This is a genomic window from Chitinimonas sp. JJ19 (assembly GCF_036961565.1).
Classification (GTDB): Bacteria; Pseudomonadota; Gammaproteobacteria; order Burkholderiales; family Chitinimonadaceae; genus Chitinimonas.
Window position 1 is genome coordinate 225539 of the sequence record NZ_JBAMDD010000001.1, and the last position, 114154, is coordinate 339692.

Genomic DNA, 114154 nt, shown 5'->3' on the forward strand with positions numbered 1-114154 from the left:
ATTGCACCACGCCTTGGCCTTCTGCGGCTTGCAACTGGCCTGGCTGCAGGGCAGCGCGCAGCGAACGGGCGCCGTACCAGAACAGAAATGCCGCGCCCAGGCCGGCTGCCCAATTGGCCAGCGCCGGGTGCGCGTTGACCAAGGCGCCAGCGCCCAGCAGGCCGGCGGCGATCAGGATGGCGTCACAGGTGGCGCAGGTGAGTGCTGTCAGCAAGGGTGCGGCACGCTTGAGCCCCTGCCGCAGTACGAAAGCATTCTGGGCGCCGATGGCCATGATAAGGCCGGCACCGAGGACAAAGCCCTGCAGGGCGATAGGGGCTTGAAAGCTGGACATGGGGTAGTGACCGCAGAGTGAACAGCAGACAGCCTAACTGCTGTCGTATCGTGCTCCAAGCACAGCCACGCTGAGCGCAGGCTTGGCTGGGTAGGTGCAATGACCAGTACAGTTGCCTGCCTCGTTGGCCTGGGGGCGGCACCGGCAATGGCCACCTTGCTGCTGCGAGGGTAGGTGCGACGATAAATTTCCTTTTTTATCATCGGCATATTGCATGATCTGATGGTGGGTTGGACTGGGTAGCAGCAAACTCGCCTGGGTGCCGGCGGTCTGACAGGGGTGGGCTCTGCTAAAATAATGCTTTGGAGGAAACACCATGCTGCCCGTTGACCTGCACGCACACTCGAATGTCTCGGACGGCATGCTGCCCCCTCGCGAGGTGGTGGCGCGCGCCCATGGCCGGGGCTGCAAGCTTTTTGCACTGACCGACCATGACGATGTGCGCGGCCTGGCCGATGCGGCTGCCGAAGCGGCCAGCCTGGGCATGCGATTTGTGCCTGGGGTGGAGGTGTCGGTCAGCTGGCGCAAGCACACCTTGCATATCGTCGGGCTGGGGTTCGACCCTGCCCACCCGGCCTTGCTGGCCGGACTGGCCAGTGTGCGCCAGGGCCGTGATGAACGTGCCGTGCGTATGGACGAGGCGCTGGCCGCGGTTGGGGTAACCGGCGTGCTGGCGGGGGCCCGCAAGTTTGCCGACAACCCTGAGATGATAGGGCGTGCCCATTTTGCAAGGCACCTGATAGAGCGCGGCCTGGCCAAGGACATGAAAGGCGTATTCAAGAAATACCTGGCCCGTGGCAAACCTGGCTATGTCTCGCACCAATGGGCCAGCATGGAAGATGCCGTAGGCTGGATCAGGGCGGCCGGCGGGGTGGCGGTGATCGCTCACCCAGGCCGCTATGAGTTCGGCAAGCAGACCATGGGCGAGCTGATAGAGGAATTCAAGGCTGCTGGCGGGGAGGGCATAGAGGTGGTGTCGGGCAGCCATAACCCGGCAGATTTCGACCGTTTTGCCCGCCTGGCTGAGATGCATGGCCTGCTGGCATCGGCCGGTACCGATTACCACGCCACCGGTGAGGGTGCGCGTGAGCCTGGTGTGCTGCCGGATATGCCGCCTGGCCCGGTCCCCGTCTGGTCACGCTGGGTGGATGCCGCCACGCTGGCAAACTGAAGGCAGATCAAGCACCCATGTCTCAATTCTTCGCCATCCATCCCGACAACCCCCAGCCCCGCCTGATCAAGCAGGCGGTGGAGATCATCCGCTGTGGTGGCCTGGTCGTCTATCCCACGGATTCCTGCTATGCCCTGGGCTGCCATCTGGGTGACAAGGATGCGCTGGAGCGCATACGCCGGATACGCCAGGTTGATGAGAAGCACCACTTTACCTTGATGTGCCGAGACCTGTCGGAACTGGGCGCCTATGCCAAGGTGGACAACCGCCAGTTTCGTTACCTCAAGAGCGCCATGCCTGGCCCCTATACGGTGATATTGCAAGCCACCCGCGAGGTGCCGAAGCGCGTGATGCAGGCCAAGCGTGCCACCATCGGTTTGCGGGTGCCGCAGCATCCGGTAGCGTTGGCCTTGCTGGAAGAACTGGGCGAGCCCTTGCTGACATCCACCTTGCTGCTGCCCGGTGATGAGTGGCCGCCCACTGAGGGCTGGGAAATACGCGAGCGGCTGGAGCATGAAGTCGAACTGGTGATCGATGGTGGCCATTGCGGCACCAACCCCACGACGGTGATAGACCTGCTGGAAGACCCGGTCCTGATACGGCGGGGGGCGGGCGACGCCAGCGTATTCGGCCTGTAATGATGGCAGCCAGCTTGGCCGGTATGGCACAGATGCTGGATGCCGGCTTGCAGCGCCTGGCGGGCAAGGGCTTTGTTTACTTCGTCCTGGCGGTTTATAGCCTCAGCTTGCTGGCCAAGATCGCGATAGGCGTACTGCTGCTGCAGGCGGCGCAGGCAGTAGGGCAACCTGTCCCGCTCTATCTGGGCGACACGCAGCGCAGCCTGCTGCACCTGTTTGTATTCAGCGTCTGCCTGGCGCCCTGGCTGGAAACCCTGCTGCACCAGTCGCTACCGCTATGGCTGGCAAGTCGTTTTACCAGCCGCCCCCTATGGCCTGTATTGTTCAGTGCCAGTGTATTCGGCCTACTGCATTACCACCGTTTCCTGGCTGCTGTGGTCAATGCAGCGGTGGTGGGTGTATTCCTGGCGGCTGCCTACTGGTATCGTGCGCGCCATTCCAGAATCGGGGCCTTGCTGGCTGTGACGGCGGTGCATGCCCTGCATAATGGGCTGGCCTGGCTGGTGACGGCGGCTCAGCGATATGGCTGGGGAATAGGTCAACTTTAGTTTAACCAACTGGTATCACATGCAACAACTACTTGAAATACTGACGCTTTATGCCCTGCCGGTCATTTTTGCGCTGACCATTCCAGAAGCGGCACAGGCCATGGTGGCAGACTACCTGGGTGATCGTAGTGCCCGTGCCAATGGCAGGCTGACACTCAACCCTACGCCGCACATCGATCCAATTGGAACAATAGCGTTGCCGCTGGGCATGATCGCACTGACAACAATGTCGGGCGGTGCAGTGCCGCCCCTGTTGCTAGGCTGGGCCAAGCCCTTGCCCATAGACTACGGGCAACTGCGCAATCCAAAATGGGCCATGCGCTGGTTGGCTGCTGCGATTCCAGCTGCCAACCTGGCCATGGCGCTGTTCTGGGCTATCCTGCTCAAGCTGGCCTTGCTTAATCCCGAGAGCTATTTCGCCGAGCCTTTGCGGAAAATGGCCGAGATCGGGGTGGTGATGAACGTGGCCTTTGGCATTCTGATGCTGATTCCCATACTGCCGTTTCCCGGTGGCCGCATTGTATTCAGCTTGCTACCTGACAAGCAGGCATTCACCTACGCCAAGCACGAGCCCTATGGCAACTGGATCGTACTAGCCCTGTTTTTCAGCGGTATCCTGAAAACCATACTTGGGCCTTTGATCGGTATCGTGGTGGGTTTGATTGCGGTGGTGCTCAATCTAGCGTGATGATCTTTCGGTGTACCCAATAAAAACGCCCTGCAAGCCAAGCTTGCAGGGCGTTGTCACATCAGGATTGCGTCCTATTCGGCCGACAGCAAGGACAGCGCATCGGCGACGTCGTCCTGGCTGATGCCATCACCCAATTGCACCGGTGCATCGGCCAGAGCCGCTGCACCGTGCTGCTTGAGCTTGCCTACCCACTGGCCGGCATCACGACCCTGCTCAAAGCCCTCGCTTTGCAGCAGCACCCGGCCATCGTGGGTAGTGAGCTTGAAGTAGAAGCGGCCGTCAGCTTCGCGATACTGCTTGAAGATGGGCAATTGCGGCTTGTTGCTATCGCTGGCGGCTACCGGCGCGGCGATGGCCTGGAAGCGACGCAGGCCCACTGCTTCACGCAGTTGTACCAGCAGTGGTGTGGCCAGGGCGCGGGCCTTGCGGGCACCTTCCTGCAACGCGGCCTCGATGCGCTCGGGGTTGGCCATCAGTTCGGCATAGTGGGCGCGCTTGGGGCCGATTTCGCGCTCTATCAGCTCAAACAGCTGTTGCTTGGCGTCGCCCCAGCCCAGGCCTTCGAGCAGCGCGGTGCGGAAGGCAGCGGTTTCTTCGCTGCTGGCAAAAGCCTGGTAGAGGGTAAACAGGTGGCTGTTGTCCGGGTCCTTGGCTTCACCGGGCAGGCGCGAATCGGTGACGATGCGGGCTATGGCCTCCTTGAGGCCCTTGCTGCCACCCTCGAACAGCGGGATGGTGTTGTCGTAGCTCTTGGACATCTTGCGGCCATCCAGGCCGGGCAAGGTGGCAACCTGCTCCTCGACCACGGCCTGGGGCAGCACGAACAGCTCCTTGCCCTGGCCGAACAGGTGGTTGAAGCGCTGTCCGACATCCCGTGCCATCTCGATATGCTGGACCTGATCGCGGCCTACCGGCACATGGGTGGCGTTGAACATCAGGATGTCGGCCGCCATCAGGATGGGGTAGCTGAACAGGCCCATGGTCACGCCAGCGTCGGGCTCTTCACCAGCTGCTTCGTTGGCATCGGTCGAGGCTTTGTAAGCGTGGGCGCGATTCATCAGGCCCTTGGCCGTGACGCAGGTCAGCAGCCAGGTGAGCTCGGGTATCTCGGGTATATCGCTCTGGCGATAGAACACCACGCGCTCGGTATCGAGCCCGGCGGCCAGCCAGGTGGCGGCCAGCTCCAGGCGCGAGCGTTCGATGCGGCGTGGGTCGTCGCACTTGATCAGGGCGTGGTAGTCGGCCAGGAAAAAGAAGCTTTCGTTGCCAGCCACCAGGCTGGCGGCAATGGCCGGGCGTATGGCGCCGACATAGTTGCCCAGGTGGGGCGTGCCGGTGGTGGTGATACCGGTCAGTACGCGTTGTTTCATGGTGGGGATCCTCGGGCTGCTGTGCAGGCAGGAGTCTAGCGGGGATAAACGGCCAGGGATACCCGCAGGCAGGCAAAAGCGTTACGCAGCGCCCTTGCCTGGCCGTCACGGGTAGAGATCAGCGCTTGTAGCGATCCAGTTTGATGCTGACCTTCTGGATGGCGGTGCCCTCGGCCTGCAGCTTCTCTACTGAGAGGGTGTGGCCTTCAAAGGTGTAGGGTTTGAAGCGTGCGGCGACCCGGGTGGCGGGCGTGGCGTAGTAGAGCGTGGCGGGCTGGTCCGCCAGGGCCTGGCTGGCCAGGTAGTTGACCAGTGCGTGCTCCATGGCGTGAAAGCCGTTCTTCCAGTGATGTTGCCGCAGCTGTGGCCGGGCATTGCCGTCGGCCGATACACTGCCCCACACTTCGCCACCTGGCGCTGCCACAAAATGCTTCAGCCACCACTGGCCTGCCGCCTGCCAGCGGCTGGGGTCGTCTCCCTCCTGTACGGCCAGTGTGGCGGCAGCCTGATCCAGCTCGGCGTAGATCCACCAGCTCTTGTGCGGCACCACGCTGCCGTCCTGCCGCCATTTTTCGCCCCAGCTGCCGCTATCCTGCAGCCAGGCGGCATCCAGCGTCTTGCGCATGCCGTCGCGGGCCTGGCTGGCCAGTTCTGTGTCCTGATTCTGGCGGGCCGCCAGGTAGAGCATCCAGTAAGCTTTCACGGTGTGGCCAAAGTCGTTATGGCGGCCATCGGCGCTGTCGCTGTCCGGCAGGCCACGGGTGCCCCAGAAGCGGCCACGGTCGGCATCATGGAAGCGCTTGACCATGGCGCCAGACAACTTGCCGATATCCTCCTGCCAGCGGCGCTTCAGCGGCCCTTCAGGCAGGATGGGTGTGACCAGGATCAGATAGGCATTGAGCTGATCCAGCGTCGCAACCAGTTCCTCGCGCTGGGCGTCGCCATTGCCGCCATCCTTGGCCTGCCAGCGTATCAACCCGGTCTTGGGGTCCTGATAGGTAAAGATGTGCTGTTTGAGCTTGATCAGGTCGGACAGCACCAAGGGGTCGCGGGTGAGGTAGTACACCGCAGCCATGCCCAGGCCCGCGTACGACAGATCCTGCGCGTTGCGCATGCCTATGGCCGGCTGCGGCTTGCCATTCTCGAACCAGCTGGCTGCGCTGCCGGTGCGTTTGTCGAGTGCGCGCGCACGTAGGTCGGCCACCCCGGCCTGGGCCAGCTTGAGCAGCTTGATGTCGCCGGTCAGGTGGAAGCCCATGGCATAGGTGTAGATCTGGCGTGACTGCATGCGGACATAGTCGCGCTTGAGCTCGCTCTTGATCCAGTCTGGTGCTTGTGCAAGCTCGGGGCAGGGGGCTGCCGCCAGATAGGCGCTGCCGTCGTTGCAGCGAAAGGTGGGAAACCTGCCCACTGGTTCGCCTTGTGCAGCGGCCTGGGTCCACCAGGGCAGCAGGTCTTCCTGGGCATGCTGGCGCCAGCGCTGACCGGCGTCTTCTTCGGCCTGGGCGCCTGCCACGGTGGCAAGGGCGAATAAGGCGGCGATAAAGGTGTTGCGTAGTGTCATGGGCGATCCGACCCGAAGGGGTGTTAGGGGTTCCGCACAGTTGCGGCAAATCGGTTGGGCTGGTTGCAGGTGTATCAGTGCGTCTGGCGCTTGGCCAGCCAGACACCGAGTACGATGACCACGGCGCCACTGACCTGCAGAGGCGAGATGGCCTCTGCAAACAGTAGCCAGGCGGCCAGTGTGGCAACCAGTGGCTGGAACATCAAGCCCAGGGCCGAGACGTGGGTGGGCAGATGGCCCAGGCCATAGGCGATCAGGCTTTGTCCACCTACCTGGGTGATCAGTGCCAGCGCCACCAGTACCGACCAGGCATGCCAGCCGCTGGGCCAGATAGCCTCGCCCCGGACCAGGGCGATGGCGAGCATGACCATGGCGCTGATGGCGCTGCTGATGGCCATCAAGCGCATGACGGGCATGTCCTGCCTGACCAGCTTGAGTACCAGCAGGTAGCCACAGTAAAACACCGCCGCCAAGGTGGCCAGCAGATCGCCCCGGAAACGGGCCGGGGCCAGGGCGAAGTTTTCACCAGTCAATAGCAGCACGCCGGCGAGGGTGACGATAAAACTCAGGCTGAAGCCGGGGGCGATAGGTTCTTTCCAGATCAACCAGCCTACCAGGGGCACGCAAAACACTGGAACGCAGTTGGTCAGCAAGGTGGCGTTGGCGACGGTGGTGATATGCAGCGACAGATGCCAGACCGTGAGATCAAGCGCAAAGAAGGCCCCAATGGCGAGCAGGGCCAAGCCACGGCGACGGTTGATGGGTGGTGCAGGCGTAGACAGGCTGAGCAGCCATAGTACGGGCGCGGCCAGCAGCAGCCGCCAGAAACCGGTGGCAACCGGGCCGATATCGGACAGCCGCACGAATATGCCGGCAAAGCCTATGCAGGCGGCACCAGCCAGCAGGGCGGGGAATGCAAAACGCGTGGATGACATCAGCGAGCGGCGGGGCAGAGTGAACCTGGGGACGATTCTAGCTGCAGCCGAGCCGGCATTTGTTCTATATTGCTGGCCGGCCCCTGACGGCCGCGTCTAGTTCAACACGGAGTGCTGCTGATGCGACTCGCTGAAATCCATATCCATCCCCTCAAGTCATGCCGATCCAACCTGGTGTCGTCGGCCTTGGTAGAGGCCATGGGCCTGCAACATGACAGGCGCTGGATGCTGGTCAGCGACCGAGAGGGCTTTCTCACCGGTCGGCAGTATCCACGGATGGTACTGATTACGGCGAGCATGGATGCCAGCGGTGTAACCTTCGATGCGCCGGGCATGGATAGCCTGCGGGTGGAGATTGCTGACCTGCAGGAGCGGCAGGGCGTGACGGTGTGGCAAAGCGGAGAATTTGCCGCGCAGGTAGGTAGCGATGAGGCGGATTTCTGGTTCTCCGATTTTCTCGGCACCAACTGCAGGCTGGTCTATACCGGCGCGGACAGCACTCGCCGTACCCGCAAGGATCCAGAGGTGCCGGTCAGTTTTGCGGATGGTTATCCCGTACTGCTGATAGGCACGGCGTCTTTGGACGAGCTGAATGGCAGGCTGGTTCAGCCAGTCAGCATGCGGCATTTCCGCCCCAATCTGGTTGTGGAAACCAGTGTGCCGTTTATTGAAGATAGCTGGCAGCACATACGGATAGGCGACGTGGTGTTCGAGAACCTCAAACCCTGTTCACGCTGCCTGTTTACTACGGTAGACCCGGATACTGCCACGCCAGCGGCGGATCGCCAGCCGCTGGAAACCCTCAACAGCTATCGCCGCACCGAGGATGGCACGATGTTCGGCATCAATCTGGTGGCACGCAGCCTGGGTAGATTGCAGTTGGGCGATGTGGTGGAGTTGGTCTAGGCACCGCTGCCTAAGAGCCTGTTCAAAGTCTTTTCGCCGCGCGCCGGCCCGCTGGGCTGAGCTGGAAAAAGGCCAGGCACAAGGCGTGGTGCGCAGGCAATAACAAGTTATTGCCAAGCGCCACAACGCAGTGAATGGCCGTTTTCCAGATCAGCCCTATGGGTTCGCAGCCTTGCCGGCGAATGGCGGCGTTGCAAGCCGCTTACGGTACCGATACCGGAACCGGTACCGCTGCGCGGCTTGCGCCTTGCCCTTCATCCGGCAAGGTTGCGAACGACGCGGCGAAAAGACTTTGAACAGGCTCTAAGCCCTTCGGGCTTTGTTGTGCGAGTTCGGCCTCCTCGCCTACTGCCTGCCGTACCACCTGCTCTCACACGTGGAGCCAGAGCCGCTAGGCCGGGTTTTGTTAGCGGCGCTCAATAGCGGCACGGCCGCTAGGCGATGATCTGCTGGCGCGGTCGGGCTCAGGCGTGGATTACCACGCGATCCCGCCCCGCGCGCTTGGCTTCATAGAGTGCCTCATCGGCATCTTTCACCAGGGCTTCGCCGCTGGGTATGGTGGGGAACTGCGACACGCCGCTGGAGAAGGTAGTGTTGAACCAGGTCTCGTTAAAGGGATGCTTGATCTGGCCGAAGTCGCGACGTATGCGATCCAGTATCTGGAAGGCCTGAGTGGCATTGGCGCCCGGCAGGGCGACCAGGAACTCCTCACCACCGTAACGGCCGACGATATCGGTCTTGCGCAGGCGCTGTTTCAGCAACCACGCCAGGCTACGTATGATCTGGTCACCAACCGGGTGGCCGTAGCTATCGTTGACCTTCTTGAAGTGGTCGATATCTATCATCGCGACCGCTAGGGCCTCGTGCTCGTTGGCGGCGGCATTCACTGCCGCATCCAGTCGTTGTTTGGAGCTGGTATGGTTGAGCAGGCCGGTCAGGCTGTCGTGGAACATGGAGCGGCGCAGCAGTCGGTAGCGCTCTATCTTGCTCTTGACGATGGCGTTGAGTATGACCGGGTTGAACGGCTTGGTCAGGAAGTGGTCGCCGCCCAGGCGCAGGGCGTCGACCTGTAGGCCCACATCGGTCTCGCCCGACAGGTAGACGATGGGTACCGACAGGAACTCCGGGTGCTGGCGTATGACGCGCGCGGCTTCCACGCCTGTGCAGCCGGGCATATACATGTCCATCAGGATCAAATCTGGCTGGTAGCGCTTGAGCGCATTCAGTACCTCGCGCGGCTGGGCAATGGCCTGGCTTTCTATGCCGTTTTCAGCCAGGGTGCGCTGTATCAGCTTGCTGGCAGTCAGCGAGTCCTCCACTACCAGCACACGGTAGGCTTCTTCCTCTTCGCTGGCGTGCAGCTCTATGATCTTGGCCATGATGGCCGGCAACGGTGTGCCACGGGCAAAGCAGAAGTCGCAACCGGCGCCCAGTGCCGCCTGCATGCTGCTGAAGTCGGCATCGATATTGAGCCCCAGCAGATTACTGGCGGCAAAGCGGGTGCGTAGTTTCTGCATGTGCTGGCTGGCGATGCCGATGGCGATGCCCGTCATGTCCAGCAGCAGGGTGGTCGGTTCATCCTCATTGGCCGGCAGCTTGGTCCAGTTGTATCCCTCGGCCTTGATGCCGAAATAGCCCAGTTGCGAGATCAGGTCACGCCAGGCGTCAAGGTCGTCGCCAATAAACCAGACCCGGCGGCCCGGCGAGAGATCGGCAGCGGGTTCGCTATCGTGACCGGCACGTCGGTCTTCTATGGGGCGGGTACTGTGCTCGATAAAACTGGCAGCCCGGGCGCACAGGCCCTCCACGCGGCTCTCCAACTCCTGCAACGCGCCATCGGCAATCGGATGGGTGTGCTCGTCACCAAACAAGGCCAGCGATTGCTGCTCGATATCGCGGGCAAACTGATGCAGGCCGGACAAGCCCTTGGCATGCAGGAATTCGGCGAAGCTGGACAGAATGACAGCGAACTCGACGAACTGCTCGAAACGCGGGGTAGCCCGATAGGCACCCCAAGTGGCGCGCATGGCTTCGTACTTCTTTTGCAGTTCGGCAGGGGGGCAGGACATGCTGAGGGTCGTTTGTGGGCTGTTGGATAAAGTCTATTACATGCGGGGCGGCAAAAGCGAGGAAACCTTTGTGGAAATAAGGAGGCTGGCCGTTTGCGGGGTGTTTGGGTTGCTGTGTTTTTGTGTCGCTGGTTGACAACAGTCTGCCGTGTTTGAGGCTTTTTTCCATCATATCCGGCGCTGTCCAGTATGACGCTCGTTATGATCGGTTCCGCGAGCGGCAGTAAACAGGTGTTGGCAGTTGTAAATAAATGTTGCCGCTCGGAGATTTCGGTAGCCAAGCGCTGGCGTTGTGGGAGATCCCTGCAGCTCTAGTCTTTAGCGGCGTGTCCTTCTGTGCACAAGCAGGGGAGTTGCGGCCTGACGATAAGCTACGTTGCCTGCGTAGTGTTGCAATGTGTCTATTACGTCTGAAGCGCAATCCCCTTGTCTGGAGTGCTGTCGCCCATTGGTTTGCCGGAGCGCCTAACATGATCGTAAGGGGAGTTCGATGTTCGCCAAGAGAAAGATTAGTGCAGCCGTAACACTGCTGATGAGTGGCATGGTACCGGCGCTGGTGCCGGCATTTGCTGCAGAAGACGCTGCTAAGCAGGAAGTCGTGGTTGTTACCGGCTCCCGCATCGTACGTGCCAATCTGAGCGGTACCACACCTGTGCTTACCGTGACCAAGGAATCCCTTGGCAATATGGGTATGGAAAACTTTGCCGACATGGCAACGCAACTACCCCAGTTCGCTCCATCCTTTGGTTCTTCCCGTACTCAGTCCACTTTCTCTGGTGTGGCCTCGTCGGGTCTGAACAACGCCAACCTGCGTAACCTTGGTGCCCAGCGTACTTTGGTGCTGATCAACGGCCGCCGCGTGCCGGGTGGTTCCTCCACCAGCATGTCGGTGGACTTCAATACCATCCCGACCGCCAATATCGAGCGCATTGAAGTCATTACTGGTGGCGCATCGGCCATTTACGGCGCCGACGCCGTTGCCGGTGTGATCAACATTATTACCCGCAAGAACTTCCAGGGTGTGGAAGTCAATGCCTCCTATGGCGAGGCCAGCGAGGGCGATAACAAGAACCCTAGCGGCTACATCATGATGGGTGGCAAGCTCGGTGATGCTGGTCGTGGCCTGCTGACCTTGCAGTTTGACAAGCAGGGCCAGGTCAGCTGTAAGGATCGCTACATCTGTGCTGAGGACTTCGCCTGGCTGTCGCCTGCCACGCAGGTGCGCGGCCCTGCAGCGCGTTCTGGTGTAGGTGAGAATGGTCGCTTCTTTGTTGGTACCAATAGCTATACCCGTCGTGGTAACAGCTTTACTGAGAATGGTGCGCTGATCCCCTTCGATGTCTCGAAGGATGGCTACAACCGCAACGCCAACCGCGATCTGGCTATCCCGACCACCCGTATCATGGTGGCTGGCGATATGGAGTATCCGCTGAGCGAGAAGGTCAAGGCCTTTGCCGAGTTCAACTTTGGACAGACCAAGGTTGATTCGAGCTTTGAAGGCCATCCCTTCCAGTCTTCCGCTGCGGGCGACCGTATTGGCGGCGTGACTGCTGTGACGATTCCTATCAACAACCCATTTATTCCTGCCGAGCTGCGCACTGCTGCGGTGGCCGGTAACGTGACCGAGATGACCTGGTGGCAGCGTTTCTCGGATCAAACTGCCGGCGGCAATCGCGGTGCCAAGAATGACCGTGATACTGCCCGTACCGTTGTCGGTACCAAGGGCGAGTTCGATAGCATCTTCGGCTTGGGTAGTGACTGGCGTTGGGAACTGTCCAATGTCTATGGTCGTACCAAGGTCAATCTGTCTACCGAAGGTCTGGTCGGCAAGGTGCAGTTGTACAACGGCCTGCGTGTCGAGGCTGATCCGGCCAACCCAGGTAGCTATCGCTGCGTTGATGCCACTGCACGCGCACAAGGTTGCGTCCCTATCAATCCATTCGCGCCGTACACGGCTGCCATGCAGAACTACATCCGCATGGGTTCGACCGCGGTGGGCGAAAGCTCGCTCAACAGCACCAATGCCAGTTTGACTGGTGCATTGGTTGAACTGCCAGCAGGTGCCATGCGTACTGCTATCGGTGCGGAGTACCGTACCTTCTCTGGTGGCCTGGATTACGATGCTGCCATCAACCAGGGCTTGGTCACGGGTAACCAGATTGGCGACACTGATTTCGTCAAGATCAAGACGCGCGAAATGTTCGCCGAATTGCTGGTACCTATCCTGGCTGATAAGCCGTTTGCCAAGTCGCTGAACTTTGAAGGGGCTTATCGTCATTCAGAGGCTTCGGGTGACACAAGCTACAACACCTGGAAATTTGGTGGTGATTGGGAGCCGGTGGAAGGCCTGCGTTTCCGTGCAATGAAGGCCCGTGCAGTGCGTGCGCCCAACCCGGGCGAATTGTCTGGCGTGGGCACAACTGCCGGCGTAGTGAACGACCCTTGTACCGCGTCGCGCCGCAATGCCAACCCGACTCGCGCGGCCAACTGTCAGGCAGATGGTGTGCCAGCTGATTACGCGCCGCCGCTGGTGGTCGAGCAAAGCGTGACCGGCCTGTCAGGCGGTAACAATGCGCTGAAGCCGGAAGTGGCTACCACCATGACCTATGGTTTTGTTTGGCAGCCCAAGTTTGTGCCTAACTTGGCTTTGACCATTGACCGCTTCGAGATTGATATAAAGGACATCATCACCACGGTATCGCGTCAGGTTGCCGTTAACCTGTGCTATGACAGCCGCCTGCTTTGCAGCGCAGTTACACGTGGTACACATCCACTGGTAAACGGCAACTATGTGCTGACGGCTGTGAATGAGCAGTTGCAGAACGTAGCTAGTCAGGAAATTGCAGGTGTGGATCTGGATGTCCGTTATGGCATGAAGAACTCGTGGGGCGATATGGACTTCTCGTTCATTTCGACCATTTATGACGAAGCTACCTTGCAGCCGTTGGCTGGCCAAAAGCCGGTTGATCTGCTGGGCCAAGCTGGTGGCTCGACCTCCGACCAAGGCTTCATCAAGTTCACTGCCAACGCCAATGTTGGCTACCGCAAGGGTCCGTTCAAAATGAACTGGAATATCCGCCACATTGGTGGTGCGGACATGGCCGTTGGTACAACTGAAGCTGGCTATCCACGCATTCCGGCCCACACCTACCACAATGTTCGTCTGGGCTATGTTGTGGCTAAGTCGACCGAAGTGTACGGTGGCGTAACCAATCTGTTTAACAAGAAGCCACCGTTCTTTGCCTCGGGTACTGCAGGTACTCAGGCCTTGGACACCATTCCTGGTTATTACGACATCTTTGGCCGCTCCTACTATGTCGGTGCGACGCACAAGTTCTAAGTCGTTTAAGGAAGTTGCGTAATGAGAGCGGCGCCCTAGGGCGCCGCTTTTTTACTGTTGTGACACTATCGTTGTGGCTGTCGTTACTGGAGTGCTTGCACTAACGCTTAGATACCGCGCAACAACTCATTGATACCCACCTTGCTACGGGTCTTGGCATCCACCTTCTTGACGATGACGGCGCAGTAGAGGCTGTACTTGCCGTCTGCCGAGGGCAGGTTGCCGCTTACCACCACCGAGCCGGCCGGTACGCGGCCATAGCTGACTTCGCCGGTTTCGCGGTCATAGATTCTGGTGCTCTGGCCTATGTAGACACCCATGGAGATAACAGCGCCTTCTTCCACAATCACGCCTTCCACAATCTCGGAACGGGCGCCGATAAAGCAGTTGTCTTCGATGATGGTGGGCGAGGCCTGCAGGGGTTCCAGCACGCCGCCTATGCCGACGCCGCCACTGAGGTGCACATTCTTGCCTATCTGCGCACAGGAGCCGACCGTCGCCCAGGTGTCCACCATGGTGCCTTCATCGACATAGGCGCCGATATTGACGTAGGACGGCATCAGCACCGCGTTCTTGGCGATATAGCTGCCGCGGCGGGCCATGGCAGGCGGGACGACCCGAAAGCCGGCCTGGCGGAAATCGGCATCACTCCAACCGGCGAACTTGCTGTCCACCTTGTCGAAGAATTGCGTCTCGCCGCCGTCCATCACACGGTTGTCATTGGCACGGAAGCTCAGTAGGACGGCTTTCTTGGCCCATTCGTTGACCACCCACTGGCCGTCTTTCTTCTCAGCCACGCGCAACTGGCCGCGGTCCAGCTCCAGGATGACCTGGTCTATGGCGGCGCGCAGGTCTGGCCTGATACTGGCTGGCGTGATGTCGGCGCGGTTCTCGAAAGCGGCTTCAATGGTGGCTTGTAGTGGATGGGTCATGGTGCGGGTCTCGATGGGCTGGGGTTTGGATATGGTGGCGGTTCAGTTGGCGTAGGCCGCGATGCGCTGGGCACCTTCGATGCAATCAGTCAGGGGTGCGACCAGGGCGAGGCGTATGCGCCCGGCACCAGGGTTCTGGCCATGCGCGTCGCGTGCCAGGTAGCTGCCGGGCAGTACGGTAACGTGGCAGTGCTGGTAGAGGTCGCGGCAGAACGCCGCGTCGTCGCCAGCATAGCGTTGCGGTACCTGGGTCCACAGATAGAAGGCGGCATCGGGCCATTCGGCGCCCAGTGGCTTTGCCAGCAAGGGAACGACGGCCTCGAATTTTGCCCGGTACTCGGCCCGGTTGACGGCCACATGCTGCTCGTCACGCCAGGCGGCGGCACTGGCTGCTTGCACCGTGGCCGACATGGCAGAGCCGTGGTAGGTGCGGTAGAGCAGAAAACCCGCCAGTATGTCGGCATCACCTGCCACAAAGCCGGAGCGCAGGCCGGGGGCATTGGAGCGCTTGGAGAGGCTGGAGAACACGACCAGGCGCTGATAGCCGCGCCCCAGCTGGCTGGCAGCCTGCAAGGCGCCCAAGGGGGGCGTGTCGAACCAGATTTCCGAATAGCATTCGTCGCTGGCAATGACAAAACCGTACTGGTCCGACAGGGTAAACAGTCTGCGCCAGTCATCCAGCGACATCACGGCACCAGTCGGGTTGCCGGGCGAGCAGACAAACAGCAGCTGGGTGCGTTGCCAGATGTCAGCCGGGACGCTGTCCCAGTCGGGCTGGAAGCGCTGCGCAGGCAGGCAGTTCAGGTAATAGGGTTCAGCACCGGCCAGCAGCGCCGCTCCTTCGTAAATCTGATAAAAGGGGTTGGGCGAGAGCACGATCGGCTTCTCGCAAGCGCTGGGGTTGATGACCGCCTGGACAAAGCTGAATAACGCTTCGCGGCTACCGTTGACGGGTAGTATGTCGCTGGCCGGGTCGGGCCGGGCAATGTCGTAGCGCTGTGCCAGCCAATCGGCAATGGCGCCGCGCAGATCAGCCGAACCCAGTGTGGCAGGGTATTGCGCCAGCCCACCAAAGTGCGCCTGCAGGGCAGTTTTAATCAGTTCGGGGGTAGGATGCTTGGGCTCACCGATTGATAGATCGATATGGCGCAGGCCATTACCATGCTCGGCGCCAGCAAGCAGGGCCTTGAGGCGCTGGAACGGATAGGGCTGTAAGCGGTCTAGCAGGGGATTCACGTGGTGGCCGCCATGGGGCTGAAAGCCTTCGATTATAGGGAGCTTTGGCTTGCTGCAAAACAAAGCCTGCGGCAGGTCGCCGCAGTCGTTACACTACGCATCCCCGTTGCATGCTTACGTCATGCCGATCTGGCCTGATTGAGCTGGATCTGAGGTAGATGTGCTTGCGCGGCAGATTGTGCTTTTTGAATAGTTGCAAAGAGGTTGGAGTCGTCCATGCTGTTAACTCTCTCCCGCTGGCTTTTGTGTGCTGGCGTTTCAGTGGCATTGGCATTGCCGGTGCAGGCGGAATCGGTGTTGGTGCCGGTGCAGCCGGCCCCCCCTGCGGTGACGGCCGAGGCCCCCTTGCCGGGTGATGTGCCTGCCGCAGCCGAGCCTGTGGGCAAGCCCAAGCGTGCAGTCGAGGTCAAGCGCGATCGGCGCGGCAAGGTAATCAAGAGCAAGGGTGCGAGCCGCAAGGCCAGCAAGGCAACGGGCAAGAAGAAATCGGCGGTGACGAAATCCAAGGGCAAGACAAAGAAAGTCTTAAAGAAGCGGAAGAAATAGCCGATAAAGCCGGGGTAGAGGCCAGGAAACTGGTCTAAGCTGAAGAGCAATTCTGCCCAGGCTCTGTTGCCGAAAGGATGTTATGGATATCTCCAGTGCTGCTAGTGCGATCTCTGACCAGGCCATGTCCAAGACCCAGGCGCAGGCATCCATCCTGACCTTGCGCAAGGCGCTGGATATCCAGAAGAGCAACGCCATGGCCTTGCTTGAGGCACTGCCTACACCGCCCAGTAACCCGGCGAATCTGGGTAACGCGATTGATGTGCGAGCCTGAGCGCCGGTTATAGGCTCAAGCCATGGGTGGGTTGATGGACCGGTCAGGCGCCTGGGAGAACCCAGGTGCTGGGTTTAGGCGCAGCCTGAACCAGCCGGTGCTCCCTTGATGCTTGATTGGCACCCCCTTGTACCTCGCTGCCGCTCGTCATTAATGTGAATGGGCAGTAATTAAGCCCGGACTGCCCGGATTGCTTGGTAAATGTTTCAGACACCGCCGCCCTTGCCAGGCGGCGTTTTGCATGGTGCGGGCGGGTCTGGTGGAAGGGGCATGCTAGAATCGCGGCGCGATCGACTTCCCTCCTGCTTACCGTGACCACCCTAGATGATGTCTTTGCCGAAGGCGGCTTGTTCAGCCAGGCCATGCCTGGCTATCGGCCACGCACCCAGCAGGTCGAGATGGCCCAGGCGGTGGAGTGCGCCATCAAGGACAAAAAACCACTGATCGCCGAAGCGGGAACCGGGACCGGGAAAACCTATGCCTACCTGGTGCCGGCCTTGCTGTCTGGTGGCAAGGTGATTGTCTCCACTGGTACCAAGACCCTGCAGGATCAGCTATTTCATCGCGACTTGCCCAAGGTGCGCGCGGCGCTCAAGGTGCCGGTTACGACGGCGCTGCTCAAGGGGCGTGCCAACTATGTTTGCGTCTACCACCTGGAGCGCGCGCTGGCAGATGGGCGCTTTGCCCGCAAGGAAGACGTCATCCACCTGCAGGCCATAGCGCGCTTTGCTGCCACCTCCAGCGATGGCGACAAGTCGGCCTGCTCCAACGTACCTGAGTCCTCTCCGGCCTGGCAGCACGCGGTGTCCACACGGGACAACTGCCTGGGTTCGGAATGCCCCAGCTACCAGGACTGCTTTGTCATGCAGGCACGCCGACAGGCGCTGGAGGCCGATGTGGTGGTCGTGAACCACCACCTGTTCTTTGCCGATGTCTGGCTCAAGGACGAAGGTGCGGGCGAATTGCTACCGCGTTGCAATACCGTGATCTTCGATGAGGCCCACCAGTTGCCCGAAGTGGCCAGCCTGTTCTTTGGCGAAACGGTGGCCTCGGGGTCGCTGCTGGAGCTGGCAAGAGACAGCCGCGCCGAAGCACTGGCTGCAGCCAAGGATTTTGTGCACCTGCCGGCGGCAGCGCTGGCCCTGGACAAGGCCACGCGCGATCTCAGGCTGGTGTTTGGCCAGGATGCCTTGCGTGCGCCGCAGCACCAGTTGGCCGAAAACCTGGCCTTTCATGCGGCCCTGGGTGTGCTGGAGGAAAAACTGACAGAGTTGGTCGACCGCTTGGTGGATCAGGCTGAACGCTCTGAAGGGCTGGAGAACTGCCGTCGCCGAGCTGCCGAGCAACTGGGCGTGCTGCGGCGCTGGCGTGATGGTATGGAGCCGGCGCCAGCCGTACCCGTCGCAGTGGAGAAGGCTGAGTCGGACAAGGCCAAGCCAGCAGCCAGCCATCTGGATGCGGTGTTCTGGCTGGAGGTGAGCCCGCAGGGTTTTCAGCTCAATATCACCCCACTGGATATCGCCCGCCTGTTTGCCAAGCAGATGCACGAGGAGCGCGCCTGGGTGTTTACCAGCGCTACCCTGGCCATGAACGGCAATTTCAAGCATTACGCCCACGAGATGGGTTTGTGGGAGGCAGAGCAGGCGGCCTGGGAATCGCCTTTCGCTTACAAGCAGCAGGCGGTGCTCTACGTGCCCCAGGGCTTGCCTGACCCGAATAACCGGGATTACACAGCTGCCGTGATCGAGGCGGCTTTGCCACTGATCAAGTTGTCCGAAGGCCATGCCTTTCTGTTGTTTACCAGCTTGCGCGCCATGCGGGAGGCCTACGATCTGCTCAATGCCAGATTGCCAGCCATGGGTCTGCAATACCCCATGCTGCTGCAAGGTGAAGGTACCCGTACCGAGCTGCTGGAGCGTTTCCGTACCCAGCCCAATGCAATACTGGTAGCCAGCCAGACTTTTTGGGAGGGGATAGACGTCAAGGGTGAGCAACTGCGCCTGGTGGTCATAGACAAGCTGCCCTTTGCCGCGCCGGATGACCCGGTGCTGGCAGCGCGCATAGACAAGATCAACCGCGCTGGACGCAATGCCTTTATTGAGTATCAGTTGCCGCGCGCAGCCATTACGCTCAAGCAGGGGGCCGGGCGTCTGATACGGGACGAGACCGACCAGGGGGTGCTGATGATCTGCGACCCCCGTTTGGTGGACAAACCTTATGGCAAGCAGATATGGAAAGCCTTGCCGCCCATGCTGCGGACGCGGGAGTTGAGTGTGGTGGAGCGTTTCTTTGCCCGCATGAAGGTTGGCGTTACGGAATGACGCCTAGCAGCGAGACGTTATCCACCGGTATCAGCGTATTCTGGCTGTCCTTGGTAAAGCCGCTCATCTCGACGTTGTCGAAACTGATGGCGCCGGTGCTGCTGACCGTGACTTTGCTGCAATTACGGCAAGCGCCCTGAGTGATCACAACCGCACCGGTATGGGTGTCCACAACCGCGTCCCACTCCAGCTTGCCGTCCTGGGTCTGGTAGTTGAGGGCGGTGACCTGATTTTGAGCGTTGACGGTCACAAACATCAGTGTGTTGTTGTGGAAAGTCAGGCTGTAAATCTTGTTGCTGCCCACAGTGTTGACACTCTTGGTTTTGACCGACTGCATGCCTTTGACCGTGGAGGGGCCCTTGGTGGTGTATAGCGAGGCCATTTTGCCCAAGTCCTGCACTACCCCTAGCGCCAGCGTGCCATCGCTTTGCAGCAGCAGCTCCACACAATAGGTCTGCAGGCCTATGGTTACCTCTGGCAGCAGGATGCTGTTGGTGGCCAGATTGAATACCAGCGGATTGGCCGTGTCGCTGGCGGGGGCAATGGCGGTGATATGCAGGCGGTCGCCTATCAATTGCAGGGTGACGCTGTATACCGTCTCGCCAACCTGCACGGAGGGCAGGTCGATATACCCTGTCTCTGGGTTGAAGGGTGTAGGGTCGGCCGCTACCTTCAGGGCTAAGGCTGCGGCGCAGAGCAGGCGTAGTAGGCGATACATGGCAGGACTCCAGCAGGATGCAAGTGACGGTTTACTGCGTATAGTGTTTGCCCGCCGGCAAGGCAAGCCGGGTGGGAAATTTCACGATAGCCGGCTAGGAGTCGTAGTAGCCATGGCCGGCCAAGATGCCGGCCCTGCCGATTGATGGCAAACTGACAAGCTTGGCCTTGTGCCGGCGCGGTGGCCGGTGGCAGGCACACTGGAATACAGGATGACTGGCCTTGATAGGCTTGGGAACCGCGCACCGGATAAGCGGTGTTTTACCGAGAGATACTGGAAGCTGAATTGGCACGTGCTAACAAGAATTCGCCCAAGCGGGCATCGCTACTCGGCCGTTTGCTGGCATGGCTGAGTGTATTGTTGCTGCTGACGGCGGTGGCCGTCGGTGGGTATGGTTGGCGCTATGCCCATACGCCTTTTCCACTCGATGGCGGCCCGCGTGCCTTTGTGCTGGAGCGGGGCACCACCATGCGCATGGCTGCCAACCAGTTGGCAGCCGAGGGCTTGGTGGAAGAGCCCTGGCTGTTGACGGTGCTGGCTCGCCTTACCGGTGACGCTGGCCGCATCAAGGCGGGTAGCTACGAGCTCAGCGAGCCCGTTACGCCGTTGCAGCTGCTGGCCAAGCTGACTGACGGCGATGTTTCCAGTGCTACGCTGACCATAGTCGAGGGCTGGAACTGGCGGCAGGTGAAAGCAGCCTTGGCCAAGGACCCGGATCTGCGACATGATACGGCGGGCATGGATGATGCTGCCATCCTGGCAGCCATCGGCGCCAAGGCGCCGTCACCTGAAGGCCTGTTCTTCCCGGATACCTATCATTTCGGCAAGCAGAGTTCCGATATACAGGTACTCAAGCGCGCCCATGAGGCCATGCAGAAACAGTTGGCCGCCGCCTGGGAGGCGCGCGCTGCCAACCTGCCGCTGCAGTCGCCTTACGAGGCACTGACCTTGGCCTCCATTGTGGAGAAGGAGACTGGCGCCGCCAATGACAGGCCCATGATCTCGTCGGTGTTCCATAACCGCATGCGCATAGGCATGCGGCTGCAGACCGACCCGACCGTGATCTATGGCTTGGGCGAGGCATTTGACGGCAACCTCAAGCGCGTCCATCTGGAAACCGATACGCCCTATAACAGCTATACCCGTGGCGGACTGCCGCCTACCCCGATTGCCATGCCAGGCATGGCTGCCTTGCTGGCCGCCACCAATCCGGCATCGTCCAAGGCACTCTACTTTGTGGCGAAGGGCGATGGCTCTTCGTATTTCTCTTCGACCCTGGCCGAACACAATCAGGCGGTGCGCCGCTACCAGTTGGGAGCCAAGTGATGGTGCGTGGCCGATTTATTTCGCTGGAGGGGCTGGATGGGGCGGGCAAGAGTACGCACTTGGCCTGGCTGACCGCTGCCCTGACCGCTCGTGGCGTTGATCACCTGGTTACCCGTGAGCCCGGTGGTACGCCGCTGGGAGAGAAGCTGCGGGAGTTGTTGCTGCATGAACCCATGCATCTGGAGACTGAAGCCTTGCTGATGTTCGCCGTACGGCGCGAGCATCTGGCCCAGGTCATTGAACCGGCACTGGCACAGGGGCGCTGGGTGGTGTGCGACCGGTTTACCGATGCCACCTACGCCTACCAGGTGGGGGGCAGGGGGCTGGATTTGGCAAAGTTCGAGGCGCTGGAGCAATGGGTGCAGGGCAGGGAGGCGGGGTTGCTGCAGCCAGATACCACACTGCTGTTCGACGTGCCGTTGGCCGTCAGCCGTGCCCGGCTGGCGGGGGCGCGCGAACTGGACCGATTTGAGCGCGAGCAGGATGCGTTCTTTGAGCGGGTACGTGCCGCCTACCATGCCCGGGCATCTGCTTCGCGCGGGCGGCTGATGGTGCTGGATGCCAGCAAGCCGGTAGCACAGGTGCAGGCTGATCTGGCCCAGGTATTGGCCGGCATGGGAGTGGCGTGATGCTGTATCAGTGGCAGCTTGCCGAGTGGCAGGCCTTGATCAGCCAGGGGGAGAGACTGCCCCACGCCTTGTTGCTGACTGGCGAGCCGGGTATAGGCAAGCTGGCGTTTGGCCGCCACCTCGCCCAATCCCTGCTGTGCGAATCGACCGCCGCCGACAAGCCCTGCGGCGTGTGTGATGCCTGCCGCTGGTATCTGGCCGGCAACCACCCGGATTTCCGCGAGCTGACCCCGGCGGTGGAAGAAGAGGGCGATGAGGACGCCAAACCCAAGAAGAAGGCATCGGCCTGGATTACCGTAGACCAGGTGCGCGAGCTCAATGATTTCGTGCATCTGAGTGCCCACCGTGCCGGACGCAGGGTGACGCTGATACAGCCTGCCGAGGCACTGAACCTGGCGGCGGCCAATGCCTTGCTGAAGACGCTGGAAGAGCCACCTCCCGGTGCCATGTTCATTCTGGTCAGCCATCAGTGGCGCCGCCTCTTGCCTACCATACGCAGCCGCTGCCGTCGGCTGGCGCTGAGCATCCCGCCACGCGAGCAGGCGCTGGCGTGGTTGGCGCAGCAGGGAATCAGCGACGCCGAGGCCAATCTGGCCGAAGCTGGCGGTGCGCCATTGGCCGCGCAAGAGCGGGCAGATGCGGGTGTAACGGCGGCCCGGCGCAGTTTTCTGGGTGAGTTGGCCGACCCGCGCAAGCTGGACCCACTGGGGCTGGCAGAGCGACTGGACAAGCAAAAAGTGGAGGTTGCACGCGTCACAGACTGGCTGTCTCGTTGGCTGCATGATCTGGCGCGCTTGGGACTTGCCCAGTCTGTCCGCTATTATCCCGATGAGGCGGGCCGGCTTGCCTCCCTGGCGACGACATTGGACCCAGTACGGCTGATGCGTTACCACGATACAGTGCTGGAAGCGAAGAAACTGTCCAGCCACCCACTGAATGCTCGTCTCGTCTACGAGCAACTGCTGTTTGGCTACCAGCAGGCTGTCCGGCCGGCCAACAAAGGATAAAAAAGGATAAGCATGTCTGAAGCACCCAAACCCGCTGCTCCGGCCGCACCACGCGCCGGTGGCGTTCTCTCCCTGAGTATCAAGGAAAAGGCTGGCCTGTTTGCCGCCTATATGCCGTTTCTCAAGGGCGGCGGTATCTTCATACCCACGGCCAAGGCCTACACCATTGGTGACGAAGTCTTCATGCTGCTGCAGTTGATGGATGATCCAGCCAAGATTGCAGTATCGGGCAAGGTAGCCTGGATTACGCCGGCTGGTGCCCACGGCAACCGTACGCAAGGCGTGGGGGTGCAGTTTTCCGATAACGAGGCAGGGCAGCAGGCACGCAACAAGATTGAAGGTATGTTGGGTGGCGCACTGCAGTCGAACCGCACTACCCACACCATGTAAGAATTTGCTACGTTTGTGCAATAAAAGCCCGGCTTGGTTCGGGCTTTTTTGTGGCCGGCTGCGGCGTGTAGCCACGCTGGCCTGCGAATGAAGGCGCTATCTGCAAGTGCTTGACTATGGGAAGCAATATGGCTTTGGGAAAATGGATACGCTGGTCCTGGCGCCTGCTGCTGGCCTGCCTGGCCATGCTGTTGCTGCTGGCCTTGGCGCTGTGGCTGTTTCTGCGGGGTAGCCTGGCTCAGCTTGACGGCGGATGTGACAGCGGTGCGGGATGCCTTGGGTGTGCCAACGATCGGTGGCAATAACCGGCTTGATGTGGCTTATGCCACCGGCTATCTGCATGCCCAGGAGCGGTACTTCCAGATGGATCTGATGCGCCGTGTTGCCGCTGGCGAGCTGGCGGGGCTGATAGGCGAGGCGGCGCTGGAGAGTGACCGCGAGCATCGCTTTCATCGATTCAGGGCGCGCGCAGTCAGCACCTTGGCGGCCTTGCCCGAGGCGGACAGGCAGTTGCTGCAGCGCTATGCGGCAGGTGTGAACGCGGGCTTATCTGCCCTGCATGCCAGGCCTTTTGAATATGGTTTGCTGCGTACCCAGCCAGCGCCATGGCAGCCTGCAGATAGCCTGCTGGTGGTATGGGCCATGTATTTTGATCTGCAAGGCAATCAGGAGCGGCGCGAATTGGCGCGTGGCTGGTTGAAGGACCACAGCACGGCCGAGCAACTGGCCTATCTGCTGCCTGAATCCAGCAGCCAGGATGCCCCGCTGGACATGCCGGATATCGTGCCGCCCCCGACAACCACACCGGCGCAGGCGCCAGCGTGGCTGGGCCTGCCTGTCCCCGGCAAACAGGCAGGGCTGGCACTGCGCAGCGCAGTGGGCAGCAATAGCTGGGCACTGGCGGGTAGCCGTAGCACGCATGGCAGTGCCATTGTGGCCAATGATATGCACCTGGGCTTGCGCTTGCCGCATATCTGGTACCGCGCGGTGCTGCAGTACCCTGATGAGCAAGGGCAGACCCGGCGTATTGCTGGTGTGACCCTGCCGGGTGCGCCCTTGGTGGTGGCCGGCAGCAACGGTAAGGTGGCCTGGGGATTCACCAATAGCTATGGCGATTACCTGGATCTGATCGAAGTGGAGCGGTACCCATCGCAGCGCTTGCGTATCAAGACGGCGGCTGGCTGGGAGACGGCCAGCGTGCATACGGAAACCTTGCAGGTCAAGGGTGGTGCTGCCGTGACCATGCAGATTGCGGAGGGCTCGCAGGGGCCTTTGCGCGAGGTGGAAGGGCGCTGGTATGCCGTGCGCTGGATTGCCCACCAGCCTGGCGCAGTCAACCTGAACCTGCGCCAGATGGAAAGCGTGGCCGATCTAGCAGCCGCCCAGGCCGTAGCCCATAGTGCCGGCATGCCGGCGCAGAACATGGTGGCAGGCGATGCCGCAGGCCATATAGGCTGGACGATTGCGGGCACGCTGCCGGGCCGCGAGGCCTTGCCGCAAGCGAGTTTTCCTTATCCGATTGCAGCAGGTCTGAGCTGGCAGGGGCGCTTGTCCCCCCGCGACTATCCTCGCCTGAATGATCCGGCGGGCGGACAGTTGTGGACCGCCAACAGCCGTCCCCTGGGCGGCGAGCTCTACCGCCGCATGGGCGATGGTGGGGCCGACCTGGGCGCTCGCGCTCGGCAGATACGGGATGGACTGACCGCCTTGGGCAAGGGCAATGAGCTGGCGGCCTATGGCTTGGCCCTGGACGATAGAGCACGCTACCTGGCGGCTTGGCGTGAGCGGGCGCTGGATGCGCTGGATCAGAGCGCGACGGCAACATGGCCGCAGCGGGCGGAGTTCCGGCGCCTGCTCAAGGACGGTTGGACTGGCAGGGCCAGTGTGGATTCGGTGGGCTACAGGCTCACGCGGGCCTATCTGTATGGCTTGTATGCCGAGCTGTTTGGTGGGCTGGATGCCCAGTTGGCGGCGCTGGAGCCAGGGGCTGATTTCGACCTTGCCAATCCGCGCTGGCCGGTGGTGGTGGCGCGGCTGCTGGATGAACGGCCGGCAGGCTGGTTGAAGGAGCGGGATTGGCGAGGGCTGGAATTGGCTGCCATAGACCGGGCCATTGCCGAGTTGACGGCAGGGGGCCAGCCGCTCTCCGAAGCCAGTTGGGGGCAGCGCAATACCAGCCGGATCGCCCATCCCTTCGCCCAGCTGCTGCCAGTGCTCAGGCCCTGGCTGGCGGCGCCGGCCGATGCCTTTGCCGGTGATGAGCACATGCCCAGGGTGGCGGGGCCGGCGTTTGGTGCGTCGCAACGCATGGTGGTCGCGCCCGGGCAGGAAGCGCAGGGCATATTCAATATGCCTGGTGGCCAGAGTGGCCATCCGCTCAGTCCATTCTGGCTGGCTGGGCACGCCGCCTGGGTAAAGGGCGAGGCGACACCCTTTCTGCCAGGGCCGGCACAACATACCCTACGCTTCGTGCCCAAGTAAGGGGTGAGGCAGTAGAATTGGCGGGTGTGCCAGCCGGTGCACCCTCCTGCCTTGATTGAATAGAAGCTGCATGTTTATTGATTCCCACTGCCATATTGATTTTCCCGAGCTTGCCGAGCGCGCTGATGAGCTGATGGCCGCCATGGTGACCAATCGCGTCAGCCACGCGCTGTGTGTGTCGGTCAACCTGCCGCACTGGCCCAATGTGATTGCCATGGCGGAACGCTACCCGCATATCTATGCCTCGGTGGGCGTGCATCCCGATTACGAGGATGAAGTCGAGCCTACGGTGGCGCAATTGGTGGCCCTGGCCCAGCATCCCAAGGTGATTGCGATAGGTGAGACAGGCCTGGACTACTATCGCCTGCAAGGCGACCTGGCGTGGCAGCGTGAACGCTTCAGGGTACATATCCGGGCAGCCAGGGCGACCGGCAAGCCGTTGATCGTCCACACCCGCAGTGCCTCCGACGATACCTTGCGCATCATGGCTGAGGAAAATGCGGCGGAGGCCAGCGGGGTGATGCACTGTTTTACCGAATCGCAAGCCGTGGCGGATGCCGCCATTGCGCAGAATTTCTATATTTCCTTCTCCGGCATAGTCACCTTCAAGAAGGCGGAAGAGCTGAAGGAGGTGGCACGCACCATTCCGTTGGAACGCATGCTGATAGAGACCGACTCGCCCTATCTGGCGCCCATGCCCTTCCGTGGCAAGCAGAACCATCCGGCGCTGGTGCGCCATGTGGCAGAGCATATTGCCGACCTGCGTGGTATAGCGGTTGAGGAGGTGGCGGCGGCCACTACGGCGAATTTTGCCCGCCTGTTCAAGCTGGAGGGCAAGCTGGCGTGACTACCGAGGTCCTGATCCTGGGGTGTGGTTCCAGCGCGGGCACGCCGGCCATAGGCTGCCGCTGTGCTACTTGCAGCTCGGATGATGCGCGTAATCGGCGCAGCCGGGCCTCCAGCGTGGTGACTACGGCAGGGCTGAGTTTTCTGATCGATACCGGGCCTGATCTGCGTACCCAGGCCTTGCGGGAAGGCCTGACCAAGGTGGATGCGGTGCTCTACACCCACCAGCACGCCGACCATATGAATGGCATCGATGACCTGCGTGCCTTCTGTTACGTCAACAAGGCTGCCATGCCGGTGTTCGGCAGCGATTACACCATGGCGGACATCCAGACACGTTTCCACTACACCACACTGCCACCTGGGCCGTGGTGGGAGCTGCCTTCGCTGCAGACCACGGCCGTGCATGGCGCCTTCTGCCATCGTGGGGTGGAGATCACGCCGATTCCTGTATTGCATGGCCGCTGGCCGGTCTATGGCTATCGCATCGGCAATGTGGCCTACCTGACCGATGTCTCGGAAATACCCGAGGCCAGCTTCGCGCTGCTGCAAGGGCTGGATCTACTCCTGCTCGACTGCCTGCGGGAGCAGCCGCATCACACCCACTTTGGTGTGGCGCAATCGCTGGCGGCAGCAGCGCGCATAGGCGCACGCCGTACGGTGCTGATACATATGACCCACGAACTGGAGTACCACGCCTTGTCGCAGCGCATGCCGGCCGGGGTGGAAGTGGGGTATGACGGTATGCGGCTGGTGGCCTGATGCCTGCGTGCCGGCGACCCGCTGTATCGCTGGCTGCTTACTAAGCAAGTCGCCTTTGGGTGCTGCCTGGGCACGGCCAGACAACCCCTGCAGTTGGCGCCTTCACTGCCTGTTCACGCGTTTGCGCGCCTGGCCAGAACCACCACGACGTGTTTTGTTCGCAACGCTAGTCTCTGCTAGCGGTTAGAATGGCACTGTCCAATATATTCAACGGGGTGGTGTATGGCGGATGACAGTCGATGTCCACGTATCGTGATCGTGGGTGGTGGCGCGGGGGGTCTGGAGCTGGCCAGCCGTTTGGGCGACCGCCTGGGTAAACGGGGGCGCGCCGAGGTACTGCTGGTCGATGCCAGTCGTACCCATATCTGGAAACCCATACTGCACCAACTGGCTGCGGGCAGCTATGACAGCCACGCTGAGGAAATTGAATACCTGGCCCAGGCACGCTGGCACCATTTCCGGTTTCGCCAAGGGCGCCTGGCAGGCTTGGACCGTGAAGCGCGGGAAATTCTGATAGCGCCGCTGCTGGACGCTGATGGCCGGGAGATCATCGCCGCCCAGCGTGTGGGGTATGACTACCTGGTGCTGGCCGTGGGTAGTCAGACCAACGATTTCGGCACGCCCGGCGTGGCCGAGCACGCCATACGCCTGGATAACCCTGACGCTGCCCGGCGCTTTCACGAACGCCTGATCGACGCCTGCTTGCGCGCGCACAACCAGCCGGTCGAAGCAGGCCGGGGGCGCATGACGGTGGCTATTATCGGCGCCGGCGCCACTGGGGTGGAGCTGGCGGCGGAGCTGCATGCGGCTGCGCAGGTTCTGGTGAGCTTCGGGCTTGAGCATATCGACCCAGAGCAGGATCTCAAGATCGTGTTGGTGGAAGCCAGCCAGCGCATTCTGGCCGCCTTGCCCGAGCGCCTGTCGACCGCTGCAGCCGTTGAATTGCGCAAGCTGGCGATAGAGATACATACCAATGAGCGGGTAGTGGAGGTGACCGAGGCCGGTGTATGCATGGCGGGTGGCAGCTTTATTCCCAGCACCCTGACGGTTTGGGCGGCCGGCATCAAGGCGGCGGATTTTCTCAAGGAAATCGGCGGGCTGGAGACCAATCGCATCAACCAACTGCTGGTGGCGCCCACGCTGCAGACCACCCGCGATGAGCGTATCTTTGCGTTCGGCGACTGTGCAGCCTGCCCCAATGGCCAAGGGGGCTGGGTGCCGGCGCGGGCCCAGGCCGCCCACCAGCAGGCTACCCTGCTGGCACGCAATATAGAGCGCACCCTGGTGGGCAAGCCGCTGAAGTCCTTTACCTTTCAGGACTACGGCTCCCTGGTCTCACTCTCCACCTATTCCTCGGTCGGCTCGCTGATGGGCAGCCTGGCCCGGGGCAGCCTGTTTGTAGAGGGGCAGTTGGCCAAGCTGATGTATTGGGGTCTGCACAAGCAGCACCAGCTAGCGCTGTCCGGCTTTACCCGTACCTTGCTGATTACCTTGTCGGAGTGGCTGGACCGGGTGCACCGACCCAAGATCAAGTTGCACTGACAGGGCGGCTGCACAGGCAAACCGTTGATTAGCTTGCAGGGTTGACACTTTAGCGGCTAGAATGCTCGGCTTTCCACCTTGCCTTACCGTTACCGCATGACGGAAGGCTGATTAATCCGCAAGGAGATCACATGCGACACTACGAAATCGTGTTCATCGTGCATCCCGATCAAAGCGAGCAAGTGCCCGCCATGATCGAGCGCTACAAGACGATGATTACCAACGACGGCGGCAAGATCCATCGCCTCGAAGACTGGGGCCGTCGCCAGATGGCTTACCCGATTCAAAAGATGCACAAGGCACACTACGTGCTGATGAACATCGAAATCGGTCAAGGCACCCTGGACGAACTGGAACACGCGTTCAAGTTCAACGACGCTGTGCTGCGCCACCTCACCCTGAAGACCGAGCGTGCTGTTACTGAAGCATCGCCGATGATGAAGGAAGAGAAGTCCAAGTCGCTGACCACGGCTCCTGAAGCCAAGGAAGCGGCAGCAGCCTGATCAGGCCTACTGGCTTGAGCGCGCGCAACCAGGTCGTGGCCCACGGCCAAGTGCTCGATCTCCAGCCCTTGCGTTACACCCCGGCCGGCATTCCGGCGGTCGAATTCAAGCTCATGCATGAATCGACCCAGACGGAAGCCGGAGCCGAGCGGCAAATACAGTGCGAAATGCCCTGTGTATGCCTGGGTGATAAGGCCAAGGGATTGGCGAGCCTGGCAGAGGGCTCGGAAATCCTGATCAAGGGTTTCTTGGCCGGACGTAGTCAGCGCTACAAGCACAGCCTGGTTCTGCACATAACCGACTGGAAGCGTGTCACCGAATAAATCGTGCGCGGTTCCACAGTTTTCTGAATTCAAGAGGTCATCATGTCCCGTCATCTGTTCAAGCGTCGCAAGTTTTGCCGCTTCACCGCCGAAGGCATCAAGGAAGTTGATTACAAAGACGTCAACTTGCTGAAGGATTTCATCAACGAGAACGGCAAGATCATCCCGGCTCGTATCACTGGCACCAAGGCTCGCTATCAGCGTCAGTTGTCCGACGCCATCAAGCGCGCGCGCTTCCTGGCGCTGATGCCTTACACCGACAAGCACTAAGCCGGAGCCGCCAACATGCAAATCATTCTGCTCGAAAAAGTCGCAAACCTGGGTACCCTGGGCGACATCGTCAAGGTCAAGGATGGCTACGCCCGTAACTTCCTGATCCCCCAAGGCAAGGCCAAGCGTGCAACCGACGCCAACCTGAAGGCTTTCGAAGCCCGCCGTGCCGATCTGGAAAAGCAGCAAGCCGAGATCCTGGCTGGTGCCCAAGCCCGTGCCGAGAAGCTGGTCGACTTCGCTGTCACCATCTCGCAAAAGGCTGGTGTGGATGGCCGTCTGTTCGGTTCCGTCACCAACCACGACATCGCTGAAGCCATTTCCGCTGCTGGCGTGCCGGTGGTGAAGATGGAAGTGCGTCTGCCAGAAGGCCCGTTCAAGGCCATCGGCGAATACGACGTGGTCATTGCTCTGCACCACGACGTAACAGCCAACGTGAAGGTTACGGTGGTTGGCGCCTAATCAGCGCAACTGGCAGTAAAAGAAAAGGGATTCGGCTAGCCGGGTCCCTTTTTTGTTGCCCGCATGTTTTACCTGTCGCAGCCGCGCCCGAGATTCTATACTTCGCGAGCGCGAAAACCGGTATGGCCGATGGGGGCGCGACCGTGTCGTACCCCGGCAAACAAGGGCAACCGCCCCGGCCCAGCACCGACTCTCCGTCGCGCCAAACACTGAAGTGTATTGATGAGCAATAAGCTGACCAATCCGACCGATATTGCGCGCGAGACGCTCAAGCAGCTCGCCGTCCGCCGCGTTGCGCCCACACCTGAGCGCTACGAGGAACTCTATTACGAAATCTCGGATGGCAAGGCACGGCCTTCCGGTGGTGCCAACTTGCTGGCGGTCGAGATTGCGGCGGCGCTGCGCAAGCTTCCTCGGCAGACACCGGAGTTGTTGCGTGACCTGGCCCTGATAGAAAAGGCGGCCAGCCAGGGGGATTGGAGCAGCATACCGCCCATGCTGATGCAGGCCATAGAGTCGCAAGGTGGGCAGGCCAGCCTGGTGCGTGCCTGGGCCGAATTGATACGCGAGCTGGTGACGCAATGGGATTTGCGCAGCCCGCATTTCACCCATTCGCGCAAGCAGGAGTCGCTGGCCAAGGTCTTGCTGAATTTCGGCAACTATCCCAGCCTGTTGAACGAAAAGCTGGATGCCTTGGTGCGCAGCTGGGCTGACGGTTCGGGCGGGGTGGGCGATATCGAGCCGGTTCCTACCACGCCGGCCGAGGCTGCGGCGCAGGCGGATGCGGCACCCGCCAAGGCGGTGGCAGCTGCGACCGATTGGCACCACTGGCGAGAAATGCTGGTGACCTCGCTGCGCTTGGGTATTGCAGAGCGATTGCAGACCTATCCGGATCTGGCTGAAGAGGCCATGAGCCTGGCCCAGGCGGCCGAGGCGGTATCCAGCGAGCAAGGCCTGGAGTTCCTGGCGCAGCGGCTCAAGAAGTTCTGGGTGCAGCTCGAGCTCAAGAGCGAGCGTGACAGCCGCATCTCGACAGGCTTGATCAATCTGCTGCTGTTGCTGACCGACAATCTCGCCGCTCTGTCGGGCGATGATAACTGGGTGCAGGGCCAGATTGCCGTGGTCCGCGATATCCTGGCCCAGCCCTTGAGCATGAATCGCCTGTACGAAGCCGAGGTAGGCTTCAAGGAGGTGGTCATCAAGCAGGGGCAGTTGCGGCACAGCCTGGACGAAACCCAGGAGGCCCTCAAGAGCATGATCTCCCTGTTTATCGACCGCCTGGGCAGCATGGCCGATACTACCGGGGGCTACCATGACAAGATTGAGGTCTACGCAGACCGGATTGAAGCCACCCAGGGCATAGGTGACCTGAAGCTGCTGCTGGACGAACTGATGCAGGATACCCGTGTGATGCAGCTGGATATGGCGCGCTCACGCGAAGACCTACTGGCCGCCCGTGCCAAGGCCGAGGCGGCAGATGGACGGGTGAAGGAGCTAGAGGCGGAGCTGCGGGCCATCAGCGAGAAGGTGCGGGAGGATCAGCTGACCGGCGCCTTGAACCGGCGCGGTTTTGATGAGGCTTTTGCCACCGAGATTGCCCGTATGGAGCGGAGCGGCAAGCCGCTGTGCTTGGCTCTGCTTGATATCGACAATTTCAAGAAGCTGAATGATCAACGCGGACACCAGGCAGGGGACGATGCCTTGATTCATCTGGTGCAGGTCATCAAGGATGTATTACGGCCTACCGATACCATCGCCCGCTATGGTGGCGAGGAATTCGTCGTACTGATGCCGGAATCGGTGCTGAGTGAGTCGGCCAATGTCATGCGGCGGGTACAGCGTGAGCTGACCAAGCGCTTCTTTCTGCACAACAACGAGCGGGTACTGATTACCTTCTCGGCTGGCGTTACCCGCTTTATCAAGGGCGAGGATCAGGAAGCGGCGGTGGAGCGGGCTGACCAGGCCATGTATGAGGCCAAGAAATCCGGCAAGAACCAGGTCAATGTGGCCGAGCCTCCCAGGGGCTGACAGGCGGCTTGCCGGGCTTGGCATATGGGCGGAGAGTCAGTTGGTTCAGGCTGTACTGGCGCCAGACCAGGCTGGCCGTCCATCAATACCGTGAGTTCTTGACAGGCGCCAGGCATGGATGCAGTCAACCCCTATGACAGCCCCGCAAGCGATCTTGCGGCTACTGCCGGCACGCCCTACACACCACGTTTCTGGGCCCTGGACGGACGCCTGGGACGGTTGCGCTATCTGGCATACAGTCTGGCGATGGGGGCGCTGGGCTTTGTGCTGTTTATAGCCAGCGTGGTGGCCTTGAGCATGATCATCAGCGGTGGCGATATGGTCATGGTGGTCATGGGGCTGGTTAGTCTGGCCGGCATAGCTGGCCAACTGGTGATTGCCGGTCGCCGGCTACATGATCTGGGGCGCAGCCGCTGGTGGTTGCTGCTGTGCCTGTTGCCACTCATCAATCTGCTATTGCTGGCCTACCTGATCTTTGCCCCAGGGGCGCCCCATGCCAATCGCTTTGGCCCGGCGCCGGTGGCGAATGGTGTTGGGGTGATCGTGGCCGCCTGCCTGGTACCCATGGTGGCCTTGCTGATAGGGTTGCTCGGGGTGCTGGCCGTTCAGCAGTACCAGTCCCTGGAGCGGCATTCCCGCACTGCGCCGACGGCGCCTCGCAGCTAGTTTGTGGGACTTTGGGTACACCGTGCTTCGGTTTCTGTGGCGTGCCGCACGCCTATGATAGATTCCCGCCTGGCCTGCGGACTGGCAGTCTGCTGGTGATATCCCTCATATTTCTCATCTGGTGTGCTTATGACGACTAACAATCCCTATCACAGCCCTAATGCCCAACTTGATCAATTTGATGATCAGGAAACCTATAGCCCGCGTTTTTTCTCGGTGGAAGGCAGGCTCGGCCGTGTACGCTACATCGCCTATACCATGGGTGCGACGCTGCTGGGCTATCTACTGATTGCTGTGGCTGGCGCCGCTTCGATAGGCAGTGAGTCCTTGGGCATCCTGCTGATGGGCGTGGCTGTCTTGCTAATGCTTGCCGGAACTATCGTGGTTGTCGGCCGGCGCCTGCATGATTTGGACATGAGCCGCTGGTTTTCACTGCTCATGCTGGTACCCCTGATCAACACGCTGTTTGGGCTGTATCTGATGTTTGCACCCGGTACCAAAGGGCGTAACCGCTTCGGCCCCATGCCCGAGCCGAACGGCAGGAGCGTGATCGTGGTGGCGTGTATTGTTCCTGCGGTGGCTATCATCGGTATCCTGGCGGCCATTGCCATACCTCAGTACGCCGAGTACACCAAGCGGGCCAAGGCAGCACAGCAGCAAGGCCAGCCTGCTGCGCCAGTGCAGATACCCGAGGCCTCGGAGTAAGCTTGAGCAGGCGCCAATGCGCCTGGCGGGGCAGGCTGAGGCCGGGCCCCGCCTAGATCACCCCTCCGGCAAACCCTTGCTGCCGCCATGCCTCAAACACGGTGACTGCTACTGCATTCGACAGATTCAGGCTGCGGTTGTCGGGCCGCATGGGCAGTTTGATGCGGCGATCAGCGGCAAAGCCGTCCCGCAGTTCTGCGGGCAGGCCGGCGGACTCCTGGCCGAACAGGAAAGCATCGCCGGGCTGGTAGGCTATCTGGTCAAAGCGGGTGGAGCCTTTGGTGGTCATGGCAAAAATACGCCGTCCGGCAAAGGCGGCCTGGCAGGCCTCCCAGTTCTCATGTACCTGCATCTGCGCATATTCGTGGTAATCCAAGCCTGCGCGACGCAGCTTGGCATCATCGAGTGGAAAACCCAGTGGCTTGACCAGATGCAGTTCGCAGCCGGTATTGGCGCATAGCCGTATGACGTTGCCGGTGTTGGGCGGGATTTCGGGCTGGAACAGGATGACGGCGAACATGGTGTACGGATTTTGGATAGCAGGGTGGGGCATGATAGCAGTGTGCAGACTGTAGGCACCGACGTCGATGGGCTGCCAGGCGTGCGAGCACTGGCGCGCGCAGCAGACGGTACGTGGGTAGGGCAAGCTCGCACAACAGCGCCAGAAGGGTTTTGTTCGTGGCGCTTAGCCGGCCGGCTTGCCGCGCAAGGCATCGGGCAGGCCATCGTGGTCACCTAGCGGCCGTTCCGGGTGATCTGGCCACCACAAACTGCCTATCTCGGCATTACGCTCAGGATGCAAGGGGTAATGCACCTGGTTGTCGCTGCGCCGGGTATCGCCGACGACCAGCAGGCGCACAGCGGTATCGGTGTTGTTGATGAAGGTGTGTGCCAGGCCATCGCCAGGTTTGAAACCGACACCGTCGCCGGGTGCCAGCCGGTGCAACTCACCGTCCAGCCACACATCTGGCGTGCCTTCAATCACATAGGCAAATTCTTCTTCAGTGCTCTCGGCGTGAGGCCATGATGTGCGGCTGCCGGGTGGCAGGGTTTCATGGTGTATGCCCAGACGGTTGAGCCCAAATACCTTGCCGAAGGGTGAGCCTATGCTCAGTGATTCGGTGCTACCGGGATAGTGGCCGGCCTCGGTTTCCTGTATCTCGGTGTAGTGCTTGATGCAGTCGGGTCTGCGCATGTATGAGTTCTCCAGGCTGATTTGGACGGCGGGCTTGGCGGGTACTGGCCCTTACAGGGTACGGGCCAGTACCCAGCAGTCTACCCGCCGGGCGCCGGCTTTTTTCAAGGCATGGGCCAGCTCGTTCAGGCTGGCGCCCGTCGTCATGACATCGTCCACCAGGGCGATATGTTGGCCTGCCACCTTGCCCTGTACTGCAAATGCACCCCTTATGGCACGTTGGCGTTCGTCGCGCGGCAGGCTGGCCTGCGGCGGGGTGAGCTTGATGCGGGCAACGACTTGGTCGGCCAAGGGCAGTTGGCGCCATCTGCCCAACTGCCTGGCCAGCTCCTGCGATTGGTTGAAGCCCCGCTCGCGCAGGCGGGTAGGGTGCAGGGGCATGGGCAATAGCATATCGGGTTGGTCTGCGCCCTCGGTAGCCTGCAGCAGGCCCTGGGCCAGGGCATGTGTCAGTTCTAGCTGGCTGCGGTATTTGTAGGCAGGAATCAGCCTGTCCATGGGCCAGCCGTAGTGCCATGCCGCAGTGGTCCGATCAAACGCAGGCGGGTTCTTGATGCAAGCGCCGCAGTGGCTACCGTTCAGCGTTGGTAGGGCGCACACCGGGCATTGCTCGCCGCCATGCCAAGGTAGCTCGGCATGGCAGGGCGGGCACAGGCTGCGCGCACCGCTGTGGTCGCCGCACAGCAGGCAGGATTGTGGCAATAGCCGGTTGATGAGGCTGGACCAGACCATACGGGCGTTTCTCTTGCTTGGCTTGCGGGCATTCTGCCGGCTTTGTGCCCGGAACAGAAGCCGCCGCAGTCGCCAGGGCTTTGTAGCCACCTATCAGCCGGCTTTGCGCAAGGTCAGGTTGATGCGTTGCCCGCCCAGCAGGGGGTGCAGGCCAGCCTTGAGTGGTGCCACCCCATGGTAGTGATGGCGGGCCGGGCCACCCCACACCACGATATCGCCATGGCTGAGCGGGATACGTCGTACCGGGTCGGTGCGGCGTGCGCCGCCAAACAGAAAGGTCGCCGGCAAGCCCAGCGAGATCGATACGATGGGTTGGGTGTAGTCACGCTCGTCCTTATCCTGATGCAGCGACAGTCGGGTGCCCGCCTGATAGCGGTTGATCAGGCAGGCGTCGGGCTCGAATCCGGCAAAACCAGCCAGCGCCGCAGCCTGTGCCGCCAGTTGCTGCAAGGATAGCGGCATGGCAGGCCAGGGCTGGCCGGTGGTGGGGTCTTGCGCGCTGTATCGATAGCCATGGCGGTCGCTGATCCAGCCCAACTGGCCGCAATTGCTCATGGCGACCGACATGGCCTGGCCGCCCGGCGTGAGCATATGGCGCAAAGGTGCAGCCACCAGCAACTGTGACACGGTTGCCAGCAGGCTGTCGGCTTGCATCAGGGCCTGGCCGCGCAATACCACGGCACCGGGTATCAGTGGTTCCTGCCAGATGGTGGGTTGGTCGGCAAACAGGTCGGGTGTCATGGATCGGTATTCGGGGAGTACGAAGGGTGCGCCGAGAGCCGCTAGCCAAAACCAGCGTAGCGGTTCTGGCTAAACATGCAGGCCCAGGCGAGCTCAGCAGACTGTATGCGGGTACGGCAAGTTTGCACAATAAGGCCAGTAGGATTTTGTCAGCGGCGCTGAGTAAGGCGATGCACCCAGTGTACGCCTTGGCGTAGTCCAGGTTTGGCGGATGCGCCTGTCGAGCATTTGATTCGATATTTCTGGAAATGTATTGACTTGATGTTTTAATGTCTATTATTCTGGAAATGTAGAAATGTAGAAATGAAGAGCAAACGATTAGATCCCTATAGATTGGGTCGCCGCCCCCTCATAACTGACCAAGGAGTTTGTGATGACTTCCCCTTTGATCCAGCAATATGGTGTGGCCATACTGGGTGCCGGCCCAGTTGGCCTGGCCGCTGCGGCGCATTTGCTGGCCCGCGGTATCAGGCCTACGGTATTTGAAGCGTCGGAATCTGTGGGCAGCAGCCTGCGTGCGGTGGCACATGTCCCGCTGTTTTCGCCCTGGCGCTACAACATGGATCAGGCTGCGCGCAGCCTGCTGGAACAGGGCGGTTGGCAAGCCCCCGACCTGGATGCCTTGCCCACGGCAGGCGAACTGGATCAGTTCTATCTACAGCCCTTGGGTTTGGTCTTGCGCGAGCAGATCCAGCTCAGTAGCCGAGTGCTGGGGGTATCGCGCCTGGGTATGGACAAGATCAAGACGGCTGGCCGCGACCAAACGCCTTTCCTGCTGCAGATCCAGCGTGATGGCGGCATAAGCGAGCACCTGGCCGGTGCCGTGCTGGATGCGACCGGGACCTGGGCCATGCCTAACCCGCTTGGTGCCCATGGGCTACCGGCCACAGGTGAGGCCGCGCACGCCGAGCATATCCGCTATGGCATACCCGATGTGCTGGGCAAGGACCGTATACGCTATGCCGGCAAATGTGTGCTGGTGGTCGGCGCTGGCCATTCTGCCGCCCAGGCTCTGCTGGCATTGGCCGATCTCGGCCAGCAGGACGAGCACACCCGCGTGCATTGGGCAGTACGGGGCAGTAATCTGCGCCGTGTATTTGGCGGGGGCGATGCTGACCAGTTGCAGGCACGGGGCGAGTTGGGCCAGCGCCTGCAGCGCTTGATTGCGCAGGAGCGGCTGACAGTGCATACCGAATTCCGTATTGCATCCGTCCAGTCTGGTTTGTCCGGGCTTACCGTCCGCGCACATACTCCGCAGGGCTTGACCGAACTAACGGGAGTGGATGAGGTGATCTGCGCCACCGGTTCGCGCCCTGACCTGGCACTGACGCGCGAATTGCGTGTGCGGCTGGATGCCTGGCTGGAGAGCACCGAGGCCTTGGCGCCGCTGATAGACCCGAATGAGCATAGCTGCGGTACCGTGCGCCCCCATGGTCACCGTGAGTTGGCGCACCCCGAACCGGGTTTCTATGTGGTGGGCGCCAAGAGCTATGGCCGTGCACCGACTTTCCTGCTGGCGACCGGCTACGAGCAGGTACGCTCGGTGGCAGCCGCCCTGGCGGGTGATCTGGCGGCTGCCGACGATGTACGGCTGGACTTGCCCGAAACCGGTGTGTGCGGCGCTGGCTTGCCTGGCACGGCGGGGCGGGGGGCGTGCTGTGGTGCCACGCCGGCTGCGGTGGTTGCAGCCAGCACCTGCTGTGGTGGCGCTGCGCCAGCAGGCATCGATGCCTGCTGCGCACAGGATGCTGCCGCCAAGCAGGCTGGCAAGTCGGGCTGCGGTTGCGGTGTAGCTGCCGACCAGGCCGGGCGTGTTGTGGCGGGCTGTTGCTGAGTGCCGCCCGTGCAAAACACCGGCTCCAGCTCGCCCGGCATGCGTGCGCTATGGTTGCTGGCGCCAGGGCAGGTGATTTCGTGGGGTACGATGTACTACGGTATTACCTTTCTGGCGCAGCCCATACAGACCAGTACGGGCTGGAGCCTGCCGGGTATCTTCGGCGCGTATTCGGCAGGCCTGCTGCTGGCGGCCTTGTGCGCTCCGCTGGTGGGGCAACTGCTGGTCCGCCATGGTGGCCGCTGGGGGCTCAGCCTGGGTTCTGTCCTTGCCTGCCTGAGCCTGGCAGGCCTCGCGGCGGCATCTGGCCCTTACACTTTCTTGCTAGCTTGGCTACTGGCCGGCGTGGCCATGGCGCTCACCCTCTACGAGGCGGCCTTTACCGCGCTACACGAGTTTGCGCATACCGAGTTCAGGCGGGCAATGACCCTCCTCACCCTGGTGGGCGGTTTTGCCAGCACGGTGTTCTGGCCGCTCTCCTACTGGCTGGAAGGGTTGTGGGGTTGGCGCCTTACCCTGCTTTGCTATGCCGCACTGCATGCCTTGGTCTGCTTACCCTTGCATCGTGCGTTGCCCAAGTGGGCACCCACCGCGACCACAACCGTGGTTGAGCATCCTGACATGCCATTGGCGCAGATGCTGCGCTCGCCGGCTTATTGGGGGCTTGCCATCGCCATCGGCATGACGGCCTTGCTAGGGGGTTCCTTGTCGGCGCACGCCGGCCTGCTGCTGGCTGATCGTGCGGTGAGTCCCACGCTGATCATGCTCAGTGTCACGCTATTTGGCCCCATGCAGGTGGCAGGCCGCTTGCTGGACATGCTGCTGGCACAGCGTCTGTCGGTACGCTGGAGTGGCTATGTGGCCCACCTGATGCTGCCGACGGCGATGGTGCTTCTGCTGCTGGCCAAGCAGGCGCCTTGGCTGGCGGTACTGTTCGCCTGCCTCTATGGCGCCAGCAATGGCGTGCTCACCATCGTGCGCGGTATGGCGCCAGCTGAGTTGCTGGGCAGTGCCAACTATGGCGTGGCGCTGGGCTGGGTATCGGCACCCGGGTTGTTTGCCCGTGCCCTGGCACCTGCCATGGCCGCCTATGGCCTGGCGCAATGGGGCGGCTCGGCTACCTTGCTCGGGCTGACATGCCTGGGCGTGCTGGGTTGGGCGGCCTTCGTCTTTGCCTATCGGGCCAAGCCCACGAGGGTGCCGCTGCACCCCGTTCAAGCCAAGCAAACTTAAGCGAGACCCTATGGAACACGTTGACGTCATCATTATTGGTGCGGGCCAGGCTGGCCTGGCTGCGGGCTATCATCTGCAGCGGACAGGTTACCGCTTTCTGCTACTGGAGGCAGGCACCCGGGCCAGCGGCGCATGGCGGGGTTATTACGACAGCCTGACCCTGTTCTCGCCCGCCCGTTACTCCGCCTTGCCTGGTTTGGCTTTTCCGGCCGTGCCGGGCCACTACCCAAGCCGGGACGAGGTGGCGGGATACCTGGAGGACTATGCCCGGCACTTCGACCTGCCCATACGCTATGGTCAGCGAGTCAGCACGGTTAGGCGGGAAGGTGGCGGTTTCTTGCTACAGACGGCAGAGGGTAAAGGCTATGTCGCCCGCGCCGTGATTGCCGCTTCTGGTGCCTTCGGTACGCCCTTCCTGCCGTCGATTCCCGGTCTGGCCGATTTCGGCGGGCGTGTGCTGCACAGCGGCAGCTACCGTGATCCTGCCGATTTTAAAGGCCAGCGGGTCGTGGTGGTGGGTGGTGCCAACTCGGGCGTGCAGATTGCCTGCGAGCTGGCGGAGGCGGCCGATGCCAGCCTGGCTACGCGCCGGCCCATACGGTTTTTTCCACAGCGGGTGCTGGGGCTGGATTTTCACTTCTGGCTGGCTGCTACCGGCCTGGAGCGCACACGCTGGCTGGATGACCAGAGTACGCCCGTGCTGGATGACGGCCGTTATCGGCGCGCCATCAAGGCCGGTAAGCCGGCCCGCCGGCCGATGTTCCGCGAGGTAGTGGCTGATGGGGTGGTCTGGGCCGATGGTCAGCGGGAGCCGGTCGATACCCTGCTGTTTGCTACCGGCTTCCGACCCCATATGCCCTACCTGGCCGACCTGGGCGTGTTGACGCCAGCGGGCTTGGTACGTCAGCAACAGGGCATCGCGCTGGATGTGCCAGGTTTGTATTTTGTCGGACTGTCGCGCCAGCGTAACTTCGCCTCTGCCACCTTGCGCGGGGTAGGGCCGGATGCCGCCTGGCTGATGCCGCACCTGGCAGCCCACATGCAATCGACCCAGCCCCAGCCTGCTAGGGCGTGGCCCGCCTGAACACTCCGTATAGGAATTGCTGGGTCGTGCCGAAAGGTGTTTGATGCGGTTCGGTAAAGCTGTCGAGCAAGGTGAACTGCGGGCCCAGTGCTTGCTGCAGTTGTGCTGCATCGTAGCGGACGATATCGAGGCCGCTGCATTTCAGCGGGCCGTCGGGGCCAAAGGTTGCAATGATGGCATGGCCGCCAGGCTTGAGTGCGTGGGTCAACTGGCGGACATAGGCCTGCCGGGCCACCGCTGTGGTCAGGAAGTGGAACACTGCCCGGTCGTGCCATAGGTCGTAGTGCGCTGCTTCCAGCCTGGCGGATGCGATATCGGCCACTAGCCAGTGTACCTGTGCGGCATGCGGCCCCAGCCTTTGCCGGGCTACATCAATTGCTGCTTGCGAGATATCCAGCACACTCGGCTGCGTGTAGCCCTTGGCCAGCAGGTCGTCCACCAGCGTGGCTTCGCCGCCGCCGACATCAATGATGGCCGCGTCCTTGCTCGGCACCTGTTCACTGATCAGCCGCAAAGAGGTGACCAGGTGCGGGCTATACCAGCTGACTGCATCCGGCGCCTTGGCCTGGTATACCGATTCCCAGTGAAGTTTGCTGTCTGTCATGGCTAGGGCGCAGGGCGCTGGTTAAGTTGAGTGTGTCTTGTATCACAGCCGGACTGAATGCAAGCCACTGGCGGTCTTGCACCCACTTTTTTCATCTTGCCCTTTCAATTCTGTAATTCCCTCCTACGATACCTGTTGGACGGGTAAGCCACCGTACCGTTGCAATGCTTCAGTTCAGTCCTAAGACCAGCCGCGCCAGTAGTCCATAAAAGCGGCGGTTCTGCCCATATACAAGGAGGAACGGCAAAGATGGCATCCATCGACACCGTCAGATATGACACCTGCAGTATTCCTGCGCCTGTGTACAGGCCAACTCTCTTCGCTAGCCCCACTACGGTAACGCGCCGTCCTGGGGCAGTCACGACTCCGTAAGCTTTCGCTACTGTCCAAGCGCCGCCAACAAAGCCCAGCGTAGTGGTTTTGGCTAGGCGTGCGCGCGCAGCAGACAGTACGTGGGTGCGGCAAGCTCGCACAACAATGCCAGAAGGGTTTTGTTCTTGGCGCTCAACCCATCACCTGCCGCCATGCGCCCAATCCAGGCCGCTTGGGGTGCAAGGATGGGTACTGCACGGCGCAGGCTGGCGAGCGCGCTTTATCCGCCGCAGATCGCACCCAAGAGGCGAGCAGCAAACGCACGGCACGCAAGTGCCGGGCACCAGCAGAGCACCGGTGAATGCCGGATTCATGTTCATAGAGGAGGGCAGCATGACCAGTAGTTTTTCCATACACCCCAAGGTGGGGGTCGCGCGTATAGGCAACAGCCAGACTGATTTCTACCTTGGCCCGGAGACCTTGGGCGGCTTGCCCATAGCCTGTCAGGCCAACGGTGATCCGGTTGTCGTTGATGGCCAGGTCCAGTATGTCAGGCAGTTCAAGGACGCGATTGGCGGCATCAAGCGGCAGGCCGCGCGATTCAAGATTTTCGAGCACAGCGATGGCAAGGTCGCAGAAATCACCCTGGCCGATCCACGTATCGAGAAGATCGTCTGGACATCGCATATCGCCAACAAGAAACCCATCTGGTTTACTTTTTCCGAGCTGACGGGTGACCTCGAGTTTGGCGATTGGAACAACTACGTTGATCAGCATGTACCGCTCAATAACGGCAGCGTGACCAATCCGGCTGACCGCAAGGCGCTGATGATAGACCCAGGCCCGCGCAGCATAGCCAAGCCTGGCGAGCGGGTGGCATTTTCACGCTATAACCCGCCGGCCGACTACCCGCATTTCTCCTTCCCGCCCGATAGCCTTAACCCGGCCATCAATTCGCTGGGCGAATTGCGCATGGATACGGCGGGTCGGCTTATCCTGCTGGGCGGTTTCGGCAATTCAGCCGGCACCACCACGCTATCGAGCTTCCGTGGCGCCAGCGACTGGTGGGATGACGTTTCCGATGGTTACGTCCAGGCAACCCTGTACTTCAAGGACGGCAGCAAGGTCGAGCTTGAGCCCGCCTGGGTGATAGTAGGCAGCCCCAAGTTTGCGCCGGAGCTGGTCAATATCGTGACGCTGGACGACACCGTCTACGATATTTCAGTGCGTTTCCTGAACTACGCCCCTGATATCTATGACGCCAAGAAGTGGCCTATCCCGGCTGATCGTTACGACCCGTTTGCCGGCTTTAATCCGGACTATCGGCCTAATTTCGAGCGCGATATCCTGCCCATCATCAAGCGGCCAGAAGGCTACCGCTGGGTGGCGCAAACCCCATCCATGATTGACTTCGTCAACCCGCCGTTCGATATCCGCGATGCATCCGAGGGCAGCCGCGCCCATCGTGAGAACTACTTTGCCCACTATCGGGTGCCGGTGCCGCCGCAGTCCTATCGCTTCATGGATCAGGTCAAGAACGGCCCCAATACGCTGTTTGCAGAGGATGGCGTACCGCTGATGCCGCTTAATTCTGGCGACAACTCGGTGACCAATCAGCTGATCTACAAGTTCATGACGCTGAGCCCCACCCAGTATTTCTTCCTGCACCAATGGGCCAAGGGCAAGTTCGACCTTGGTTGTGCGCCGCCCGATCTACGCCATGGCGTGACCGAGCTGGACCGCGCAGTGATAGGCAACCTGGTTGGTGCGCCGTTCTCGCCCGGTATCGAGACCACCTGGATAGTCCGTACGCCGCAGCTCTACCGTACGCCGTATGCCTATGATATTGCGCACTGGACAGGTAGCGAGGCGGCATTCAGCGAGTACTACCGTACCAACGGTCTGTCGCTGACCAGCGATCCGCAAAACGGGGATGGGGCAGAGCCGGGCGACCTGACCAAGCGCATGGCCATACCCTGGCAGGCTGATTTCTTTGACTGCACGGTGCAGACCCCCAACGTCAACAACCCGGCCATCAATCAAAGCCCAGCCGACGACGGTGTCGAAGTGCCGCCCGCGTTCTACGTTTACTGGTGGCCGCCACAAAGCCCCATGCACGTCATCGCAGGGGATCTGGACCCAGGTAACCAGGTACTGGATGGCTATGTCAGCAGCCAGCCGGCGCAGTTCTCAGGCGTCAATGGCCTCACGCTCAATGTGCAGTCGCAAGGGGGCTTCAGCATCACGGCCGCCGGCCAGCCTGTGCTGTATGCGCGGGGGATCAATTCCTTCAACCAGATGACCGCTGCCTGGAAGGACCTGGGCTTCATCGTCAATGTCGGCCCGCAGGACTACCGCTATTTTGTCGAGAAGGAGCGCAATACCACCTATCTCGCCCAGGGTGCGGCATTGGGCAACAAATAAGGCATCGCATGAACAAGACGTTCGACATCGCCGTGGTAGGCGGCGGACCTGCCGGTGCGGCTACCGCGCTGAGTATCCGCCGACAATCCGGCCTGACGGTCGCCTTGGTAGAGAAGACGGATTACGGGCAGCCGCGCGTAGGGGAGACCCTCTCGCCCGGCGCCCGTTCCCTGTTGGAGTATCTGGAGGCGTGGCCGGCATTTGAACAGGCCGGCCATGCCCCTGCCTATGGCAATGCAGCTGCCTGGGGTAACGATGCCATCTATCAGCGTGATTTCATGTTCACCCCATTTGGCCATGGCTGGCATCTGGATAGGCGCCGCTTTGATGCCGACCTGGTGGCCACGGCCGAGCACAAGGGGGTGGTGGTCTACCGCAACACCCTGTTGGAGCATGTAGAGCGGCAAGGCGGTGGCTGCCGCCTGCGCTTGCGCCAAGGCGAGGACACGACGGGGCTGACCGCCCGATTTGTGGTGGACGCCAGTGGCAAGGGCCAGGTGGTAGCGCGCAAGCTGGGGGCGGAACGCCAGCTTATCGACAATATGGTGGCATTGGTGGCCGAATACCCGGCCATGCCCGATGCCGACACCTTTACCTTGGTAGAGCCCTGCGCCCAGGGCTGGTTCTATTCAGCCTGCCTGCCGGCAGAGGCGGGTGGGCGAACCTGGTGGGTCGCCCTGATGACGGATGCCGACCTGATACAGCAACATGAACTGCGCGCGCCAGCGGTGTGGTGGCGCTTGCTCAATGGCGCCCGGCATACCATGGCCAGGTTGGCCGGTGCGCGGGCACCAGAACGACTGCAGGTGGTGAGTGCCCACTCTGCGTTGCTTGATCCGTTGCATGGGCAGGATTGGGTGGCAGTGGGGGACGCGGCAGGCAGCTATGACCCACTGTCGTCCAGCGGCATAGTCCGGGCGCTTGATGCGGGCATCCATACCGGCCTGGCGGTTGTCCAGGCACTGGCAGGCAATAGGACCGCGCTGGCGCAACTGGCCGAGCGCCATGTGGGCGCCTATCAGCAATACCTGGGCACGCGGGCAAGTTACTACCAGATGGAACAGCGCTGGCCCGACAGCAGTTTCTGGCGGCGGCGCCAGGCAGTGGTGACGCTGGCGCCGGACTGCCAGCTGGTGTCGGTGCCCAAGGCGGTCGAGGCAGTGGCCTGGCCCTCTGATCTGCAGCCCCTTGAACCTGCCAGCCTGCTCAGTGCCTGCAGCTCGACTACCCCAGCAGCGGCCGTGGTAGCCGCCCATCCACAGCGCACCGAGGTGGGCGACGAACGCATCATCCTGGGCCTGCAATGGTTGCTACAGGCCGGCTTGCTGGCTATTGCCAAGCCCGGTGCGGCTTGAGGAGGATGGGGCTGGGGGTGCAGCAGGCAAGTACTAGCTGACTCGCCGCCCCTGTTCGTCAATCACGACTTCGCCATCTTCCTTGGTAAACGGCCCCAATTGCGGCAAGGGCAGGATATCCAGCACGGCTTCGGAAGGTCGGCACAAGCGTGTACCTATGGGGGTGACCACCACAGGCCGATTGATCAGGATGGGGTGCTGCAACATGAAGTCGATCAACTGCGTATCGGTCCAGGCTGTGTCATCCAGATTCAGCTCGGCATAGGGCGTGCCCTTTTTGCGCAGTAGTTCGCGTACCGGTATGCCCATGGCTGCAATCAGGGCGACCAGGGTTGCCCGGTCGGGTGGGTTGTCCAGGTAGTGAACCACCTGGGGTTCTATGCCGGTATTGCGTATCAGCGCCAGGGTGTTGCGGGAGGTGCCGCAGGCGGGGTTGTGATAGATCGTGATCTGGGTCATGGGTGTACTGTCAGTCGAGGGGGCGCTGGTGGATGATCAGGCATGGCAGGCAAGGTTTGGCGGTGTGCAAAGCCCGTGCCGTGGGATGCCATGCGTGACCGCTTGTGGTGTAGGCGTCTGCCAGAAGGCTTACTTCAGGGGGTGCACCGGGCGATCCTCGCCGGCATTGGCCATCAAGTCCAGCGACAGGGCGGCCTTGTCGCGGAGCAGCCAGCCGAATACCAGCGTGGCGGTCACCGCACCTACCAGTTGCGCCGCGATAAAGGCTGGTGCATCCACGGGCCGTATGCCGGCAAAGGTATCGCTGGCTGCGCGTGCCAAGGTCACTGCCGGGTTGGCAAACGAGGTGGACGCGGTAAACCAGTAGGCACCGACGATATAGGATGCCACCGCATAGGGGACTGCCTCGGGCCGGCTGCGCGAGCAGCCAAAGATCACCGCCAGCAAGCCAAAGGTGGCGATGAATTCGCTCCACCATTGTGCCGGGCCGGTGCGCACATGCTGTGACGCGAAAAACAAGGCTTCGCCAAACATGCCATGGGCTGCGGCCACACCGCAGAATGCGCCGGCAAGCTGTGCCAGCACATACAGCGAGGCATCCCGGCTGCTTAGTTCACGGCGCAGTGCCGCTGCCAGGGTAACGGCGGGATTGAAGTGCGCCCCGGATATGCCACCAAAGGTCAGTATCAGGGCAATCAGCCCGCCACCGGTTGCCAGGGCATTGGCCATCAGCGCCACGCCCGTGTTCCCGCCGGACAGTCGCTCTGCCATGATGCCGGAGCCCACAACGACCGCAAGCAGAAAGGCCGTACCCAGCCACTCGGCAAATAATCGACGATGCAAATCCATGACTTACTGTTCTCCCAGCTTGCGCAGCTCATGCTGCAAAGACATCCGGTCTATCTTCTCCAGCGGAAGGCTCAGGAAGATACGGATACGGTTGGTGATTTCCATCAGGGTTTTGTTGAAGGCCTGCCGCTTTACCGCGTCATCGCCTTCTACTTGAGATGGGTCTGTAAACCCCCAGTGTGCGGTAATCGGTTGCCCCGGCCAGGCAGGGCAGGCTTCTCCCGCTGCCTTGTCGCAAACGGTAAAGATAAAGTCCATGGCTGGAGCGGTTGGCGTGGCGAATTCATCCCAACTCTTGCTGCGCAGGTTGGTGCTGGCGTAGCCATGCAGGCGCAAGGCCTCAAGCGTGAAAGGGTTGACTGTATCCTTGGGGAAGCTCCCGGCACTGAATGCCTGGAATTGCCCCTTGCCTAGGTGGTTCATGATGGATTCGGCCAGTATGCTGCGGGCTGAATTGCCGGTGCAGATGAAGAGGACGTTGTAGGCCTTGTCCGACATGGCGGCATCTCCGTATTGATGGCTTAGGGTTGGGTAAGCTGGCGCAGGCGCTCGAGCCCAACCGGTTCCTGGGCCTGCAGCGGAACCACCGCGTAGCGGCGGGCATGCTGGTTGGCGACGGCAGCCAACTGTGCGTGCTCATTGGCTGCCCGTTGCTGCAGTAGCGGCGATGTAGGCTTGGCGGCGGCAAGGCTCTGGTTTACTACCCAGGCCCAGGGTTCTATGCCTGCACGGCGCAGATCGGCCTGCAGATTGGCGGCTTCCAGTACTGGCGTAGTTTCGGCCAGGGTGGCGATCAGTACCTTGGTCTGCCTTGCATCCTGTAACTGCATCATGGGTGTGGTGAAGTGCAGGCCGCCGCCTGACATCTTTTTGCGTATTTCCCTGTCGTAGGCGCCGGTGGCATCCAGCAGCATCAGGGTGTGCCCGGTTGGCGCGGTATCCATTACCACAAAGCGCCGCCCGGCCTCACGGATCACCCGCGAGAACGCCTGAAAGACGGCGATCTCTTCGGTACAGGGTGAGCGTAGGTCTTCCGCGAGCATCGCCCGGCCGGCCTCGTCGAGATGCCTGCCTTTGCTGGCCAGCACCTCCTGCCGATAGCGTTCGGTCTCGGCCTTGGGGTCGATGCGCGATACCGCCATATTGTCCAAGGTGCCAGCGACCATATCGGTTAGATGAGCGGCAGGGTCTGATGTAGTCAGATGGACTGGCAGACCCCGCTCGGCCAGCGCCACGGCTATCGCGGCTGCCAGCGTGGTCTTACCCACACCACCCTTGCCCATGACCATGATCAAGCCATGGCCGTCAGCCGCCAGGCCATCCAGCAGCCCCACCAGCTTGGGTAGTGGCGGTATCGTGGTGTCGATCTCCTGGGCTGTTGCCATGCTTTCGTCCATGGCAAACAACTGGCGTAGCGCAGACAATCCCACCAGATTGCCGGCTTTTAGCGATAGGCGATCTGTCGGCAAATGTGCCAAGGCCGGGGGTAGCTGCGCCAGGGCTGCGGCTTCGCGATTCGCCAATGCATGGGCGAGCGGGTCGATCTGCCCCTCGGTCTCTGGCATCAGTCCGTTAATCACCAGATGCTGGCGCTGAAAGCCAATGGCAGCCAGTTCTGCCTGTGTGCGGGCCGCCTCTGCCAGGCTGGAGCGCTGTGCCCGTGTCACGAGCACCAGGCGGGTACGAGCGGGATCGGCCAGCGCCGCCACGGCATCGTGATACTGGTCTCGCTGTTTCTCGAGGCCGGCAAGCGGCCCAAGGCAGGATGCCCCCTCGGGGTTGTGTTCAATAAAGCCACTCCAGGCGCCCGGTAGCTGCAGCAGGCGGATGGTGTGGCCGGTTGGGGCGGTATCGAACACGATGTGGTCGAAATCTCGCACCAGGGCTGGGTTGGTCAGCAACTGGGTAAATTCATCGAAAGCGGCAATCTCGGTGGTACAGGCACCCGACAATTGCTCCTCGATATCGCGAACCACCTTGTCAGGCAGCACCCCGCGCACAGGGCCGACTATGCGGTCGCGATACTGCTGCGCGGCACCTTGTGGATCGATCTCCAGCGCAGCCAGCCCCGGTACCGAATGGATGGCGACAATCTGGTTGCCTATGGTCTGGTTGAGCACCTGGCCCACATTGGATGCCGGGTCGGTACTCACCAGCAGCACCCGCTTGCCCTGGTCTGCCAGCTGCACCGCCGTTGCACAGGCGATCGACGTCTTGCCCACGCCGCCCTTGCCGGTAAAGAACAGATGCCGTGGTGCATTGAGCAGGAATTGCATGGCTTACCCCTTTGTTAACAACAACCCGGCCCTGAGCAACTGCTGGCGGCAGGCTGGACTTGCACCGCCAGACTGCTGACGCCGGCCCAGCGTGCCAGCTCGGCACGGCGTGGGTAACGACCGGCCAGGGCTATCTCGCCATCGACCAGGATCAGTGGCAGGCCTTCCTGTCCCGAGCGTTCCAGAAACTGCTTCACGGCGGCCTGCTGCGCAAAGGCCAGCGGTTGCTGAGCCAGGTTGAAGCGTTCCACCTGGCCGCCCTGGCGCTTGAGCCAGTCCAGGTCTGCCGCAAAGGTGAGCAGTGCCTGATCGACATCTGTACCGCAAACGCCGCTGCTGCAGCACAGCGCCGGATCAAAGATTTGAATACTTGGCATGTAGTCTCCTCAGGCCCCGATCAGGCCGATGCGATCCAGCTCGGGTTTGAGCCTGGCCTGGTCGGCAAGCAGCTCCGGGGGCAGGGCGAGGAAGGCTTCGATCCGGCCACGCAGAATGCGGTAGGCCTTTTCAAAGGCGGCATCGATTTCGGCATCAGTACCGGTTGCATGGGCGGGATCTTCCACACCCCAATGCGCGCGCAGCACCGGGCCCAGGTAGGCGGGGCAGGTTTCGCCAGCGGCGCTGCCGCAGACGGTAATCACCACGTCTGGCGTCATCGGCAGATTGTCCCAGGACTTGCTGTGCAGGCCTTGGGTTGAGATGCCTTCACGTTCCAGCAGTGCCAGGGAGCGCGGGTGCACATAGCCGGCCGGCTTGCTGCCGGCGCTGATGGCGCGGATGCTTGCTGGCGCCAGGGCGTTGATGGTGGCCTCGGCCAGGATGGAGCGGCAGGAGTTACCGGTACACAGTATCAGGACATTCATCTAAGGCTCACAGCATGATGGGGAAGCGTTGGCGCTATTGGCCGATGCGGCCAGCTCAGCACATTGTTCGGGATGCCCGCCGCAGCAGTGGTCGGTCAGAAAACCGGTCACTTGCCGCATCAAGGCCAGGTTGGCGCGATAGCGCTGAAACCGCCCTTCCTGTTCCACCGTCACCAGGCCGGCGTGTGCCAGATTCTTCAGGTGAAAGGAGAGATTGGAGGGCGCCATATCCAGCCGGCTGGCCAGCTCACCAGCCACGATGCCGGTGCCGCCCGCGCCCACCAGCAGCAGATAGGTATCCAGGCGGGCGCTGGATGAGAGCGCCTCAAAAACCTGCAGTGCGGAGATTTTGTCCATGGCGGATTATTGTTTCAATTATTGTTGAAATATTGAGTTGCAAAAAATTAGCCACAGCAGCTGTTCTCCTGCTCGGCAGCACAGGAGGCAGCCGTGCAGCAGTTTTCAGTCATGTAGCGCAGCAGGTCGTTCATGGTGTCGAAATTGGCGGCATAGTGGATAAACCGCCCTTCCTGCCGTGCCTGGATCAGGCCGGCCCGATTCAGCTCTTTCAGGTGGAAGGAGAGGGTGGCTGGCGCCACGGCCAGCATCTCGCCTATCTTGCCCACTGTCATGCCGGCAGGGCCTTGAACCACCAGCAGACGGAAGATCGCCAGGCGGGTGTCCTGGGCGAGGGCGGCAAGCAGGTTGACGACGGTTTTACTTTCCATGTTTCTATGTTAGTGGAAGTATTGTAGGGTGGTCAAGCCCATGCGGCAACGTGATCTTCCAGCAAGCTCGATTTCAATCAGAACAAGGGGTGAGCGAAAGTTTCAAGGCACCGTGTGCTTGATACATCAGGAGGCCTTTTTCGAGTAACGCCGCATCGCAACTTGGTGATGATGTACCTAGGGATTCCGCTTAGGGTAATGTTTCATGCCCTCAGTAAGCTGAGTACTACAGTAGGTAGGGGGTCGTAATGAATACGGAGGTCTACATCTGATCTACCGGCTTCAAAACGCAGGCGCATGATCGGCTGGTTGTCCCACGACTGAAATGCGTAGCTGATGACGCCTTCAATCGTTATATCGCTAATGACCTCGGCGTGATCGGTGATTTTGACCGAGATGGTCGAGTCACTGCCCAACTCAAATGCAATGGCGAGCTGCTTCCCATCTGGGTAATAGCGCAAGAATGCGACGGTGGAGTCATCAGCAATGGGAGATACAGGCAGCGTGAAGCCACGCTCCAGCATATCGAATGCTTCAGGTGGCTGGAATGGTGTCAGATATTGCATGGGATGGGTCCCGACAGAGGCATGGTCACTGCTTAATTCTCCAGCAAGCTGCTTAAGTGGCTGGCGGCCATGCCGGGTACAAACTCAATGATGTCGTAATCGGCGATCTCTTCCCGCCAGAACGGATCCAGGCGAATGATGGCCTCCACTTCGTGCTTGTTGCTTGCCTGGGCAAGGATGAGGCCGCCGGTGCGCGGTTGCTTGCGGCCAGACAGCAGGAAGTGGCCCGATGCGTAGTGGGCTGCCAGGAAGCGTTTATGTTCTTCGACAAAGGCATCTACGGTATCGAGCGGTTTCTTGTAGCTGAGGATGATGGCGAACATGGCTAGTCTGCTTGCGGGATGGTGGTGTTGGTAACGGCAATACTGGCCGTGTGTTTCGGCATCATAGCGCTGTGGGGTGCAGGCAGGGGCCATCCATTGCGCCGTGGCCGGCTCCAAGGTTGCGTGTGGAGGAACCGGCCATCGTGCATTAGCTTGGTAGGCTGACGGCAGCCGGCTCCAATACCACGGTCAGGGTGTCTATGTTTGCGGTATTGAGGCTGGCGAACACTTTGGCGAAGCGGTCGGAGTAGGCGAAGTTATACGCTTGCGACAACGGTGCCAGCGTAGCTGCCCATTGGTTGTAGTTAGGGGTGGATTGCATGTTGGCAAAGAAGAAATTGCTGGGGATGTTGAACCAGAGTTGGCTGTTGATGGCGCCGACCATGGTAGGCACGGGCACGCCAGTGACACCACCCACCGTGGCGGTACTTCCTACTGCACCTATGTTGAGGCCTGAAAGCAGATCGCCGCCGACCCAGCCATAGACGTCATTGCCTGGGTTGGTGGCAGTGGTAGCGCCGTTAAGGTAATACGGCACGTTACCGCCATAGATGCCTGAGGGATTGGTGAGATCGGTCTGCCGGTACTGCAGGCTGGTGGTGCCGGCCACGCCGCTCAGCGCACCGCTCAGGGTGATGTTCAGATGGCTGTCTATGGTGGCTTCCAGCGTATAGCTTTGCCGGCTGAGCGGGCCGCTGCTGGGTACATTGGGCCCCACGCCAGCGAACTGGCCGGCGATATGGGCAAATACGCCGTTGCCCAGGCCAGGTACGATCGCACCCACGGCTGTGCCGGGGCCGAAGTTATCAAGCAGGTAGGCCAGGTAATTGCGCAGTGTGTCGTAGGGCATGACGGGCAGGCCGATGGTGGGCGCGATCGAGGGATAGGAGGTCGGCCCTATCACCCTGGCGAAGCTGCTGCCGGGCGCGGGCCCCGTACCGTATTGCTGGAACTCTCCAGGTACCGTGGCTGGCAGCGGTTGCCCATCTATGCCGCCTGGCCCGACCACACCCGAAACGGGCGGTGTAGTGAGGGCGTTGAGCGCCTCGAACACGCTTTGCGAGTTGGCACTACCCAGTAAGCCGGCCACGGTCTGAACCACGCTGCCATTCAGCGAGGTGGTTAGTGTGATCGGGATGCTCCAGTAATCGATGCTGGTGAGGTTGGCCACATCGGCTGGCTGGCCGTTGAAAGTCATTTCCAGCTTGTCGTAGCGTAGAAAGAAGTTCGGGTCGGTCACGGCTTGGGCGGGCTCGTAGGCTGGCGACTGCACCGTCCATGCGCCGTTGTAGGCCACATAGACGCGGCCGCTGAATGCGTTGACGGTGACGCCGTCGCTCAGCTGATCGAGCGTATACCAGTTGCCGGCAAAGGGATAAGTGCCGGTGCTGGAGATGTTCAAGGGTTGCAATGCAGCGTGGTTGCAGGCGTTGATGATGCTGAAGGCGGCGTTTGATGCGCCGGGTACGAAGCCGATGGACACCGCTGTCGGATCGATACCGCTGTGGTTGAAGAACTGCAGATTGAGGCTGGTGTGGGGCGGGGTGGTCATGGCTTTCCTCTTGGCTGACTTGTGGGGGGGGAGCCGTTGAACTTGCACGGCTACATGCACAAGACGTTTGCGAGGGGCTGGTTGTGATGGCCATGTGCGCTTGGAGCAGGCCTGGAGTGGATACCTACGCAGGTATGAGCCCCGAGTGTGAGGTATACCGTGGCGAGAGCGGCAAGCCTCTGTATGTAACCTGCATAGGCATGGCGATTGAAGAGGCCAAGCAGAGCGTGACCAACATGCATGGCCCCTACCGGATACCTACCTTGCTGAAAAAGGTGGATCAAGTCTGCCGGGGGCGGGACTGATGCTATTATGGGTACAAGCGTTCATTGTGCACCTTGCCTTGCTGGGAAGCTGAGGGTGCGGGGTGCTCCCTTGGTGTGCGCTGACAGGGTGACACGAATCCCTCTCGTCGGCGACCCGAGCACCAGGCACGCGAAACCGGCTTTGTTAGCGAGGCTTCGCGTGCCTGGGCGGCAGGCTGATGGGGTTCACCATGCCAAGGCGGAACAATGACGAGCCCTACAGGCTGGACAATTTCCGGTTGTCATCCTCATGAGCCTTCTTGAATACCAAGCTACGAACCGTATCCACTGCGACCTTGAATCCAGTTACCTCGTTGTTGCTGCCACGAATGAATCTGATGCCCCTCATGAAGCTTTTATCCCCGGAAAACATATCGGGGCTGAGGGGTTTGAACTTGATCGTGCCTGAACGGATATTACTGGCGGTTAGCACCCCCTTGTTTACATCGAAGACGAAGGATGCATTGAGTTCATTGGAATGGAATGTTCCAGTGAATTGGGCCATCTCGTTGTTGGCGTATGAGGTTGGCTTGTATGATTCGAAAACAACGGGATCACTATCGCCAACGGTATAGTTCATATCCTTTCCTCCTGCTTTGTCGACGAATTTTAGCAAGATTTTGTCGTCACCTTCGATGGTTACCTGGAAGGTCGAGTTATCTATTGGAATCAGTGCATTGCCGTCTGAGCCGTCAACTCTGCTGTAATACAGTACATCATCCTTCAAGTGGACTCTTGCGGAGAGCGCGCGTACCGGGTTCCAGTAGTTCCCGACAAATTGCTGCAACTGCTGCCGACTAAGTTTTACGCCTTCAATCTTGGTGTAATCGATGGTCTCCGGTTCGGGGAAGTGATTGTTCATGAAGAGGTTGGCGATCTGCATACCGTAGCTACCATTGTAAGCAAGACCGGAACTCAATACGATCACCGAGAAGTCCTGTTCGGGGAAGCGGAACAAGGTACTGGAGTATCCACCGGAGATCCCACGTAGGTAAATTTTGGGAATTCCTCTCTCCTTACCCACATGCTGTTGCCCATAGTTCGAGATGCTGGCGACATCTTTTATAGGTGCGCCACCGTCCAGTTTTATAGGCGAATTCAGCTTGTTCACCAGCGGTCTTACGCCGGGCGTGCGTGACGACATGTGAGAGCGCCAGATGGATATGTCCCGGATAGAGGTGTAAAGATTCACCGGGCCTGGTGCAGTGCTGTCGCCATAGTCCCGTTTGTAGGTTCCGTTACTATCACTGCGATACGGTATGGCGGTGTTGTCTGGTGCCTGATTGCTGTCATAGAGAAACACGGTGTTGGACATTCCCAGGGGAGCGAATATCTGGCTATTGCAGTATGCGTCAAACGATAGGCCGGTAACCGACTCCACTATTCTTGCAAGCAGGATCAGCCGAGTGTCACCATTGGGTGAAAATGCCTTCCCTGGTTTGAAGTTCAATACTTTTTGACTTTTTATGACTTGCAGGATGGATTTGTGTTGTTCGGGATCTTTCGTTTCCCAGCCTGATAATGACTTCAGGGTTTTGTACCCATAGTAGCCGTCCGTCGAGCTTAGTAGATGATCGACGGTGACTTTTTCTCCTAGGTCGGGTAACTCGGGTAGATATTTCCTGATGTCATCATCTAGCTTTATCTTGCCTTGCGCTTCCAGTGTTAACGTGGCATAGGCGATAAATTCCCAGGCAAATGCATCGACCTGAAATTTTGTGTCGACCGTGGCCGGGGTTTTGTACTCCAGGTTGGCGCTGCCAAAGGCTTTTTCGTATATGGGTTTCCCTTTGTTGATTACGGTGACGGCAAAAGCTGGTTTGCCAGGTGAGTTGAATTCACTGAGTATTTTTTCAATGGCTTGATTGGTTGCGGGGTCTACGCCGATATTGGCGCTAGCTGTAAAGGAAAGCGAGACAAGACATCCCAGTATTGCGCGCTTGACAGTAATATTCATTGGGTGCTCCGTTCAGTTTTTCTGGATGGTCTTGATGACTTGCTGCGCCACGGAGGCGGTGGCCGAGGGGTCTTGGCCCGTTACGATGTTGCCGTCGGTGATGAAAAAGTTATTACCAAACTTCTTCGAATAAACGAAATCACCACCATTGCGTATGATTTCCTTATCTATGGAGAAAGGGAAAGTCTTGTAATACTCGGCGTTGGTATTCTCGAAAATATCGGGGAAGCCCGTAATTTTCTTGTTTGAAAAGATGGATTTGCCGTTGCTATCCTTCAGATTGACTATGCCGGCCGTGCCGTGACAGATGGCTGAAACAACGCCGCCATTTTCATATACCCGGCCCACAATGTTCTGAATTTCCTTATTGTCGGCCACGCCAAACATCGCTGAACCACCGCCGCTGTAGTAAACTGCTTTGTAGTCGTTTGCGTTGATTTGCTCGGGCTTGAAGGTGTTCTTGAGCATGCGCATGAAATCGGCATCATACAGATGCGCTTTCTGTATGCTGTTTGATGTTTCGATATAACCCAGTGGAATTGCACCACCTTTGGGACTGACGAAGTCTACTGTGTAGCCATTTTTCTTGAAAATGTCATAGGCAATGACGATTTCCGCAAAATGATTGGCCGCGTTAAGATTTGTGTTGCCGTAGGTATGCTGATTGGAGGTGACAAATAATATCTTGTTACCCTGCTTGGGGATCTCTTTCCAGGTGTAGCTCTTCTGCACGATCTTCCAGGCGCCTTGATACTTCATCAGCATGAAGTAATCGGTGTATTGTCTCTGATTCGGGGTCAGCACTTCCACCTTCGCCATGGCGGCATTGTTATCGATATCGATGGATAATATCCGTCCGACCCGATTGGTTTTCTTGCCGTTGTTGAAGTTCATGATGTACTGCTCTCCGGAGCGAATGACTAATTCATTGGCTTCGTTGACGACATAGAGCTTAAAGTCGGGGTGGAATGCTCTCCTCAGTTTTTCTGGCTCGCTATTCGCCGTACCTTCTAGGTAATCTGTCAGCGTTCTGGTGACTTGCTCCGTATCTGTGTTGCTGCTCACCACTTGGGTTTTTACTTCGACAGCAGGGGTGATTGATGCAGAGGAGGCGATGGCTTGTTCAGGCACACCGAGAACAAGGCAGATGTTGAGGAGGATGGCGCTGAGAGAACGATGTGGGCTCATAAATTGACCTGGACTTTGGCATGTACCTGTTAACCGAAGGTAAGGACGGTTGTGCGGCAGCGATCAAGTCTCGCTTTGCCGGTTGCCAATGTAGTCTGGGTGCGGATACCTGAAGTCTCGAACCATGATTTCGGACTCCGGATACATAATTTCGTAGCGGATTGATAAGGAAACAGCTTGGTGTAGGCCGAGAAAGCGGGCGGCAGCCGCCGCAGGCAGTGCTGGCGCAAGCGGCAGGCCATGGGAGGGGTAGGGCAGGTCTTGGAAGGTCGGTGCAGAACCGAAGCGAGGCCTCGGTCGGGCAGTTACCGACTGCTTGCAAAATCTGCTTGGGCGCGACGGTAACGGAGATGAAATAACGGTGAAGCGGCGCTTAGGGGAGGCTGGAAACCTGGTGGTTTTGTGGCGATGCTGACAGGGTGTCGGAATCAGGAGGAGCGCTTGCGGATGGTGGTGATACCAATGCAGCACGATAGCTGGCAGGCGTTTGCCCGGTGATTTTCTTGAATGCAGCGAAAAAAGTGGAGCTGGAATTAAAACCGCTGCGCTCGGCAACGAGTTCCATGTTCAAGTGAGATTCATTGATCAACAGATTCTTGGCATGTTGAATACGAAACTCATTGATATAGAGATTGAAGCTTTTTTTCAGATGCTCATTGAGCACCTGGGAAACGGTGGTTTGCAGATTGCCGACCTTCTTGGCTAGCAGCATCAGGCTCAGGTTAGGATTCAAGTACAGTTGCTGCTCATGCATTGTTTGATTGAGCAATGCCAGCAATGCCTGCGCGTCTTCTTCGGTCAGCTTTCGATTTTGATACCTTTCCTTTTTGCTCGCATCGACTTTGGTTTCGTTCGGCAGTATAAAGGTCAGCACCGTAAGGTGTATGGTGAAGGTAAACGATAGCGCACCGACAATATACGAGGTAAACGGGGTGCTGACATAGGCAATGAGAATCACGCAGCTGCTAAAATAGACGCTGAGCAATAATAGGGATGGGCGAGACACCCGACCTGTTGTGTCGACCAGTAAAACGCGTGACTTCCATAGCTGCCTTCCGGCCAGCAGCAAATAGGTGAGCCAGTAAGCATGTATCCCGCGCATGACATGGTGCCAGATATACGGATGCTGGGAGTAGGGGAAAACAATCCCAATGCCGATGATAAATAGCGATAGGGGTAGATGCCAGCGCCAGTGCTTGCCTGGGGCGCTTTGCCTTAAATCCGCAAGATGGAAGCCGACATATAGGTAAGTCAATGGCCCGATCAAGAGGCAGGCTGACATGCCGATCTGGAGGAATTCGACCGCGATGTCAGGGTAGAAATAATAAAAAGTTGATTTGCCAGTACGAAAACCTATGGCGAGTAGTAATGCGCCCAGCATGCCATTCGTTAAGCGATGCGATCGCAGGGTAAAGAGGTAGAACGCCAGGAAGATGCCGTTAACTGAGCCCAGGGCGCTGAAGAGAAATAGTAGTTGGCTCGAGATCACGGGTAATGTGGAGTGAGAGGATTTTAAAATAAGTCTGGAAGACTTCCAGGTGCCAAGCCCTTATAGATGGCGGCATCCTATCTTGGTGTCCAGCAATACATGGGCCAAGGGGGGGAGAAGCCACGTTCTCGTTCGTGCCTAGTCTTCTCGGCGCCGCCAACAAATTTTTTGCGCGCACCTCGCCAGCAACGTTGCGCTGGTTCTTTTGGCGGTTTTGGAGATCGAGGTTTCTGGGATTTCCCCTGAGGCCAAGGTGGCAACACCATGCCATTTTCGGCGGGGATTTTCAAGGCTCGAACTTGGTCGAGTTTGCCGGATACCACCGGTAGCGCCTGTACCGCTACCTTGCCTGTTCAGGGTGCTGCCTGAACCCTGACGGTTGCTGCAATTTGGCGAGTTTCTTCTTGCTTATCAAGCGGATGCTAGATTGAAATTTGCCTATCGTGCCTGGCTTCGCCAAGGGTGCTCAGCTTACTCGTTATTTATTTGTGTAAGTTGTCGCAGATGCCGGAACTCCGGTGTCTTTCGTTTCAAGGGCTTACAAATTTGTACTGAGCCAATACATTGAACGAAGTAGGGCCAAGAGGCTGTATTTGCTAAAGCTAGGGCCTATAGCCTGAATTTGTTACAGCTAGGACCGGCCCGAAGATCGGCTCAACGGCGCCAGCCGTGTTTGGTTTTGCCGAGCTCTGTCGGAATGAGCACTGGTTCACTTCCTTGGCTCACGCGCGTGTCGTCATAGAGTCCTGGCGCCGCGAGTACAACGACGAACGTCCAAAGAGAGGTTTGGGTGGGCTGACACCGTCAGCTTATGCCAAGCAGCTCGCCGAGAAATCGGCTAACTTAACCCCCGGACTCTAAAGCCGAGTGCTACTGAATCCGGGGGGACGTCGAACCGTATTGAACGGCGCGACGACGTCGACAAGCTGCTGCCTGACCCAAACATGGGCAGGGTCGCCGTGGAAGCGCTCGTGCCAGATCATGGCTGGCGACAAGGGTGCAACCTTTAGCGGCAGATCCAGGAGCGCAAGCGGGAGCCTTTGCGCAAGTAGGCGCGCCAAACGGCTTGGCAACGTGAGAATCATGTCGCTGTCCGCCACCAGCATCGCCCCCGCAAGGAAGTGGGGAACCCTCAATGCGACATGGCGAGTAAGCCCCAGCGTCGAAAGCACGGCGTCGACCGTGCTCTCTCCTACGCCGGAAATAGTCACGGTGATGTGGCGCAAGGCCACATAACGCTCAAGGCTAAGTCCGTCTGTAACCGCGGGGTGATTGGATCTCATCACGCACACCAAGCTGTCGGTGTAGAGGCCGCGCTGATGGAGGCTACCGGGCAACGACTCGAAAATGCCCAGTGCCAGATCTGCGCCTCCTTGCTCGACAAGCCGTACGTTGTCTCCGGCAGGTTGCGCGATATGGAGACTTAGCGCTGGCGCATCGCGCTCGAAGCGGGCCGTCAAACCAGCAAGGACCATCAGGCTCAGATGGTCGTGCGCGGCGATTGTGATCCGACCCATTGCAGAGGCGGGGTCGAAGACGGCAGGCGAGACGATACCTCGGACATCGTCCAGCAGCTTAGTCACTGGACCTACCAGCGCTTCGCCGCGGGGTGTCAGTTCCAGGCCGAGCTTGCCGCGGACAACCAGGCGATCACCCAGCATCGTGCGCAGCCGCCCCAGCGCGCGGCTGGCGGCCGGTTGGCTCAAGCCGAGGCGGAGGCCCGCCAGGGTGACACTTCGCTCCCGAACGAGTGCTTCAAACAGCTTTAACAGATTGAGGTCGACTGTAGATAAATCCACTTGGTGCATGTTGGTTATTACCTTCATGTCATTTATGTATGTTGATAAAACATGCACTCTTCTCGTTCATTTGAACAGGAGATTTTTGTATGACTGCTTCCTCCCCGCTTCCTTACGTTGTATTTGGTGTGACCGGCCGTACCGGCGCCGCTGCCGCCGATGCGCTCTTGTGCTCCGGCTGCCCCGTGCGCGTCGTGGTGCGTGACTTGGCCAAGGGCCGACCGTGGGCCGAACGTGGCGCAGAGGTGGCCGTGGCCGACCTGACAGACCTGGCCTCAATGACCAAGGTGCTCAGTCAGGCTCAGGGCGCCTATGTCGTCAGCCCGCAGCACTACAACCGTGAAGACCTGTTTGAGAGGGCGGACTTGATTGCCGATACCACCGCGCGTGCTGCGGTCGCTGCGGACGTGCCTAGGCTGGTGGCGCTTTCCTCGGTGGGCGCCGACCGCGAAAGTGGAACGGGATGGATAGGGATGAACCGCATGTTCGAACAGCGTTTGGGCGCAATCGGTGTACCCACCATCTTTCTGCGCACGGCCTATTTCATGGAGAACTGGATGCCGATGGTCGGACAGGCCATGCGTAGCGGTACTCTGCCGACGTTTCTGGCACCACCACAGCGCTCCCTTCCGATGGTAGCGACGGTGGATGTCGGCAGCGCTGCAGCTGCTTTGCTGCAGGAAGAAAGGACGGGGACTTGCGTGGTCACGCTCTCGGGGCCCAAAGACTATGCCCCTAATGATGTCGCCGCCATCGTTTCGGCCACGCTCGGGAAGCCTGTCGACGTAGCAGTCCTACCGGAAGCAGAGTGGCCGAAAGCGCTGGCGGATGCCCATTTCTCAAGGGCCGCCCTTGCTGGTTTCATCGAAATGACCCGTGGCCTCAATTGCTCGCATATCGACATCAAGAGTGATCCCAGCGCAGTTCAATGGACAGGGACGACTGCGCTCAAGCAAGTCATCGTTGAACTGGTGCAGCGTCAGCGATAAAGCTCTACCGCTGAAACACCCGCTTCGGCCTCCTTTAGGATGGCGATGATCTGGGTTTCAGTGAATCGTGACTTCCTCATGAGGGGCGCCTTCGCCCTTCATGCTAACTAATTCCTGGTAGATCTGGGCGGGGGAAGGTCAATGTGCGTTGGGCTTCGCTTTGCTCCAGGTGCTCAGTTAGGGATGCGGTTCAGGCTTATTGCCTCACAAAGTTCGGTCATTCAGCCCCAAAGTTCAGACTTCTGCGCAAACTTACAACAGGTCGGCAGGGAGTGTCGCCATTACACACTGGTCAAATTTTACAGTGCTGATTATTTGACAAGTATGGCGGTAGGCCCAAAAATCAGCATAACGATAACGAGACATGCTTCCCCGCCATGAACCAAGCCGCTGCACCCAACGCTGTTGTCTTCCACAAGAAACCCGTAACACATGCCGAGGCCAAGAACTGGTCGGTAGAGGCTGTGGCAAAGCTGTTTTCATTGCCTTTCAATGACTTGCTGTTCATGGCGCAGACGGTGCATCGTGAGCATTTCGATGCCAGCAAGGTGCAGCTGTCCACCTTGCTGTCGATTAAAACCGGCGGTTGCCCGGAGGATTGTGGCTACTGCCCGCAGTCGGTCCGCTATGACACGGGTGTCACCAGCCAGGATCTGATGCCGCTAGATGAGGTGCTGCAGGCGGCGCAGGCAGCCAAGGCTGCTGGTGCCTCGCGCTTTTGCATGGGTGCGGCTTGGCGTGGCCCCAAGCAGCGCGATCTGGACGAGGTGAAGCAGATGATAGCCGGGGTCAAGGCCTTGGGCCTGCAGACCTGTGCGACCCTGGGCATGCTCAAGCAAGGCATGGCGGGGGAGCTGAAGGACGCTGGCCTGGATTACTACAACCACAATCTGGATACCGCGCCGGAGAAGTACGGCGACATCATTGGTACCCGTGGCTACGACGATAGGCTGGATACCCTGCGGCAGGTACGGGAATCGGGCATGAATGTCTGCTGTGGCGGTATTGTGGGTATGGGCGAAACGCGCAAGGAGCGCGCCGGTCTGCTGGCCCAGCTGGCTAATCTGGATCCGCAACCTGAGTCGGTTCCCATTAACAATCTGGTCAAGGTGGAGGGAACGCCGCTGGCAGACCAGGAGGGGATAGACTGGAGCGAGTTCGTGCGCACCATTGCCGTGGCCCGCATCACCTTGCCGCGCAGCTTTGTGCGCCTGTCTGCAGGTCGCCAGCAGATGCCGGAGTCGGTGCAGGCCTTGTGCTTCCTGGCTGGTGCGAATTCCATTTTCTATGGGGACAAGCTGCTGACCACCGGCAACCCGGAAGCGGATCGCGATCGCCAACTGTTTGAAAAGCTGGATCTGCAGCCCCTCTGATACCGCCTGTTTTGCTGCAGGGCTGTGCCAAACAAGTAGCTGCTAATACGTAGACTACAAAAAACGCCAACCACTTTGTGCTTGGCGTTTTTTGTTTTTGGTCTGACGCATGCCGGCTTGTATGACGGCGAAGCCCGTTATAGCGAGGTTGTAAAACTACTTGTCATACCTGTCTTGTCTTGGGCGTTGACCTCGCGCCAGTCCTGGGGCACAAATAAGCGAGTGCAGCAAAAAGTTGCGTAGTTTCAGGACTTTGCTTACCCGTAGTTACGCTGCACCGCACAATAAACCAGCCAGCCGGGATACCCGGCGGCGAATAAACCGGAGTGATGACCCATGCAATACCTTAGCGACTCGGGCCGCTGGGCCCGGCTGCGCCTGTTTGGCGCGGCGCTCGCCGGCAGCTTGCTGATCACCGCCTGTGGCGGTGGAGGCGGCGGCAGTGACGGCGGTGGCACAACCACCCCACCCACGGCAGAAATCAAGGCAGGCCATCTGCGCGTCAACCTCTGGCGCAAGGACGGTGTTTACAAGGACTGGGGTGTGTATTCCTGGTCCGGCCCCAAGACGCCTTCCACCGGCTGGCCCGGCAACCGTTACCTGTTTGACAAGACCAACGCCTACGGCGCTTACACCGATATCGAGGTGGATGTGGCCAAGGGCAAGATGGACTTCCTGATCACTGTCCCCACGGCCGATGGCAAGGATGCCACCAAGCTGTGCGGCAGCGATCAGTTGGCGACCTTTGCAGCAGATATCGCCAGCAAGGGTCAGCAGGTTTGGGTGAAGGATGGCGATTGCACGGTCTATAGCAGCGAGCCTGCCAAGAGCAGCGCCAATCTCTCGTCGGCCAAGGCGGTGTGGCTGACTGCCGATACCCTGGTCTGGCCCGGCGCCAGCCTGAGCGCCAGCTACAAGCTGCATCATGCGGCCAATGGCGGCATGGTGCTGGGGGGCAGCGGCATTAGTGGTGCCGATGGGGTGATAGACCTGGCGGTGACCACCTTGCCGGATGCAATCAAGGCCCGCTACCCACACTTGGCCGGTGCACCTGCGTTCAAGCTGGCAGCAGGTGCCAATGCCAAGAGCCTGGTCAAAGGGCAACTGGTGGTGTCGCAGACGGTGAATGGTGTCGTAGTCGATGGCAGCCAGGTACAGACGGGCCCGGTGCTGGACGATCTGTATGCCAGTGCTGCAGCTAATGCGGCGTTGGGCGCGGTGATTGAAGGCGGCAAGCCTGTGTTCCGGCTGTGGGCGCCGACAGCGAGGTCGGTGGATGTGCAGCTGTTTGATGGCCCGACCAGTGCCAGCGCCGGCTCCTTGACCATGCAGCTGGATGCCAGCACCGGTATCTGGAGTGCCAGTGGCGAAGCGGCCTGGATCAACGCCCGGTATTACGCTTACCGGGTGGAGGTCTATGCCCGCAGTACCGGCAAGGTTGAGATCAATACGGTTACCGATCCCTACTCGCTGGGCCTATCGGCCAATAGCACCCGCAGCCTGATTACCGACCTGACGGCAGCAGCAGCCAAACCGGCTGGTTGGGATGGCCACGCCATACCGGCACTGGCTGCACCGGAGGATATTGCGCTGTATGAGCTGCATGTGCGTGATTTCTCGGCCAACGATGCGACTGTGCCGGCCAACCATCAGGGCAAGTTCCTGGCTTTCAGCCATGGCACCAGCAACGGCATGAAGCACCTGAAGGCCTTGCAGCAGGCGGGCTTGACCCATGTGCACTGGCTGCCGGTGAACGATATCTCCAGCGCACCTGAGTTGGCTGCCGACCAGAAAGTGCCGGCGATAGACAGCGCAGCGGCGGGCGATGCAGAGAGCCAGCAAGCTGCCGTGGCAGCCGTGCGCGACAGCGATGCCTTCAACTGGGGCTATGACCCGCTGCACTACACCGCACCAGAGGGTAGCTATGCCACGGACCCCAATGGCCTGGCCCGCACGGTGGAAATGCGTACTGCGGTGAAGGCGCTGCACGATAGCGGTCTGCGGGTGGTGATGGATGTGGTCTACAACCACACGCCAGCATCGGGCCAGGACGGCAAGTCGGTGCTGGATCGCATCGTCCCTGGTTATTACCATCGCCTTGATGGCAATGGCGCGGTCACCAATTCCACTTGTTGCTCCAATACGGCGACCGAGCACGCCATGATGGCCAAGCTGATGATCGACTCGGTCAAGGTCTGGGCCAGCCAGTACCAGATCGATGCCTTCCGCTTCGACCTGATGGGCCACCAGCCACTGGATGTGATGCAGCGGCTGCAGACCGAAGTGAATGCCGCCGCCGGCAGGGAGATTTACCTGTACGGCGAGGGCTGGAACTTTGGTGAGGTGGAAAACAATGCCCGCTTCAAACAGGCCAGCCAGCTCAATCTGGCCGGCACAGGCATAGGCTCGTTCAGCGATCGCCTGCGTGATGCGGCACGGGGTGGCAGCCCGTTCGACGGTGGCGAGTGGTTGATACGCAACCAGGGTTTTATCAATGGCCAATGCGTGGACAAGAACGACGGTAGTGCTTGTACTGCGGATGAGCGCAATAGCGCCCTCAAAGCGCAGGATCTGATACGCCTCGGTCTGGCAGGCAACCTGAAGGACTACACGTTGGTCGATTACACCGGCGCCAGCAAGAAGGGTAGCCAGATCGACTATAACGGCCAGCCGGCTGGCTATACGGCCGATCCGCAGGAGCTGATCAGCTATGTCAGCAAACACGACAACCAGACGCTGTTCGATATCAGCCAGTACCGTTTGCCTCGTGCCAGCAGTGCGTCTGACCGCGCCAGGGCGCAGGTGGTCGGTTTGTCGCTGGTCGCGCTGGGACAGGGTGTGCCGTTCTTCCACGCGGGCGATGATCTGTTGCGTTCCAAGTCGCTGGATCGTGATTCCTACAACTCGGGCGATTGGTTTAACCGCATCGACTGGAGCGGCACCAGCAACAACTGGGCGGTGGGCTTACCCATACAGGACAAGAACGGCGACAACTGGAGCATCATGAAGCCCTTGCTGGCCGATGCGGGCCTCAAGGTTGGCAGCAGCCATATTGCCGCCAGCCGTAGTGCTTTCCAAGATCTGCTGCGCATCCGCAAGAGTACCCCGCTGTTCCGCCTGCGTACGGCTGCCGAGGTACAGGCGCGGGTCAGCTTCCCGGATGCAGGTGCGGCGCAACTGCCGGGCTTGATCGTAATGAAGCTGGATGGTGCTGGCTATGCCGGTGGGGTCTACAAGACGGTGTTCGTGCTGTTCAATGCCGACAAGGTGGCGCATACCACCACGGTGGCAGGCAGCAGCGGCAAGACGCTGCAGTTGCACCCCGTGCTGCAGGCCGGGGCGGATGCTGTGGTGAAGGGGGCTGTCTTCAGCAGCGCCGCTGGCAGCTTTAGCGTGCCGGCCAGGACTACCGCCGTGTTTGTGGAAATGTAAACTGTCAGGCCGCCCATCAGGGCGGCCTTTTTTCTACCCCAAGCCGGCTGCAGCCTGGCCAAGGAGTTGCCGCACCAGACCACAGAGCCAGTACGACCTCAACCCAACAAGCACATAAAAAACAAACCGGAGTGACGACATGAAACTGCAACACCTTCTGCGTGCCAGCCTGCTGGCAAGCGCAGTGGCCGCCGCCTTGCCTGCGTTGGCCGCAACCGAACAGGCCAAGTCCAGCACTGCCGTGCTGTTCCAGGGCTTTCACTGGAACTCGGCCAATGGCCAGTTGTACGGCGATCTGCAAGCCAAGGCCAGCGATCTGAAAAACCTGGGTATCACCCACGTCTGGTTCCCGCCACCGTCGGATGCCGGTTCGCGCGAGGGCTACCTGCCGCGCCAGCTCAACAAGCTCGACTCCAACTACGGCAACGAAGCAGCGCTGACCGCTGCCATCTCGGCCCTGAACGGGCAGGGTATACACAGCGTGGCCGATGTGGTGATCAACCACCGTATCGGCACCACCAACTGGGGAGATTTCACCAACCCCACCTGGGGCTGCAATGCCGTGGTCAATAGCGATGAGTGGACCGGCAAGTGCGGCAACGCCGATTCGGGCGATGGCTATGCGGCCGCGCGCGATCTGGACCATAGCCAGATCGTGGTGCAGAACGATATCAAGACCTGGCTATCGTCCCGTCTCAAGGGCGTGGGCTTCAAGGGTATACGTTACGATTATTCTAAAGGCTATGCGCCGGGCTATGCCGCGCTCTACCACGATGCCATGAACCCCAGCTTTTGCGTGGGCGAGGTCTGGACCGACCTGAACTTCAACAACGTGGACGGGCATCGCCAGCTACTGGTCAATTTTGTGGACGGCACGGCCGGCAAGTGCGGGGTGTTTGATTTCACTACCAAGGGTTTGCTCAACCAGGCGCTCAGCTACAACGAGTATGGCCGCCTGCGTGATGGCAGTGGCAAGCCGGCAGGTGGCATAGGCTGGTGGGCGCAGAAGATGGTGACCTTTGTCGACAACCATGACACCGGCCCCAGCGAGAGCTGCGGCGTGGGCCAGAACCACTGGCCCGTACCCTGCGACAAGGTCATGCAGGGTTACGCCTATGTGCTGACCCATCCGGGCATCCCCAGCGTGTACTACGCCCATGCCTATAACTGGGGATTGAAGGGGGCCATCAAGGCCATACTGGATGTCCGCAAGGAGCAAGGCCTGAGCTCGACCTCTGCGGTGGCCATACAGCGTGCCGAGCAGGGCCTCTATGCGGCCATCGTCGATGGCAAGGTGGCCATGAAGATAGGCCCCAACGACTGGAACCCCGGCGCAGGCTGGACCTTGCGCACCTCGGGCAACCAGTACGCCGTCTGGAGCAAGAGCGCAGGCGGTGGCGGTTGCACGTCAGTACCGGTGGCATTCAGCATCGCCAATGCCAGCACGGTCAGCGGCCAGCGTCTTTATGTGGTCGGCAACCAGACCTCCTTAGGCAACTGGACCCCTGCCAACGGCTATGCCCTGACTGCACAAGGCAGCGGCAGCAACGCTACCTGGAGCGGCACGGCCAACCTGCCGCCAGCAACCGCCACGCAGTATAAGTATGTGAAGTGGAATGGCAGCAGTGCTACCTGGGAGAGCAACCAGGCCACGGCCAGCGGCAATCGCGAGTTCACCACGCCGGCCTGCGGTGGCTCGGCGACGCGGAGCGATGGGAGCTTCCGGTTCTAAGCTGGGTAGTGCAAACCAAAACAGGCCGCGTGAGCGGCCTGTTTTGTTGCTGCTGATTGCTGAAACTATCGTGGCTCTTTCAGACGCGATCTCACCACCTCATCCGGGTCTTGTGCCAAGCGTTGCCTGGCCGTATCCACTAGCCCGAGCTGTACTGCCATGGCGCGGCGTACCCCATACTCCTGATCGCTGGCCAGGGCCAGTTGCAAGGCTTCTGGCAAGGCGGTCTTGCTGGCGTAGCGGCCATAGGCCAGGGCGGCGCGTACGTCGGGGGTGTCGTCGCCAGCCAAGCCGCGCCACAGTGCTATTGGGCAGTGTGCATTGAAGGCCGCTTCAGCGCGTACGGCGGCCACAGGGTCTGACGCCAAATGGGCGAAGAGCGTATCTGACCCTTGGATCAGGCGTGCGGCCGTCCGTACCCGGATACGTGGCTCGGCGTGGTGGCAGGCTTGTTCAAGCAGGGCAGGCGTCCAGCAACGGGCGGGCAGTAGGCTGGCAATCTGCCAGGCCCAAGCGGGGGCGGCCAGCTTTGCCTGGGCTTCTTCCGCAGTCAGGCCACCTTCCGCGATACGCCGCTGCCAGGCTCGCGCTTCGCCGTGCTGCTGCACACGCGCCTCATGGGCTGGTGGAGCGGGGTAGGGCGAACGCCCATTGGCATAGGCGCGTCGCAGCAAATTCATATTGGCCCCGCCACGTTGTTCCGGGTTCAGGCCCGCCCAGTACATCGCATGGTCAGACAACTGATTGTCAAAACTATAGCTGTTGTAGTGGTAGTCCAGCACTGTCTGGTGCGCGCCAGCCGACTTATCCTGAACAATGAAGCCACGGGCCGATAGCGTACCCACCACTTCAAATGCCCAGTCGTTGTAATACTGGTAGACCGTGTCGCCAACAATGGCATCGCCCCAGACAAACAGGCCATAGACTGAAAAAACCTGCTGGCAACGCAGATCGCCCAGGACCAGGACCGTGCATTCGCCCTCATCGCTGTACACGTCGCAGATCAAGTCGCCGGTAACGATCAGATTGAGGTCAACAATGGTCTCGCCATCGGGCAAATACAGATCGCCCTCGTGGATGCGCCAGCCGGAATCCATGGCCAGATAGGTACGGGCCATTTCCGTCCACTGCCTGTTGCCATCTGGCATGGCAAGGCCACGGTCGATCAGCTCCTGGCGCTCCTCTGCCTCGGCATAGCGGAAGCGAAAAAAGCTATCGGATAGCTGGCGGCGGGGTAGTGCGATGTCTTGATCATCCTGCTGCAATTGCCGCTGTGCCAGGATATGGGGAATTAGCACCGTATAGTCTGCCGGTAGCGTAGACAGATCGCCGCCGCGCCAACCGCCTTCCACCAGCCTGTGGATGGATGCGATCAGGATTTGCTCGTCCCTACCCACCTCATCCAGCAGTTGTGCCAGCACCTGCAGGGCTGCGCCGTGATTGCTGCAACTGGCTGACGGCACAAGCTCCACCGCCTTTTGTGCCATCTCCAGCGCTTCATCGTCGTCGCCATCCAGTACCAAAGCACGTGCCTTCGTCATGCAGCTCCAGCGCAAGGCATCACGTAAGGGCTCATCGGCGCCTGACATATCCTCGGGCAGGGCGGCGCTTTCCAACACCTCTTTCAGCTTGATGGCAACTTGGTTGGCTGCTGGTAGGTGCTCGGTATCAGCGTCGTTAGCTACATCAATCTCGCCCGGCAGCAAGGCCATACCGATCTGGTGCAGCCATAGGGCATCGTCTATGTTGCCGCGTAGGTGTTCATCAAGCAGAGATTCCAGTTCATCGGTGTTATCGGTGAAGCTGTGGTGGTTGGTGAAGGTGGTGGGGGCTGGGTAGGGGTGAGGCATGGTGGTGTCGGGGAAGGTGCGGCAAGCGCTGGGGGCAATGGTGTTTGTGGATATTGCACGAGCATATCGTCGCCGCTGTGTGTGAGTAAGGGGAGTTTTCACGGCGTGCAGATGGATAGCACTGCTGAGTGTGACAAGGTGACAGTGGATTGGATTTTTTGCTCTAAAAAACAGTAACCTAGGCTGTTGCGCTGTCTTTCTCAGTGCTGTAAGATTCGGCGCTTTTTATACTGATGGCATTTTATATTATCTGTGTTGGTATGAGCTTATCTAGAAACTTTCTATATGGCGACAAAATAGTAGATTAAAAAGTTCTCTCGGAATTTTCGTGTGAAATGGTAGGTGTTTGAGATTTGTTGGGCCGGAACTCCTCGAGAAAATTTATTTGGTACTTGGAAGTTATTATGGTGCTTTTAATGTTATTAATTATAAATATTTAATATGGTAAGCGAGAGTTAGTGTGAGGCATCCTAATTATTCAGGGTTTGTGTGGACGGAATTGGTTGTGGGGGTAATTTTATTGTTGCTGCCAGATGCTGCCATGATCCAAATGTCAGAATGGTTTTATGCGCCGTTTCCCTTGGTGGAAAGGTGTGCTTTTCACCGGGTGTCATGGATGGTCTTTCTTCTGGTTTTCCTGGTGTGGGCTATTATTGCCTGTACGCCATATGGATTTAGATGTCTGCGACCGTTTATTGATAATCGGCGTAGGATGTGGTTGGCCGCATTTTATGTGGGGATCTTGAGCGCATTAAGCATGCTTGGATTGTCTATTACTGAGGGCGAATGCAGAGCGGTGTCTTTGTCACAGCGTTTGTTCTTTCTGTTCTTGTTGTTTGGGTTGTCTGGAGGGTTGTTAATATCGGCGGTGATATTTAGGAATTTGCTGTTATCAGGATTCTTCCGTAAATAAGATCCTTCCAGGATTTCCCTTTGTTTTTTCTAAAGGTTTAAGTTTTATGTCTAAATTGCACTATCGTCCAAAGAATACTACTGTTACTAGTGGTGTCCACACCATAATTACGGATGCTGGTAATTGGAGTGTGTTTTTACCTGCTGTTGCAAATGGAGTTACTAAGCCTGAAGTTTGGGATACAGATGCAATGGCACTGGCAACATCGGAGGCCTTGGCAGGTATGGGGCAAATGATCAATGCTTCTTCGGTTGAGAAAATTAAATATGCGGACTCATATTTGAAACGCGCCGCAGAGGTCCAGGCGCATGCGAATGAATATGTCAAGAAATATAATCTAAACGGACCTGCGGCGCAGAATGCGTATCGAGCAGCTGCACAGCAGAGTAATCACTATAAAAAGATTTCGGACAATTTGCGCGTGTTGGCCAGTATTCCGGCTAGCGATGGCTCGAGCGAGCTTGCATCCGCGACGCGATTGAAACTGCTCGGGGAAGGGTTGAAGGCGCTTGGGGCTGGCCTTACAGTGCTTCAAACTGCTTCCAAAGTACACGATGCGGCTACCGGGGAAATTACGACGCACGAGTTGATGGCGACTACTGTTGGAGGATTGGTTGGAGGCTTGGCAGGTGTAGGGCTTGCTGCGATTCTCGGTGTGGCTGCTGCGCCAGCTGCAACGGCGTTGGTAATGGGAGGTGTGGTACTGGCTATTGGTTATGCTGTGGGTAAAGTGACCGAAGCTGCGTATAAAGCGTTTGGCGACCCAGTGACGCAGCTACTTACCGATACTGGTGTATGGTGGGGAGACTTCCTCTTTGATACCGTTGAAAGTGGTAGTGAAGCTTGGGATTCACTGCTTGACGCGACACAGAAGCTTTTTGACGGTGGTGATATTGACGATTGGTTTTCGGACGGCCTATTTGACCGGCTCTTGGATGCGTTGCATCGTCGGCAAAGAGTGATCGACGAGTCTGTCGGACTCGATTTTGCTGCTGCGATAGCAATGCAGCTCCGGCGAGACCCATTTGCGCTTGATCTGGATGGTGATGGCATTGAAACCATATCTGTAGATGTGGGCACGTTGTTTGATCATGATGCTGATGGTGTGAAAACAGGCACTGGCTGGTTGAAGGGTGATGATGGCTGGCTGGTACGTGATTTAAATGGCAATGGTACGATTGATACCGGGCGTGAGTTATTCGGTGTGGATACATTCCTTAGGAATGGGTTTACGGCCAGTGATGGTTTCGCGCTTTTGAGAGATTTAGATGCAAATTGGGATGGGCAGATAAATAGTAACGATGCTGTGTGGGGCGAGCTGAAGATCTGGCGTGACCTGAATCAAGATGGCATCAGTCAAGCCGGTGAATTGTCAACCTTGGCTGCGGCTGGGGTGACGTCTCTCGGGACTGCCTCTACGCTGCGAAACCATCACCTGGGTGATAATAATTATATCTATTATTCTGGTGAATATACCAAGTCTGATGGTACGAAGGGTATTTCTACTGCATTGGACTTAGGTGAAAATAAATTCCTGACAAAGTACGTTTGGGCGCCGGTGAGTGGAGCGGCCGCCGATTTGCCGGATATGGAGGGTTCGGGCGCTGTCCGTCGACTGCGTGAGGCCATGAGCGAGGACGACAAGCTGCGCGAACTGGTGGCACACTTTGCTGCGGCGGATAGCCGGGAAAAGCAAATGGGCATGCTGGAGGATCTGGTGGATACTTGGGGGGGGACTGCCAATATATTGGCAGGCCTTGAGCAATTCCGGGAAGAGCCCCATGTAGAGGGGAGGATGACACAACGTGAGTCGGCCGAGGCGTTATCACACTCAGAAGCCGACATTTATCGCATGCTGAAAACCTTGGAACAGTTCAATAACAGGAGTTACTTGGAGCCTAAGGCAGAGCCAGTCATAGTTCCTATTCAGAACGAGGCCACTTTAGAGTGGGAAAATGTTTTGACTCGGTATCAGTGGCGCTTTACTCCTGAGTTGAAGGCATTGATTTACTCCGCTTACGAGGCCCTTAAGGGGTCCGTGTATCAGTCATTGGTTGTCCAAACTCGATTGTCGGGTTGGTATGAGATGATTGATAAGAGCGTGAATGAAAAAGGACTGGTGCTGGATTTTAGTCGATTAGACGCGCATATCGCTACGTTGGCAAAAGCCGACGCCACGAATACTTTGCTGGATGTGCTGGCATTCGTTAGTGCAAACGGTAGTGCTAATCTATTGGAAATGGGTTGGAATTATCGCGAGATATTGAAGCAGGTAGCGCTTAAGGCGGATCCGGCCGAATTGCCAGCAAATTATCATCAATGGCTCACAGAGTTCATTGTTGATGCTCAATATAATGGTAAATTGGAGAAGAAGGAGGGGAATGTTGTCCTATTGGGATCGGACAGAAATAATGAAATCGTCTCGGGCTACGGTGCGGATCTACTGCTGGGTGGCGCAGGTGACGATACACTGAGAGGTGACCAGGGCAACGATACCTTTAGGGGGGGGGGTGGCAACGATACCATTGAGGATAGTTCGGGAGCGGACACTTATCTGTTGGCCAAGGGAGATGGTAGGGACTATATTGCGGATAACCAAGGTAGTGATATCGGAGTCCGTGATGTACTTCAATTTGGTGAGGGTATAACACCTGATCAAATACTGTTTTATCGTGTAGGTAGCGATCTGGTTGTCAGCTATGGTGAGGCAGACTCTGCAACGCTGTTTGGGTGGTATGATTTTTATCAGGGTTTCTTGATAGAAGATGCTCAGTTTGCCGATGGCCGCACGATTCCTATGTTCGAGTTGATGGCCCGCAACGGTGTGCGAGGGACAAGTGGGAACGATAATCTGCCCGGCACTAGTGGTAAGGATCGGTTATTGGGGCTGGATGGTGATGATAGCTTCGATAGTGGCTACGGTGATGATTTAATAGAAGGTGGTGCGGGTAATGATAATGTACGGGGTGGGTACGGTAGCGACACGCTATGGGGTGGTGTGGGGAACGACAGTTTAGACGGCGATGAAGGCGCCGACACCTATATATTTAATCTGGGTGATGGGCAGGATCGCATCGGCGATAATCAAAGAGATAATTTCGCTGCGCGTGATGTACTGCAATTTGGTGCTGGAATTTCGCCAGATCATTTGAACTTTAGCCGTAATGGCTCTGATTTGGTTATCGCATACAGTGCCGTTGATTCGATAACTGTATTTGGTTGGTACGATTTCTACCAGAACTATCTGATTGAGGATGCGAAGTTTGCCGATGGTAGTGTTTTCGCTGTGTCGGATCTTATCGCTCGCCAAGGCATGAGGGGGACTTCAGGTAACGATAATCTAGTTGGCGGAAATGGAAACGACTCATTGCTGGGATATGCAGGCAATGATGTGTTAGTTGGCGGTAAGGGGAATGATGTACTTGATGGCGGCGAGGGAGTTGACGACATTAAGGGTGGCGAGGGTAATGATACGCTTGTGGGCGCTATCGGTAATGACCTTATGGATGGCCAAGCAGGCGATGATGTTTATGTCTTTAACCTGGGCGATGGGCTGGACCGAATCACTGAAAATACTTACAACTCGGCGAATGCTAGTGACGGGGGATCGGATACGTTGCAGTTCGGTGTGGGTATTGATACCAACGCACTGAAGTTCAGTCGTAGCGGCAACGATCTGATTGTGCGCTACAGCGAGACTGATGCAGTCACAGTAGTAGGCTGGTTTGGTGCAGCAAGCTATGGTATCGAGCAGATCCGGTTTGCAGATGGCACTGTGGTTGCGGTGGAGACGTTGCTGGATAGCCGTGGTATCCAGGGCACTGCAAACGGTGAATCGTTCAATGCCTACTATACGGATGGCAAAGATTACTACCTGATGGGTGCCGGCGATGACCGCGCCAATGGCGCTGGCGGCGATGATTCGCTGTTTGGCGAGGCAGGCAGCGATAGCCTGAATGGTGGTCTGGGTAACGACATCCTGAATGGCGGCACAGGTAACGATACGTTGGATGGCCATGTGGGAGACGACATCTATGTCTTCAACATGGGCGATGGGCAGGACCGTATAACCGAGAACTTCTACACCACCGCTAATCCGGCAGATCAGGGCTTCGATACGCTGCAGTTTGGTGCGGGGATTGATACCAGCACATTGAAGTTCAGCCGTAACGGCAATGACTTGATCGTCAGCTACAGCCAAGCTGATGCGGTCACATTGGTGGGCTGGTTCGCTGCAGCAAGCTATGGAATAGAGCAGATCCGGTTTGTTGATGGCAGTGTAGTTGCAGTAGAAACACTGTTGGACAGTCACGGTATCCATGGCACGGCAAATGGGGAGTCGTTCAGCGCCTACTACAACGACGGTAAAGACTATTTCCTGATGGGTGCTGGCGATGATAGGGCCAATGGCGTTGGCGGCGATGATTTGCTGTTTGGCGAGGCCGGTAACGATAGCCTGAATGGTGGTCTGGGTAACGACATGCTGAACGGCGGTATCGGTAACGATACGCTGGATGGCAATCTGGGCAATGACAGCTATGTATTTAACCTGGGTGACGGACAAGACCGTATTGCTGAAACCTGGGGTGCTGTGGACGTAACAGGTACCGATACGCTGGTATTCGGTGCGGGGATTACGGCAGACAGTTTGGTTGTGTCCCGTAAGGACCAGGACCTGGTGATCAAGTACAGCGAAACCGATGTAGTGACTGTCGTAGCGTACTTCAATCACGCCGCATACAAGGTCGAACAGATCCAGTTTGCCGACGGCAGCACGATGACAACCGATGCCTTGCTGTTACGCAATGGTATACGCGGGACGGCGGGGAATGATGCCATGGTGGGCAGCCAGGCTGCCGATCTGATATTCGGTGATGCCGGCAACGACACATTGAATGCTGACGCCGGTAATGATTTGCTGCACGGTGAAGCGGGCAACGACAGCCTGAATGGCGCGCTGGGCGCGGATATGCTCAACGGCGGTATCGGTAACGATACGCTGGATGGTGGTGAGGGCAATGACGTGTACCTGTTCAATCTGGGCGATGGCGCGGATCGCATCGCAGAGTCCTATGGTTGGGGTGCGGCGGCACAATCGGGCCTGGATACCCTGCAGTTTGGTGCCGGTATCAAGGCGGAGGATTTGCGCTTCGCCCGCGTGGGCCAAGACCTGGTGGTGAAGTACAGCGCGACGGATGAAGTCGCTGTTACAGCCCATTTCAATAGTGCCGGGTATCGTGTCGAGCAGGTTCAGTTTGCCGATGGCAGCGTTGTTGCGATGGATGCTTTGCTCTTGCGAAATGGTATTCGTGGGTCGGCAGGCAACGATGCGATGACGGGCACGGCGATAGATGACCAACTCTACGGTGATGCTGGCAACGACACCCTGAATGCTGACGCCGGTAATGATTTGCTGCATGGTGAAGCGGGCAACGACAGCCTGAATGGCGCGCTGGGCGCGGATATGCTCAACGGCGGTATCGGTAACGATACGCTGGATGGTGGTGAGGGCAATGACGTGTACCTGTTCAATCTGGGCGATGGCGTGGACCGTGTCGCAGAGTCCTATGGTTTCAATGCGGCTGCACAATCGGGCCTGGATACCCTGCAGTTTGGTGCTGGTATCAAGGCGGAGGATTTGCGCTTTACCCGCGTGGGCCAGGACCTGGTGGTGAAGTACAGTGCGACGGATGAAATCACTGTAGCGGCGCACTTCAATAGTGCGGGATATCGCGTTGAGCAGATCAAGCTTGCGGACGGCACCGTGCTGAACACCCAGGAGGTGCTCTTGCAGCAGGGCCTGGTCAAGACCAGCCCGGTTGTGCGTATGCCGCAGATGGAACAGGCCGCGATTTCGGCCAACCGCCAGCTCAACGCCTTGGTCGATGCCATGGCCAGCTTTGCGCCTACCGAGATGGGTAGCTTGAATCTGAGTACTCAGCTGGAAGAGCAATACCGGCCGATGGCAGTTAATACGCTGTAATAGGCGGCTTGTTTGTTGTAGGCATCAAACCGGGCTGTGTTTACAGCCCGGTTTTTTTGCGCTTGTTGCCAGTATGGCTGTTGGTTGGCTGCGTTGGCTATTGGGCTGCCTTTGCCGTCGGTGACATTACCGCCACCGCTGCGCACACCAGGGCCAGCGCGATACCGCAACTGGCCGCCAGCAGGCCCAGTGATGCGCCGGCTGATAGCAGCACCGAGCTGATGCCATAGGCCAGCGGGGTCAGGCCCAGCGATGCCATGCTGTTGAGGCTCATGACACGGCCTATGCGTTCGGGTGGAGTGTGCTGCTGCAGCAGCGACAGCATGGGCACGTTGTTGCAGGCGATGCAGAAGCCGATAGCGAACTGGGTGGCGGTGGCGGCGGTGGCGCCTAGTTGCGGTAGGGTGGCCAGCAGCAGGCCTTCCAGGGCGATGATCCAGCAGATGAATTGCAGCCGCTTGTAACGCGGCGGGTAGAGTGCCAGCAGCACGCCACCGCCCAGCATGCCTGCGGCGAAGGCGCTTTGCAGCTGTGCCAGCAGGCCTGCGCTGGCGCCCGGCAAACTGGCGGCCATCAGCGGCGGTGCAAAGCCCATGGGCCCCATGAACAGCAAATTGGCAATGGCGTAGATGATCAGCAGCAGCCGCAGCACTGGGGTGTCGCGTACGCAGGCCAGGCCTTCCTGCAGCTCTGCCCAGAGGGCACGTGAGGGTCGGGGGGATCTCGAGGGTTCGGCAATGCAGGCAGCGGCCACGGCGCCTGCCAGCATCAGGCCGGCAGTCAGGCCAAAGGCGCCGGCAAAGGGCAGGGCTGCCAGCAGAATGCCGCCGATGACGGGGCCTGCCACCATGCCCAACTGGTTGGTTGCCAGCATCCAGGCGTTGGCTTGGCCCAGCTGGGATGGGGGAATGATGGCGGGCAGGATGGCATCGCGTGCGGGCCAGTACAGGGCATCGAGCATGCCAAAACCTGCTGCCAGCAGGATCAGCAAGGGCAGAGTCAGCACCTGCTGGTGGGCCGCCAGGCCCATGGCCAGCAATAGCAGGCTGCGGGCCATGAAGCTGGCCGCCATGATGCGGCTACGCGGCAGGCGATCGGCTAGTACGCCCCCCAGCGCCATCAGGGCGATGCGGGGTACGGTGCCGGCCAGCATGATATAGCCCAGTTCGGCCTTTAGCTGCAGCACATTGACGGCATACCAGGTCTCGGCCAGCAGGGCGATGGCGAGGCCAAAGCTGGAGGCGACGCTGCCTAGCCAGAGCAGCAGGAAGGCGGGTTGACGGTAGAGGGGGAGATCGGCCATGGGCCGCTATGTTATGCGCGTCCGGGCTGGAAAAGACGATTTGATACCGGTATGCACCAGGGCTAAGTGTGCCCCGAGGGCGTGCAGGCACCTCCGTTTGGGGAGGCGCCTGGGTGCTATGGCATGGATACTTTCCATCAGGGGAAGGCGGGTATCACCGGGTCCAGGCCGCGGTCTTCTGCTTCCGGGTGCATGCGTTGCAGCATGGATTCTATTTCGGCGACACGACCTATGGGTACGTCCACCATCAACAGGATCTTGCCATTGGCGATATCAGCCTCGAACGGCTTGATATGGCTGTTGGGGAGGGAACTGCCCACCATGCTGGCGACCCAGCAGCCGAACACCGCGCCGAACAGAAAGGTCACCAGGGCCGCCGCGCCATGGGGTATGCCTTCTATGGGGGCGAAGATCATGCCCAGGCCGATCAACAGGCCGGTCATGCCGCCCCAGCGCAAGCCTGCGCCTGCGCCGTGCAGGATATCGGAACTCTGCAGCAGATTGGCCTCGTGCAGGCCTGTCAGGTTGGTGCCGTCGCGGGCCATGAAATGGATGTGCTTGACCTCGATACGGGCGAGCAGCAGTTCGTCCATGGCACGCTTGGCGCTATCGTGGTCGGGATGCAGGAAATACAGGCGTTTGCGCATGATCCTATCCTCCGGCTTGGGGTGTGCGGTCAAGTAGCCGCAAGGGTTGGACATCACCCTGCCGGGGGCGGTTCGGCTGCGTGCCTGCGTGCGTGGCGCTAGCAAGCTGATTTCAGACCAACGGCGCGCGCAGCCCCTGCCGGGCTGGCTGCGCTCAGGCTGCCAGTGCCAGGCTGAAGTGGGCGCTGCCTGCCTGTTCTTTCACCAGGGTAAAGCCATGGCTTTGGTAGAAGCGCACGGCATCTTGCCAGTGCGCGGGGGTTTCCTGCTGTACAGTCTGGTAGCCCAATGCGCGCGCTGCATCGAGCAGGCTCTGCAGCAGGCGGCCGCCCAGGCCATGGTGGCGCCACTCTGGCGCCACCACCATACGCACGATACGGCCGCCGCCGTCGGCTTCTGCCACCAGGGCGCCGCAGCCTATGATGCGATCACCGGCCTCGGCCACCAGGAAGATGCTCTGGGCGTAGTGATCGAACAATTGTGCCAGGTCGGGGTGGGCTGCAGCCTCGACCTTGCCCCAGTGTTCCATCAGCGCGGCCTCGATCAGCTGCCGCACGGCAGGCTCATCGGCACGCCTCAGCCGGTGCAGCTTGATCGCATCCAGCATCTGGTGGGCCGCGCCACTCACGGCTTGATGCCCAACTGGTTCATGATGAAGGCCTGATCGAAAGCGACTTCCTTGATGCGGTCAAAGCGACCACTGGCGCCACCATGGCCGGCGCCCATATTGGTCACTAGCAGCAGGGGGTTCTGGTCGGTCTTCAGTGTGCGCAGCTTGGCCACATATTTGGCGGGCTCCCAATACATCACCTGGCTATCGTTCAGCGAGGTCTTCACCAGGATGGTGGGGTAGGCCTTGGCCGCCAGGTTGTCATAGGGTGAGTAGGCGCGCATCCAATGGTATTCGGCCTTCTTGTTGGGGTTGCCCCATTCCTCGTATTCGCCCACGGTCAGGGGCAGGCTGGCGTCCAGCATGGTGCTCAATACATCTACGAAGGGAACTTCGGACAGTACCACCTTGAATAGGTCTGGACGCATATTGGTCACTGCGCCCATCAGCAGGCCGCCAGCGCTGCCGCCTTCGATGGCCAGTTTGTCGGCACGGGTATAGCCTTGGGCGATCAGGTGTTCTGCGCTGTCGATGAAGTCATTGAAGCTGTTCATCTTGTACTGCATCTTGCCGGCATCGTGCCATTTCTCGCCCAGGTCGCCACCACCACGTATATGGGCTACGGCAAAGATCACGCCGCGATCCAGCATGGAGAGGCGGTTGGACGAGAAGTACACGTCGTTGGGCGAGCCATAGGCGCCATAGGCCTCCAGCCACATGGGGGCGCCGCCGGCCACCTTGGCGCCTTTGTGGTAGACCAGCGAGATGGGCACCTGCACGCCGTCGCGGGCCTTGGCCCAGATGCGCTCGGTGACATAGTTGGCAGGGTCAAAACTGCCCAGCACCGGCCGGCGCTTTTTCAGCACTTGCTGGCGGCTGGCCATGTCGTAGTCGAATACGGTATCCGGCGTGGTCATCGACTCGTAGCCGTAGCGATAGACCTGACTGTCCCACTCGGCATTGGCCTCGGTACTGACGCTGTAGGCGGGCTCGTTAAAGGCCACATTGTGGCTTTGCTGGCTGGCCAGGTCGGTAATCACCATCTGGTTGAGGCCGTTGACCCGCTCGTGCCGCACCATGAAGCGCTTGAACAGGTCTATGCCCTCCAGCATGACGTCAGGGCGCTCTGCCAGCAGTTCTGTCCAGTTGGCCTTGGCGGGATCGCTGACGGGGGCTTTTACCAGACGGTAGTTGCGGCCGGTATCGTTGATGCGGATATAGAAATCATCGCCATGGTGATCCACGTTGTACTGCACGTCGGCGCGGCGGCGAGCCAACACCTTCCAACGGCCATTCGGTGCATCGGCCTTGAGATAACGTATCTCGGTACTGGTATGGCTGCCCACCTGCTCAATCAGGTAGCCCTCGCTGCGGGTCAGGTAGACATCCAGGCCGAAGCGCTCGTCCTTCTCTTCGTGCACCAGTTGGTCGGTCTTCTCGCCCAGGCGATGGCGCCAGAGCTGGTTGGAGCGCTTGGTCTGCTTGTCTTCGGTGCTGTAGAACAGCGTGCCGTTGTCCAGCGCCCAGGCGGTGGAGGTAACGCGTTCGCGCTTGAAGGGCAGCAGTTTGCCGGTTTCGAGATTCTTGATCTGCAGCTTGTACTGGCGGAAGCCGGTGGCATCGGTGGTAAAGGCCAGCAGCTTGCCATTGGGGCTGACTTCAAACTCGCCCACATCCATAAAGCGCTTGCCGCGAGCCAATTCGTTCACATCCAGCAATATCTGTTCGGCCGAGGCCTCCCAACTGCCGTCGGCTGCAATCGGCTTGCGGCAGAGTATGGGGTACTGGTGGCCGGTTTCGAAGCGCGAATAGTAGTAAAAACCGTCGAGCCGGTAGGGCACCGAGCTGTCGTCTTCCTTGATACGGGCTTTCATCTCTTCGAACAGGGTGTTCTCAAACGCCTTGATCGGTGCAGTCACGGCTTCGGCATAGGCGTTCTCGGCCTGCAGATAGGCAATGGTGGCTGGGTTCTGCTTGTTGCGCAGCCAGAAGTAGTTATCGACACGGGTATCGCCGTGGATACTGAGCTTCTTGGGTTGCACGGGCGCCTTGGGTGGTTCGGCAGCCAGGGTGGCGATGGACAATAGCGTGGCAGTGGCCATGGCAAACAATTTCATAACGGGATTCGGAATTGAGAAAGATAGCAAAGCCGCGCAGCATACGCTGCTGTAAACGCCTAAGCACCTAGCTTGCGACGATCTGTCATTATCGGCGATGGCTGAATGGCAAGGCGGGCAACCCTTACTGATCTGGTCTAGCCTGTCTGCAATGGCGGACAGGCAATCAAGCTGGGAGCGCACTGCGTGCCTTGCCAGGATGGGGAGAGCCTATTCACTGTTTGTTATTGGCGCCCCGACCAAGAACCTTTAGGTACGGTTGTGCGAGCTTGCTGTGCCCGTGTGCTGTCTGCTGTGCGCCAGTGCCCACACGCCTGGCCAGCACCGCTACGCTGGGTTTTGTAGGCGGCGCTGAATGTGATGCAATGGGCTGGCACAGGCTTGGCATATTGACTGCAGAACCTGCCTGTATGGTGCAGGCACCCAAGCCTGATAACAACGCGGTAGCGGGTACGCCCGTGCCGACAAAAAACTTCTGGAGGTATGAACCTGATGCACACACTCAAGGGCAAGACGGCGTTGGTCACAGGGTCGACCAGCGGCATAGGCCTGGCGATAGCCAGCGAACTGGCCAGCCAGGGCGCCAACATCGTACTGAATGGCTTTGGCGATGCCGATGCGGCGGTCAGGCAGATAGCGTCCTACGGCGTGGCGGCGCGTTATCACGGTGCCGATATGAGCCAGCCTGCCGATATCGAAGCCATGATGCGCTATACGGCTGCCGAGCTGGGGGCGGTGGATATCCTGGTCAACAACGCGGGCATACAGCATGTGGCCGCCTTGGAGCACTTTCCGCCGGAGCGCTGGGACGCCATTATCGCCATCAACCTGACGGCGGCTTTCCATACCAGCCGCTTGGCGATTCCGGCCATGCGCGAGCGCAACTGGGGGCGTATCGTCAATGTCGCTTCGGTGCATGGTTTGGTGGCTTCGCGGCAGAAAGCCGCTTATGTGGCGGCAAAGCATGGGCTGATCGGCCTGACCAAGGTGGCGGCGCTTGAGCTGGCCGAAACCGGTGTGACCTGCAATGCCATCTGCCCCGGTTGGGTGCGCACCCCGCTGGTGATGGAGCAGATAGAGGCGCGTGCCAGGGAAGAGGGGGTGAGTGTGCAGGAGGCCCAGCGTGAGCTGTTGTCCGAGAAACAGCCCTCGCACGACTTTGTCACCGCCGAGCAGCTGGGCCAGTTGGTGGTGTTTCTCTGCAGCCCGGCGGCCAGCCAGATACGTGGCGCCGCCTGGAATGTGGATGGCGGCTGGGTAGCGCAATAGTGACGTACGGCCAGGCTTCCTGACGATGATCTGCATCGGGTGGTGCCATAACGGCACTAGGCGCACGCAGTGGCGCTGGATGCTTGCCCTGACGGGGTTGACGCCAGGAGGTGGATCTAGCGCGGGTTCTGCTGGTGGCGTTCTACCTGCTCGAAGCTGACACGGCCGCTGCCCTGGCGATCTATCTCGGCGAAGTGCTGAACCACATAGCCCAGCCCGGCGGCCTTGGCCTGGGCCAAGCTGATGCTGCCGGTCTTGAGTGTATCGGCAGCGGCAAAGCGCTGTTGCAGCTTGGCGCGTGCCTGTGCCTGCAGCGCGGCCCCAGCCAGCGGCGTGCGCTGGGCAGGCTTGCGGGCGGCCGGGGGCAGATAGGGGTCGCCCAGTTGGGGCAGGTGGCTGCGGTCCTCGGGCTGTGTGCCTGGATCGCCGTTGCCGGGCGCCGCTTGTACGGCCAGTGCCAGCAGGGCGGCGAGCAGGGGGGCGAGGTGGCGGTGGGGCATGGTGGCGTCCTCAGTTGAGCGCGCTGGCATAGAAGGCGGCCAGGTCGGCCTTGGTTTTGACGCGCGAGGCGTCATCCAGATACATCATATGACCCCCTTCGTAGTTATGAATTCGCAGGCCAGGCACATTGCCCAGGCGTGCCAGATCCAGCTCAGTCTGGTGGAAGGGCGTGGCGAGGTCGTTATAGCCGTGCAGCACCATGATCTTGAGATTGGGGTTCTGCTGTAGCGCGGCGGCCAGGTCGGGCAAGGTATCGGGCAGATCCTGGCCATCGTGCTGCCAGTTCCAGCTTTGTATGGCATTGCTGCTGATGGCATAGCTGCTCTGTGCGGTGTATTTCAGCTGGCTGGCCAGGTAGCTGCGTATGGTGCTGGCAAACGAGCTGGTGATGAAGGTGGACGAGGGGTCGCCCTCGCTGGCCAGGGCGCTGCCTTGTGGGGCCGTCACGCGGGCATCGTAGCGGCCCAGCACCGTGCCGGTAATCAGCTGAAACTGATAGGTATTGGGGTGGAGGCTGAGATTGGCCTGCCACAGGTTGGCACGTGCGCCGGTCAGGCCGACCAGTTGATCGACCAGGCTCGTGCTGGGCGGCAGGCGACTGCCCAGCCAGCTGGCTACGGCGGGGCCATAGGTGCTGGCGGCATAGCTGCGCATCTGTTGGGCGTAGGCAACGTAGTCGGTCTGGGCCGGATTGGTTAGCCTGAAATGGGCGCCGGTATTGGCGTAGGTGGGCAGAAAACCGGTGCAGTTGGCTTCGCCTGGGCTATAGACGGCGCAATTGCTGTAGTAGTTGAGTATGGGGGAGAGCAGGATCACACCGTTCATGCGGGTGCCGGCCGCTTCCAGCAGATCGGCCAGTACACTGCTGCGTACCCCGCCATAGGATTCGCCCAGAATGAACTTGGGCGAAGCCGTACGCTGGTTGACCGCCAGGTAGCGGTTGACAAAGTCGCGGAAGGCTTCGGCGTCGGCATCCACCCCCCAGAATGTCTGGTTGGTATGGGGCGCGATGGCCTGTGATAGCCCGGCGCCGATGGCGTCGACGAATACCAGATCGCTGGTATCGAGCAGGCTTTCCTGGTTATCGACCAGCGGAAAGGGTTGTGGCTGGCTGGTGGCTGGGTAGCCTACCTGCAGGCGCTTGGGGCCATAGGAGCCCAGGTGCAGCCAGACGCTGGCAGAGCCTGGTCCGCCATTGTAGAAAAAGGTGACCGGCCGGGTACGCGCATCCTGGTTCTTGGCGGTGTAGGCCACATAGAAAAATGCTGCCTTGGGCTGGCTGGTCTGTGGGTGGCTGGCGATCAGGTGGCCGGCCGTTGCGGTGTAGTCGATTACCCGTCCGCCCAGGTTGAGGCTGTGGTGGGTCAGGGCGGCGCCCTCATTGGCCACACTGAGGGAGGCATTGCCACTGCTTGAGTAAGCCAGTGGGTCGCTAAAGCCCCGGTCTGCCGGGTTGCCAGGCTGAGTGGGTTGGGTAGGGGTACTACCACCCCCGCCGCCGCCACCGCAGGCGGCCAATGCGAGGGTGATGGCCAACAGGTAGCTGTGGGTACGCTTGAGGGATACCGGCATGGTGGGCAAGGTAGGGAGCTGCGATAGCTGAGTGATAGCCCGGCACGCCGGTAATATCAATCAGCTCGCGGTCAGCTCGCGGGCTTGGGCTCGGCTGGCTTGAGCTCGCTGATGATGACGGCCACCACCACCATGGCGCCACCTATGCCTGCCTGTACGGTCAGCGATTCACTCAGCAGCAGCCAGCCGAACAAGGCAGCAAAGACGGGCTCCAGCGCGTAGATGACGGCGGCCTTGTCGGCCGATACATTGCGCTGCGCATAGGCCTGCAGCATCAGCATGCCGGCCGTGGCGACAAGCCCCAGGTAAATCAGGGTACCAATATGCGGCATCAATCTATCGGGCAGGCTGGCCAACGCCGCTCCCCCACCGCTGATGCCACTGCCCAGCACCCACAGGCTGGCAAACAGCGCCATCAGGATGATCTGCGTGGCGGCCAGTTGGCGGGCATCATGCCGGCCTGCACGCTGTGACAGCATGATGGTGTAGAGCGCATAGGCCAGGGCGCACAGCAGGGTAGCGCTGTCGCCCAGCAAGTTGCCGCCGCCTTCCCATGACATCAGCCCTATGCCGCTGCAGGCCACTGTGGCGGCCCCCACCATCAGGAGGGAGAGCCGGCCACCGAACAGCAGGCCGATAAAGGGCACCATCAGCACATTCAGGCTGGTGAGGAAGGCGCTGCGGTTGGACGAAATGTGCTCCAGCCCGTAAGCCTGCGCCACATAGGAGGTCAGCGCCAGCGCGCCCAGCAAAGCGCCATCCCGCCAGGTTTCGCGGCGTGCCTTGAACACGAACGGCAACATGCAGACGGCGGCAATGACAAAGCGTATGGCCGATATCTCGACGCCGCTAAGGCTGCTGGAAGCCGACTTGAGCAAGGGGAAGGTGGTACCCCAGACCAGGGTGACGAGGAGCAGTAGGAGGACGCTGAAGTTCATGGGGGCGGCAATGACGGGGCGAGGAAGGCAGCATTCTAGGGCCTGGAGGCCACTTGCAGAAACCGCGTGATGCTGGGCTGGGTAAATGGTGATTGATAGCTTGCTGGCGGCAAGCTCGCTGCAGGCTCTAGAATGTGTTTTTGTTGCATTGCCGCGAAAACTGCCATGTCATTGACGCCTGCCATCCATATACAACACTCCGCCCCCCTGGTTTGGCGGGCGGGTCATCGTGCGCTGCAGCATATCCGGCAGCGTGGCTTGGCGCCGGCCGACATCGGTCTGCTGCCCGGCGCGGCGGGCGGGCCGAAGGCCTTGGCGTTGACCGGGTTGGATCAGGCCTTGTTCGGTGACTGGCTGGTGCGTAGTCCTCGGCAGCGTCAGCTGATAGGCAGCTCCATTGGCGCCTGGCGTTTTGTCTGCGCCATGCAGGATGACCCGGCACGTGCCCTGGGGCGGCTGGCGGAGCGCTATACCGAGGAGACCTATGCCAAGGGTGTGACGGCCAGCCAGGTGGGTACCGCCCTGCGGTGCATGCTGGCGGATTTGTTTCAGGGCGATCCGGCCAGCCTGCTGCATCACCCCAGTTACAGTTTGACGCTGACCACGGTGAAAGCGCGGGGGCTGCTGGCCTCTGAGCATGGGCCTACCCAACTGGCCGGGGTGCTGGCAGTGGCGACCGCCAACCTGTTGTCGCGCAAGCTGTATGCCAAGGGCTGGGATCGCGTCTGGTTTGCCGACCCCCGCCATCCGGCACCTCCATTGGCCGGGGATTTCCCCACCCATATCGCGCCACTCAAGGCCGATAATCTGCTGGATGCGCTGCATGCCACGGCAGCCATCCCCTTGGTGGTTGCGGGGGTGAACAACCCCAACCACGCACCCGCAGGCCGCTATCGTGATGGCGGCTTGATCGACTACCACCTGGACCTGCCCTATACCCAGCTGAGCGATCTGGTGCTCTACCCGCATTTCTACCCGCACATCGTGCCGGGCTGGTTCGACAAAAGCCTGCCCTGGCGCAGGCCGTTGCCACAGCGACTGGATAATGTCGTGCTGGTTGCCCCCTCGCCAGACTGGGTGGCACGGCTGCCACATGGCAAGATTCCCGACCGTAACGACTTTCGCGATTTTGACGACAGTACCCGGCAGAAATACTGGCGCCAGGTCACGGCCGAAACGATGCGCCTGGGTGATGCCTTTCTGGCCGAAGTGGAGCGCGAGGACTTGGTGAGCCGCGTGGTGCCGTTCTAGTTGCGCCCACTCGGGCGAAAGTCCACGCCTATCCGCTGCAGAGCGTGCCTACGCCCTTGAGCGCCAGCTTGAAATATTGCAGCGAGTAACGATTGCGCTTGGCATCGGCACACCAGTTGGTATTGGGCGTGCTGCGGTATTCGGCAATGAATACCGGCTTGCCCAGTGCGATGAAGGTCTGGTAGACGCCGCACTCACGGTACTTGTAGCAGCTTTCGTTGATCGCAAAATCGAACTTGCCCACCAAGTCGGGCGCCAGTTCCACTGTGTTCTTCAGCCCGATCAGCAGGCCCTTGGCATGGGCCGTATCAGCCAGGAAGCGGTTGTAGTCGAGCTGGTGGGTGGCGGTCAGCGGCAGGCCGGTATCGTTGCTGTAGCCGTCCACATTGTCGGGGTCCACCCCGTCACAGCCCTTCTGTTTGGCCAGATCCATGCGCTTTCCCATGATGCTGCGCACGGTGGCATTGCGGATATCCAGCCAGTTCTCGCCTTCCCAACCATCCAGCGGTTTGCCCAGGGCAGCCTGGGGGAACTGGTTGGCATCGGGCCGCCAGTTTTCGTAGCTGCCGGCACTGAAATAGCAGATGACGGTGCGACCCTGGCTCTTCAACTGGGCGATGGTGGTGGCAGGCGTGTCGAACAGGTCGATGTCGTACAACTGACGATCAGGTTTTTGCAGGGTGCCTTGCAGCTGCAGGTGCCAGCTCATGCCCACCGTCAGGCCCGCCGCCGTGCCGGCTTGGCTGGCTATCAACAGGGTGATGAGTGCAAGGCGTGGCAGCTTGGAGGACATGGCGGACTCCTGGTGGGTTATCGGCTCGGTGGCGACAAGACCAAGGCTAGGCCATTGATTTGTTAATGGCAATATAACGAAATACTAATTTAAAGTTTGACCGATAAACGGCAGGTGAGCCGTGCTGTCCGAGTTGACGCGATGCCATGGCAGGGGGAGCGCAATGCCTTGCCAGCAGGGGTATTTGCCCGGTAAGCGCTATGCAGGGCGCGTTGTGGTGCGGGATATATTCGGGAATATTCACCCAGGGGTGCGACAATGGCGCCGCCCTCCTGCCGCCCATGCATAGCCTTTGTGAATACCCCTGTTCCCACGCCCGGTACGATCACCCATACCACCAGCGCCTCGTCAGAGACGCCAGCGGCTGCGCGTTTGCCAGGCTTGCCCGATGTGCTGGGTGCGCTGGAGCGCGGGACGCTGGCACCCCATGCCTTCGACCATAGGGCCCATGTATTTGCAGCCTGGGCTGCCATGCGCCAATACGGCCTGGAAGAGGGAGCGACGCGGTTTCGCCATGCCCTGCGTTGCTATTGCGGCCACCTCAAGGCCGATGACAAGTACCACGTCACCATCACCGAGGCGTTGTTGCAGCTGATCGCCCTGTATCTGCCGGATGACGCCGGGCAGCACCTGCGCTGGCAGCAACAGTGGCGACGGTTTGAGCAGCGTGCGGCTGGACTGATGCTGAGTAGCCGCGATGCCTTGAGCCATCACTACAGCGAAGCCCTGCTGGCGCAGGAGTCATCGCGCCAGGTATTCATCGCCCCTGATCGCCAGCCCTTGGCGGCGAGATGAACCCCAAGGCCTGGTAGCTACATGGTTTTGAACAGGGCCATGAAGGGCTGGCTGATGCTCAGCAGTTCGGGACGTTGCTTCAGTTTGAGCGCGCCCTTGCCGCTGTCGTCCCGACTGATGGAGGCAATGGCCTTCAGGTTGACGATGGTGGCACGATGAATCTGCTTGAACAGATTGGTATCCAGCAAGGGCAGCAACTCCTTGAGCGGCTTGCGTAGCAAGGCTTCGCCTTCGGCTGTCATGACCACCGTGTATTTATTGTCAGACTGAAAGTAGACCACGTCTTCCACCAGTATCAGCCGCGTCTCCTTGCCGGCGCTGGCAGTCAGCCACACCAGCGGGGCTGGCTCTGGCGTGGCGGGCTTGCGCTGGTTGAGCTGGCCCAGCAACTGCACCAGGGTGGCGTGGTCTATGGCGCCGGCGGCTGCACGGGTCTGCAGCCTGTGCATGGTGCTGGCCAGGCGCTCCCGGCCCACCGGCTTGAGCAGGTAGTCCACGGCACCGCGCTCGAAGGCATCGATGGCGTATTGGTCGTAGGCGGTGATGAATACCACCTGGGTCGCCGGGCTGACCTCGGCGGCCGCTGCGGCCACCTCCAGCCCGGTCAGGCCCGGCATGCGGATATCCAGCAGGGCGACATCGGGCTGCAAGGTGCTGATGGCCTCCAGCGCTTCGCCACCTTCCTCGCATAGGGCGACGACTTGTGCCGAGGGCCAGGTTTCTTGCAGCAGCGCCTGCAGTGCCTGGCGCAGCAGGGGCTCGTCTTCGGCAATCACACACCTAAGCATGCTGCTGCTCCCGCAGGGCCAGGGTGGGCAGGCTGCTACCGGGCAGGGTGAGGGTGGCGGCTACGCCCTGGGGGAAGTTGGCGACGATGGTAAACGAGGCGAGATTGCCATAGGCCAGGCGCAGGCGCTCGCGCAGATTCTTCAAGCCTATGCCGGTGCCGCTGCTTTCGGCATTGAAGCCCTGGCCATCATCTGCCACTGTCAATGTGATCTGGCCACCGTTGGCACGGGCCAGTATCCAGATGGTGCCACCACCGGGCTTGGGTTCCAGGCCATGCTTGATGGCATTCTCCACCAGGGTTTGCAGCATCATGCTGGGCAGGGGTAGCGCCAACAGGGAGTTGGGCACCTCGATCTGCAGCTTCAACCTGTCGCCCATGCGTATGCGCAGGATATCGAGGTAGGCACGGGCCCGCTCCAGCTCATTGCCCAGGCCGGCAAAGGCATGATCGGTGCTGGGCAGGGAGCGGCGCAGATACACAATCAGATTGCCCAGCATCTCGTCAGCCAATGCCGGATTGCTGCGGGTCAGGTATTGGGCGCTGGTCAGGGTGTTGTAGAGAAAGTGGGGCTCCACTTGCGCCTGCAGCAGGCTGAGCCTGGCGAGGGTGAGCTCCTTTTCGGCCTCGCTTTGGCGTGCCTGCTCCTGCTCAAGCTGGCGGAGCGTGGTTACCCGGCGGCGTATGGCGCGGGCGATTGCTTCGGCATTCTCCAGATTGGTGGCGTCGTCCATCTTGAACCAGTCACCCCAGGCACCGCCTTCCGGCTCGCAGATCAGCGTCACGCTGCCTGTGCCGTCACCGGGCATCACGGTGGCCAGTATCTGGTTGCGGCCGGTGCGGAACATGCCAAACAGGAAGCGGCCAGGCAGGCCCTTGCCATAAGGGTCGATACGCTGCACCTTGGCCCGTACCTGCAGGCTGTCAGCGGTGCTCTCGATCTCCTCGACCCGTGGCAATTCACGGATCGCAGCATCGACCAGCTCAAAGGCCTCGCTGGCTGGCAAGGGAATCTCGATCTGCCGCCTTTGCCGGTTGGACAGCGTGCTGCCATCAAGCCTGCCAGCAATCAGCCGTACCCGGCGCTTGTGCGAGGCGGCGCTGATCACCAGGCAGCCCATGACCAGGCCGATGGCCAGCACCCAGAGCCAGTGCGGGTCGCCATGGCCGGGCGGCGCGATGGTACTCCAGAGCACGATGATGACCCAGAAGATGGCACCCCAGGTGAGGAGCAGGCGAAAGGTGAAGAGCAGGCTGCTGAGCATGATGGCGTGTCCGTGGTGGCAGGAATGGTGTGCAGCATAGCGGGCAAGTGGCGCCACCGTGTGGGCCTTGGGACGAAACCCGGCCGGTAGGGACGGAAGGGTAGGCTGGTGGTGCGAAACCGAGTGCGTGACCGTTCACCGCCCTCGGCGCTCGGCCTGAACGTAGCTGATCAGCTCGGGGAAGAAAACATCGAAACCCTGCGCCAGCGCTGCTTCATGCGATTGCAGGTCACTCAGGCAATCGACCAGGCGGTCGCCATTGCGTGAAAGCCGGGTAGCGATGCGGCGTATGGCTTGGTCCACGCTTTCACGCTGGCGATAGGCACCCAGCCAGTCGTGCGCCATCATGTGCGGGGCGATCTCTGCCAGCCGCTCAGGCCACTGGTCTTGCCTGGCCTGCAGGGCGGCATAGAAGCGCTGGTTGAACTGGTCCAGCGGCGTATCGCTGTAGCGCGACCAATAGCGAGCCAGCAGATGGTCGTAATACACATCGAGCAGAATGCCGGCATAGCGGCGCCGACCATCAGGGAAATACTGCCTGGCGGCCAGTACGGCCGGGTGGCTGTCGGTATAACGGTCTATCTTGCGATGCAGGCGGATTTCCGCCTGCAGCGTGGCGCTGTAATGATCGAGCTTGTCCGAGCCGACAAAATCCCCCAGCAACGCGCCGACCATGGCTTCGTCGTCGTGCTGGGCAAGGTAGATATGGGCGAGGTAGTTCATGACGGCCAGTGTACCCGCCAGCTGCTGCGCCGTGCAGGGTGCTGGCCGCGCCTTCACTCGTTTTGCTTGGGGGCATACAGTCACTGTGCAGTCAGTTGGCTGTGTCGGCAGCGGATACTGCCATGTATTACAGACCCAGTTCGCTCAGCCCCGGGTGATCTTCCGGCCGCTTGCCTATCGGCCAGTGAAACAGCCGCTCGGATTCAGCGATGGTCAAGTCGTTGATGCTGGCGTGGCGTACTGCCATCAGGCCTTGTGCATCGAATTCCCAGTTCTCGTTCCCGTAAGAGCGGTACCACTGACCCGTGTCGTCATGCCATTCGTAGGCAAAGCGAACGGCGATCCGGTTGTCGTTATAAGCCCATAATTCCTTGATCAGCCGGTAGTCGTGTTCGCGCTGCCATTTCCGGTGCAGAAAGCCTTCGATCTCTTCCCGGCCTTGCAGGAATTCGTTGCGGTTGCGCCAACGGCTGTCTGGCGTATAGGCCAGCGCAACCTTGGCAGGACTACGTCCGTTCCAGCCGTCTTCAGCGGCCCGGACTTTGGCCAGTGCGGTGTTACGGTCGAAAGGTGGCAGGGGCGGGCGGTTGGTGCTCAGGTGGTTTGTCATGATGAATTACCGTAATGAGGGGTAGTGTGCTGCAACAGGCTGGCTGCTATTCGCTGAGGCCCAGCAAGGGGTCGAGCGCGCCGGCCTGCTCAAGTCGGGCCAGGTCATCAAACCCGCCTATGTGCTCGCCGTTGATGAAGATTTGCGGCACCGTGCGCCTGCCGCTGCGGCTGATCATCTCGTCACGCAAGGTGGCCGACTGTTCAATGTTGACCTTGTTGATGGTGGCGATGCCCTTGCGACCCAGCAAGCGTTCGGCCTGTACGCAATAGGGGCAGGTAGAGGTGTGGAACAGGGTGATGTCGGTCATGGTGCTTCCTTCGGTTTTGGGGTATCGGATGGTGAACAGGCACCACTTTGACCGGATTGCAGGAAGACCGGAATCCTCACTCTGGGGAAATGATTGTTTCGAATAGTGGAATTATCGCGCCGTGTTACTAAGCGTTTCGCCACCGTTACGATAGGGACTCATGCCAGTAATGGAGCCCACGCTTGCAGCAAGGTTTGCAGCAGGCTGGTATCGGGCAAAGGCAGGCTCTGGTTGCCATGGGTTTTGCCCACATCGGCTGCATACATGCCACTGTCCGCCTGCCGCCACTCATAACGGGCGTTGCAGGCCGGGCAATCGGCATGTTCACCGGGCTGGGTGGTGCGATAGCGTTGGATCACCGGGCCGCAACTGACACAAACGCCAAGTGGAATCCCCTCGTCAGTATGGCCGACGATATGGTCAAAGGCGCCCTCCCTGCCCAGCGCCACAAAGTGGCTCGCCAGTTCGGCGTCAAACTGTTTGCCTGCGGCATTGCTGATGATCTCCAGCGCGGCGGCGATAGGCATGCCCTTGCGATAGGGGCGGGTACTGGTCATGGCATCGAAGGCGTCGCAGATGCCCACCAGCCTTGCGTCCAGTGGGATGGCAGGGCCAGACAGCCCCACGGGGTAGCCGCGGCCATCCGGTGTTTCGTGATGGTGGAAGACGACGTCCATGACCAGATGGGCCAGTGGATGCTCGGCCAGAATACGCTGGCCTATGGCTGGGTGGGTTTTGATGACTGCGTATTCATCGTCGTCAAGCTTGCCCGGCTTGCGGAGCACGGCATCGGGAACACCGATCTTGCCTATATCGTGCAGGAACCCGGCAAGGGCAATGCGATGGACTTCCTTGTCGGGCATGCCCAATGATCGTCCCAGTTCCTCGGCCATGCGTGCCACGCGCCACAAATGACCACCGGTATAGGGGTCGCGCGCTTCAACCATCCAGGCCATCAGTATCAAGCTACTCAGCAGGCCGTGGCTGGGTGGCGCCTGACGGACATCAAGGGGGGAATGAGTCATGGTGTGTACCGTGAGGGTGAGGATGGAGACAAACGGGGCTCCTTACACCAACACGATAGTCCAGTGTCTGGGCGGGTGCTGTAGATGACCGCTAGCCGGCAGGCGCTGTCGCTGGCCAGACTGGAAGAGTGCGAGGCACACATGGCGCCCGGTCAGTGTGGTTATTCGGGTGCCATCGTCAGCTTGTACATAGGATAAGTCTGAGCTGCCGTGGTGCAGCGACCCTGCCTGACGCCATACGGCATCGGGCAGGGTGGGGTGGGATTACTTGCTCATGTCCACGTCGTACCAGGGCGTGACATTGATGGGGCAACGGTAGCGGAAGCCATTGGCCGTGACTGTGACCCGGGTCGTCTTGGTCTCGTTGGGGTTCAGGCCAAAGCCACCCAGCAACTCGTGGGTTTTTTGATCCTGTACATTGAAGCCGACAAACTTGCCCGCCTTGTTGGTAACGACAAAATCGTATTCGCCGGGCTTGAGGTCAGTCAGGGTTTCCTGTGCAGCGAAATAGCCGTTGTATTCCGTCAGGTGGATGGTGGTGACGCCGTCCTTGGTCATAGGCGCTGCGGCAAAGGCCGGGATGATCATGGTGGCGGCAAGCGCCAGTTGAGCGATGAATTGGGTGCGAGAGAGTTTCATGTGGATTCCTGAGTGAGTGGATAGGGTGATGGGAGAGCAGGCTTACTTGGCCGAGACCTTGGGGAAGTCGATATCGGTCTGGGCGACGTTGTTGACGTAGTTGGTCAGCACATTCAGGGCAACGACCAGCACGATTTCCACCACCGAGGCCTCATCGAAGCCGGCCTGGCGCAGCGTCGCCAGATCGGTATCGCTAACCCGGCCGCGTTCAGCGGCAACACGGTAGGCAAAGTGCAGGGCGGTGGCGGTTCTGGCATCGCTGCTGTGGTGGTCACGGGCGGCGGCAATTTCGGCTTCGCTGAGCTTGGCGACATTCAGCCCCAGGTAGGTATGCGCCGACAGGCAGTAGTCGCAGCCGTTGTACTGGGCTACCGTCAGGGCGATTTGCTCACGCAATGCGGCGCCCAGCTTGCCCTTGTTCAAGGCGGCATTGAGCGACAGATAGCCTTCCAGGGCAGCGGGGCTGTGGCCGACCAGTTTCATCAGGTTGGGGATAACGCCGAGTTGTTGCTTTACGGCGGCCAGCAGTGGCTTGCTTGCTTCAAGGGATTGTTCGACGGTAGGGATGCTGATACGGCTCATGATGGTTCCTTGGTTGGGTGGTTTGTAGTTCGCAGCGCCCGGTGCGTTGCGAGTGACGCCACTTTGCCAAATTTCATCGAATAGAAGAATGGATATAGAATGCAATAGATTATTCCGAATAGAGGAATGAAAGAATGGACAGACTGCACCTGATGACGGTGTTCGTGGCGGTGGGCGAGGAAGAGAGTTTTGCCGGGGGTGCAAGGCGACTGAGTATGTCGCCACCGGCTGTGACGCGGGCTATCTCGGCCTTGGAAGCCCGTTTGGGGGTCAAGCTGCTGCAACGTACGACCCGCTATGTGCGGGTGACCGAGGCGGGTCAGCGCTATCTGGACGATGCCCGCCGCATCCTTGGTGAGGTGGATGAGGCCGACGAGGCGGCGGCAGGCATCAATGCGGCGCCACGCGGCCATCTTACGGTGACGGCGCCGGTACTGTTCGGCAAGATGTTTGTCATGCCCGGCATCATTGATTACCTGAACCGCTACCCCGAGACCGATGTCTCGGCGCTGTTTCTGGATAGGGTGGTGAATATGCTGGAGGAAGGCGTAGATGTGGCGGTACGCATTGGCCCCTTGCCGGACTCCAGCATGCGCGCCATCAAGGTAGGCCAGGTCAGGCGCGTGCTATGTGCCTCGCCGGATTACCTGGAACGGCACGGCATTCCGTTAACGCCTCAGGTATTGCGCGACCGGACTATCATTGCGGCGACCGGGGTGTCGCCGGCAGTGGAGTGGAAGTTCGGGCCGGAATCCAGTCCTGCCAATATCAAGCTGAAGCCACGGCTTACGGTGACCAGCAATGATGCCGCAATAGAGGCCGCGCGCAGCGGGCTGGGTATTACCCGCCTTATGTCATATCAGATAGCCCCGCACCTGGCGGCGGGTGAACTCAAGATCGTGTTGTCCGAGTATGAGAACGCGCCTTTACCCATACATATCGTGCACCGCGAGAGCAAGTATGGCTCGGCCAAGGTGCGCAGTTTCATCGACCTGATGGCAGATCGCCTACGCGCCGACAAGCACCTGAACTGAGTGGGCGCTATTGCTTAGTCGCCGGGTTCAGAGCTTCAGCACAATGCGGGCCGCCTGCTCGTCGCTACGGGCAGGTACGGCACAGCACGGCAAGACCTCACCCTCGGACAGTGGAAACGCCGGCCGTTGAGGATAGGTAACCGCACCCTCCAGCAGAGACACCTTGCAAGTGCCGCAGCTACCCCCGCGGCAGCTGAATTCTGGTGTCAAACCACGCTCCTCCGCCAGCTCGAGCAGGCTGGCACCACCGGCCTGCCAGCGCGCCTCCTTGCCCGATTCGGCGAACAGTACCTTGACGTCGTGATCGGCGATGGGCGCCAGTGCAGGTATCGCAGATGAGCCATCTGGCCGCCGCGCCAATGCAGCCGGCCCGAAAGCTTCGGCGTGGATACGGTCATCGGCAATCCGCAGATCGCGCAGGCTGTCATACAGGCTTTGCATGAAGGGTGCCGGGCCGCACAGATAGAAGTCGTAGTCATCCAGCATCAGTGCCGATTTGATCAAGGCCAGATCAAGGTGGCCCGCCACTTCGTAATCGTGGCCATGCACCCGGTCGGCTTCGGGTTGACTGCTCAGCCGCACGACCTGCACGGCATTGCCGGCACGACGGAGCAAATCGTCGATTTCAGCATCGAATGCCCGCTCGCTGACCGTGCGGGTGGCATAAAACAGATAAGTCGGCCGTATCCGGCGGGTGCGCAGCCCCTCGAAGACGACATGATGCAGCATCGCCAGCATGGGCGTAATGCCGATACCGCCGGCTAAAAGCACCAGCGGGCGCCGCTCGGCCGCATCGACCACAAAGTCCCCTTGCGGGGCGCGGGCCTCAATCAGGTCGCCGACCCGTAAGGTATCGTGCAGATGTGCTGAAACGGTGCCGCCGCGCTTGACGCTGATGCGGTAGACGCCATCGGATGGCGCGAGTGACAAGGTGTAGGTGCGGATTACCGGTTTTTCCTGTCCCGGCAGGGACAGGCGTATGGGCAGATGCTGCCCCGCGCGGAAGGCGGCCAGACCCGCGCCATCGGTCGGGCTCAGATAGAACGAACGCACCGCCGAACTCTCCTCCACGATCCGCTCGATGCGGAACGGTCGCCAAGCGTTCTGCAGGGCCGCCGCAGCTCGCCGGGCGGCAGCCTGTTCCCATGAGCCGGTCATCAGCGAATTCGGTGAGAAGTCCCTGAGCTGCCAGCGCAAGGCCAGCACGGCCCGGCGTCGTACAACCCGTTCTACCCGGAAGCGCCACAGGCGCTCGGCTCCCTGAAATGCAGCAATGTCCTCGCCTGCAAACTGGATTTCGGTACTGCCGCTCAGTTGCAGCATATCCCCGCTGGCAAAGTCGATGAATACCAGCCCCGCCTTGGGGTGAACCAGCAGGTTGCCCAGCGTGTTGAAGTGCATATTGCCGGCAAAGTCGGGAATGGTGAGGGTATCGCCATCCACCCGGACAAAACCTGGCTTGCCGCCACGGTGTGATACATCGACCTGTGGGCCTGGATTATCGGCGTCGCCGGGAAAGTAACTGGCAACAAAGAAAGTGTCGGCGGCGACAATGAATTCTCGCGCTGCCGCATCGAGCCCACTCAGGCGCTCGACGGCGCCTGCATAAGCTTGCCCAGGTGGTTGGGCAAAAGAGAACGCCCGATCCTGGATATATTGCGGACAGTTGCCGAAAGAGTGACCAACTTGTACCGCGAAAGCGCCATCCTCTTGCAGATGGAGCTGCCCATTCATGCGGTTGCGGCGACGGGTATGCAGCTCGATACCCAGTAAGCCGATGGCGGCACCATCCATCAGACATTCGAGCAATGGATCACCAGCTGCAGGCTTGGTGCGTATCAATAACTGACGTGGGTCGGGTGAGTGCATGAAGCCCGGACTACCCTCCAGAATGCTGGCCCAGGGGTTGCCTTGCTCATCAATGCCACCTGCCACAACAAAGGGCAATTGCTCATAGAACGTGCGGTGTTGATCCGGCATGTAGTCGCGGATTACCCGCCTGCCAACGGCCTCCATCTGGGCAGCAGTACCCATTTGCTCATGGATAGCCCGTTCACCGCGATGCCAGGGGGAGGTAGTGCCGGTGTTCGGGGAGCTCATGGCTTTTTCCTTAGTCGATGCGCTGTTGCGCGGAAACGCATAGTTCTGGCCTTGCTGGGCGAGGTGCTGATGGTGGACATCACCCCAAGTGACCAGCAGGCTTGCAAGGGCAGACAGTTTGCCTGCCCCTGCAACTGGCTGATCAGGCAGCAAGGCCGACGGCGGTTTTCTGCATGCCTACAAAGCCGGGCAGAGCTTCGATGCGACGCAACCAGGCGCTGACTTTGGGGTATGCACCGAGCGCGACATTACCTTCGGGTGCATGCGCGATATAGGTGTAGTTGGCGATGTCGGCAATGCTGGGCTTACTGCCGATCAGAAAGGGGCGGCTGGCCAGTTCGGCATCCATCACTTTGAGCAGATTATGCGAGCGGTTGATGACTTCGTCGGCGTTGAAGCCTGCACCAAATACGGTTACCAGCCGCGCAGCCGCCGGACCAAAAGCCACCAGCCCAGCCGCAACCGACAGCCAGCGCTGAACGGCGGCTTCCCCCGCCGGGTCGGTCGGCAGCCAGTCGCTGTTGCCATACTTGCGGGCCAGGTACACCAGGATGGCATTGGAATCGGCAATCACCGTGCCATTGTCGTCAATGACCGGTACTTGGCCAAAGGCGTTCAATTTGAGAAAGTCGGGCTGCTTATGCTCCGCCTTGCGTAGATCGACTTCGATCAGCTCGGTAGGGACGTTCAGCAGCGACAGCGCCAGCCTGACGCGGTGGGCATGGCCGGACAAGGGGAAGGTATAGAGTTTGACGGGTTGTTTGGACACGAGAGTGCTCCTAGGTGGGTGAGTCGGGGGTTAGAAGGTACAGTGAAGCTGCAAGGCCAATTCGAGGTGATCGGCTCCGTCAGCCAGGGCCAACAGGTCGCGGCCTTCGGCTATGGGGGCGTGCTGCGGCGTGTGGCCTGCGAGCAGCAGCCAGCTCAAACCACTTGCTGATGGTGAGGCGGCAAAGCAGTGCACGTGGCGGCCAGTGCGCAAAAAACAGATGAGTCTGGAGAGCATGTTGCTTACCCTCAGTTCAGCGTAACCAAGGGGAAATCAATATCGACCTGGCTCACTTTGCTCATCAGATTGCTCAGGAAGTTCAGCCCGGTATGGCTAATGACCTCGACGATCTCTGCGTCGCTGTAACCGGCATTGCGCATGGCCCGGAGTGCTTCGTCATCCAGATCACCGCGATGCTCGATCAGCCGGCAGGCAAAGCGAACAGCCACAGCAGCCTTGGCATCGTGACTGTCGCCCAGCCGGTTCGATTCCATCTCAGCGCCATTGAGCCCGGCCTGACTACCCAGCTGCGCATGTACTGAGAGGCAGTAGGCGCTCCCGTTTTTCTGGGCTAGCGCAATCGCAATCCGCTCGCGGGTGGGGTGATCGAGGCTGCCTTCTCGTGTAAGACCTTGCAGATCGAGAAAAGCGCGCAGCGCGGCGGGCGAGTTGGCCACGATACGCAGCAGATTGGGGATATAGCCTTGCTGCTCGCCAATGCTGTGCAGCAGAGCGTGCTGTTCACGCGTGGCCATGTCGGCGGTGATGAGCGCAATGCGGCTCATGGTGGGTCCTTGTCTTCAGTAGTGTCGGCATCCGTGTTGCGATGCAAGTGACGCTACTTTGCCAAAAACCGATTTGAGGAAGAATGGCTGATTTGATTAATTTATTGTTTCTTCAGGTGAAATAATGAGTGTCATTCATCTTACTGGGCGGTATCAGCGCGGGCGGGGACTGTATTAATTCAGGGTGGGAGTACGCTGGCTCAGGCTGCGCTGATTACTAGCGCGAGGGGGAGGTACTGCCTGGCGGCCAGTCAGCTGGGTGGCCAGCCGGGGGCTTTTGAACGGACTGTGGCCTGAGGCTGAGGGGTGTCTATGAACCCGAGGTAGTCCAGCTATTCAGCGAAGGATCGAATTCCAAATGGCCTTCAACCCTCCTTCGTGCACAGTCATTCAGCCAAATTTTTCCATCAAACGTGAATTAGTACTCACCTCGTTTATTCCGGTACCTGATCCGCCAGGTTCGCTATTGGTCTCGGCGACTGGGCCGTGGCAAATCAACGGCTGCCTGAAAAAGACGATCGGCGATATTCTTCAAGGCGGTTCTGTTTTCTGTCGACGCCCCAACGTTGGTGAATATCGCCACGCCGCAGCGCGTGGCAGGTGCCAGGTAGACTGCGGTAAACACACCCGGGTCGCCACCCCAATGGTTGGGCCGCACCTGTCCGGCCAACGGGGATGCCATCCAGCCAAGACCCTGGCCGCTGAGCCATTCAGGTAGGCCGGCCGGCGCGCGCATATCCAGCATTTGCGCCATGTCAGCGGCGCCTAATAGCTCGACGCCACCCGATCGGCCACCGTTCGCCGACGCGGCGACGAACTTCATGAAATCACTGATCGACGAGCGCAACATGCCAGCTGACCAATCCGGAAAGCCTACAGGCTTCACAGCAATAAGCGCACTGTCTACGCGGTCATACGGCACGGCGCTGTGTAACTGAGGTGTGTCTTTGATTGTCCAGCTGGTGTGATCCATGCCGAGCGGCGCAAAAATATCCCTGCGTGTTTGTTCGCGCATGTCCATCCCCCCGATACGCCCCGCAAGATGCCCCAGCAGGCCGAAGCCCACGTTGCAGTAGTCCCAAGCAGCACCTGGACGTGCAGCTGAAAAACATGCCGTGTCTGAATAATTGTCCCCCCCGGGCGCGAGATATTGTTTGAGGAAGTCTGGCAGGGTGCGCTCGGCATCGCGACCGCTTTCGCGGAAGTCGATCTCATAATACCGGGCGTCGGAAATACTAGATGTGTGCGTCAGCAACTGTCGGAACGTGATTGCCGTGTCGCGGAATCGCGGATTAACAACGGGAAAGTCCAGATGGCGCGATATGGGTTCATCCAGTGTGAGTTTGCCGCGTTCTGCCAAACGCATAATCATGGTCGCGGTGACTGTCTTGGTCACCGAGGCGATGTGAAACATCGTGTTAGCGGTCACAGCCTTATGCTGGGCGATATCAGCCATGCCGTAGCCTTGAGCAAACTGCACAACACCATCACGGGCGAAACCGGCGGCCAGGCCTGGGATGTTCGCCTTGCGCATTTCGTTTCGAATAAACGAACACAGACCCAGGGATGACGGCAGGAGGTCGTCAGCCGATGTAACACCGGGTAGCAGCAGCGTTGACAGTCCCGCGCCAAGGAACGCTCGCCGGGAAATCGGACATGCGGGAGTGGAATCAAGGAATCTCATGCTTTCGCCTTCTCTAAGTCGATGTGCTAGTATTCGTAGGTGCCTACATAAATGTCAACCTGAAAGGTATCTGCTCATGAGTAAGCAAGATTACTCACGCGCTGCCGGCGGGGCGGCTATCGGCGCTAGGCTAAGGCGCTTGTCGGAAAACCTCGATGGCGACTCGGCGCGTGTGTACGCGGCCCTGGGGATTTCGTTCGAGCAACGATGGTTTGGCGTGCTGAACCAATTGGCCATCAATGGCTCAGCCACTGTGGGGGAACTGGCGACGACGCTGCGGATCACCCATGCATCTGTGAGCCAAGCGCGGCAGTCGCTTGAAAAGTCAATGCTGGTGGTATCGGAGTCCGACCCCGAGGACGCCCGCAAGAAAAAGATCATGCTCACCGCCGCAGGCAAGAAGCTGGTCGCAGAACTGCAGCCGATCTGGGCAGCATTTGATGAAGCGGCCCTTGAGTTGAACGCCGAGGCGGGCAATGTCGTAGCATCGCTGAATAAACTCGACGATGCTCTGGCGAGGCAATCCATCTTCGATCGCATCATGAACCGTATCGGCGAGCAGTAAAGCTGACGTCCTAACCTAGTGTGGCCAAGGTCCGCTTTGGCCGATCAGCTGCCTCAGCCAGAGCTGTTCACGCGAATGGGTGCGGTGCTGATATTCAAGTGGTGGTCACGAAAGCCAACCAACATCAGTGTCCGTGAGTGGCCAGACTCCGCAGCCTGCGGCACTCCGGGCTGGTTTGCGACCCTTCGCGTGATCGTCGCCGGTTTGGAGCAGGCTGGGCACAATCGGAGAGAGCCGCAGGTTCTGGTTGTGCAGACGGTTAGCGGCAGGGTTCCCCCGGCACCCACCTAATCCGTCACCATCCACCCATGCCTGAGCCATCCACCCATGCCTGAGCCCATACTAGGCCCTCACTCCAGCACATCAAATGCCGCATCCTCCGGCCCCAGATGTGGCGGGTGGCGCCAGTTGCAATCGCGCAGGGCGTGCGGCACCTGTTGGTCCACCCCCAGCAGCTGGGCGAAGATGGCCATGCGTACCGGAATGCCGTTATCGGTCTGGCGGAAGATGGCCAGGCGGGGATCGGGGTTCAGGTCGGTGGCCAGGTCGTGGGCGTCGGGGCGGCTGTCGCGGGGGAGGGGGTGCATGATGACGGTGTCGGGCTTGCACCAGTTTTGCACAGCCGCCAGATTGATCTGGAAGTCAGGGCTGTAGCCTTCGAGCGCTTCGCTGCCCATGCGCTCCTTTTGCACGCGGGTGGCGTAGATTACGTCGGCACCGGCCAGGCCCTGGGCTAGTTGCTGGTTGCAGCGCAGCTGATTGCCATTGCGGCTGAGCTGGTCCATCAGTTCGCTGGGTAGCTCCAGACCGGTTGGGGCGACCAGGCTGATGGTGAGCCGCTGATACAGGCACAGCAGCTTGACCAGGGAATGCACGGCACGGCCGTGTTTGAGATCGCCCACGATGGCGATGTGGCAGCCGTCGATCAGCTTGCCCTGGCGCGAGAATTCGCGTTCTAGTGTGTAGAGGTCCAGCAGGGCTTGGGTGGGGTGCTCGCCGGGGCCATCGCCGCCGTTGATGACGGGGATATGGGTGGCGCTGGCAAACTCGGCCACGGCACCCTGTTCGGGGTGGCGCACGACCATGGCGTCAACATAGCCGCTGATGACCCGGCTGGTGTCGTGGATGGATTCCCCCTTGGCCATGGATGAGAAGGTAAAGCCGGTGGTGTCGCAGACTGCGCCACCCAGGCGGCAGAAGGCTGCGCCAAAGCTGATGCGGGTGCGGGTACTGGCTTCGAAGAACAGGTTGGCCAGCACGGCGCCTTCCAGCACCCGGCAGACTTTTTGCCGCCGGGCTACCGGTTGCAGCAGGTCGGCAAGCCGGAACAGGGCCTGTACGGATTCCCGATCAAATTGGCTGACCGAGAGCAGGTGTGGGCTGCCTGCGACGATGTTGCTGCTTGGGTTGGGTACGCTTTGCGTATATTTTGCGGGCTGCTGTGTTGCCATGATCTCGGCAATGAAGCGGGCAACCACGGTGGGCATGCTGCGCTGCTCATTGGAGCCATCAGGCAGTAGCCAGCTGTCCAGTGCTCTACGGCTAACGCCTAGCCTGTCGCAGAACGCATCGCGGGTTAGGTTGAGGCTACGCATGGCGTCGCGCAGCAGGGTCTGTTGTGGCAGGGTCATGGTTATCTCTATTTACGCATTGCGTATATTATTCTCTGAATTACGTGTGTATGTAAATACGCATTGTGTTGTGTGCCTGTTTGTGCGGCGCCATGGCGTAGGGGGGTGGCAGAACTTGCAAACGTCATGCTTGCCCAAGCAGGGCGACATACAGCTAGAATGGCTTGAAACCTTACTGCAACAGGATAGTGCCGTGCCCGCCATCATTGCTTTCAGCCAGCAGAACACTGCACCCGAGTACGACCATCCGAGGGAGGAGCGTCGTGTAGAGGGGAATCCGCAGCGCACCACCTGGAATCACTACACCAATGCGAGCGGCGAGGTGTATGCCGGCGTTTGGGCATGCGAGCCGGGACGCTGGCGTATTGCCATGGGCGATACCGAGGATGAGTTCTTCTTTGTCACCGAAGGGCGCTGCCGCCTGATCGACGAGGCTGGCCTGGCTGTAGAGGTGGGGGCGGGGGAGTCGCTGGTGATACCGGCGGGTTTCAAGGGCGAGTTCCATGTACTGGAAGCCATGAAGAAGCACTATATGATTGTTGAGCGCAAGCCATGAACGGGGAGATGACCATGTCCAGAGTAGCGGTTGTACTGTCCGGTTGCGGTTATCTGGATGGCAGTGAAATTACCGAAGCAGTCGCTACCCTGGTGGCGCTGAGCCAGCATGGTATGCACTACGACTGCTATGCACCCGATAGGCCACAGCGCCATGTGGTGGATCATCTCAGCGGCGAGGGAACAGAGGAGAGTCGCAATATTCTGGTCGAAGCTGCCCGTATTGCCCGTGGCAATGTCAGGGCGCTGGATCAGCTCAATCCCGATGAATACGATGCCATCGTGTTCCCCGGTGGATTTGGCGCGGCCAAGAATCTCTGTACCTTTGCCGAAGAAGGCGTCAATGCCCGCATGCATGACGATGTGAAGGCCGCCATCATGCCGTTTGTGCTGACCAGAAAGCCGGTGGTGGCCATCTGTGCCGCGCCGTTGTTGCTGGGCTTGGCTGCCCGTGAGGCGGGCTATAGCAAGGCCCAGATCACTGTGGGCTATGGTGGCAATCCGCTGTCCGATGCCATCGAGGCCTGGGGGCAGTTCCATATGCCGCTGGCGGTGGACCAGGCTTGCTTGGACCGTACCCATGCGTTTATTTCAACCCCGGCCTATATGTTCGACGAAGCCAGCCCGGCGGCGATTTTTGCGTCGGTGCAGGCAGCAGTTGCTGCATTGCGCGAAATTTTGGGTTAAGCTGGTCCCAACATCTACTTCAGGCACCCGTAACCGTCATGCGTCGTTTCACCGCTTTCTTCTCGTTTTATTATTTTCCGATCACGAGTTGACGCGGGCTGCCCTGTTACACCCTGAAGCAAGTAAAGATTCAAGAAGGCGGGCCCAAAAGGCCCGCCTTTTTCTTTGTCCATTTTCTGCCATCCACCCCATAGGAAGACCGTCATGATCATCGTAATGTCCCCCGAATCGACCCAATCCGAGCTTGACGCCGTTGTCAGCAAGATACGCGCCTCTGGCCTTACCGAGCATGTGTCGCGTGGTAGCGAGCGCACCATCGTGGGCGCCATCGGCGACGAGCGTCCACTTAACGAGCAGAGCTTCGAGCAGATGGCGGGCGTCGAGCGCGCCATCCATATCGTCAAGCCCTACAAGCTGGTGGCACGTGAAGGGCACCCGGCCGGCAGCGTGATCGATATCCGCGGCATCAAGCTGGGCGGCAAGCAGGTGCAGGTGATAGCAGGGCCGTGTTCGGTCGAGACCCAGGAGCAGATGCATCTGGCGGCGGCAGGCGTGCACGCGGCCGGTTGCAAGATGATGCGGGGTGGCGCCTTCAAGCCGCGCACCAGCCCCTACGCTTTCCAGGGTTTGGGGGTGCAGGGCCTGGAGTTTTTCCAGGCGGCGGCACGCGAGTACAACATGCCCATCGTGACCGAGCTGATGGATGTGCGCATGCTGGATACCTTCCTGGAGCACGATGTGGACGTGATACAGATCGGTGCCCGCAATATGCAGAACTTCGACCTGCTCAAGGAAGTCGGCAGGGTCAACAAGCCCGTTATTCTCAAGCGCGGCTTGTCGGCCACGATTTCGGAGTGGCTGATGGCGGCCGAGTACATTGCGGCGGGTGGCAATAACAACATCATTTTGTGCGAGCGCGGCATACGCACCTTCGAGACGGCTTACCGCAATGTGCTGGATGTGACGGCCATCCCGGTGTTGAAGAAGGAAACCCACTTGCCGGTACTGGTGGACCCCAGCCACGCCGGTGGCAAGGCCTGGATGGTGCCCGCGCTGGCTCGCGCCGCCGTGGCGGCCGGTGCTGATGGCTTGCTGGTAGAGATGCACCCCAACCCCTGCGATGCCTGGTGTGATGCCGACCAGGCCCTGACACCGCAAGAGCTCAACGACCTGGTGGCCTCGCTGCGCCTGATTGCCCAGGCGGTAGGCCGGGAGCTGTAAGCGGCGCTAAGCACTGCCCAGCCATGTGGCAGGCGTGATCAATCCTGGCCGCGCCTTTGGTAGTGGGCGGCCAGATCGAGCGCTACCTCGTAGATGCGGTCGCTGGTGGTGATGACATTGCGGCGCAGTTGCGGATCGGTGTTGCGCTTGGCTAGCTCATCGATGGCCTGCTGGAAGAAGAACCACTGGCTATCCATCAGGGCCAGCTTGGCCTGCAGGGTGGGTGTGTTGTCGGGGAGTGCCTTCAGTTGCTGGCTCAGTTGCAGAAAGGCTGCGCGGCTCTCGATCAGGTCGCGCTGCAGAAAGGCAACCTTCAAGCCATATGCTTGCAAGAGATAAGTCTTGGCCAGTCGCTGCGACAAAGTGGCAATATCGCCGGCAATCCGGTTGGGCTGAGGCTTGTTGCCCGTGGGCTGTGCCAGGCGATCGCTCGCCTTGCGGGCGATCCAGGCCAGTTCCTCTGACAGTTCGGCCAGTCGGGCGGCGCCTTCGCGTGTCGCTGGGGCTTGGGTGAGCGTCTGGTAATCAGCCCAAAGTTGGGCCAGCAGGGCATAGTCGTCGGCCAGTTCGGCATTGTCCTGGCTGCCGGCACGTAGCTTGGCCAACTTCCGCTCGAACTGTGCGGTGGCGGCTTGTTGCTGGCGGCGGGCTTCGGCATTGTCTGCCTCTAGCCCCCGCCAGACATAGGCCCGGGCAATACGCTCGCTCAGCAGGGCCTGGCCGGCTGCCTCGTCCTGCAGGCCTGGGGCGGGTTCAGCCGCAAAGGTGGTCAGGCTGCACAGCAGGGTCAGTAGTATCAGTGGTCGCATGATGGGGTCCGGGCTGGTGGTATGGGGCGCTCTGGCATCCTTGGTCGTTTGGGTGTCGATAGGCTTACAGCGCGCCACTATGCCGGGCAAGTCTTGATGGCGGCGCTAAATCTAGGAGTGGGATGTGTTGAGCAAGCTGGTGGTAATCGGCGTGGGCCTGATAGGCGGATCATTTGCCCTGGACCTGAAGCGGGCGGGGCTGGTGGGCCAGGTCGTGGGCGTGGGGCGTTCGCCCGAGAATCTGGCGCGGGCCGTGCAGCTCAAGGTGATCGACATGGCTGAACAGGATGCCGCAACGGCCGTCCGAGATGCTGACCTGGTCCTGCTGGCGACACCGGTAGGCCAGATGGATGCCGTGCTGGCGCGTATCGCCCCTGCCTTGCCGCGCCATGCGTTGGTGACCGATGCGGGCAGTACCAAGCGCGATGTCGCGGCCTTATACCGCAAGCATCTGGGCGATAGCCTGGATCGCTGCCTGCCGGCCCACCCGATTGCGGGGTCGGATCTGTCTGGCGCTGCCGCCGCACGCTATGGCCTGTATGAGGGCCGCAAGGTGGTGCTATGCCCGCTGCCGGAAACCAGTGCTGACACCCTGGCCAAGGTAAGCGCCCTGTGGCAGGCCTGCAGTGCCCATCTGGTGGTGCTGGATGCGGCCGAACACGACGCAGTCTTTGCGGCGGTCAGCCATATGCCGCACCTGCTGGCTTTTGCCTATATGAACACGGTGCTGAATCGGCCCGATGCAGCTACCTGCCTGGCCTTGGCCGCCAGCGGCTTCCGCGATTTCAGCCGTATTGCGGGCAGCCATCCCGAGATGTGGCGCGATATTGCCCTGGCCAACCGCGACGGTTTGCTTGAGGATCTGCGTGCCTACCGGGCGGAGCTGGATAGCCTGATCACCCAATTGCAACACGCCGATGCAGAAGGCATGACCGCAAAATTCGAGCGCGCCAGCAAGGCACGCAGTGCCTGGGGCAAGGGTTAGTTTGCTAGCGTATCCATGACATTGCTGTAGCTGCCCGGCACTGCGGCAGGTAGCGTCTGGTGGCCGATGGCATTGAAGGCCGCCAGCATGTTCACGGCCACGTTCTGGTCATCGCGGCACAGGCAGACATAGGCGTAGGGCAGGATCATTAGCGCGCGGTCGGGCGAGACCACGGCCAGTGAACTCCAGTCGTTGAAGTCGTGAAACGTGAGGTTGACCCAGAGCCAGTCGAACTGGGCGATCAGCTGTTCTCCCCAGATGGTACCCAGCACGATATGCAGGTCTTCGGGCTTGACCTCGGCGGCCTTGGGCGGGCGACCTTGCTGCCACTGGCTGACTGCTTGCTCGACTGCGCCAACCAGCTCGGCCGTGCTACGCCCGGCCAAGGGGATGCCCAGCGGGCTGGCCATGCGCACTACCCATTCGCGTACAGGCTTGAGCTCGGTGGGGCTGATGAGGGTTTCGCTGATGTTCATGGGTGTTCCATGGCGCGTTGTAGCGGGTGGGGCAGGAGTTGCAGTTGATATCACTGCAACTCCGCATGTGTGATTACAGTTGGCCGTACCAGCTATCGACCAGCTCGCCGGCATCCACCTCGGCGACCAACGGATGCTGGCGGAGGAAGGCGATAAAGGCATCGCGTTGGGCCTCACTCACCGAGCCGTGCTCTGCCACCACAAAACCGTCGGTTTCCAGGGCTGTCATGCCGCTGCTGAAACCGCCCACGATCAGGTGGGTGCGCTCTGCTTCATCGCAGATGGCGTTGATCCAGGATTCCAGTTCGGGCTCAGACAGCAGCTGCTTGAAGCGCAGCGTCAGGTGAAAACCCAGTTCCACGAATTCGGCCAGATGGTACTTCTTGCGCTGACGCTGGTTGAGGCGGCGTATGCGGCTATTGGAATGGCGATTGAGCCAGTTTTTCATGGTCCTGCTTTCGGTGTGAGACACGTAAGCCGCCATTGTACCTTGTCGGTCAAGCCTGATCTGCCGGATCGGGCTGCCCCCTATCCCATAGCGCCCTTTGCCACTCAGCACGCTGGCGCCTGCCACGCCATCTTTACACAATCTTTATACCCGTTCTGCCTATCTCGACACTGTCTTTACGGCGATCTCCCTAGCATGGGCACTGTCTTTTCCCATTCATGGAGTCGGCTGTGGAAATGCTGGTGTTGTCGTTGATCGCGGTGCTTGGCGGGGCCATTCTGGGCCTGATTGCTGCCTGCCGCAAACTGGAGGGGCAAGCAAAATGAACCCTGGATTGGTATGGATCTACTGGCTGGCCGGTGGTGTGTCCATCGGCCTGTTCGCCTACCTGCTTTATGCATTGTTCAATGCTGAGGAGGTGGCATGAACCAGTCAGCAGTGTTGCAAACGGGCTTGTACCTGCTGGTGCTGCTGACCCTGGCCTGGCCCTTGGGGCGCTATCTGGCTGCCTTGATGTCTGGGGGGTTGGCCCAGCGGCTGGGCTGGATGGGCAAGGTCGATCGTGGCCTGATGAAGCTGATCGGGGCGGATGGCGATGAAGACATGCCCTGGTGGCGCTATGCCGCAGCCATCGTGTTGTTCAACCTGGCAGGTCTGCTGGCCGTGTATCTGCTGCAACGCCTGCAGCTCAGTCTGCCTCTCAATCCGGCGGGCATGCCCAATGTGGAGGCGGCCTCGGCTTTCAATACAGCCGTCTCGTTTGTCACCAATACCAACTGGCAGGGCTACGGGGGCGAAGCCACCATGAGCTACCTGACCCAGATGCTGGCATTGACGGTGCAGAACTTCCTGTCCGCCGCCACCGGCATTGCCGTGGTAGTTGCTCTGGTGCGTGGCTTTGTCCGCAAGCATGCCCAAGGTCTGGGCAATGCCTGGCTGGATCTGAACCGTGTCACGGTTTGGCTGTTGCTGCCCTTGGCATCATTGTTTGCCGTGTTCCTGGTGGGCCAGGGCGTGATACAGAATTTCTCGCCCTATGTTGAGGCACAACTGGTGGAGCCGGTGAGCTACCAGGTGGCCAAGACAGATGAGGCAGGCAAGCCGCTGGTGGATGCACAAGGTGCCGCCGTGATGGAAGAGGTGACAGTGCGTACCCAGACGCTGGCGATGGGGCCGGTGGCATCGCAAGAGGCCATCAAGTTGCTGGGCACCAATGGGGGTGGTTTCTTCAATGCCAATTCGGCTCACCCTTATGAGAACCCCACTGGCGCCAGCAACTTCCTGCAGATGCTGAGTATCTTTCTGATACCGGCTGCGCTGTGCTTCATGTTTGGCCATCTGGTGGGCGATGTGCGGCAGGGCGTGGTGGTGCTGGCATCGATGACCCTGATCTTTGTCGCCATGGTGGCGGTGGTGGTCTGGGCGGAATCGCATGCCAACCCGCTGCTGGTGCAACTGGGCATGGATGCCGGCCTGGGCAATATGGAAGGCAAGGAGACACGCTTTGGCATTGTGGCTTCCAGCCTGTTTGCCGTGATCACCACGGCAGCCAGTTGCGGTGCGGTCAATGCCATGCACGACAGCCTGATGCCCCTGGCGGGCGGTGTGACCACCTGGTTGATGCAACTGGGCGAGGTGGTGTTTGGCGGTGTGGGTTCAGGCCTGTATGGCATGTTGCTGTTCGCCATGCTGGCCGTCTTCCTGGCGGGTTTGATGATAGGCCGTACGCCGGAATACCTGGGCAAGAAGATCGAGTCGTTCGAGATGAAGATGGTCTCCATCGCCATCCTGATCACCCCCTTGCTGGTGCTGGGTGGTACGGCGGTGGCGGTGCTGCTGCCCCAGGCGTTGACTAGCCTGTGGAACCCGGGCGCCCATGGCTTCAGCGAGGCCCTGTATGCCTTCAGCTCCGCTGCCAACAACAATGGATCGGCTTTTGCCGGTATCTCGGCCAATACCCCCTTCTACAACCTGGCGCTGGGTTTGGCCATGTGGTTTGGCCGCTTCGGTGTGCTGATTCCCGTTCTTGCCATTGCAGGCTCGCTGGCGCGCAAGCCTAAGCTGGCTGTGTCGGTTGGCACCATGCCTACTCACGGGCCACTGTTTGTTGTGCTGCTGGTGGGCACGGTGCTGATCGTCGGCGCCCTAACCTATATCCCCGCCCTGGCCCTGGGGCCGGTGGTCGACCATCTGCAACTGTTTGCTGGCCAAGGAGGCTGAGATGAATGACAGACTAAAGACAGCCACGCCAGCCACGGGGGCGGCCATGCAGGAAATCAAGCCGATGAATCAATCCTGGCGTTTGCTCGACCCTGTGCTGCTCAAGCCGGCCGTGGTGGAGTCGTTCAGAAAGCTGTCGCCGCAGGCGCAGTTCCGTAATCCCGTGATGTTTGTGGTGTGGGTAGGTAGCGTGTTGACGACGGTGCTGGGTATCCACGCCCTGGGGGGGAAGGGTGAGGCGGGCGCCGGGTTTATCCTGGGGATTGCTGCCTGGCTGTGGTTTACCGTGCTGTTTGCCAACTTTGCCGAGGCATTGGCAGAAGGTCGTGGCAAGGCCCAGGCTGCGGCCTTGCGGGGTAGCCGCCGGAATGTCGTCGCCAAGAAGCTGTCGCAGGCCAGCCGCGATGGCAAGGTAACGGTGTTGGACTCTGCCAGCCTGCGTCGGGGCGATATCGTGCTGGTGGAAGCCGGTGATACCGTACCGGCTGATGCCGAGGTACTGGAAGGTGTGGCGTCGGTGGATGAGTCGGCCATTACGGGCGAATCTGCCCCGGTCATCCGTGAGTCGGGGGGCGATTTCTCGGCCATCACCGGCGGTACGCGGGTGCTGAGCGATTGGCTGATCGCCCGTGTGACGGCCAATCCGGGCGAGGCATTTCTGGACCGCATGATCGCCATGGTGGAAGGCGCCAAGCGCAAGAAGACACCTAACGAGATTGCCCTGACCATATTGCTGGTGGCGCTGACCCTGGTGTTCCTGCTGGCGACGGCTACCCTGTTGCCGTTCTCGATGTATAGCGTGAATGCGGCGGGTGCTGGCAGCCCGGTGAGCGTGACGGTGCTGGTGGCGCTGCTGGTCTGCCTGATCCCGACCACCATAGGCGGCTTGCTGAGCGCGATTGGTGTGGCGGGCATGAGCCGGATGATGCAGGCCAATGTGATCGCCACATCGGGCCGTGCAGTAGAAGCCGCCGGTGACGTGGATGTGCTGCTGCTGGACAAGACCGGCACCATTACGCTCGGCAATCGCCAAGCCAGTGCCTTTCTGCCGGCGCCGGGTGTGAGCGATGGTGAATTGGCGGATGTGGCCCAACTGGCTTCGCTGGCTGATGAGACGCCCGAGGGACGTTCCATCGTGGTACTGGCCAAGACCCGCTTTGCGCTACGTGGCCGCGAATTGCACGACGCCCAGTTTGTACACTTTACGGCGCAGACCCGCATGAGCGGGGTGGATATCGGCGCCCGCCAGGTACGTAAAGGCGCGGCAGAGGCGGTCAGGGCTCATGTATTGGCCCAGGGCGGCCAGTGGCCTCAGGCGGTGGTCGAGCTGGTTGAGCAGGTGGCACGCCGTGGCGGTACACCGCTGGTGGTTGCCGACGGCAATCTGGTGATGGGGGTGGTGGAGCTCAAGGATATCGTCAAGGGCGGTATCAAGGAGCGTTTTGCCGAGCTGCGCCAGATGGGCATCAAGACGGTGATGATCACCGGCGACAACCGCCTGACCGCTGCTGCCATCGCGGCCGAGGCTGGTGTGGACGATTTTCTGGCGGAGGCAAGGCCAGAGGACAAGCTCAAGCTGATACGTGACTACCAGGCTGAAGGTCGGCTGGTTGCCATGACGGGTGACGGCACCAACGACGCGCCGGCGCTGGCCCAGGCCGATGTGGCGGTCGCCATGAACAGCGGCACCCAGGCTGCCAAGGAGGCCGGCAATATGGTCGACCTGGACAGCAATCCGACCAAGCTGATCGAGATCGTCGAGACCGGCAAGCAGATGCTGATGACGCGTGGTGCCCTGACCACCTTCTCGGTGGCCAATGATGTGGCCAAGTATTTCGCCATCATCCCGGCAGCGTTCGCGGTTACCTATCCGCAATTGGCAGCACTGAACGTGATGGGGCTGAACAGTCCTGCCTCGGCCATACTCTCGGCGGTGATATTCAATGCCTTGATCATTGTCTTCCTCATACCGCTGGCACTGAAGGGCGTGGCCTACCGTGCGATGGCTGCAGGTGCGCTACTGCGCCGCAACCTGCTGGTGTATGGCCTGGGTGGTCTGCTGGTGCCATTCGTGGGCATCAAGCTGATTGATATGGTGCTGGGCGGTTTGGGCCTGGCTTAAGAAGACAGGCCGGTGCTGGGCATCGCCCATGGCACCGGCCCGCAAGGAGTAAGCATGATGAAGAACCTGATACGTCCAGCCTTGACGCTATTTGTGGTGCTGAGTGTCATTACCGGTGTGCTTTACCCAGCCGCGATTACCGGTGTGGCGCAGCTGGTGTTTCCGGATCAAGCCAATGGCAGCTTGATACAGCGGCAGGGCCAGGTAGTGGGCAGCAGCCTCATAGGCCAAAGTTTTAGCGGCCCAAGCTATTTCTGGGGCCGGCCATCGGCCACCGGGCCAGTACCGAACAATGCGGCTGCCTCCAGCGGTTCCAACTATGGCCCACAGCATCCGGCCCTGGCCGAGGCGGTGAAGGCACGGATAGAGGCGATGCGTGTCGCCCATCCTGATCAGGCCGGCCCGGTACCTGCCGATCTGGTCACCAGTTCGGCTTCGGGGTTGGATCCGCATATCTCGCCTGCCGCAGCCTATTACCAGATAGGCAGGGTAGCGAAGGCGCGTGGCTTGAAGCCGGAGGACGTACAGCGTCTGGTGGATGCCCATACCGAGTACCCCAGTTGGCGTATTTTTGGCGATCGCACGGTAAATGTGCTGAAACTGAACATGGCGCTGAACGCGCAGGGCAGGGTCTGAGTTCAGGGCTTGTGCAGCCGTGTTTCGCAGCTTGAAACACGGCTGAAGGCAAGTCTGGCAGGCTGTTGCCAACGCGGGCTCATCGCCCGATCTCCTTTCGAAAGACCGGTGGCAGTGGCCTGTGCCATGTTTGTTGTGCATACGAGGTGTATGGTCAAAGACCATGCACCTCGCCTGCATTCTCGCCAGGCTGCCTGGCGCCACCGCATAATGGCCTGATGACAGGCATAGCACCATGACAGAACAAAGACCTGATCCAGACCGTTTGCTGGAAGCCTTGCAGGCAGAGGCGATGGCCGCTGCGCGGGGCAAGCTGAAGATATTCTTTGGTGCCTGTGCCGGCGTAGGCAAGACCTACGCCATGCTGCAGGCTGCCCGGCAAAAGCTGAACGAGGGTGTGGACATACTGATAGGCATAGTCGAAACCCACGGCAGGGCTGAGACGGGGGCATTGCTGGAGGGTTTGCCCATGCTGCCCTCGCGCAAGATGCAATACCGCGACAAATTGCTGGCCGAATTTGACCTTGACGCAGCACTGGCCAGCAAGCCTCGCTTGATCGTGGTGGACGAGCTGGCCCACAGCAATGTGGAGGGTAGCCGCCATGCCAAGCGCTGGCAGGATGTGGAAGAGTTGCTGGCTGCCGGGATCGATGTCTACACCGCACTCAATGTGCAGCATCTGGACAGCCTGAACGATGTGGTGGGTTCGATTACCGGGGTGCGGGTACGCGAGACGGTGCCCGACCAGGTTTTTGATGTGGCGGACGAGGTGACCTTGGTAGACCTGCCGCCGGATGAGCTGCTGGCGAGGCTGGCGGCCGGCAAGGTGTACCTGGCGGATGCAGCCGAGCGCGCAGCGCGTAACTTCTTTCGCAAGGGCAATCTCATTGCCCTGCGCGAGCTGGCCTTGCGTCGCACTGCCGACCGGGTGGATGCCCAGATGCGGGCCTATCGTGCTGATCGTGCCATTGCCAACGTATGGCAGGCCAAGGAGCGCCTGGTGGTGTGCGTGGGCATGGGTAGCAGCGGCGAGAAGCTGGTACGGGCGGCGGCCCGGTTGGCAGCCAAGCTGCAGGCAGACTGGATTGCTGTGTATGTGGAGACCCCGGCCTTGCAAAGGCTACCGGCCGGGCGACGGGCACGGGTGTTGGAGACATTGAAATTGGCCGAGGAGCTGGGGGCCGAGACAGCGACATTGGCGGGGTCTGATGCGGCCAGAACCCTGGCTGCCTATGCCCGTAGCCGCAATGCCAGCAAGCTGGTGATAGGGCATAGGCTGAAGGCTAGTTGGCGTCGCAAGCTGCTGCCCGGCCTGGCCGACCAATTGGCCGAACAGGCGGTGGAACTGGATCTTTACCTGGTGGGGGTGGACGACACCCGCGCACAGGCCGGGCGGGAGGCGCGCGGCAGGCCAGCGCGACCAGACTGGCGCGGCTATGCCTGGGCAACCGCCTATGTGGCGGTGACCACGCTGCTGGCCACGCCGCTGCTGTCGGTATTTGACTTGGCCAATGTGGTGATGGTGTTCCTGCTGGCCGTGGTGGGTGCTGCGTTACGGTATGGGCGTGGGCCAGGTGCCTGGGCGGCGCTGGCGGCCGTGTTGAGCTTTGATTTTTTCTTTGTGCCGCCGCGGTTTACCTTTGCGGTGAGCGATACACAGTATGTACTGACCTTCGCCCTGATGCTGGGGGTGGCCCTGGTGATCGGCCAACTGGCAGCCAAGCTGCGTTTCGAGGCGGACGTAGCCCGCCAGCGCGAGCGGCGGGCGGATGAATTGGCCGGGCTGGCGCGTGAGCTATCGGGTGCGCTGACAACCGAGCAGATCGTGGGCACGGCACTGGAGCGGTTGCAAGGGGTCTTTCAGGCCCGCTGTGCCGTGCTGCTACCAGATTCACACGAGCGGGTGCGCCCTACGACGGCTGGCCAGCATGCGGATGGCGAGCATGAGCTGCTGCAGGCTGATGGCGAGATTGCCCAATGGGTATATGACCATCAGCAGGCTGCAGGGCAGGGTACC

General features: G+C 60.1%; 102 protein-coding genes and 1 pseudogene (2 of these 103 cut by a window edge). 50 read left to right on the plus strand and 53 right to left on the minus strand.

What is annotated here, in order from left to right; translation table 11 throughout:
- Positions 1 to 334, minus strand: the 5' portion of a protein-coding gene (locus tag V7714_RS01035) for a LysE/ArgO family amino acid transporter (RefSeq protein ID WP_284196671.1). Its footprint begins 296 nt before the window's first position; 334 of the gene's 630 nt are visible here — the first part of the coding sequence; its start codon is at positions 332 to 334; its stop codon lies beyond the left edge, outside the window.
- Positions 335 to 650: 316 nt separating this feature from the next.
- Here V7714_RS01035 and V7714_RS01040 point away from each other — a divergent pair, with 316 nt between their 5' ends.
- Genes V7714_RS01040 through V7714_RS01055 form a run of 4 tightly spaced genes read left to right on the plus strand, consistent with a single transcriptional unit; the run spans position 651 to position 3379 of the window.
- Positions 651 to 1505 (plus strand): 3',5'-nucleoside bisphosphate phosphatase, encoded by an 855-nt coding sequence (locus tag V7714_RS01040; RefSeq protein ID WP_335387386.1) that lies wholly within the window; start codon positions 651 to 653, stop codon positions 1503 to 1505.
- 17 nt (positions 1506 to 1522) lie between these two features.
- Entirely contained in the window at positions 1523 to 2143 is a 621-nt protein-coding gene (locus V7714_RS01045) for an L-threonylcarbamoyladenylate synthase (protein ID WP_335387388.1), read from the plus strand.
- A gap of 23 nt (positions 2144 to 2166) precedes the next feature.
- On the plus strand, positions 2167 to 2691 hold the full coding sequence (locus V7714_RS01050) for a CPBP family glutamic-type intramembrane protease (protein WP_335387389.1): 525 nt from the start codon (positions 2167 to 2169) through the stop codon (positions 2689 to 2691).
- 19 nt (positions 2692 to 2710) lie between these two features.
- Positions 2711 to 3379 carry a site-2 protease family protein gene (locus tag V7714_RS01055; protein WP_335387391.1) on the plus strand — a complete coding sequence of 223 codons (669 nt, stop codon included), beginning with the start codon at positions 2711 to 2713 and terminating at the stop codon, positions 3377 to 3379.
- A gap of 74 nt (positions 3380 to 3453) precedes the next feature.
- Here V7714_RS01055 and V7714_RS01060 read toward each other — a convergent pair whose 3' ends face one another.
- The 3 genes from V7714_RS01060 to V7714_RS01070 all read right to left on the minus strand — a co-directional run bounded on the left by V7714_RS01060 (position 3454) and on the right by V7714_RS01070 (position 7251).
- Positions 3454 to 4752, minus strand: a complete 1299-nt coding sequence (locus V7714_RS01060) for a tryptophan--tRNA ligase (protein ID WP_335387392.1) — start codon at positions 4750 to 4752, stop codon at positions 3454 to 3456.
- Between the two features lie 118 nt (positions 4753 to 4870).
- Positions 4871 to 6316 carry a hypothetical protein gene (locus tag V7714_RS01065; RefSeq protein ID WP_335387394.1) on the minus strand — a complete coding sequence of 482 codons (1446 nt, stop codon included), beginning with the start codon at positions 6314 to 6316 and terminating at the stop codon, positions 4871 to 4873.
- Positions 6317 to 6390: 74 nt separating this feature from the next.
- Positions 6391 to 7251: a DMT family transporter gene (locus V7714_RS01070; protein ID WP_335387396.1), complete on the minus strand. Its 861-nt coding sequence runs from the start codon at positions 7249 to 7251 to the stop codon at positions 6391 to 6393.
- Positions 7252 to 7371: 120 nt separating this feature from the next.
- Here V7714_RS01070 and V7714_RS01075 point away from each other — a divergent pair, with 120 nt between their 5' ends.
- On the plus strand, positions 7372 to 8157 hold the full coding sequence (locus tag V7714_RS01075; RefSeq protein WP_335387398.1) for an MOSC domain-containing protein: 786 nt from the start codon (positions 7372 to 7374) through the stop codon (positions 8155 to 8157).
- Positions 8158 to 8621: 464 nt separating this feature from the next.
- On the opposite strand, the gene V7714_RS01080 is transcribed toward V7714_RS01075, so the two are convergent.
- Positions 8622 to 10226, minus strand: a complete 1605-nt coding sequence (locus tag V7714_RS01080; RefSeq protein WP_335387400.1) for a GGDEF domain-containing response regulator — start codon at positions 10224 to 10226, stop codon at positions 8622 to 8624.
- Positions 10227 to 10716: 490 nt separating this feature from the next.
- Here V7714_RS01080 and V7714_RS01085 point away from each other — a divergent pair, with 490 nt between their 5' ends.
- Positions 10717 to 13566 carry a TonB-dependent receptor domain-containing protein gene (locus V7714_RS01085; RefSeq protein ID WP_335387402.1) on the plus strand — a complete coding sequence of 950 codons (2850 nt, stop codon included), beginning with the start codon at positions 10717 to 10719 and terminating at the stop codon, positions 13564 to 13566.
- 107 nt (positions 13567 to 13673) lie between these two features.
- On the opposite strand, the gene dapD is transcribed toward V7714_RS01085, so the two are convergent.
- Both dapD and dapC read right to left on the minus strand, forming a co-directional pair.
- Complete coding sequence (gene dapD, locus V7714_RS01090) at positions 13674 to 14498, minus strand: 2,3,4,5-tetrahydropyridine-2,6-dicarboxylate N-succinyltransferase (protein WP_335387404.1); 825 nt, start codon at positions 14496 to 14498, stop codon at positions 13674 to 13676.
- A 42-nt stretch (positions 14499 to 14540) separates the two neighbouring features.
- On the minus strand, positions 14541 to 15734 hold the full coding sequence (gene dapC, locus V7714_RS01095) for a succinyldiaminopimelate transaminase (protein ID WP_335387406.1): 1194 nt from the start codon (positions 15732 to 15734) through the stop codon (positions 14541 to 14543).
- Between the two features lie 216 nt (positions 15735 to 15950).
- Here dapC and V7714_RS01100 point away from each other — a divergent pair, with 216 nt between their 5' ends.
- The 3 genes from V7714_RS01100 to V7714_RS01110 all read left to right on the plus strand — a co-directional run bounded on the left by V7714_RS01100 (position 15951) and on the right by V7714_RS01110 (position 18875).
- A complete protein-coding gene (locus V7714_RS01100) occupies positions 15951 to 16280 on the plus strand; it encodes a hypothetical protein (RefSeq protein WP_335387408.1) in 330 nt (109 codons plus the stop codon).
- A gap of 82 nt (positions 16281 to 16362) precedes the next feature.
- Entirely contained in the window at positions 16363 to 16554 is a 192-nt protein-coding gene (locus tag V7714_RS01105; RefSeq protein WP_284196657.1) for a YjfB family protein, read from the plus strand.
- 311 nt (positions 16555 to 16865) lie between these two features.
- Entirely contained in the window at positions 16866 to 18875 is a 2010-nt protein-coding gene (locus tag V7714_RS01110; RefSeq protein WP_335387409.1) for an ATP-dependent DNA helicase, read from the plus strand.
- Here V7714_RS01110 and V7714_RS01115 read toward each other — a convergent pair.
- Positions 18865 to 19593: a hypothetical protein gene (locus tag V7714_RS01115; protein WP_335387410.1), complete on the minus strand. Its 729-nt coding sequence runs from the start codon at positions 19591 to 19593 to the stop codon at positions 18865 to 18867. The two genes, V7714_RS01110 and V7714_RS01115, sit on opposite strands and share 11 nt — an antisense overlap.
- Before the next feature lie 285 nt (positions 19594 to 19878).
- On the opposite strand from V7714_RS01115, the gene mltG reads away from it, so the two are divergent.
- The 15 genes from mltG to V7714_RS01190 all read left to right on the plus strand — a co-directional run bounded on the left by mltG (position 19879) and on the right by V7714_RS01190 (position 33533).
- Positions 19879 to 20919, plus strand: a complete 1041-nt coding sequence (gene mltG, locus V7714_RS01120; RefSeq protein WP_335387411.1) for an endolytic transglycosylase MltG — start codon at positions 19879 to 19881, stop codon at positions 20917 to 20919.
- Positions 20920 to 20921: 2 nt separating this feature from the next.
- Positions 20922 to 21548 (plus strand): dTMP kinase, encoded by a 627-nt coding sequence (gene tmk, locus V7714_RS01125; RefSeq protein ID WP_335387743.1) that lies wholly within the window; start codon positions 20922 to 20924, stop codon positions 21546 to 21548.
- A complete protein-coding gene (holB, locus tag V7714_RS01130) occupies positions 21548 to 22555 on the plus strand; it encodes a DNA polymerase III subunit delta' (protein WP_335387412.1) in 1008 nt (335 codons plus the stop codon). The genes tmk and holB overlap by 1 nt, the downstream gene beginning before the upstream one ends.
- Before the next feature lie 12 nt (positions 22556 to 22567).
- A complete protein-coding gene (locus V7714_RS01135) occupies positions 22568 to 22945 on the plus strand; it encodes a PilZ domain-containing protein (protein WP_290332573.1) in 378 nt (125 codons plus the stop codon).
- A gap of 264 nt (positions 22946 to 23209) precedes the next feature.
- Positions 23210 to 25426: a penicillin acylase family protein gene (locus tag V7714_RS01140; protein ID WP_335387746.1), complete on the plus strand. Its 2217-nt coding sequence runs from the start codon at positions 23210 to 23212 to the stop codon at positions 25424 to 25426.
- Positions 25427 to 25496: 70 nt separating this feature from the next.
- Entirely contained in the window at positions 25497 to 26273 is a 777-nt protein-coding gene (locus V7714_RS01145) for a TatD family hydrolase (RefSeq protein WP_284196650.1), read from the plus strand.
- Positions 26270 to 27034 (plus strand): MBL fold metallo-hydrolase, encoded by a 765-nt coding sequence (locus tag V7714_RS01150; RefSeq protein ID WP_335387413.1) that lies wholly within the window; start codon positions 26270 to 26272, stop codon positions 27032 to 27034. The genes V7714_RS01145 and V7714_RS01150 overlap by 4 nt, the downstream gene beginning before the upstream one ends.
- Positions 27035 to 27256: 222 nt before the next feature.
- Positions 27257 to 28576, plus strand: a complete 1320-nt coding sequence (locus V7714_RS01155; RefSeq protein ID WP_335387415.1) for an NAD(P)/FAD-dependent oxidoreductase — start codon at positions 27257 to 27259, stop codon at positions 28574 to 28576.
- A 131-nt stretch (positions 28577 to 28707) separates the two neighbouring features.
- On the plus strand, positions 28708 to 29079 hold the full coding sequence (rpsF, locus tag V7714_RS01160; RefSeq protein WP_284196647.1) for a 30S ribosomal protein S6: 372 nt from the start codon (positions 28708 to 28710) through the stop codon (positions 29077 to 29079).
- Positions 29080 to 29093: 14 nt separating this feature from the next.
- On the plus strand, positions 29094 to 29402 hold the full coding sequence (priB, locus tag V7714_RS01165) for a primosomal replication protein N (RefSeq protein WP_284196646.1): 309 nt from the start codon (positions 29094 to 29096) through the stop codon (positions 29400 to 29402).
- A 42-nt stretch (positions 29403 to 29444) separates the two neighbouring features.
- On the plus strand, positions 29445 to 29672 hold the full coding sequence (gene rpsR, locus V7714_RS01170) for a 30S ribosomal protein S18 (RefSeq protein ID WP_284196645.1): 228 nt from the start codon (positions 29445 to 29447) through the stop codon (positions 29670 to 29672).
- A gap of 15 nt (positions 29673 to 29687) precedes the next feature.
- Positions 29688 to 30134 (plus strand): 50S ribosomal protein L9, encoded by a 447-nt coding sequence (rplI, locus tag V7714_RS01175; protein WP_284196644.1) that lies wholly within the window; start codon positions 29688 to 29690, stop codon positions 30132 to 30134.
- 222 nt (positions 30135 to 30356) lie between these two features.
- Entirely contained in the window at positions 30357 to 32162 is a 1806-nt protein-coding gene (locus V7714_RS01180; RefSeq protein ID WP_335387416.1) for a sensor domain-containing diguanylate cyclase, read from the plus strand.
- 114 nt (positions 32163 to 32276) lie between these two features.
- Positions 32277 to 32828 carry a DUF805 domain-containing protein gene (locus V7714_RS01185; protein ID WP_335387417.1) on the plus strand — a complete coding sequence of 184 codons (552 nt, stop codon included), beginning with the start codon at positions 32277 to 32279 and terminating at the stop codon, positions 32826 to 32828.
- Positions 32829 to 32957: 129 nt separating this feature from the next.
- Positions 32958 to 33533 carry a DUF805 domain-containing protein gene (locus tag V7714_RS01190; RefSeq protein WP_335387418.1) on the plus strand — a complete coding sequence of 192 codons (576 nt, stop codon included), beginning with the start codon at positions 32958 to 32960 and terminating at the stop codon, positions 33531 to 33533.
- A gap of 52 nt (positions 33534 to 33585) precedes the next feature.
- On the opposite strand, the gene V7714_RS01195 is transcribed toward V7714_RS01190, so the two are convergent.
- The 4 genes from V7714_RS01195 to alkB form a co-directional block, all read right to left on the minus strand.
- Complete coding sequence (locus V7714_RS01195) at positions 33586 to 34053, minus strand: tRNA (cytidine(34)-2'-O)-methyltransferase (protein WP_335387419.1); 468 nt, start codon at positions 34051 to 34053, stop codon at positions 33586 to 33588.
- A gap of 165 nt (positions 34054 to 34218) precedes the next feature.
- Positions 34219 to 34728 carry a cupin domain-containing protein gene (locus tag V7714_RS01200; protein ID WP_335387420.1) on the minus strand — a complete coding sequence of 170 codons (510 nt, stop codon included), beginning with the start codon at positions 34726 to 34728 and terminating at the stop codon, positions 34219 to 34221.
- Between the two features lie 51 nt (positions 34729 to 34779).
- A complete protein-coding gene (locus tag V7714_RS01205) occupies positions 34780 to 35460 on the minus strand; it encodes a ComF family protein (protein ID WP_335387421.1) in 681 nt (226 codons plus the stop codon).
- A gap of 93 nt (positions 35461 to 35553) precedes the next feature.
- Complete coding sequence (gene alkB / locus V7714_RS01210) at positions 35554 to 36201, minus strand: DNA oxidative demethylase AlkB (RefSeq protein ID WP_335387422.1); 648 nt, start codon at positions 36199 to 36201, stop codon at positions 35554 to 35556.
- Between the two features lie 373 nt (positions 36202 to 36574).
- Between alkB and V7714_RS01215 the strand changes: the two genes are divergently transcribed.
- The 3 genes from V7714_RS01215 to V7714_RS01225 are packed head-to-tail and all read left to right on the plus strand — an operon-like array spanning position 36575 to position 40352.
- A complete protein-coding gene (locus tag V7714_RS01215) occupies positions 36575 to 38035 on the plus strand; it encodes an FAD-dependent oxidoreductase (protein WP_335387423.1) in 1461 nt (486 codons plus the stop codon).
- A gap of 9 nt (positions 38036 to 38044) precedes the next feature.
- The gene (locus V7714_RS01220; RefSeq protein ID WP_335387424.1) at positions 38045 to 39268 is read left to right on the plus strand and encodes an MFS transporter; all 1224 of its coding nucleotides are present in this window, start codon (positions 38045 to 38047) and stop codon (positions 39266 to 39268) included.
- Between the two features lie 10 nt (positions 39269 to 39278).
- Positions 39279 to 40352: an FAD-dependent oxidoreductase gene (locus V7714_RS01225; protein WP_335387426.1), complete on the plus strand. Its 1074-nt coding sequence runs from the start codon at positions 39279 to 39281 to the stop codon at positions 40350 to 40352.
- On the opposite strand, the gene V7714_RS01230 is transcribed toward V7714_RS01225, so the two are convergent.
- Positions 40333 to 40956, minus strand: a complete 624-nt coding sequence (locus V7714_RS01230; RefSeq protein ID WP_335387427.1) for a class I SAM-dependent methyltransferase — start codon at positions 40954 to 40956, stop codon at positions 40333 to 40335. The two genes, V7714_RS01225 and V7714_RS01230, sit on opposite strands and share 20 nt — an antisense overlap.
- Positions 40957 to 41661: 705 nt before the next feature.
- Here V7714_RS01230 and lodA point away from each other — a divergent pair.
- Positions 41662 to 43692: a CTQ-dependent lysine 6-oxidase LodA gene (gene lodA, locus V7714_RS01235; RefSeq protein ID WP_335387428.1), complete on the plus strand. Its 2031-nt coding sequence runs from the start codon at positions 41662 to 41664 to the stop codon at positions 43690 to 43692.
- Between the two features lie 8 nt (positions 43693 to 43700).
- The gene (locus V7714_RS01240; protein WP_335387430.1) at positions 43701 to 45047 is read left to right on the plus strand and encodes an NAD(P)/FAD-dependent oxidoreductase; all 1347 of its coding nucleotides are present in this window, start codon (positions 43701 to 43703) and stop codon (positions 45045 to 45047) included.
- A 33-nt stretch (positions 45048 to 45080) separates the two neighbouring features.
- On the opposite strand, the gene arsC is transcribed toward V7714_RS01240, so the two are convergent.
- The 11 genes from arsC to V7714_RS01295 all read right to left on the minus strand — a co-directional run bounded on the left by arsC (position 45081) and on the right by V7714_RS01295 (position 52663).
- A complete protein-coding gene (gene arsC, locus V7714_RS01245) occupies positions 45081 to 45506 on the minus strand; it encodes an arsenate reductase (glutaredoxin) (RefSeq protein WP_335387431.1) in 426 nt (141 codons plus the stop codon).
- A 129-nt stretch (positions 45507 to 45635) separates the two neighbouring features.
- Entirely contained in the window at positions 45636 to 46355 is a 720-nt protein-coding gene (locus tag V7714_RS01250) for an MIP/aquaporin family protein (RefSeq protein ID WP_335387433.1), read from the minus strand.
- Positions 46356 to 46358: 3 nt separating this feature from the next.
- On the minus strand, positions 46359 to 46853 hold the full coding sequence (locus V7714_RS01255) for an arsenate reductase ArsC (protein WP_335387435.1): 495 nt from the start codon (positions 46851 to 46853) through the stop codon (positions 46359 to 46361).
- Positions 46854 to 46876: 23 nt separating this feature from the next.
- Positions 46877 to 48631, minus strand: a complete 1755-nt coding sequence (arsA, locus tag V7714_RS01260; protein ID WP_335387436.1) for an arsenical pump-driving ATPase — start codon at positions 48629 to 48631, stop codon at positions 46877 to 46879.
- A gap of 14 nt (positions 48632 to 48645) precedes the next feature.
- Positions 48646 to 49008, minus strand: a complete 363-nt coding sequence (gene arsD, locus V7714_RS01265) for an arsenite efflux transporter metallochaperone ArsD (RefSeq protein ID WP_335387437.1) — start codon at positions 49006 to 49008, stop codon at positions 48646 to 48648.
- A 9-nt stretch (positions 49009 to 49017) separates the two neighbouring features.
- Positions 49018 to 49494: an arsenate reductase ArsC gene (locus V7714_RS01270; RefSeq protein WP_335387439.1), complete on the minus strand. Its 477-nt coding sequence runs from the start codon at positions 49492 to 49494 to the stop codon at positions 49018 to 49020.
- Positions 49495 to 49851, minus strand: coding sequence for an ArsR/SmtB family transcription factor (locus V7714_RS01275; RefSeq protein ID WP_335387440.1), 357 nt, complete (start codon positions 49849 to 49851; stop codon positions 49495 to 49497).
- 47 nt (positions 49852 to 49898) lie between these two features.
- Positions 49899 to 50222: an ArsR/SmtB family transcription factor gene (locus V7714_RS01280; protein WP_335387441.1), complete on the minus strand. Its 324-nt coding sequence runs from the start codon at positions 50220 to 50222 to the stop codon at positions 49899 to 49901.
- 203 nt (positions 50223 to 50425) lie between these two features.
- Complete coding sequence (locus V7714_RS01285; RefSeq protein WP_335387442.1) at positions 50426 to 50788, minus strand: hypothetical protein; 363 nt, start codon at positions 50786 to 50788, stop codon at positions 50426 to 50428.
- 32 nt (positions 50789 to 50820) lie between these two features.
- The gene (locus tag V7714_RS01290) at positions 50821 to 51111 is read right to left on the minus strand and encodes a YciI family protein (RefSeq protein WP_335387443.1); all 291 of its coding nucleotides are present in this window, start codon (positions 51109 to 51111) and stop codon (positions 50821 to 50823) included.
- 148 nt (positions 51112 to 51259) lie between these two features.
- Positions 51260 to 52663, minus strand: a complete 1404-nt coding sequence (locus tag V7714_RS01295) for a beta-1,3-glucanase family protein (protein WP_335387444.1) — start codon at positions 52661 to 52663, stop codon at positions 51260 to 51262.
- Positions 52664 to 52779: 116 nt separating this feature from the next.
- On the opposite strand from V7714_RS01295, the gene V7714_RS01300 reads away from it, so the two are divergent.
- Positions 52780 to 52968, plus strand: a complete 189-nt coding sequence (locus V7714_RS01300; protein WP_335387445.1) for a hypothetical protein — start codon at positions 52780 to 52782, stop codon at positions 52966 to 52968.
- Positions 52969 to 53185: 217 nt separating this feature from the next.
- Here V7714_RS01300 and V7714_RS01305 read toward each other — a convergent pair whose 3' ends face one another.
- The 3 genes from V7714_RS01305 to V7714_RS01315 form a co-directional block, all read right to left on the minus strand.
- A complete protein-coding gene (locus V7714_RS01305; protein ID WP_335387446.1) occupies positions 53186 to 54925 on the minus strand; it encodes a serine hydrolase domain-containing protein in 1740 nt (579 codons plus the stop codon).
- Between the two features lie 12 nt (positions 54926 to 54937).
- On the minus strand, positions 54938 to 56113 hold the full coding sequence (locus tag V7714_RS01310) for a nuclear transport factor 2 family protein (RefSeq protein WP_335387447.1): 1176 nt from the start codon (positions 56111 to 56113) through the stop codon (positions 54938 to 54940).
- A 373-nt stretch (positions 56114 to 56486) separates the two neighbouring features.
- Positions 56487 to 57602 carry a helix-turn-helix domain-containing protein gene (locus tag V7714_RS01315; protein WP_335387448.1) on the minus strand — a complete coding sequence of 372 codons (1116 nt, stop codon included), beginning with the start codon at positions 57600 to 57602 and terminating at the stop codon, positions 56487 to 56489.
- 690 nt (positions 57603 to 58292) lie between these two features.
- On the opposite strand from V7714_RS01315, the pseudogene V7714_RS01320 reads away from it, so the two are divergent.
- A pseudogene (locus V7714_RS01320) lies at positions 58293 to 58463 on the plus strand (integrase core domain-containing protein); the annotation flags it as partial.
- Here V7714_RS01320 and V7714_RS01325 read toward each other — a convergent pair.
- Complete coding sequence (locus V7714_RS01325) at positions 58460 to 59428, minus strand: LysR family transcriptional regulator (RefSeq protein WP_335387449.1); 969 nt, start codon at positions 59426 to 59428, stop codon at positions 58460 to 58462. The pseudogene V7714_RS01320 and the gene V7714_RS01325 overlap by 4 nt on opposite strands.
- A 62-nt stretch (positions 59429 to 59490) precedes the next feature.
- Between V7714_RS01325 and V7714_RS01330 the strand changes: the two genes are divergently transcribed.
- From V7714_RS01330 to V7714_RS01345, 4 genes are all read left to right on the plus strand, one after another.
- Positions 59491 to 60390, plus strand: a complete 900-nt coding sequence (locus tag V7714_RS01330; RefSeq protein WP_335387450.1) for an NmrA family NAD(P)-binding protein — start codon at positions 59491 to 59493, stop codon at positions 60388 to 60390.
- 377 nt (positions 60391 to 60767) lie between these two features.
- Positions 60768 to 61763, plus strand: coding sequence for a biotin synthase BioB (gene bioB / locus V7714_RS01335; RefSeq protein WP_335387451.1), 996 nt, complete (start codon positions 60768 to 60770; stop codon positions 61761 to 61763).
- Positions 61764 to 62099: 336 nt separating this feature from the next.
- Positions 62100 to 65195 carry a pullulanase-type alpha-1,6-glucosidase gene (gene pulA, locus V7714_RS01340; protein ID WP_335387452.1) on the plus strand — a complete coding sequence of 1032 codons (3096 nt, stop codon included), beginning with the start codon at positions 62100 to 62102 and terminating at the stop codon, positions 65193 to 65195.
- Between the two features lie 139 nt (positions 65196 to 65334).
- Entirely contained in the window at positions 65335 to 66927 is a 1593-nt protein-coding gene (locus V7714_RS01345; RefSeq protein ID WP_335387453.1) for a carbohydrate-binding module family 20 domain-containing protein, read from the plus strand.
- Between the two features lie 65 nt (positions 66928 to 66992).
- Here the strand turns inward: V7714_RS01345 and V7714_RS01350 are convergent, their stop codons facing one another.
- Positions 66993 to 68777, minus strand: a complete 1785-nt coding sequence (locus V7714_RS01350) for a hypothetical protein (protein ID WP_335387455.1) — start codon at positions 68775 to 68777, stop codon at positions 66993 to 66995.
- Between the two features lie 959 nt (positions 68778 to 69736).
- Between V7714_RS01350 and V7714_RS01355 the strand changes: the two genes are divergently transcribed.
- Positions 69737 to 75673: a calcium-binding protein gene (locus V7714_RS01355; protein ID WP_335387456.1), complete on the plus strand. Its 5937-nt coding sequence runs from the start codon at positions 69737 to 69739 to the stop codon at positions 75671 to 75673.
- A 97-nt stretch (positions 75674 to 75770) separates the two neighbouring features.
- Here the strand turns inward: V7714_RS01355 and V7714_RS01360 are convergent, their stop codons facing one another.
- The 4 genes from V7714_RS01360 to V7714_RS01375 all read right to left on the minus strand — a co-directional run bounded on the left by V7714_RS01360 (position 75771) and on the right by V7714_RS01375 (position 80350).
- Positions 75771 to 76976, minus strand: coding sequence for an MFS transporter (locus V7714_RS01360; RefSeq protein WP_335387458.1), 1206 nt, complete (start codon positions 76974 to 76976; stop codon positions 75771 to 75773).
- A 137-nt stretch (positions 76977 to 77113) separates the two neighbouring features.
- Positions 77114 to 77623 (minus strand): DUF1269 domain-containing protein, encoded by a 510-nt coding sequence (locus tag V7714_RS01365; RefSeq protein WP_290332627.1) that lies wholly within the window; start codon positions 77621 to 77623, stop codon positions 77114 to 77116.
- 154 nt (positions 77624 to 77777) lie between these two features.
- Positions 77778 to 78251, minus strand: coding sequence for a GNAT family N-acetyltransferase (locus V7714_RS01370; protein WP_335387461.1), 474 nt, complete (start codon positions 78249 to 78251; stop codon positions 77778 to 77780).
- Entirely contained in the window at positions 78248 to 80350 is a 2103-nt protein-coding gene (locus V7714_RS01375; protein WP_335387463.1) for a S9 family peptidase, read from the minus strand. The genes V7714_RS01370 and V7714_RS01375 overlap by 4 nt, the downstream gene beginning before the upstream one ends.
- Before the next feature lie 483 nt (positions 80351 to 80833).
- Between V7714_RS01375 and V7714_RS01380 the strand changes: the two genes are divergently transcribed.
- Positions 80834 to 81619, plus strand: coding sequence for a 3-hydroxybutyrate dehydrogenase (locus V7714_RS01380; protein ID WP_335387465.1), 786 nt, complete (start codon positions 80834 to 80836; stop codon positions 81617 to 81619).
- Between the two features lie 116 nt (positions 81620 to 81735).
- Here V7714_RS01380 and V7714_RS01385 read toward each other — a convergent pair whose 3' ends face one another.
- The 3 genes from V7714_RS01385 to V7714_RS01395 all read right to left on the minus strand — a co-directional run bounded on the left by V7714_RS01385 (position 81736) and on the right by V7714_RS01395 (position 84630).
- On the minus strand, positions 81736 to 82119 hold the full coding sequence (locus tag V7714_RS01385; protein WP_335387467.1) for a hypothetical protein: 384 nt from the start codon (positions 82117 to 82119) through the stop codon (positions 81736 to 81738).
- A gap of 10 nt (positions 82120 to 82129) precedes the next feature.
- Positions 82130 to 83692: a S10 family peptidase gene (locus tag V7714_RS01390; RefSeq protein ID WP_335387468.1), complete on the minus strand. Its 1563-nt coding sequence runs from the start codon at positions 83690 to 83692 to the stop codon at positions 82130 to 82132.
- Positions 83693 to 83763: 71 nt separating this feature from the next.
- Positions 83764 to 84630, minus strand: coding sequence for a DMT family transporter (locus V7714_RS01395; protein ID WP_335387469.1), 867 nt, complete (start codon positions 84628 to 84630; stop codon positions 83764 to 83766).
- 165 nt (positions 84631 to 84795) lie between these two features.
- Between V7714_RS01395 and V7714_RS01400 the strand changes: the two genes are divergently transcribed.
- Positions 84796 to 85881, plus strand: a complete 1086-nt coding sequence (locus tag V7714_RS01400; protein WP_335387470.1) for a hypothetical protein — start codon at positions 84796 to 84798, stop codon at positions 85879 to 85881.
- 28 nt (positions 85882 to 85909) lie between these two features.
- Here the strand turns inward: V7714_RS01400 and V7714_RS01405 are convergent, their stop codons facing one another.
- Positions 85910 to 86674, minus strand: a complete 765-nt coding sequence (locus V7714_RS01405; protein ID WP_335387471.1) for an endo alpha-1,4 polygalactosaminidase — start codon at positions 86672 to 86674, stop codon at positions 85910 to 85912.
- 294 nt (positions 86675 to 86968) lie between these two features.
- Between V7714_RS01405 and V7714_RS01410 the strand changes: the two genes are divergently transcribed.
- Positions 86969 to 87469 carry a hypothetical protein gene (locus tag V7714_RS01410; protein WP_335387472.1) on the plus strand — a complete coding sequence of 167 codons (501 nt, stop codon included), beginning with the start codon at positions 86969 to 86971 and terminating at the stop codon, positions 87467 to 87469.
- 17 nt (positions 87470 to 87486) lie between these two features.
- On the opposite strand, the gene V7714_RS01415 is transcribed toward V7714_RS01410, so the two are convergent.
- The 8 genes from V7714_RS01415 to V7714_RS01450 all read right to left on the minus strand — a co-directional run bounded on the left by V7714_RS01415 (position 87487) and on the right by V7714_RS01450 (position 93410).
- Entirely contained in the window at positions 87487 to 88257 is a 771-nt protein-coding gene (locus V7714_RS01415; protein ID WP_335387473.1) for a LytR/AlgR family response regulator transcription factor, read from the minus strand.
- Entirely contained in the window at positions 88250 to 89521 is a 1272-nt protein-coding gene (locus tag V7714_RS01420; RefSeq protein ID WP_335387474.1) for a sensor histidine kinase, read from the minus strand. Before V7714_RS01420 ends, V7714_RS01415 begins: the two co-directional genes overlap by 8 nt.
- 135 nt (positions 89522 to 89656) lie before the next feature.
- Positions 89657 to 90301 carry an acyl carrier protein phosphodiesterase gene (locus V7714_RS01425; RefSeq protein ID WP_335387475.1) on the minus strand — a complete coding sequence of 215 codons (645 nt, stop codon included), beginning with the start codon at positions 90299 to 90301 and terminating at the stop codon, positions 89657 to 89659.
- 70 nt (positions 90302 to 90371) lie between these two features.
- A complete protein-coding gene (locus tag V7714_RS01430; RefSeq protein ID WP_335387476.1) occupies positions 90372 to 90854 on the minus strand; it encodes a nuclear transport factor 2 family protein in 483 nt (160 codons plus the stop codon).
- Between the two features lie 46 nt (positions 90855 to 90900).
- Positions 90901 to 91164 (minus strand): glutaredoxin 3, encoded by a 264-nt coding sequence (grxC, locus tag V7714_RS01435; RefSeq protein ID WP_335387477.1) that lies wholly within the window; start codon positions 91162 to 91164, stop codon positions 90901 to 90903.
- A gap of 158 nt (positions 91165 to 91322) precedes the next feature.
- Positions 91323 to 92189 (minus strand): HD-GYP domain-containing protein, encoded by an 867-nt coding sequence (locus V7714_RS01440; protein ID WP_335387478.1) that lies wholly within the window; start codon positions 92187 to 92189, stop codon positions 91323 to 91325.
- Between the two features lie 264 nt (positions 92190 to 92453).
- Positions 92454 to 92828 carry a hypothetical protein gene (locus V7714_RS01445; RefSeq protein WP_335387479.1) on the minus strand — a complete coding sequence of 125 codons (375 nt, stop codon included), beginning with the start codon at positions 92826 to 92828 and terminating at the stop codon, positions 92454 to 92456.
- A gap of 42 nt (positions 92829 to 92870) precedes the next feature.
- Positions 92871 to 93410, minus strand: a complete 540-nt coding sequence (locus V7714_RS01450; protein WP_335387480.1) for a carboxymuconolactone decarboxylase family protein — start codon at positions 93408 to 93410, stop codon at positions 92871 to 92873.
- A gap of 134 nt (positions 93411 to 93544) precedes the next feature.
- On the opposite strand from V7714_RS01450, the gene V7714_RS01455 reads away from it, so the two are divergent.
- Positions 93545 to 94444, plus strand: coding sequence for a LysR family transcriptional regulator (locus V7714_RS01455; RefSeq protein WP_335387481.1), 900 nt, complete (start codon positions 93545 to 93547; stop codon positions 94442 to 94444).
- A 27-nt stretch (positions 94445 to 94471) separates the two neighbouring features.
- Here the strand turns inward: V7714_RS01455 and V7714_RS01460 are convergent, their stop codons facing one another.
- From V7714_RS01460 to V7714_RS01475, 4 genes are all read right to left on the minus strand, one after another.
- A complete protein-coding gene (locus tag V7714_RS01460) occupies positions 94472 to 96544 on the minus strand; it encodes a 2Fe-2S iron-sulfur cluster-binding protein (RefSeq protein WP_335387482.1) in 2073 nt (690 codons plus the stop codon).
- 142 nt (positions 96545 to 96686) lie between these two features.
- A complete protein-coding gene (locus V7714_RS01465; protein ID WP_335387483.1) occupies positions 96687 to 97313 on the minus strand; it encodes a glutathione S-transferase family protein in 627 nt (208 codons plus the stop codon).
- A 248-nt stretch (positions 97314 to 97561) separates the two neighbouring features.
- Positions 97562 to 98098: a carboxymuconolactone decarboxylase family protein gene (locus V7714_RS01470; protein ID WP_335387484.1), complete on the minus strand. Its 537-nt coding sequence runs from the start codon at positions 98096 to 98098 to the stop codon at positions 97562 to 97564.
- A 463-nt stretch (positions 98099 to 98561) separates the two neighbouring features.
- Positions 98562 to 99782 carry a serine hydrolase domain-containing protein gene (locus V7714_RS01475; protein ID WP_335387485.1) on the minus strand — a complete coding sequence of 407 codons (1221 nt, stop codon included), beginning with the start codon at positions 99780 to 99782 and terminating at the stop codon, positions 98562 to 98564.
- A 76-nt stretch (positions 99783 to 99858) separates the two neighbouring features.
- Here V7714_RS01475 and V7714_RS01480 point away from each other — a divergent pair, with 76 nt between their 5' ends.
- The gene (locus V7714_RS01480) at positions 99859 to 100347 is read left to right on the plus strand and encodes a MarR family winged helix-turn-helix transcriptional regulator (protein ID WP_335387486.1); all 489 of its coding nucleotides are present in this window, start codon (positions 99859 to 99861) and stop codon (positions 100345 to 100347) included.
- 350 nt (positions 100348 to 100697) lie between these two features.
- Here V7714_RS01480 and V7714_RS01485 read toward each other — a convergent pair whose 3' ends face one another.
- Positions 100698 to 101978, minus strand: a complete 1281-nt coding sequence (locus V7714_RS01485) for an aspartate carbamoyltransferase (protein ID WP_335387487.1) — start codon at positions 101976 to 101978, stop codon at positions 100698 to 100700.
- Positions 101979 to 102171: 193 nt separating this feature from the next.
- On the opposite strand from V7714_RS01485, the gene V7714_RS01490 reads away from it, so the two are divergent.
- From V7714_RS01490 to aroF, 3 genes are all read left to right on the plus strand, one after another.
- Positions 102172 to 102534, plus strand: a complete 363-nt coding sequence (locus tag V7714_RS01490) for a cupin domain-containing protein (protein WP_335387488.1) — start codon at positions 102172 to 102174, stop codon at positions 102532 to 102534.
- Positions 102535 to 102548: 14 nt separating this feature from the next.
- The gene (gene elbB / locus V7714_RS01495) at positions 102549 to 103220 is read left to right on the plus strand and encodes an isoprenoid biosynthesis glyoxalase ElbB (RefSeq protein WP_335387489.1); all 672 of its coding nucleotides are present in this window, start codon (positions 102549 to 102551) and stop codon (positions 103218 to 103220) included.
- 204 nt (positions 103221 to 103424) lie between these two features.
- Positions 103425 to 104441 (plus strand): 3-deoxy-7-phosphoheptulonate synthase, encoded by a 1017-nt coding sequence (gene aroF / locus V7714_RS01500; RefSeq protein ID WP_284196560.1) that lies wholly within the window; start codon positions 103425 to 103427, stop codon positions 104439 to 104441.
- Between the two features lie 38 nt (positions 104442 to 104479).
- Here the strand turns inward: aroF and V7714_RS01505 are convergent, their stop codons facing one another.
- Positions 104480 to 105250, minus strand: coding sequence for a hypothetical protein (locus V7714_RS01505; RefSeq protein WP_335387490.1), 771 nt, complete (start codon positions 105248 to 105250; stop codon positions 104480 to 104482).
- A gap of 124 nt (positions 105251 to 105374) precedes the next feature.
- On the opposite strand from V7714_RS01505, the gene V7714_RS01510 reads away from it, so the two are divergent.
- A complete protein-coding gene (locus V7714_RS01510) occupies positions 105375 to 106235 on the plus strand; it encodes a prephenate dehydrogenase (RefSeq protein ID WP_335387491.1) in 861 nt (286 codons plus the stop codon).
- Here V7714_RS01510 and V7714_RS01515 read toward each other — a convergent pair.
- The gene (locus tag V7714_RS01515; RefSeq protein ID WP_335387492.1) at positions 106232 to 106711 is read right to left on the minus strand and encodes a hypothetical protein; all 480 of its coding nucleotides are present in this window, start codon (positions 106709 to 106711) and stop codon (positions 106232 to 106234) included. The genes V7714_RS01510 and V7714_RS01515 overlap by 4 nt on opposite strands.
- 73 nt (positions 106712 to 106784) lie before the next feature.
- Positions 106785 to 107159 carry a 50S ribosome-binding protein YggL gene (locus V7714_RS01520; RefSeq protein ID WP_335387493.1) on the minus strand — a complete coding sequence of 125 codons (375 nt, stop codon included), beginning with the start codon at positions 107157 to 107159 and terminating at the stop codon, positions 106785 to 106787.
- A 322-nt stretch (positions 107160 to 107481) separates the two neighbouring features.
- On the opposite strand from V7714_RS01520, the gene kdpF reads away from it, so the two are divergent.
- From kdpF to V7714_RS01545, 5 genes are all read left to right on the plus strand, one after another.
- Positions 107482 to 107586, plus strand: coding sequence for a K(+)-transporting ATPase subunit F (kdpF, locus tag V7714_RS01525; RefSeq protein WP_284196555.1), 105 nt, complete (start codon positions 107482 to 107484; stop codon positions 107584 to 107586).
- Positions 107583 to 109379: a potassium-transporting ATPase subunit KdpA gene (gene kdpA / locus V7714_RS01530; RefSeq protein ID WP_335387494.1), complete on the plus strand. Its 1797-nt coding sequence runs from the start codon at positions 107583 to 107585 to the stop codon at positions 109377 to 109379. The genes kdpF and kdpA overlap by 4 nt, the downstream gene beginning before the upstream one ends.
- A 1-nt stretch (position 109380) precedes the next feature.
- Positions 109381 to 111501, plus strand: a complete 2121-nt coding sequence (gene kdpB / locus V7714_RS01535; protein WP_442890214.1) for a potassium-transporting ATPase subunit KdpB — start codon at positions 109381 to 109383, stop codon at positions 111499 to 111501.
- A gap of 54 nt (positions 111502 to 111555) precedes the next feature.
- Positions 111556 to 112137 carry a potassium-transporting ATPase subunit KdpC gene (gene kdpC / locus V7714_RS01540; RefSeq protein WP_335387495.1) on the plus strand — a complete coding sequence of 194 codons (582 nt, stop codon included), beginning with the start codon at positions 111556 to 111558 and terminating at the stop codon, positions 112135 to 112137.
- A gap of 235 nt (positions 112138 to 112372) precedes the next feature.
- Positions 112373 to 114154, plus strand: the 5' portion of a protein-coding gene (locus V7714_RS01545; RefSeq protein WP_335387496.1) for a DUF4118 domain-containing protein. 921 nt of this gene lie beyond the right edge of the window; the window shows 1782 of its 2703 coding nt (coding positions 1-1782); its start codon is at positions 112373 to 112375; the stop codon falls past the right edge of the window.

What these genes read in the sequence shown, in the direction of transcription:
- V7714_RS01355 (WP_335387456.1), top strand. Translation starts at nt 69,737, where the DNA reads ATGTCTAAATTGCACTATCGTCCAAAGAATACTACTGTTACTAGTGGT.
- V7714_RS01470 (WP_335387484.1), bottom strand. Translation starts at nt 98,098, where the DNA reads ATGAGCCGCATTGCGCTCATCACCGCCGACATGGCCACGCGTGAACAG.
- rplI (WP_284196644.1), top strand. Translation starts at nt 29,688, where the DNA reads ATGCAAATCATTCTGCTCGAAAAAGTCGCAAACCTGGGTACCCTGGGC.
- V7714_RS01040 (WP_335387386.1), top strand. Translation starts at nt 651, where the DNA reads ATGCTGCCCGTTGACCTGCACGCACACTCGAATGTCTCGGACGGCATG.
- V7714_RS01180 (WP_335387416.1), top strand. Translation starts at nt 30,357, where the DNA reads ATGAGCAATAAGCTGACCAATCCGACCGATATTGCGCGCGAGACGCTC.
- V7714_RS01505 (WP_335387490.1), bottom strand. Translation starts at nt 105,250, where the DNA reads ATGCGACCACTGATACTACTGACCCTGCTGTGCAGCCTGACCACCTTT.
- V7714_RS01350 (WP_335387455.1), bottom strand. Translation starts at nt 68,777, where the DNA reads ATGCCTCACCCCTACCCAGCCCCCACCACCTTCACCAACCACCACAGC.
- V7714_RS01270 (WP_335387439.1), bottom strand. Translation starts at nt 49,494, where the DNA reads ATGAATGTCCTGATACTGTGTACCGGTAACTCCTGCCGCTCCATCCTG.
- V7714_RS01060 (WP_335387392.1), bottom strand. Translation starts at nt 4,752, where the DNA reads ATGAAACAACGCGTACTGACCGGTATCACCACCACCGGCACGCCCCAC.
- V7714_RS01080 (WP_335387400.1), bottom strand. Translation starts at nt 10,226, where the DNA reads ATGTCCTGCCCCCCTGCCGAACTGCAAAAGAAGTACGAAGCCATGCGC.
- V7714_RS01375 (WP_335387463.1), bottom strand. Translation starts at nt 80,350, where the DNA reads ATGAAATTGTTTGCCATGGCCACTGCCACGCTATTGTCCATCGCCACC.
- V7714_RS01330 (WP_335387450.1), top strand. Translation starts at nt 59,491, where the DNA reads ATGACTGCTTCCTCCCCGCTTCCTTACGTTGTATTTGGTGTGACCGGC.
- V7714_RS01055 (WP_335387391.1), top strand. Translation starts at nt 2,711, where the DNA reads ATGCAACAACTACTTGAAATACTGACGCTTTATGCCCTGCCGGTCATT.
- V7714_RS01450 (WP_335387480.1), bottom strand. Translation starts at nt 93,410, where the DNA reads ATGAGCCGTATCAGCATCCCTACCGTCGAACAATCCCTTGAAGCAAGC.
- V7714_RS01395 (WP_335387469.1), bottom strand. Translation starts at nt 84,630, where the DNA reads ATGAACTTCAGCGTCCTCCTACTGCTCCTCGTCACCCTGGTCTGGGGT.
- kdpA (WP_335387494.1), top strand. Translation starts at nt 107,583, where the DNA reads ATGAACCAGTCAGCAGTGTTGCAAACGGGCTTGTACCTGCTGGTGCTG.
- kdpB (WP_442890214.1), top strand. Translation starts at nt 109,381, where the DNA reads ATGAATGACAGACTAAAGACAGCCACGCCAGCCACGGGGGCGGCCATG.
- V7714_RS01305 (WP_335387446.1), bottom strand. Translation starts at nt 54,925, where the DNA reads ATGAATATTACTGTCAAGCGCGCAATACTGGGATGTCTTGTCTCGCTT.
- V7714_RS01480 (WP_335387486.1), top strand. Translation starts at nt 99,859, where the DNA reads ATGAGTAAGCAAGATTACTCACGCGCTGCCGGCGGGGCGGCTATCGGC.
- V7714_RS01225 (WP_335387426.1), top strand. Translation starts at nt 39,279, where the DNA reads ATGGAACACGTTGACGTCATCATTATTGGTGCGGGCCAGGCTGGCCTG.
- V7714_RS01240 (WP_335387430.1), top strand. Translation starts at nt 43,701, where the DNA reads ATGAACAAGACGTTCGACATCGCCGTGGTAGGCGGCGGACCTGCCGGT.
- V7714_RS01205 (WP_335387421.1), bottom strand. Translation starts at nt 35,460, where the DNA reads ATGGTCTGGTCCAGCCTCATCAACCGGCTATTGCCACAATCCTGCCTG.
- V7714_RS01310 (WP_335387447.1), bottom strand. Translation starts at nt 56,113, where the DNA reads ATGAGCCCACATCGTTCTCTCAGCGCCATCCTCCTCAACATCTGCCTT.
- V7714_RS01085 (WP_335387402.1), top strand. Translation starts at nt 10,717, where the DNA reads ATGTTCGCCAAGAGAAAGATTAGTGCAGCCGTAACACTGCTGATGAGT.
- aroF (WP_284196560.1), top strand. Translation starts at nt 103,425, where the DNA reads ATGATCATCGTAATGTCCCCCGAATCGACCCAATCCGAGCTTGACGCC.
- V7714_RS01460 (WP_335387482.1), bottom strand. Translation starts at nt 96,544, where the DNA reads ATGAGCTCCCCGAACACCGGCACTACCTCCCCCTGGCATCGCGGTGAA.
- V7714_RS01325 (WP_335387449.1), bottom strand. Translation starts at nt 59,428, where the DNA reads ATGAAGGTAATAACCAACATGCACCAAGTGGATTTATCTACAGTCGAC.
- V7714_RS01250 (WP_335387433.1), bottom strand. Translation starts at nt 46,355, where the DNA reads ATGGATTTGCATCGTCGATTATTTGCCGAGTGGCTGGGTACGGCCTTT.
- V7714_RS01215 (WP_335387423.1), top strand. Translation starts at nt 36,575, where the DNA reads ATGACTTCCCCTTTGATCCAGCAATATGGTGTGGCCATACTGGGTGCC.
- V7714_RS01115 (WP_335387410.1), bottom strand. Translation starts at nt 19,593, where the DNA reads ATGTATCGCCTACTACGCCTGCTCTGCGCCGCAGCCTTAGCCCTGAAG.
- V7714_RS01190 (WP_335387418.1), top strand. Translation starts at nt 32,958, where the DNA reads ATGACGACTAACAATCCCTATCACAGCCCTAATGCCCAACTTGATCAA.
- kdpC (WP_335387495.1), top strand. Translation starts at nt 111,556, where the DNA reads ATGATGAAGAACCTGATACGTCCAGCCTTGACGCTATTTGTGGTGCTG.
- bioB (WP_335387451.1), top strand. Translation starts at nt 60,768, where the DNA reads ATGAACCAAGCCGCTGCACCCAACGCTGTTGTCTTCCACAAGAAACCC.
- holB (WP_335387412.1), top strand. Translation starts at nt 21,548, where the DNA reads ATGCTGTATCAGTGGCAGCTTGCCGAGTGGCAGGCCTTGATCAGCCAG.
- V7714_RS01105 (WP_284196657.1), top strand. Translation starts at nt 16,363, where the DNA reads ATGGATATCTCCAGTGCTGCTAGTGCGATCTCTGACCAGGCCATGTCC.
- elbB (WP_335387489.1), top strand. Translation starts at nt 102,549, where the DNA reads ATGTCCAGAGTAGCGGTTGTACTGTCCGGTTGCGGTTATCTGGATGGC.
- V7714_RS01075 (WP_335387398.1), top strand. Translation starts at nt 7,372, where the DNA reads ATGCGACTCGCTGAAATCCATATCCATCCCCTCAAGTCATGCCGATCC.
- pulA (WP_335387452.1), top strand. Translation starts at nt 62,100, where the DNA reads ATGCAATACCTTAGCGACTCGGGCCGCTGGGCCCGGCTGCGCCTGTTT.
- V7714_RS01485 (WP_335387487.1), bottom strand. Translation starts at nt 101,978, where the DNA reads ATGACCCTGCCACAACAGACCCTGCTGCGCGACGCCATGCGTAGCCTC.
- V7714_RS01135 (WP_290332573.1), top strand. Translation starts at nt 22,568, where the DNA reads ATGTCTGAAGCACCCAAACCCGCTGCTCCGGCCGCACCACGCGCCGGT.
- V7714_RS01365 (WP_290332627.1), bottom strand. Translation starts at nt 77,623, where the DNA reads ATGCGCAAACGCCTGTATTTCCTGCATCCCGACCACGATAGCGCCAAG.
- V7714_RS01255 (WP_335387435.1), bottom strand. Translation starts at nt 46,853, where the DNA reads ATGTCGGACAAGGCCTACAACGTCCTCTTCATCTGCACCGGCAATTCA.
- dapD (WP_335387404.1), bottom strand. Translation starts at nt 14,498, where the DNA reads ATGACCCATCCACTACAAGCCACCATTGAAGCCGCTTTCGAGAACCGC.
- alkB (WP_335387422.1), bottom strand. Translation starts at nt 36,201, where the DNA reads ATGACACCCGACCTGTTTGCCGACCAACCCACCATCTGGCAGGAACCA.
- V7714_RS01360 (WP_335387458.1), bottom strand. Translation starts at nt 76,976, where the DNA reads ATGGCCGATCTCCCCCTCTACCGTCAACCCGCCTTCCTGCTGCTCTGG.
- V7714_RS01195 (WP_335387419.1), bottom strand. Translation starts at nt 34,053, where the DNA reads ATGTTCGCCGTCATCCTGTTCCAGCCCGAAATCCCGCCCAACACCGGC.
- rpsR (WP_284196645.1), top strand. Translation starts at nt 29,445, where the DNA reads ATGTCCCGTCATCTGTTCAAGCGTCGCAAGTTTTGCCGCTTCACCGCC.
- V7714_RS01045 (WP_335387388.1), top strand. Translation starts at nt 1,523, where the DNA reads ATGTCTCAATTCTTCGCCATCCATCCCGACAACCCCCAGCCCCGCCTG.
- V7714_RS01050 (WP_335387389.1), top strand. Translation starts at nt 2,167, where the DNA reads ATGGCACAGATGCTGGATGCCGGCTTGCAGCGCCTGGCGGGCAAGGGC.
- V7714_RS01295 (WP_335387444.1), bottom strand. Translation starts at nt 52,663, where the DNA reads ATGACCACCCCGCCCCACACCAGCCTCAATCTGCAGTTCTTCAACCAC.
- V7714_RS01385 (WP_335387467.1), bottom strand. Translation starts at nt 82,119, where the DNA reads ATGCCCCACCGCCACCTCGCCCCCCTGCTCGCCGCCCTGCTGGCACTG.
- V7714_RS01405 (WP_335387471.1), bottom strand. Translation starts at nt 86,674, where the DNA reads ATGTCCTCCAAGCTGCCACGCCTTGCACTCATCACCCTGTTGATAGCC.
- V7714_RS01430 (WP_335387476.1), bottom strand. Translation starts at nt 90,854, where the DNA reads ATGACAAACCACCTGAGCACCAACCGCCCGCCCCTGCCACCTTTCGAC.
- V7714_RS01440 (WP_335387478.1), bottom strand. Translation starts at nt 92,189, where the DNA reads ATGACTCATTCCCCCCTTGATGTCCGTCAGGCGCCACCCAGCCACGGC.
- arsC (WP_335387431.1), bottom strand. Translation starts at nt 45,506, where the DNA reads ATGACCCAGATCACGATCTATCACAACCCCGCCTGCGGCACCTCCCGC.
- V7714_RS01065 (WP_335387394.1), bottom strand. Translation starts at nt 6,316, where the DNA reads ATGACACTACGCAACACCTTTATCGCCGCCTTATTCGCCCTTGCCACC.
- V7714_RS01390 (WP_335387468.1), bottom strand. Translation starts at nt 83,692, where the DNA reads ATGCCGGTATCCCTCAAGCGTACCCACAGCTACCTGTTGGCCATCACC.
- V7714_RS01070 (WP_335387396.1), bottom strand. Translation starts at nt 7,251, where the DNA reads ATGTCATCCACGCGTTTTGCATTCCCCGCCCTGCTGGCTGGTGCCGCC.
- arsD (WP_335387437.1), bottom strand. Translation starts at nt 49,008, where the DNA reads ATGCCAAGTATTCAAATCTTTGATCCGGCGCTGTGCTGCAGCAGCGGC.
- V7714_RS01420 (WP_335387474.1), bottom strand. Translation starts at nt 89,521, where the DNA reads ATGCTCAGCAGCCTGCTCTTCACCTTTCGCCTGCTCCTCACCTGGGGT.
- V7714_RS01285 (WP_335387442.1), bottom strand. Translation starts at nt 50,788, where the DNA reads ATGCAATATCTGACACCATTCCAGCCACCTGAAGCATTCGATATGCTG.
- V7714_RS01455 (WP_335387481.1), top strand. Translation starts at nt 93,545, where the DNA reads ATGGACAGACTGCACCTGATGACGGTGTTCGTGGCGGTGGGCGAGGAA.
- V7714_RS01230 (WP_335387427.1), bottom strand. Translation starts at nt 40,956, where the DNA reads ATGACAGACAGCAAACTTCACTGGGAATCGGTATACCAGGCCAAGGCG.
- V7714_RS01280 (WP_335387441.1), bottom strand. Translation starts at nt 50,222, where the DNA reads ATGGAAAGTAAAACCGTCGTCAACCTGCTTGCCGCCCTCGCCCAGGAC.
- grxC (WP_335387477.1), bottom strand. Translation starts at nt 91,164, where the DNA reads ATGACCGACATCACCCTGTTCCACACCTCTACCTGCCCCTATTGCGTA.
- V7714_RS01415 (WP_335387473.1), bottom strand. Translation starts at nt 88,257, where the DNA reads ATGCTTAGGTGTGTGATTGCCGAAGACGAGCCCCTGCTGCGCCAGGCA.
- lodA (WP_335387428.1), top strand. Translation starts at nt 41,662, where the DNA reads ATGACCAGTAGTTTTTCCATACACCCCAAGGTGGGGGTCGCGCGTATA.
- V7714_RS01400 (WP_335387470.1), top strand. Translation starts at nt 84,796, where the DNA reads ATGTCATTGACGCCTGCCATCCATATACAACACTCCGCCCCCCTGGTT.
- V7714_RS01345 (WP_335387453.1), top strand. Translation starts at nt 65,335, where the DNA reads ATGAAACTGCAACACCTTCTGCGTGCCAGCCTGCTGGCAAGCGCAGTG.
- V7714_RS01445 (WP_335387479.1), bottom strand. Translation starts at nt 92,828, where the DNA reads ATGAAACTCTCTCGCACCCAATTCATCGCTCAACTGGCGCTTGCCGCC.
- V7714_RS01200 (WP_335387420.1), bottom strand. Translation starts at nt 34,728, where the DNA reads ATGCGCAGACCCGACTGCATCAAGCACTACACCGAGATACAGGAAACC.
- V7714_RS01515 (WP_335387492.1), bottom strand. Translation starts at nt 106,711, where the DNA reads ATGAACATCAGCGAAACCCTCATCAGCCCCACCGAGCTCAAGCCTGTA.
- V7714_RS01155 (WP_335387415.1), top strand. Translation starts at nt 27,257, where the DNA reads ATGGCGGATGACAGTCGATGTCCACGTATCGTGATCGTGGGTGGTGGC.
- V7714_RS01100 (WP_335387408.1), top strand. Translation starts at nt 15,951, where the DNA reads ATGCTGTTAACTCTCTCCCGCTGGCTTTTGTGTGCTGGCGTTTCAGTG.
- V7714_RS01520 (WP_335387493.1), bottom strand. Translation starts at nt 107,159, where the DNA reads ATGAAAAACTGGCTCAATCGCCATTCCAATAGCCGCATACGCCGCCTC.
- V7714_RS01475 (WP_335387485.1), bottom strand. Translation starts at nt 99,782, where the DNA reads ATGAGATTCCTTGATTCCACTCCCGCATGTCCGATTTCCCGGCGAGCG.
- arsA (WP_335387436.1), bottom strand. Translation starts at nt 48,631, where the DNA reads ATGCAATTCCTGCTCAATGCACCACGGCATCTGTTCTTTACCGGCAAG.
- V7714_RS01380 (WP_335387465.1), top strand. Translation starts at nt 80,834, where the DNA reads ATGAACCTGATGCACACACTCAAGGGCAAGACGGCGTTGGTCACAGGG.
- V7714_RS01145 (WP_284196650.1), top strand. Translation starts at nt 25,497, where the DNA reads ATGTTTATTGATTCCCACTGCCATATTGATTTTCCCGAGCTTGCCGAG.
- kdpF (WP_284196555.1), top strand. Translation starts at nt 107,482, where the DNA reads ATGAACCCTGGATTGGTATGGATCTACTGGCTGGCCGGTGGTGTGTCC.
- rpsF (WP_284196647.1), top strand. Translation starts at nt 28,708, where the DNA reads ATGCGACACTACGAAATCGTGTTCATCGTGCATCCCGATCAAAGCGAG.
- V7714_RS01185 (WP_335387417.1), top strand. Translation starts at nt 32,277, where the DNA reads ATGGATGCAGTCAACCCCTATGACAGCCCCGCAAGCGATCTTGCGGCT.
- V7714_RS01275 (WP_335387440.1), bottom strand. Translation starts at nt 49,851, where the DNA reads ATGGACAAAATCTCCGCACTGCAGGTTTTTGAGGCGCTCTCATCCAGC.
- V7714_RS01290 (WP_335387443.1), bottom strand. Translation starts at nt 51,111, where the DNA reads ATGTTCGCCATCATCCTCAGCTACAAGAAACCGCTCGATACCGTAGAT.